78 protein-coding genes and 2 pseudogenes (1 of these 80 running past the window's edge) are annotated in these 115,343 nt (G+C 68.2%); 48 read left to right on the top strand and 32 right to left on the bottom strand.

All coding sequences use genetic code 11. The annotated features are described in order from the left end of the window. Positions 1-329: 329 nt before the first annotated feature. From ACWFRF_RS23560 to ACWFRF_RS23585, 6 genes are all read left to right on the top strand, one after another. Positions 330-7,622, top strand: coding sequence for an amino acid adenylation domain-containing protein (locus ACWFRF_RS23560; RefSeq protein ID WP_452452274.1), 7,293 nt, complete (start codon positions 330-332; stop codon positions 7,620-7,622). A 69-nt stretch (positions 7,623-7,691) separates the two neighbouring features. Beyond that, positions 7,692-13,595, top strand: coding sequence for an amino acid adenylation domain-containing protein (locus tag ACWFRF_RS23565; RefSeq protein ID WP_452452275.1), 5,904 nt, complete (start codon positions 7,692-7,694; stop codon positions 13,593-13,595). 141 nt (positions 13,596-13,736) lie between these two features. After that, complete coding sequence (locus tag ACWFRF_RS23570; RefSeq protein ID WP_452452277.1) at positions 13,737-21,260, top strand: amino acid adenylation domain-containing protein; 7,524 nt, start codon at positions 13,737-13,739, stop codon at positions 21,258-21,260. 122 nt (positions 21,261-21,382) lie between these two features. Then, a complete protein-coding gene (locus ACWFRF_RS23575; RefSeq protein WP_452452279.1) occupies positions 21,383-38,326 on the top strand; it encodes an amino acid adenylation domain-containing protein in 16,944 nt (5,647 codons plus the stop codon). Between the two features lie 246 nt (positions 38,327-38,572). Further along, the gene (locus ACWFRF_RS23580; RefSeq protein WP_378993725.1) at positions 38,573-39,595 is read left to right on the top strand and encodes an alpha/beta hydrolase; all 1,023 of its coding nucleotides are present in this window, start codon (positions 38,573-38,575) and stop codon (positions 39,593-39,595) included. A gap of 146 nt (positions 39,596-39,741) precedes the next feature. Beyond that, positions 39,742-40,980 carry a TetR/AcrR family transcriptional regulator gene (locus ACWFRF_RS23585; RefSeq protein WP_378993709.1) on the top strand — a complete coding sequence of 413 codons (1,239 nt, stop codon included), beginning with the start codon at positions 39,742-39,744 and terminating at the stop codon, positions 40,978-40,980. 4 nt (positions 40,981-40,984) lie between these two features. On the opposite strand, the gene ACWFRF_RS23590 is transcribed toward ACWFRF_RS23585, so the two are convergent. Continuing rightward, positions 40,985-42,496: an aldehyde dehydrogenase family protein gene (locus ACWFRF_RS23590; protein ID WP_378993723.1), complete on the bottom strand. Its 1,512-nt coding sequence runs from the start codon at positions 42,494-42,496 to the stop codon at positions 40,985-40,987. 311 nt (positions 42,497-42,807) lie between these two features. Between ACWFRF_RS23590 and ACWFRF_RS23595 the strand changes: the two genes are divergently transcribed. Genes ACWFRF_RS23595 through ACWFRF_RS23605 form a run of 3 tightly spaced genes read left to right on the top strand, consistent with a single transcriptional unit; the run spans position 42,808 to position 45,460 of the window. After that, a complete protein-coding gene (locus ACWFRF_RS23595) occupies positions 42,808-43,809 on the top strand; it encodes an ATP-binding cassette domain-containing protein (RefSeq protein ID WP_378993707.1) in 1,002 nt (333 codons plus the stop codon). After that, the gene (locus ACWFRF_RS23600) at positions 43,809-44,618 is read left to right on the top strand and encodes an ABC transporter permease (protein WP_449969409.1); all 810 of its coding nucleotides are present in this window, start codon (positions 43,809-43,811) and stop codon (positions 44,616-44,618) included. Before ACWFRF_RS23595 ends, ACWFRF_RS23600 begins: the two co-directional genes overlap by 1 nt. Beyond that, entirely contained in the window at positions 44,615-45,460 is an 846-nt protein-coding gene (locus ACWFRF_RS23605) for an ABC transporter permease (RefSeq protein WP_378993703.1), read from the top strand. Before ACWFRF_RS23600 ends, ACWFRF_RS23605 begins: the two co-directional genes overlap by 4 nt. 57 nt (positions 45,461-45,517) lie before the next feature. On the opposite strand, the gene ACWFRF_RS23610 is transcribed toward ACWFRF_RS23605, so the two are convergent. The 4 genes from ACWFRF_RS23610 to ACWFRF_RS23625 form a co-directional block, all read right to left on the bottom strand. Beyond that, entirely contained in the window at positions 45,518-46,702 is a 1,185-nt protein-coding gene (locus ACWFRF_RS23610) for a lycopene cyclase family protein (RefSeq protein ID WP_379312951.1), read from the bottom strand. Positions 46,703-46,781: 79 nt separating this feature from the next. Beyond that, a complete protein-coding gene (locus ACWFRF_RS23615; protein WP_452452282.1) occupies positions 46,782-47,966 on the bottom strand; it encodes an ABC transporter permease in 1,185 nt (394 codons plus the stop codon). Between the two features lie 52 nt (positions 47,967-48,018). Then, complete coding sequence (locus ACWFRF_RS23620; protein ID WP_378993697.1) at positions 48,019-48,897, bottom strand: ABC transporter ATP-binding protein; 879 nt, start codon at positions 48,895-48,897, stop codon at positions 48,019-48,021. A 65-nt stretch (positions 48,898-48,962) separates the two neighbouring features. Then, the gene (locus tag ACWFRF_RS23625) at positions 48,963-49,439 is read right to left on the bottom strand and encodes a hotdog fold domain-containing protein (protein ID WP_378993695.1); all 477 of its coding nucleotides are present in this window, start codon (positions 49,437-49,439) and stop codon (positions 48,963-48,965) included. 558 nt (positions 49,440-49,997) lie between these two features. Here ACWFRF_RS23625 and rpsJ point away from each other — a divergent pair. The 13 genes from rpsJ (at position 49,998) to ACWFRF_RS23690 (ending at position 56,017) form a co-directional block, all read left to right on the top strand. Further along, entirely contained in the window at positions 49,998-50,303 is a 306-nt protein-coding gene (gene rpsJ / locus ACWFRF_RS23630) for a 30S ribosomal protein S10 (protein ID WP_040804197.1), read from the top strand. 14 nt (positions 50,304-50,317) lie between these two features. Next, on the top strand, positions 50,318-50,983 hold the full coding sequence (gene rplC / locus ACWFRF_RS23635; protein ID WP_378915814.1) for a 50S ribosomal protein L3: 666 nt from the start codon (positions 50,318-50,320) through the stop codon (positions 50,981-50,983). Continuing rightward, positions 50,980-51,654, top strand: a complete 675-nt coding sequence (gene rplD, locus ACWFRF_RS23640; RefSeq protein WP_378993692.1) for a 50S ribosomal protein L4 — start codon at positions 50,980-50,982, stop codon at positions 51,652-51,654. Before rplC ends, rplD begins: the two co-directional genes overlap by 4 nt. After that, the gene (gene rplW / locus ACWFRF_RS23645) at positions 51,651-51,956 is read left to right on the top strand and encodes a 50S ribosomal protein L23 (protein ID WP_056818486.1); all 306 of its coding nucleotides are present in this window, start codon (positions 51,651-51,653) and stop codon (positions 51,954-51,956) included. Before rplD ends, rplW begins: the two co-directional genes overlap by 4 nt. 32 nt (positions 51,957-51,988) lie before the next feature. Then, the gene (rplB, locus tag ACWFRF_RS23650) at positions 51,989-52,825 is read left to right on the top strand and encodes a 50S ribosomal protein L2 (protein ID WP_056818484.1); all 837 of its coding nucleotides are present in this window, start codon (positions 51,989-51,991) and stop codon (positions 52,823-52,825) included. 14 nt (positions 52,826-52,839) lie between these two features. Continuing rightward, positions 52,840-53,121, top strand: a complete 282-nt coding sequence (rpsS, locus tag ACWFRF_RS23655; RefSeq protein ID WP_056818481.1) for a 30S ribosomal protein S19 — start codon at positions 52,840-52,842, stop codon at positions 53,119-53,121. Then, positions 53,118-53,519 (top strand): 50S ribosomal protein L22, encoded by a 402-nt coding sequence (rplV, locus tag ACWFRF_RS23660; protein WP_067448312.1) that lies wholly within the window; start codon positions 53,118-53,120, stop codon positions 53,517-53,519. Before rpsS ends, rplV begins: the two co-directional genes overlap by 4 nt. Further along, the gene (gene rpsC / locus ACWFRF_RS23665; RefSeq protein ID WP_266296840.1) at positions 53,520-54,314 is read left to right on the top strand and encodes a 30S ribosomal protein S3; all 795 of its coding nucleotides are present in this window, start codon (positions 53,520-53,522) and stop codon (positions 54,312-54,314) included. 3 nt (positions 54,315-54,317) lie between these two features. Further along, on the top strand, positions 54,318-54,734 hold the full coding sequence (gene rplP / locus ACWFRF_RS23670) for a 50S ribosomal protein L16 (RefSeq protein ID WP_266296839.1): 417 nt from the start codon (positions 54,318-54,320) through the stop codon (positions 54,732-54,734). Further along, positions 54,734-54,973, top strand: coding sequence for a 50S ribosomal protein L29 (gene rpmC / locus ACWFRF_RS23675; protein WP_056818473.1), 240 nt, complete (start codon positions 54,734-54,736; stop codon positions 54,971-54,973). Before rplP ends, rpmC begins: the two co-directional genes overlap by 1 nt. Then, positions 54,970-55,239 carry a 30S ribosomal protein S17 gene (rpsQ, locus tag ACWFRF_RS23680; RefSeq protein WP_056818470.1) on the top strand — a complete coding sequence of 90 codons (270 nt, stop codon included), beginning with the start codon at positions 54,970-54,972 and terminating at the stop codon, positions 55,237-55,239. The genes rpmC and rpsQ overlap by 4 nt, the downstream gene beginning before the upstream one ends. 119 nt (positions 55,240-55,358) lie before the next feature. Next, positions 55,359-55,583, top strand: a complete 225-nt coding sequence (locus ACWFRF_RS23685) for a ribbon-helix-helix protein, CopG family (protein ID WP_379315958.1) — start codon at positions 55,359-55,361, stop codon at positions 55,581-55,583. Beyond that, positions 55,580-56,017, top strand: coding sequence for a PIN domain-containing protein (locus ACWFRF_RS23690; protein ID WP_379315960.1), 438 nt, complete (start codon positions 55,580-55,582; stop codon positions 56,015-56,017). Before ACWFRF_RS23685 ends, ACWFRF_RS23690 begins: the two co-directional genes overlap by 4 nt. Before the next feature lie 27 nt (positions 56,018-56,044). On the opposite strand, the gene ACWFRF_RS23695 is transcribed toward ACWFRF_RS23690, so the two are convergent. From ACWFRF_RS23695 to ACWFRF_RS23715, 5 genes are all read right to left on the bottom strand, one after another. Then, positions 56,045-58,159 (bottom strand): hypothetical protein, encoded by a 2,115-nt coding sequence (locus ACWFRF_RS23695; protein ID WP_452452287.1) that lies wholly within the window; start codon positions 58,157-58,159, stop codon positions 56,045-56,047. Positions 58,160-58,294: 135 nt separating this feature from the next. Then, positions 58,295-59,131: an SDR family oxidoreductase gene (locus ACWFRF_RS23700; RefSeq protein ID WP_452452288.1), complete on the bottom strand. Its 837-nt coding sequence runs from the start codon at positions 59,129-59,131 to the stop codon at positions 58,295-58,297. 204 nt (positions 59,132-59,335) lie between these two features. Continuing rightward, positions 59,336-60,070 carry a CPBP family glutamic-type intramembrane protease gene (locus ACWFRF_RS23705; RefSeq protein ID WP_378993687.1) on the bottom strand — a complete coding sequence of 245 codons (735 nt, stop codon included), beginning with the start codon at positions 60,068-60,070 and terminating at the stop codon, positions 59,336-59,338. Positions 60,071-60,196: 126 nt separating this feature from the next. After that, the gene (locus tag ACWFRF_RS23710; protein ID WP_452452291.1) at positions 60,197-61,138 is read right to left on the bottom strand and encodes an RluA family pseudouridine synthase; all 942 of its coding nucleotides are present in this window, start codon (positions 61,136-61,138) and stop codon (positions 60,197-60,199) included. Between the two features lie 70 nt (positions 61,139-61,208). After that, positions 61,209-61,784, bottom strand: a complete 576-nt coding sequence (locus ACWFRF_RS23715; RefSeq protein WP_378993683.1) for a putative glycolipid-binding domain-containing protein — start codon at positions 61,782-61,784, stop codon at positions 61,209-61,211. 408 nt (positions 61,785-62,192) lie between these two features. Between ACWFRF_RS23715 and ACWFRF_RS23720 the strand changes: the two genes are divergently transcribed. Both ACWFRF_RS23720 and ACWFRF_RS23725 read left to right on the top strand, forming a co-directional pair. Beyond that, the gene (locus ACWFRF_RS23720) at positions 62,193-64,025 is read left to right on the top strand and encodes an ABC transporter ATP-binding protein (protein WP_452452293.1); all 1,833 of its coding nucleotides are present in this window, start codon (positions 62,193-62,195) and stop codon (positions 64,023-64,025) included. Continuing rightward, positions 64,022-65,758, top strand: a complete 1,737-nt coding sequence (locus ACWFRF_RS23725) for an ABC transporter ATP-binding protein (RefSeq protein ID WP_452452295.1) — start codon at positions 64,022-64,024, stop codon at positions 65,756-65,758. The genes ACWFRF_RS23720 and ACWFRF_RS23725 overlap by 4 nt, the downstream gene beginning before the upstream one ends. A 79-nt stretch (positions 65,759-65,837) precedes the next feature. On the opposite strand, the gene ACWFRF_RS23730 is transcribed toward ACWFRF_RS23725, so the two are convergent. The 3 genes from ACWFRF_RS23730 to ACWFRF_RS23740 all read right to left on the bottom strand — a co-directional run bounded on the left by ACWFRF_RS23730 (position 65,838) and on the right by ACWFRF_RS23740 (position 68,352). After that, complete coding sequence (locus ACWFRF_RS23730; protein ID WP_378632188.1) at positions 65,838-67,049, bottom strand: pyridoxal phosphate-dependent aminotransferase; 1,212 nt, start codon at positions 67,047-67,049, stop codon at positions 65,838-65,840. A 74-nt stretch (positions 67,050-67,123) separates the two neighbouring features. Continuing rightward, positions 67,124-67,543: a TIGR03667 family PPOX class F420-dependent oxidoreductase gene (locus tag ACWFRF_RS23735; RefSeq protein ID WP_452452297.1), complete on the bottom strand. Its 420-nt coding sequence runs from the start codon at positions 67,541-67,543 to the stop codon at positions 67,124-67,126. Between the two features lie 101 nt (positions 67,544-67,644). Continuing rightward, on the bottom strand, positions 67,645-68,352 hold the full coding sequence (locus ACWFRF_RS23740) for a siderophore-interacting protein (protein ID WP_452452298.1): 708 nt from the start codon (positions 68,350-68,352) through the stop codon (positions 67,645-67,647). Between the two features lie 105 nt (positions 68,353-68,457). Between ACWFRF_RS23740 and ACWFRF_RS23745 the strand changes: the two genes are divergently transcribed. Continuing rightward, positions 68,458-69,729, top strand: a complete 1,272-nt coding sequence (locus ACWFRF_RS23745; protein ID WP_452452300.1) for a SidA/IucD/PvdA family monooxygenase — start codon at positions 68,458-68,460, stop codon at positions 69,727-69,729. Between the two features lie 61 nt (positions 69,730-69,790). Here ACWFRF_RS23745 and ACWFRF_RS23750 read toward each other — a convergent pair whose 3' ends face one another. Then, positions 69,791-70,453 (bottom strand): GNAT family N-acetyltransferase, encoded by a 663-nt coding sequence (locus ACWFRF_RS23750; protein WP_378993671.1) that lies wholly within the window; start codon positions 70,451-70,453, stop codon positions 69,791-69,793. Positions 70,454-70,708: 255 nt separating this feature from the next. Between ACWFRF_RS23750 and ACWFRF_RS23755 the strand changes: the two genes are divergently transcribed. From ACWFRF_RS23755 to ACWFRF_RS23775, 5 genes are read left to right on the top strand one after another with little or no spacing between them, the layout of a single operon-like run. Continuing rightward, the gene (locus ACWFRF_RS23755) at positions 70,709-71,461 is read left to right on the top strand and encodes a thioesterase II family protein (RefSeq protein ID WP_379313202.1); all 753 of its coding nucleotides are present in this window, start codon (positions 70,709-70,711) and stop codon (positions 71,459-71,461) included. Continuing rightward, a complete protein-coding gene (locus tag ACWFRF_RS23760) occupies positions 71,458-72,771 on the top strand; it encodes a beta-ketoacyl [acyl carrier protein] synthase domain-containing protein (RefSeq protein ID WP_378993669.1) in 1,314 nt (437 codons plus the stop codon). Before ACWFRF_RS23755 ends, ACWFRF_RS23760 begins: the two co-directional genes overlap by 4 nt. Next, complete coding sequence (gene nbtC, locus ACWFRF_RS23765) at positions 72,764-75,907, top strand: nocobactin polyketide synthase NbtC (RefSeq protein ID WP_452452302.1); 3,144 nt, start codon at positions 72,764-72,766, stop codon at positions 75,905-75,907. The genes ACWFRF_RS23760 and nbtC overlap by 8 nt, the downstream gene beginning before the upstream one ends. A 13-nt stretch (positions 75,908-75,920) precedes the next feature. After that, entirely contained in the window at positions 75,921-81,131 is a 5,211-nt protein-coding gene (locus ACWFRF_RS23770) for an amino acid adenylation domain-containing protein (protein ID WP_452452304.1), read from the top strand. Positions 81,132-81,174: 43 nt separating this feature from the next. Then, positions 81,175-85,764, top strand: a complete 4,590-nt coding sequence (locus ACWFRF_RS23775; RefSeq protein ID WP_452452306.1) for an amino acid adenylation domain-containing protein — start codon at positions 81,175-81,177, stop codon at positions 85,762-85,764. Positions 85,765-85,850: 86 nt separating this feature from the next. Here ACWFRF_RS23775 and ACWFRF_RS23780 read toward each other — a convergent pair whose 3' ends face one another. Then, positions 85,851-86,705 (bottom strand): NAD(P)-dependent oxidoreductase, encoded by an 855-nt coding sequence (locus ACWFRF_RS23780; protein WP_452452308.1) that lies wholly within the window; start codon positions 86,703-86,705, stop codon positions 85,851-85,853. Between the two features lie 73 nt (positions 86,706-86,778). On the opposite strand from ACWFRF_RS23780, the gene ACWFRF_RS23785 reads away from it, so the two are divergent. Continuing rightward, positions 86,779-87,180: a MerR family transcriptional regulator gene (locus ACWFRF_RS23785; RefSeq protein WP_452452310.1), complete on the top strand. Its 402-nt coding sequence runs from the start codon at positions 86,779-86,781 to the stop codon at positions 87,178-87,180. Positions 87,181-87,229: 49 nt separating this feature from the next. Here the strand turns inward: ACWFRF_RS23785 and ACWFRF_RS23790 are convergent, their stop codons facing one another. The 7 genes and pseudogenes from ACWFRF_RS23790 to ACWFRF_RS23820 form a co-directional block, all read right to left on the bottom strand. Beyond that, on the bottom strand, positions 87,230-87,610 hold the full coding sequence (locus tag ACWFRF_RS23790; RefSeq protein WP_379311875.1) for a VOC family protein: 381 nt from the start codon (positions 87,608-87,610) through the stop codon (positions 87,230-87,232). 185 nt (positions 87,611-87,795) lie between these two features. Then, entirely contained in the window at positions 87,796-88,185 is a 390-nt protein-coding gene (locus ACWFRF_RS23795) for a hypothetical protein (RefSeq protein WP_452452312.1), read from the bottom strand. Positions 88,186-88,254: 69 nt separating this feature from the next. Next, entirely contained in the window at positions 88,255-88,596 is a 342-nt protein-coding gene (locus ACWFRF_RS23800) for a hypothetical protein (RefSeq protein WP_379311873.1), read from the bottom strand. 321 nt (positions 88,597-88,917) lie between these two features. After that, the gene (locus tag ACWFRF_RS23805; protein WP_452452314.1) at positions 88,918-89,976 is read right to left on the bottom strand and encodes a hypothetical protein; all 1,059 of its coding nucleotides are present in this window, start codon (positions 89,974-89,976) and stop codon (positions 88,918-88,920) included. Between the two features lie 52 nt (positions 89,977-90,028). Continuing rightward, positions 90,029-92,824, bottom strand: a complete 2,796-nt coding sequence (locus tag ACWFRF_RS23810; protein ID WP_452452407.1) for a hypothetical protein — start codon at positions 92,822-92,824, stop codon at positions 90,029-90,031. Then, complete coding sequence (locus ACWFRF_RS23815; protein ID WP_379311880.1) at positions 92,761-93,291, bottom strand: hypothetical protein; 531 nt, start codon at positions 93,289-93,291, stop codon at positions 92,761-92,763. Before ACWFRF_RS23815 ends, ACWFRF_RS23810 begins: the two co-directional genes overlap by 64 nt. Before the next feature lie 100 nt (positions 93,292-93,391). Further along, positions 93,392-93,940 (bottom strand): annotated as a pseudogene (locus tag ACWFRF_RS23820) (toxin glutamine deamidase domain-containing protein); the annotation flags it as partial. Here ACWFRF_RS23820 and ACWFRF_RS23825 point away from each other — a divergent pair. From ACWFRF_RS23825 to ACWFRF_RS23835, 3 genes are all read left to right on the top strand, one after another. After that, positions 93,830-94,360, top strand: a complete 531-nt coding sequence (locus ACWFRF_RS23825) for a hypothetical protein (protein WP_452452409.1) — start codon at positions 93,830-93,832, stop codon at positions 94,358-94,360. The pseudogene ACWFRF_RS23820 and the gene ACWFRF_RS23825 sit on opposite strands and share 111 nt — an antisense overlap. Before the next feature lie 295 nt (positions 94,361-94,655). After that, a complete protein-coding gene (locus ACWFRF_RS23830; protein WP_452452411.1) occupies positions 94,656-95,717 on the top strand; it encodes a hypothetical protein in 1,062 nt (353 codons plus the stop codon). A 92-nt stretch (positions 95,718-95,809) separates the two neighbouring features. Next, complete coding sequence (locus tag ACWFRF_RS23835) at positions 95,810-96,214, top strand: hypothetical protein (RefSeq protein ID WP_379311877.1); 405 nt, start codon at positions 95,810-95,812, stop codon at positions 96,212-96,214. A 120-nt stretch (positions 96,215-96,334) separates the two neighbouring features. Here ACWFRF_RS23835 and ACWFRF_RS23840 read toward each other — a convergent pair. From ACWFRF_RS23840 to ACWFRF_RS23870, 7 genes and pseudogenes are all read right to left on the bottom strand, one after another. Further along, a pseudogene (locus tag ACWFRF_RS23840) lies at positions 96,335-96,649 on the bottom strand (WXG100-like domain-containing protein); the annotation flags it as partial. Positions 96,650-96,735: 86 nt separating this feature from the next. Then, positions 96,736-97,056 (bottom strand): hypothetical protein, encoded by a 321-nt coding sequence (locus tag ACWFRF_RS23845; RefSeq protein ID WP_378656646.1) that lies wholly within the window; start codon positions 97,054-97,056, stop codon positions 96,736-96,738. Further along, positions 97,053-97,568 (bottom strand): YbaB/EbfC family nucleoid-associated protein, encoded by a 516-nt coding sequence (locus ACWFRF_RS23850; protein WP_452452316.1) that lies wholly within the window; start codon positions 97,566-97,568, stop codon positions 97,053-97,055. Before ACWFRF_RS23850 ends, ACWFRF_RS23845 begins: the two co-directional genes overlap by 4 nt. 88 nt (positions 97,569-97,656) lie before the next feature. Further along, positions 97,657-99,006: a SagB family peptide dehydrogenase gene (locus tag ACWFRF_RS23855; protein WP_452452318.1), complete on the bottom strand. Its 1,350-nt coding sequence runs from the start codon at positions 99,004-99,006 to the stop codon at positions 97,657-97,659. 39 nt (positions 99,007-99,045) lie between these two features. Beyond that, a complete protein-coding gene (locus tag ACWFRF_RS23860) occupies positions 99,046-100,023 on the bottom strand; it encodes an ABC transporter substrate-binding protein (RefSeq protein ID WP_378993657.1) in 978 nt (325 codons plus the stop codon). Between the two features lie 81 nt (positions 100,024-100,104). Further along, the gene (locus ACWFRF_RS23865) at positions 100,105-102,141 is read right to left on the bottom strand and encodes a M13 family metallopeptidase (RefSeq protein WP_379311869.1); all 2,037 of its coding nucleotides are present in this window, start codon (positions 102,139-102,141) and stop codon (positions 100,105-100,107) included. 98 nt (positions 102,142-102,239) lie between these two features. Further along, on the bottom strand, positions 102,240-102,683 hold the full coding sequence (locus tag ACWFRF_RS23870; RefSeq protein ID WP_378993655.1) for a hypothetical protein: 444 nt from the start codon (positions 102,681-102,683) through the stop codon (positions 102,240-102,242). A 267-nt stretch (positions 102,684-102,950) separates the two neighbouring features. Here ACWFRF_RS23870 and rplN point away from each other — a divergent pair, with 267 nt between their 5' ends. Genes rplN through ACWFRF_RS23890 form a run of 4 tightly spaced genes read left to right on the top strand, consistent with a single transcriptional unit; the run spans position 102,951 to position 104,394 of the window. Next, positions 102,951-103,319, top strand: a complete 369-nt coding sequence (rplN, locus tag ACWFRF_RS23875; RefSeq protein WP_056818394.1) for a 50S ribosomal protein L14 — start codon at positions 102,951-102,953, stop codon at positions 103,317-103,319. Positions 103,320-103,321: 2 nt separating this feature from the next. Beyond that, on the top strand, positions 103,322-103,639 hold the full coding sequence (gene rplX / locus ACWFRF_RS23880; RefSeq protein WP_056818391.1) for a 50S ribosomal protein L24: 318 nt from the start codon (positions 103,322-103,324) through the stop codon (positions 103,637-103,639). Position 103,640: 1 nt separating this feature from the next. Then, positions 103,641-104,204, top strand: a complete 564-nt coding sequence (gene rplE, locus ACWFRF_RS23885) for a 50S ribosomal protein L5 (protein WP_056818389.1) — start codon at positions 103,641-103,643, stop codon at positions 104,202-104,204. 4 nt (positions 104,205-104,208) lie between these two features. Beyond that, positions 104,209-104,394 (top strand): type Z 30S ribosomal protein S14, encoded by a 186-nt coding sequence (locus ACWFRF_RS23890; RefSeq protein ID WP_056818387.1) that lies wholly within the window; start codon positions 104,209-104,211, stop codon positions 104,392-104,394. 88 nt (positions 104,395-104,482) lie between these two features. Here ACWFRF_RS23890 and ACWFRF_RS23895 read toward each other — a convergent pair whose 3' ends face one another. Beyond that, a complete protein-coding gene (locus ACWFRF_RS23895) occupies positions 104,483-106,048 on the bottom strand; it encodes a protein kinase domain-containing protein (RefSeq protein WP_452452323.1) in 1,566 nt (521 codons plus the stop codon). Further along, positions 106,045-107,874, bottom strand: a complete 1,830-nt coding sequence (locus ACWFRF_RS23900; RefSeq protein WP_379311867.1) for a sensor histidine kinase — start codon at positions 107,872-107,874, stop codon at positions 106,045-106,047. The genes ACWFRF_RS23895 and ACWFRF_RS23900 overlap by 4 nt, the downstream gene beginning before the upstream one ends. A 263-nt stretch (positions 107,875-108,137) precedes the next feature. Here ACWFRF_RS23900 and ACWFRF_RS23905 point away from each other — a divergent pair, with 263 nt between their 5' ends. Then, positions 108,138-108,866, top strand: coding sequence for a pentapeptide repeat-containing protein (locus tag ACWFRF_RS23905; RefSeq protein WP_379311866.1), 729 nt, complete (start codon positions 108,138-108,140; stop codon positions 108,864-108,866). A gap of 179 nt (positions 108,867-109,045) precedes the next feature. Next, complete coding sequence (locus ACWFRF_RS23910) at positions 109,046-109,258, top strand: hypothetical protein (RefSeq protein ID WP_378632256.1); 213 nt, start codon at positions 109,046-109,048, stop codon at positions 109,256-109,258. Here the strand turns inward: ACWFRF_RS23910 and ACWFRF_RS23915 are convergent. After that, positions 109,251-110,810, bottom strand: a complete 1,560-nt coding sequence (locus ACWFRF_RS23915) for an alpha/beta hydrolase (RefSeq protein WP_452452326.1) — start codon at positions 110,808-110,810, stop codon at positions 109,251-109,253. The genes ACWFRF_RS23910 and ACWFRF_RS23915 overlap by 8 nt on opposite strands. Positions 110,811-111,261: 451 nt before the next feature. Between ACWFRF_RS23915 and ACWFRF_RS23920 the strand changes: the two genes are divergently transcribed. The 8 genes from ACWFRF_RS23920 to secY form a co-directional block, all read left to right on the top strand. Then, positions 111,262-111,912 carry a YoaK family protein gene (locus tag ACWFRF_RS23920; protein ID WP_452452405.1) on the top strand — a complete coding sequence of 217 codons (651 nt, stop codon included), beginning with the start codon at positions 111,262-111,264 and terminating at the stop codon, positions 111,910-111,912. A 267-nt stretch (positions 111,913-112,179) separates the two neighbouring features. Then, complete coding sequence (gene rpsH, locus ACWFRF_RS23925) at positions 112,180-112,578, top strand: 30S ribosomal protein S8 (protein WP_056818383.1); 399 nt, start codon at positions 112,180-112,182, stop codon at positions 112,576-112,578. A 15-nt stretch (positions 112,579-112,593) separates the two neighbouring features. Next, entirely contained in the window at positions 112,594-113,133 is a 540-nt protein-coding gene (rplF, locus tag ACWFRF_RS23930) for a 50S ribosomal protein L6 (protein ID WP_378632260.1), read from the top strand. Positions 113,134-113,135: 2 nt separating this feature from the next. Then, positions 113,136-113,543 (top strand): 50S ribosomal protein L18, encoded by a 408-nt coding sequence (rplR, locus tag ACWFRF_RS23935; protein WP_266296784.1) that lies wholly within the window; start codon positions 113,136-113,138, stop codon positions 113,541-113,543. Between the two features lie 31 nt (positions 113,544-113,574). Beyond that, complete coding sequence (gene rpsE / locus ACWFRF_RS23940; protein ID WP_378632262.1) at positions 113,575-114,234, top strand: 30S ribosomal protein S5; 660 nt, start codon at positions 113,575-113,577, stop codon at positions 114,232-114,234. Between the two features lies 1 nt (position 114,235). Continuing rightward, positions 114,236-114,415, top strand: coding sequence for a 50S ribosomal protein L30 (gene rpmD / locus ACWFRF_RS23945; RefSeq protein WP_056819257.1), 180 nt, complete (start codon positions 114,236-114,238; stop codon positions 114,413-114,415). 2 nt (positions 114,416-114,417) lie between these two features. Then, positions 114,418-114,861, top strand: a complete 444-nt coding sequence (gene rplO / locus ACWFRF_RS23950) for a 50S ribosomal protein L15 (protein ID WP_101464424.1) — start codon at positions 114,418-114,420, stop codon at positions 114,859-114,861. 164 nt (positions 114,862-115,025) lie between these two features. Beyond that, on the top strand, positions 115,026-115,343 hold the 5' end (the start) of the coding sequence (secY, locus tag ACWFRF_RS23955; RefSeq protein WP_378993648.1) for a preprotein translocase subunit SecY. It continues 1,005 nt past the right edge of the window; 318 of the gene's 1,323 nt are visible here — the first part of the coding sequence; it begins with the start codon at positions 115,026-115,028; the stop codon falls past the right edge of the window.

Here is a 115,343-nt window from a genome sequence, read left to right on the forward strand (position 1 = left end):
GACAGCCGTTGCTTGCTCCTTCGTCGCCTACGCAACGGCACCTGATCGACGGGACGGCCGCGAACCGCCGCTACGCGGCGCCCCTCCCTAAGGGTCGGGGTACGCGGTGTGCTCTGACAGCGTTAGCGAGTGACGGTGGTTCTTATGAACCCCGTCACTTTGCCGTTGGTGGGGGCAACACGTTCCGGGGCCGTGCCGATAGTCCTCTGGGCCCCGAGCACCGGGGGCACGCTGACTCGGACATTATGCGACCGGTCTATATGATGACTCGATCTGCGCGATGCGGGGCAGCCGCACGTGCAGACGCGATGAGAGGTGAATGAACTCGAATGGAAACTGCCCGTCGTTCTGCCCGCGGTAATCGCCGTCGCCGGTCGAGCAGTCCGACATTCGGGCAGTTGCTGACGGGAGCGGTCGAATCGGCCGCCGATCGGGTCGCGGTCCGGTTCAACCCGTCCGGTGACCCGGCCGACCAGCGTCAGCTCAGCTATTCCGAGTTCGATCAGCAGTCCTCGCAGCTGGCCCGCGCGCTCATCGCTCGCGGGATCGGCCCCGGCGACGTCGTCGCCATCGGCATCGCCCGGTCGATCGACTCCGTGCTCGCGGTGTGGGCCATCGCCAAGACCGGCGCCGCCTACGTTCCGGTCGACCCGAACTACCCGGCCGACCGCATCGCGCACATCGTGTCCGACTCCGGCGCGGTGCTCGGGCTCACCACCGCCGCGCATCGCGACGTGCTCGGTACCGCGCTGACCTGGCTCGAGCTCGACGACGCCGAGACGGCCACCACGATCGCGGCCCAGCCCGCGCACCCGATCTCCTACACCGACCGGATCCGCACCCTCGACGAGCGGCACCCGGCCTACGTGATCTACACCTCGGGTTCCACCGGCAAGCCCAAGGGCGTCGTGGTGACCCACACCGGTCTGGCCGGTCTGGTCGCCGCCGAGCGCGCGCACTACCGCGTCGCCGCCGACTCGCGCGTGCTGCACGTGTGTTCGCCGAACTTCGACGTGTCGGTGCTCGAACTGCTGCTCACCTTCTCCGCGGGCGCCACCCTGGTGATCGCGCCGCCCGGTGTGTTCGGTGGTTTCGAGCTCGCGGATCTGCTGCGCCGCGAACAGGTTTCGCACATGCTCATCACCCCGGGCGCGCTGGAATCGGTGGATCCGGCGGACCTGGACGACCTGCGCGTGGTGGTCGTCGCCGGTGACAAGTTCGGTCCGGAACTGGTCGGTCGCTGGGCCGTGGGCGAGCGTGAGTTCTACAACGGCTACGGCCCCACCGAGGCCACCATCCTGGCCACCAGCACCGCGCCGATGGATCCGGCCGCGCCGGTGACGATCGGTGCCGCGATCGCCGGTGTCGGTGCGTTCGTGCTGGATTCGCGGCTGCGGCCGGTGCCCGCGGGCGTGATCGGCGAACTGTATCTGTCGGGTCCCGCGCTGGCACAGGGTTACCTGAACCGCCCCGCGCTGACCGCGGAACGTTTCGTCGCCAGCCCGTTCGGCGCCGAGTCCGGTGACGCGAACGCGCGCCTGTACCGCACCGGAGACCTGGTGCGGCGCAGCGAATCCGGTGACGGCGTCATCGAGTACATGGGGCGCTCGGACTTCCAGGTGAAGATCCGCGGCTTCCGGATCGAGCTCGGTGAGATCGACAACGCGCTCACCGCACACCCCGACATCGACTTCGCGGCGACTCTCGGCAAGACTCTGCCTTCCGGTGTGACAGCGCTGGTGTCGTATGTGATGCCCCGCTCCGGCGCGACGCTCGAGGTGACCACGCTCGACGCGTTCCTCGCGGAATCGTTGCCCGGCTACATGATTCCGGCCGCGATCATGGTGCTGGACCGGATCCCGCTGACACCGGTGGGCAAGCTGGACCGAAAGGCGTTGCCCGAGCCTGTTTTCGCGGTGCGCGAGTTCCGTGCGCCGGTGACTCCGGTGCAGCAGGTGGTGGCCGACATCTTCGCCGATCTGCTGACCGCCGGTGCGCCGGACGAGATCCGGGTCGGTGCCGACGACGACTTCTTCGAGCTCGGCGGCAACTCGCTGCTGGCCGCGCAGGCCGCCACGCGCCTCGGCGCCGCGCTCGACACCCGGATTCCGGTGCAGGTGCTGTTCGAGGTCAGCACGGTCTCGGGGCTGGCCGAACGCGTCGAACGTCATATCGGCACCGGTTCCGGCCACGAGCTGGTCGCGCAGCAGCGCCCCGACTCGATTCCGCTGTCGTTCGCCCAGCAGCGGATGTGGTTCCTCAACCAGTTCGATCCGGCCAGCGCGGTGAACAACATGCCGATCGCGGTGCGCCTGTCGGGCGCGCTCGATGTCGACGCGTTGCGTGTCGCGGTCAGCGACCTGGTGGCACGCCACGAGGTGCTGCGCACGATGTATCCGCCGGTCGACGGGGTCGGCACGCAGCTGGTGCTGCCACTGTCGGACCCGCGCGCCGTGCCCGCTCTGGCGGCTGACGAGGCCGGCGAGGACGCGATCGCCGCCCTGGTCACCGAGACCGTCAGCGCGGGCTTCGATGTCACCGTCGCTCCGCCGCTGCGCCTGCGGCTGCTGCGACTGAGCGCGACCGAGCACGTGCTGGTCTGCGTGATGCACCACATCGCCGGTGACGGTGTGTCGATGGGCCCGCTCACCCGCGACCTGATGACCGCCTACGTCCAGCGCAGCGCGGGTAACGCGCCGGGCTGGCCCGAATTGGCCGTCCAGTACGCCGATTTCACGCTCTGGCAGCGGGCCGTGCTCGGGACCGAGGACGACCCGGAGTCGATCCTGACCCAGCAGATCGACTTCTGGCGCACCCAGCTCGCCGGTGTGCCCGACCAGCTCGAGCTGCCCACCGACCGGCCGCGGCCCGCCACCGCCTCCTACCGTGGTGCGAGCCTGGACTTCCGCATCCCGGCCGAGGTGCACGCCGGGTTGGATCAGATCGCGCGCGCCCATAATTCGACGTTGTTCATGGTGGTGCACGCCGCGCTGTCGGCACTGCTGGCCCGGCTGTCGGGCAGCACCGACATCGCCATCGGCACCCCCGTCGCGGGTCGTGGTGACGCCGCCCTCGACGACCTGATCGGCATGTTCGTCAACACCCTGGTGCTGCGCACCGAGGTCGACCCGGCGGGCAGCTTCGAAGAGCTGCTCGCCTCGACCCGCGCGGTCGACGTCGCGGCCTTCGGTCACGCCGATGTGCCGTTCGAGCGATTGGTCGAGCTGCTCGACCCGGCCCGTTCGACCGCGCGGCACCCGCTGTTCCAGGTGATGCTCGCCTTCCAGAACATGGCGCGCACGGCACTGGAACTGCCCGGTCTGACCGTTGCGGGCGTCGAGATGACCATTCCGTTCGCCAAGTTCGACCTGCAGTTCGAGATGGTGGAGGACACCGATCGCCACGGTGCGCCGCACGGCATCGCGGTCGGGCTCACCTACGCCACCGATCTGTTCGACGCCGAGACCGTCGCCGGGTTCGCCGATCGATTCCAGCGGTTGCTGGCCGCGATCGTCGCCGCGCCCGCCGCGCCGCTCGGTGCGATCGAGCTTCTGGAGCCCGCCGAGCTGGACCGGATCCTGGTGCAGTGGAACGACACTCGCCGCGACCTCGCGCCGGAACTGTTGCTCGACGGCTATCGACGTGCGGTGGCCGAGCACCCCGATGCTGTCGCTGTCGCGTACGAGGGCGCCGAGCTGACCTATCGGGAGTTCGACGAGCGGGTCAACCGGCTCGCCCGGCTGCTGGTGACCCACGGCGTCGGTCCCGAATCCCTGGTCGGCCTCGCGGTTCGGCGCTCGCTCGATCTGGTGGTCGGGATGTACGCGATCGTGACCGCAGGCGGTGCGTATGTGCCGATCGACCCGGACCATCCGGCCGATCGCATCGCCCACATTCTCGATACCGCCGCGCCCACCGCTGTGCTGAGCACCACCGCGGACGCGATCGAAGTACCCGCGGGTGTGCCGGTGATCCTGGTGGATTCCGTTGCGCTCGAAGAGTTCTCGGCCGCGCCTGTCGAGCCGGCTCGGCCGGTCCGGCCCGAGAACCCGGCCTATGTCATCTTCACCTCCGGTTCCACCGGGCGTCCCAAGGGTGTGGCGGTGTCGCACGCGGCGATCGTCAACCAGATGGTCTACATGGGCGCCGAGTACGGGATCGGCCCATCGGATGTGTATCTGCAGAAGACGCCCGCCACGTTCGACGTGTCGCTGTGGGGTTACTTCCTGCCGCTGCGGACCGGCGCGAAGCTGGTCGTGTCGACCCACGACGGACATCGCGACCCGCTGTACCTCGCCGAAACGATCGCGGCACAGGGCGTGACGCTCACCGACTTCGTGCCGTCGATGCTGTCGGTCTTCGCCGCGCACACCACCGCCGGTTCGATTCCGAGCCTGCGGGCGGTGTTCGCCGCCGGTGAGGCGCTGCCCACCGAGACCGTGGCCGACGTGGCCCGCGTGTCCACGGCCGGGGTGCACAACCTGTACGGGCCCACCGAGGCTGCTGTCACCGTGACGCGATGGCCCGCAAGCGATTCCGATCGCGGATCGGTGCCGATGGGCGTGCCGGAGTGGAATACCCGTGTCTACGTGCTGGATTCACGCCTGCGCGCGGTGCCTGCCGGAGTGGTCGGCGAGCTGTACCTCGCCGGTGACCAGCTCGCGCGCGGTTATGTCGCCCGTCCCGGTCTGACCGCGGATCGGTTCGTGGCCAACCCCTTCGAGCCCGGCGTGCGGATGTACCGCTCCGGCGACCTCGTCCGCTGGGGTGGATCCTCGGCCGAGCCCGCGCTGGAATACCTGGGTCGCACCGACTTCCAGGTGAAGTTCCGCGGTCAGCGCATCGAGCTCGGTGAGATCGAGACCGCCCTGCTCGCCCAGGAGGCGATCAGCCAGGCCGTGGCCCTGGTACTCGACACCGCGTCCGGCCAGCACCTGGTGGCGTATGTGGTGGCGCGGCCCGGCGAGGAGCCCGACCCCGCGGCGCTGCGTACGGCCGTGGCGGACTCGCTGCCCACCTACATGGTTCCGACCGTCGTCACGGTGCTGGACGGCTTCCCGCTGAATCCGAGCGGCAAGCTCGACCGCAAGGCGCTGCCCGCCCCCGCGTTCACCGCGGGCGAATTCCGCGCTCCTGTCAGCCCCGCCGAGGAGATCGTCGCCGGGGTCTTCGCGGAACTGCTCGGCATGGCCCGCGTCGGCGCCGACGACGACTACTTCGCGCTCGGCGGCAACTCGCTGCTCGCCACCCGGGCGATCGCCCGCATCAACGAGGCGCTCGACGCCCACCTCGCCATCCGCGACCTGTTCGAAACGCCCACCGTGTCGGCCCTGGCAGCGCGCGTCGGTGCGGCGAGCGGTGCCGCTGCCCGACCGCCGCTGGTCGCCGCCGAACGGCCACAGCGCATTCCGCTGTCGCTGGCTCAGCAGCGCATGTGGGTGGTCAACCAGGTCGATCCCGCCTCGGGCTCCTACAACATCCCCTTCGCGATCCGCCTCACCGGTGAGCTCGACATCGCCGCCCTCGGCGCCGCGGTCACCGACGTGCTCGGCAGACACGAGTCGCTGCGCACCTTCTTCCCGGTGTCCGACGGCAGGGCTTTCCAGGAGATTCTCTCCGTGGCCGATGTGCTGCCCGAGGGGCTCCAGGTCGAGACGACCACCGATGTCCTCACTCGTGCGGGCGAATTGGCCGGTGCCGGTTTCGATGTGACGCGTGAGGTTGCGCTGCGTGCGCGATTGCTCACCGACGGGACTTCGGCCGAGTGGCTGCTTGTTGTCGTGGTGCACCATATTTCGGCCGACGGCGCGTCCTTGGCCCCGCTCGCCCGCGATCTGATGACCGCTTACGTGGCTCGTGCCGCGCACCAGAGCCCGGCGTGGACGCCGCTGGAAGTGCAGTACGCGGACTTCGCGCTGTGGCAGCGGGCGGTCGTCGGCGACGACGAGCAGCCCGAATCCCTGGCCGCCGCCCAGCTCGACTACTGGCGCAACCAGCTGGCCGACGTGCCGCCGCTGCTGGAACTGCCGCAGGACCGCCCGCGGCCCTCGGTACCGACCCTGCGCGGCGCCACGTCCGAGCTGCGGTTGCCTGCCGAGGTGCACGCCGCCCTCAATCACTTGGCACGCGAGCACAAGTCGTCGCTGTTCATGGTCGTGCACGCGGCGCTGGCCGTGCTGCTCGGCCGCTTGTCGGGCACATCCGACATCGCCATCGGCACCGCTGTCGCCGGGCGCGGTGAGCGGGCGCTCGACGAGCTGGTCGGCATGTTCGTCAACACCCTGACCCTGCGCACCACTCTCGATCCGGCCGGTTCCTTCGACGAGGCCGTGGACGTGGCGCGGGAGACCGACCTCGGCGCGTTCGCCAATGCCGACCTGCCGTTCGAGCGGGTCGCCGAGGTCGTCGCGCCCGGACGGGGCAGTGCGCAGAGCCCGCTGTTCCAGGTGGCGCTCACCTTCAGCAACAACGAGGCGGCCGCGCTCGAACTGCCCGGCCTCACCGTGAACGCGCTGGACACCGCGATCGCCGCCAAGTTCGACCTGCAGGTGGACGTCGAACCGCGCTTCACCGCCGCCGGTGATCCCGACGAGCTGGTGACGCTGTTCAACTACGCCACCGATCTGTTCGACGAGGCCACCGTGCGCAGCATCGGCGCCCGCTTCGCCCGCATCCTGACCGCCGTCGCCGCCGACCCGCAGATCCGGATCGGCGACATCGACATCCTCGACGAGTCCGAGCGCACCCGGCTGCTCGCCGGCGCGGCCAAGGCGCCCGCGCCGAGCACCCCGTCGGGCGGCACCACTCTGGCGCAGGCTTTCACCGCCGCCGCCGAGGACGACCCCGAGGGCCCCGCGCTCGTCTGGGGCGACGACGCGCTGACCTACGAGCAGCTCGACGCCCGCTCCGCCCGCCTGGCCCGGCTGCTGATCGGGCGCGGCTTCGGGCCGGGAGACGGTGTGGCCGTCGATCTTCCGCGTGGCGTCGACTGGGCCGTCGCGGTCTGGGCGATCCTCAAGGCAGGCGCGGCCGTGGTCCCGGTGACCGGTACCGAGTCGCCCGCCGAACCCGCCGCGAAACTGAGTATCACCGTCGGCGAACCTCGCGGCGTCGACTGGATCTCGCTCGACGACCCGGCGATCAAGACCGAACTGTCCACACAGTCCGCTCGCCCGGTCACCTACGCCGACCGCACCCGAGCCCTGCGCGGCGGTGACCCGGCCTTCGTCGGCGCCGACGGCACCCGCAGTTACGACGAACTCGCCACGGCGGGTGCGCAGGTGCGCGCCGACACCGACCTGACCTTCGAAGCCCGCACCTTCGGCCACGGCTCCGTCGACAGCTTCACGGCGCTGGTCGAGCCGGTGGCCGCGGGCGTTGCGGGCGCGTCGATGGTGCTGGTGCCCGGTGTCGCGGACATCGGGGTAGCCAACGGATTGTCGGCGTCCCTGGCCGAGGAGTGGGTAACCCATTTGTTCGGTGACCGGGTGGGGATCGAGGCGCTCGATACCGCCGAGCTCGGTGATCTGCAGGCGCTGATCGCCGATGATGCCGCACCGGGCAATCCGGGAGCGGCCGAGGCAGTGCTGGTACTCGGAGATCTGCGCGCCCCGGTGGCGTGAGCGGCGCTCGCGGTGCGGGGGCCCCGCTGCGGGACAACAAGTTTCGGTGATGGGTGAGGTGGAACAGCTATGACACGACCGGCAAGAACCCGACCGGTTCGTACGCGTCGCCCGCGCGTCACCGCGTTGGCACAGCTGCTGGCCACCGCGGTCGAGACCAACCCCGACGGTCTCGCGGTCGTCCTCGCCGACGCCGCCCGCACCCTCGGCAGCCTCACCTACGCCGAACTCGACGAGCGGTCGAACCGCATCGCCCGCTTCCTGATCGGTCGTGGCATCGGCGCGGGCGACCTGGTAGCCATCGGAATCCCGCGCTCCATCGAATCGGTCCTCGCCGTCTGGGCCGTCACCAAGACCGGCGCGGGTTTCGTCCCCGTCGACCCGAACTACCCCCCGGATCGGGTGGCGCACATGGTCACCGACTCCGGCGCGGTCTTCGGACTGACCGTCGCGGCCGTCGCCGACGGACTTCCGGCCCAGGTGCAATGGCTCCGACTCGACGCCGAGCCGACCGGCGACACGCGCGACAACGGCGCTCGGCCTGCGGGTGGCCGGCGCTACGGCACCGACCAGGCGGACCCTTTCGACAGCCTCTCCGGCGCGGCGATCACCTCCGCCGACCGGCTTCGTCCGGTGCGGGCCGAGGATCTCGCCTACCTCATCTACACCTCCGGCTCCACCGGCCTGCCCAAGGGCGTCGCGGTGACGCAGGCCGGGCTCGCGGGGTTCAGCGAGGAGCAGCGTCGGCATTACGGTGTCGAATCCACTTCGAGCACGCTACATTTCGCGTCGCCGTCCTTCGATGCGTCGCTGCTGGAGCTGCTGCTGGCGATCGGCGCGGGCGCCACGATGGTGATCGTGGACCCGAGTGTGTACGGCGGCGACGATCTGGCCGCGCTGCTGCGGCGGGAACGGGTGAGCCACGCGTTCATCACTCCGGCCGCGCTGGCCTCGATCGACCCGGACGGGCTCGACGACTTCCGGGTGGTGGCGGTCGGTGGCGAGGCGGTTGCGCCGGATCTGCCGCGGCGCTGGGCGATTCCCCTCGCCGATGGCACCCTGCGCGAATTCCACAACGTGTACGGGCCCACCGAGACGACCATCGTCACCAACATCAGTGTGCCGCTGAAACCGGGCGACCCGATGACCATCGGCGGCCCGATCAACGGGGTCGCCGAATACGTCCTCGACGACCGGCTCGGCCCCGTTCCGCCCGGCGTCACCGGCGAGCTCTACATCACCGGCGCCCAGCTGACCCGCGGCTACCACGCCCGCCCCGCCCTCACCGCCTCTCGCTATGTCGCGAATCCATTCGACCCGGCCGGTTCTCGCCTCTACCGCACCGGTGATCTGGTCCGCTGGACCGCCGATGGCGCGTTGGATTATGTGGGCCGCAACGACTTCCAGGTCAAGATCCGTGGTTTCCGCATCGAACTCGGCGAGATCGACGCGGTGCTCTCGGCCCACGAGAGCCTCGACTTCGCCGCCACCATCGGCCACGAACTCGACAGCGGCGCCACCATTCTGGTGTCCTACGTGCACGCGGCCCCGGGCGCGACCGTCGACCACGCCGCGCTCACCGCCTTCGCCGAGCGCAGCCTGCCCGCGCACATGGTGCCGACCGTGCTGATGGCACTCGACACCATTCCGCTCACCCCGGTCGGCAAGCTCGACCGAAGGGCGCTGCCCGCACCGATCCTCGAACACGCCGAATTCCGGGCTCCCACAACGGCGGTCGAGGAGATCGTGGCAGGCACCTTCGTTCAGGTGCTCGACCTCGGTGACACGCAGCTCGGCCTCGACGACGACTTCTTCGCCCTCGGCGGCAACTCGCTGATGGCCACCCAGGTCGCCGCCCGCCTCGGCGCCGCGCTGGACACCGAGTTTCCGGTCCGGCTGCTGTTCGAGGCGTCGACGGTGGAAACGCTGGCCCGGCGACTCGCCGAATCCGCCGGTGCGGGTGCACGTCCCGCGCTGACCGCCGGGGAGCGGCCCGGACGGATTCCGCTGTCGCTGGCCCAGCAGCGGATGTGGTTCCTCAACCAGTTCGACCCGGGATCGGTCGCCTACAACATCCCGATGGCGGTGCGGCTGCACGGTGCCATCGATGTCGAAGCCCTGCGCGCCGCCGTGGCCGACCTCGTCGCCCGGCACGAAACCCTGCGCACGATCTACCCCGAGACCGACGACGGGCCGATCCAGCAGATCCTGGCCGGCACCGAGGCGACGCCGCGGCTCGAGGTGTGCTCGATCGCGCCCGAGCAGCTCGCCGCCGCCATGCGCGAGTTCGGTTCGTCGGGGTTCGATGTGCGCGGCCAGGTGCCGTTGCGGGTCGCGTTGTTCGAGCTCGGTGGCGACGAAGCGGTGCTCGCGGTGGTCGTGCACCACATCGCCGGTGACGGGTCCTCACTCGCCCCGCTCACCAGGGATCTCATGCTCGCCTACGCGGCCCGCTCAGCGGGTGACGCGCCGGAGTGGGCGCCGTTGGCCGTGCAGTACGCCGACTACGCGCTGTGGCAGCGGGCCTTGCTCGGCAGCGAGGACGACCCGCGGTCGCTGGCCTCGGCCCAGCTCGCCTACTGGCGTGGCGCGCTGGCCGGGCTGCCCGACCAGCTCGACCTGCCCGCCGACCGGCCGCGTCCCGCCGTGCAGTCCTTCGCCGGCGGTCGCGTCCCGATCGAGGTCGACGCCGACACCCACCGCGCCCTCCTGGCGGTGGCGCGCAATCAGGGCGCGACGCTGTTCATGGTCGTGCACACTGCCCTCGCGGTGACGCTGGCCAGGCTCGCGGGCACCGACGATCTGGCGGTCGGTACGCCCGTCGCGGGTCGTGGCGAGGCCGCGCTCGACGACCTGATCGGCATGTTCGTCAACACCTTGGTCTTTCGCACCACGCTGCGAACCGGTGAGTCGTTCACCGAACTGCTCGCCCGCCAGCGCGATACCGACCTCCAGGTCTTCGCGAACGCGGACCTGCCGTTCGAGCGACTGGTCGAGGCGATCAACCCCGCCCGCTCCACTGCCCGCCACCCGCTGTTCCAGGTCGGCCTGTCCTTCCAGAACCTCAGCCGCTCCGGCCTCGAACTCGGTGAGACCGCGGTCGAGGGCGTCGACGTGGATCTCGCGGTGTCCCAGTTCGATCTGCACGCCATCGTCGCCGACGGCTACGACAGTGACGGCGTGGCGCAGGGGATCAGCGGCGTGTTCACCTATGCCACGGACCTTTTCGACGAGTCGACCGCACAGTCCTACGCGGAGCGCTTCGCGCGAGTGCTCACCGCGATCGCCGCATCGCCGGGCCGCCCCGTCGACGACATCGACCTGCTCTCCGATGCCGAGCGTGCGCGAATCCTGCACGACTGGAACGCGACTGGCCATGCCACCCCGGCCACGACGCTGCCTGCCCTGTTCGCCGACACCGCCGCCGCGAACCCGGACGGTGTGGCGCTCGTCGACGCCGACGGCGCCGCGCTCACCTATCGTGACTTCGCGGCCCGCGTGAATCAGCTGGCGCGACACCTCATCGCGCAGGGCGTCGGTGTCGAGGACCGGGTCGCCTTGGCGATGCGACGCTCGACCGAGCTGGTCGTCGCCATGTACGCGGTGACGCAGGCGGGCGCCGCCTACGTTCCCGTCGATCCCGGCCAGCCCGCCGATCGGGTATCGCATGTGCTCGCGACCGCTGCCCCGACCTGCGTATTGACCACCACGCGTGACGGTTTCACCGCCGGCGTCGACGCGACACGGAGCGCACCGGTGATCGCCGTCGACACCCTGGAGCTGTCGGCGGTGTCAGCCGCCCCGATCGCGGCTAGCGAGCGCATCGGTGTGTTGCGCTCAGGGAACACCGCCTACGTCATCTTCACCTCCGGCTCGACCGGCAAGCCGAAGGGCGTCGCCGTCTCGCACGCCGCCATCGTCAACCAGTTGCGGTGGAAGACAGCAGCATTCGGCCTGGGCCCCGATGACTCGGTCCTGTTGAAGACCGCCGCCACCTTCGACCTGTCGGTCTGGGAATTCTGGTCGGCCGCGATCTGCGGTGGCCGCCTGGTGATCACCGCTCCAGAAGGCCATCGCGACCCCGCCTACCTGCTCCGCGTGCTCGCCGCGCACTCGGTGACCACCCTGCACGTGGTGCCGTCGATGCTCGATGCGCTGCTCACCGAATCCGCCGGTGTCCTGCCGAATTCGCTGCGGCGCGTACTCGCCATCGGCGAGGCGCTCCCCGCCGCCACCGCCCAGCGTTTCCTGGCGACGAACCCGGCGGCGCTGCACAACCTGTACGGCCCGACCGAGGCCGCGGTCTCCATCACCGACCACCGCGTCACCACCGCCGATCGCACCACGGTCCCGATCGGCCGGCCCGAATGGAACAGCCGGGTCTACGTCCTCGACGCCCGTCTGCGTCCGGTCCCGGTAGGTGTCGCGGGAGAGTTGTATCTGGCGGGCGCACAGCTCGCCCGCGGATATTTCGGCCGACCCGACCTCACCGCGGACCGCTTCGTCGCCGACCCGTTCTCCGAGCTCGGCGCCCGCATGTACCGCACCGGTGATCTCGTCGCCTGGACCGCTGACGGCGAACTCGACTATCGCGGTCGCACCGACTTCCAGGTCAAGATCCGCGGATTCCGCATCGAACTCGGCGAGATCGAAGCGGCCCTGCTCGCCGCACCGCAGATCGCCCAGGCGGCGGTCGTCGCCACGACCGACCCGCAACTCGGTGACCGGCTGGTTGCCTATGTCGTCCCCGCGCCCGGCGGGGCGCTCACCACCGCGCAGGCCAAAGCCGCGGTGGCGCAGGTGCTCCCGTCCTACATGGTCCCCTCGGCCTTCGTCGTGCTCGACCGCCTCCCGCTGAACGCGAACGGCAAGCTCGACCGGGCCGCCCTTCCGGCGCCGGTGCTCGAACCCCGCCGCTACCGCGCACCCGGGACCGAGCACGAGATCGCCGTAGCCGCCGTCTTCACCGAGGTCCTCGGCGCGCGCAACCCCGGCCTCGACGACGATTTCTTCGCGCTCGGCGGCAACTCGCTGCTGGCCACCCGCGTCGTGCACCACCTGCGTGAACACACCGGCGTGGAGCTCACCGTCGCCGCGTTCTTCGCCGACCCGACCGTCGCCGGTCTCGCTACCAGAATCAGCGACGGCCCCGCAGGCGCGGCCGACCTCGAAGCCGCACTCGCGGTCGTGCTGCCGATCGCCCGCCGCGGCACCCGTCCGCCGCTGATCTGTGTGCACCCGGTCTCGGGTCTGGCGTGGGCCTACGCGAGCCTGGTGCCGCACCTGCCCGAGGATCAGCCCGTGGTCGGCATCCAGTCGCCGGCGCTGAGCGATCCGGAATTCCGGCCCGCCTCGGCCGAGGAGCTGGTCGACCGCTACCTGGCCGAGATCCGCGGCGTTCAGCCCCATGGCCCCTATCAGCTGCTCGGCTGGTCCCTCGGCGGCGTGCTGGCGCAGGCCGTGGCGACCCGCCTGCAAGCCGAGGGCGAGACGGTGGCGTCGTTGACGATGCTCGACAGCCTCCCCGGCGCCGCACTCGCCGATTTCGCCACCGAATTGCGGCACGTGCTCACCGAACTCGGCATACCCGAGCGGCAACTGCCCAGCCAACTCACCGAGCTCGGCGACGAGGCACTGGAATCACTGCACACAACACTCGCTGCGGACACGCCGATCTCGCGCGCGCAGTTCGTGGGCATGTACCGCGGCGCACTGCGCTCGGTGGCGCTTCTCACCGAGCTCGAACCCGCACAATTCGACGGTGATCTGACCTATTTCACCGCCCTGCGGACCCCCCAAAAGCTGGGGGACGGGGCCTCGCGATGGCGCCCGTTCGTCAGCGGGATCATTGCTGACCACCCGGTCGAGGCCACCCACCAGGAGATGCTCTCCGCTGTGGCGGTAGCCACGTCCGGACCGGCAATTGCGCAGGTCGTCGCGGGTGCGGACGGATCCGGCGATACACGTCCGTAACGGACTACATGGGCATTACGATTCTGTTGCGATAGAGTTGGTGTGTCGTGGCGCACACCTCGGCGACGGTCGGCAGCGGCTATGTAGGTGTGGCTATGCTGTGTCCGACTCGGCCGCCGGACGCGAGAGGTGTATAGGTCTGTGGAAACCCCCCGCCGCACGGGCCGTGCCGGTCGCCGACGTACTACCGGCGCACCGTTGTTCGGTCAGCTGCTCACGGCCGCCGTCGAATCCGCGGCCGATTCGATCGCGCTGCGCTACAACCCCACCGGGATGCCCGGCGCGGAACAACACCTCACATATCGGGAGCTCGACGAGCGATCCTCGCGCCTGGCACGTGAACTCATCGACAGGGGGATGGGCGCGGGCGATGTCGTCGCGATCGCCATCGCCCGCTCGATCGAATCCGTGCTCGCGGTGTGGGCCATCGCCAAGACCGGTGCCGCGTATGTGCCGGTCGACCCGGCCTACCCGGCCGACCGGATCGCCCATATCGTCGCCGACTCCGGCGCGACCATCGGCCTGACCACCGCGGCCCATCGCGCCTGCCTCGGTACCACCGCGTACTGGATCGAACTCGATGACCCGGTGGTCGCCGAGCGCATCGCCGTGCGGCCGGGGCACGCGGTGAGCTACGCCGATCGGGTCCGCCCGATCGACGAAGCGCACCCGGCCTACGTCATCTACACCTCCGGCTCCACCGGTAAGCCGAAGGGCGTCGTGGTGACGCACACCGGGCTTGCCACATTGGTCGCCGCCGAGCGCGAACACTTTGACGTGCAACCCGATTCGCGGGTGCTGCATGTTTGCTCGCCGAACTTCGACGTGTCGGTGCTCGAGTTGCTGCTCGCCTTCGCTACCGGTGCGACCCTGGTGGTTTCGCCGCCGCGCGTGTTCGGCGGTTTCGAACTGTCGGACCTGCTGCGCCGCGAACGCATCACCCACCTGCTGATCACCCCTGGTGCGCTCGAGTCCGTCGACCCGGCCGGGCTGCCGGACCTGTCGACCGTGATCGTCGCGGGCGACCGGTTCGGCCCGGAACTGGTCGGCCGCTGGGCAACCGGTGAGCGCGCGTTCTACAACGGCTACGGCCCCACCGAGGCGACCATCCTCGCCACCAGCACCTCGGCGCTGCGGGCCCACGCGCCGATCACCATCGGCCACGCGGTGCCCGGCATGGGCTTGTACGTGCTCGACGCGCGCCTGCGGCCGGTGCCCGCCGGAGTGGTCGGCGAGCTGTACCTCTCCGGCCCCGCGCTCGCGCAGGGGTATCTGGGCAGGCCGGGGCTCACCGCGCAACGTTTCGTCGCCTCGCCGTTCGGGCCGGGCAGGCTGTACCGCACCGGTGATCTGGTGCGCCGGTTCGAACACGACGGCACGCTGGAATACCTGGGCCGCACCGACTTCCAGGTGAAGGTACGCGGCTTCCGGATCGAGCTCGGCGAGATCGACAACGCGCTCACCGCGCACCCCGACCTCGACTACGCCGTGACGCTGGGTAAGACGATGCCCTCGGGCGCGACCGCGCTGGTCGCCTACGTGCTGCCGCGCGCCGGCCGCACGATCGACACCGGCGCGCTGGCGGAATTCCTCGCGGAATCGTTGCCCGCGTACATGATCCCGTCGGTCATCATGGTCCTCGACGAGCTGCCGCTGACCTCGGTCGGCAAGCTCGACCGCGCCGCGCTGCCGACGCCGGTGTTCTCCGCCCGCGGTTTCCGCGCGCCCGCCACCCCGGCCGAACAGGTGGTGGCCGACGTGTTCGCCGCCCTGTTGCTGCGTGACGGCGCGGGCCGGGTCGGCGCCGACGACGACTTCTTCGAACTGGGCGGCGACTCGCTGCTCGCGGCGCAGGCGGTGGCCCGCATCGGCGCCGCGCTGGACGTGCGGGTGCCGGTGCAGGCGGTGTTCGAGGCGCCGACCGTCGCCGCCCTCGCCAATCGAGCCGAGCAGCACCGTGTTTCGGCACACGCGCTCCCGCTGACGCCGCGTCCGCGCCCCGAGCTGGTCCCGCTGTCCTACGCCCAGCAGCGGATGTGGTTCCTCAACCGCTTCGACCCCACGTCGGCCGTGGACAACATCCCGGTCGCGGTCCGCCTTTCCGGCCGCCTCGACCTGCCCGCCCTGCGCGCCGCGATCGCCGACCTGATCGCGCGCCACGAAGTTCTGCGCACGGTCTACCCGGTATCCGACGGTATCGGCGCGGAGGGCCACGGCGCGGTCCTCGACGGCGAAGGTCACCAGCTGGTGCTGGCGGCGGGCGACCCTGCCGCGGTGCCCGAGTTCGAGATCGTCGAGGTGGCGGAGGAAGACCTGACCGAGGCGATCGGCGCTGCCGCGCTGACCGGCTTCGACGTCACCGCCGGGCCGCCGGTGCGGGTGCGGGTGCTCGCGATCTCGGACAACGAGCACGTCGTCGTCTGCGTGGTGCACCACATCGCCGCCGACGGCTTCTCGTTCGCGCCGCTGACCAGGGATCTGCTCACCGCCTACGCCGAACGGCGCGGTGGCGGCGCGCCGCAATGGCCGCCGCTGCCGGTGCAGTACGTCGACTACACGCTGTGGCAGCGTGAACTGCTCGGCGCCGAGCACGACCCGGATTCGCTGCTCGCCGCGCAAGTGGCCTTCTGGCGAAAGACGCTGTCCGGCTTGCCCGAACAGCTCGAACTGCCCACCGACCGGCCGCGTCCCGCCGTGTCGAGCCGGGCGGGCGGGTCGCTGAGCGTCCAGATCCCCGCCTCGGTGCACGCCGGTCTGTCCGCGCTGGCCCGCGAGCACAACGCCACGCTGTTCATGGTGGTGCACACCGCTCTGGCCATGCTGCTGGCCCGGCTCTCCGGCACCCGCGACATCGCGATCGGCACCCCGGTGGCCGGTCGTGGCGAGCAGGCGCTCGACGAGCTGATCGGCATGTTCGTCAACACCCTGGTCCTGCGCACGGAGGTGAATCCGGCGACGAACTTCGGCGGGCTTCTCGCCGAGGTCAGAGCACGCGATCTGGCCGCCTTCGGACATGCCGACGTGCCGTTCGAGCGGCTCGTCGACCTGCTGGAGCCGGTGCGTTCGACCGCGCGGCACCCGCTGTTCCAGGTGATGCTGACCTTCCAGAACCTGGCCCGCACCGACCTGGCGTTGCCCGGCCTCGCCGTCTCCGCCGCCGACTTCACGGTGCCACTGGCGAAGTTCGATCTGCAGGTGGAGCTCGCCGAACACATCGGCGTCGACGGCGCGCCGCAGGGCCTGGCGGCCACCTTCGTCTATGCCACCGACCTCTTCGACCGCGCCACGGTCGCCGACTTCGCCGACCGCTGGACGCGGGTGCTCGCCGCGGTGGTGGCCGACCCGGCCAAGCCGGTCGGCGATATCGACGTGCTCGCCCCCGGCGAGCGTGAACTCGTGCTGCGCGAGGGCTATTCGCCCGGCATCGCGGTTCCCGAGGTCACGCTCACCGACCTGATCACCGCCCAGGCGCAACAGCGTCCCGAGGCGATCGCGATCAGGGCGGGGGAGCGGTCCCTCACCTTCGCCGGCCTCCTCGGTCGGGCATCGGCGCTGGCCCGCGCGCTCGTCGTGCAGGGCGCGGGCCCGGAAACCCTGGTGGCTGTGGCCGTTGCGCGCACCGAGGAGCTGCCGGTGGCGCTGCTCGCGGTGCTGCTGTCGGGTGCGGGCTACCTGCCGATCGACTCCGGATACCCGGCGCAGCGGCTGGCCTACATCGTCGACGACGCGAAACCCGCTGTTGTGCTGACCACCTCGGCCGAGCACGGACTGCTGACGCCGCTCGCGGATCTGCCCGTGGTGTTGCTCGACGAGCCGCCCGTCTACAGCGACGCTCCGCTGCATCCCGATGAACGCCGTGCCCCGCTGCGCCCGGATCATCTCGCGTACGTCATCTACACCTCGGGTTCCACCGGCCTGCCCAAGGGCGTCGGTGTCACCCATCGCAATGTGCTCGAGCTGTTCGCCAACACCCAGCTGCTGTTCGCCTTCGACGAGGACGACGTGTGGACGGTGTTCCACTCCTTCGCCTTCGACTTCTCCGTCTGGGAACTGTGGTGCGCGCTGGCAGGCGGTTCGTCGGTGGTCGTCGTCGACCACCTGACCTCCCGGTCGCCGATCGAATTCCGCGAACTGCTGGCCCGTGAACACGTGACGGTGCTGAGCCAGACGCCCACCGCCTTCGCCCAGCTCGACGAAGCCGACCGGGCCGCGCAGGCCGCGGGCGCCATCGCACTGCCGTTGCGGTACGTGGTCTTCGGTGGTGAGGCTCTCGACCCCCGCAAGCTCAGCCGCTGGTACGACCGCTACGGAAACGGGCCGGGCGCACCGGAACTCGTCAACATGTACGGCATCACCGAGACCACCGTCCATGTCTCGCACCAGGTCCTGACCGCGCGGACGGCCGACATCGTCGCCGACCGGGCGCCGGTGGACGCCGACCACATCGGCGGATCTGCCGTCGACCTGCCCGGCAGCCTCATCGGCCGTGCGCTGCCCGGACTGTCGGTGGTCGTCCTCGACGACCGTCTGCGTCCGGTGCCGTTCGGTGTGGCGGGTGAGCTCTACATCGCGGGCAACCAGCTCTCGCGCGGCTACCTCGGCAAGCCGGGTCTCACCGCCACCCGCTTCGTCGCCGACCCGTTCGGTGAACCGGGCGCCCGGCGCTACCGCTCCGGCGACCTCGGTCGCTGGATCGGGTTCCGTGGCACCCCCACCCTCGAATACGGCGGCCGCGGCGACCAGCAGGTGCAGCTGCGTGGTTTCCGGATCGAACCGGGCGAGATCGAGGCAGCCCTGCTGCGGGTGCCCGGCGTCGGGCAGTCCGCGGTCATCGTGCGTGCCGACGAGCACGCCGGAGACCGGCTGATCGCCTACGTCGTCCCGGCGACAGATGCAGTCGATCCGAACGACGCGCCCACGACCGTACTTCCGAAGCCGCCGGTAGGCGCGCGCTTCGGACGTGGCGACAGCGGCGCGGGGTTCGACGACGACTCCACACCCGCCGATCTTCGCGTAGTCGCGGGTCTGGACCCGGTGGAAGTGCGGGCGGCCGTAGCCGAATTCCTCACCGGATACATGGTTCCCGACGCTGTCGTGGTGGTCGCGGAACTACCGATGACCACCAACGGCAAACTCGACCGGGCGGCACTGCCCGCACCGGAGTTCACCGCCGCCACCACTTTCCGCGCGCCGACCACTCCCATCGAACTCAGCGTCGCCGAGGTATTCGCGACCCTGCTCGGCGTGCCCGAGATCGGTCTGGACGACAACTTCTTCGACCGCGGCGGCAATTCGCTGCTGGCCACCAGGGCCATCGCCCGCATCGACCAGGCACTGAGTACCGACCTGGTGGTACGTGACCTGTTCGAGGCGCCCACCGTCGGCTCGCTCGCGGCCCGTGTGCGCCCAGGTTCGGTGGCCGCGCCACGACCACCGCTGATTCCGGCGCAGGACCGTGGCGTCGTTCCGCTCTCGCCCGCGCAACAGCGGATGTGGTTGCTCAACCGCATCGACCCCGACTCACCGGCGTACAACATCCCGCTGGTCCTGCGGTTGCGCGGCGCGCTAGACACCTCTGCGCTGCGCTATGCCGTCGCCGATGTGCTCGAACGGCACGAGGCGCTGCGCACCCGTTTCCCGGCCGATGACGCCGACGCTGTTCCGTATCAGGAGATCCTGCCCGTCAGCGCGGTGCTGCCGACCGGCCTCGCGCTGGAGGAATGCGACGATCCACGTGATCGGGTGATGCGTTTGCTCGCGGGCGGTTTCGATGTCGCCGAGCGAGTTCCCCTGCGCGCCGGGCTGTTCACCTCGCCCGCCGACGACCCGCTCGCGGAGGAAGAGTACGTGCTCGCCGTAGTGGTGCAGCACATCATCGCCGACGGTGCTTCGCTGGCGCCGCTGGCCCGTGACCTCGTGATCGCCTATCGGGCCCGCGTCGAAGGACGCTCACCCGCCTGGTCGCCACTGCCCGTGCAGTACGCCGACTACGCGCTGTGGCAGCGCGAGGTGCTCGGCTCGGAATCCGACGAGAATTCCACCGCCGCGAGGCAGTTGGAGTTCTGGCGGCACACGCTGTCGGGGCAGGCGGGCACGGTCGAGCTGCCGCACGACCATCCGCGCCCCTCGCACGCCTCGCTGCGCGGCGCCGATGTGAGCACCACCCTGACCGCCGACGTTCATGTCCGCCTCGCCGAGATCGCCCGCAGGCACAACGCGTCGCTGTTCATGGTCGTGCACGCGGCACTGGCCGTGCTGCTCGCCAGGATCTCCGGCAGTACCGATATCGCGATCGGCACCCCGATCGCCGGTCGGGGTGAACCCGAGCTCGACGACCTGGTCGGCATGTTCGTCAACACCCTCACCCTGCGCACCGAGGTAGACCCCAGCCGCGGTTTCGACGAATTGGTCAGCACCGCACGCGAAGTCGGCCTGGCCGCCTTCGCCAACGCCGACCTGCCGTTCGAGCGCGTGGTCGAGGAGGTGGCCCCGACCGGCACCGTGTCGCACAACCCGCTGTTCCAGGTGGTGCTCTCCTTCCACAACAACGAGACCCCCGTGCTCCGCCTGCCGGGCCTCACCATCGAGGCGATGGACCTCGCGGCCCGGCCCGCCAAGTTCGACCTGCAGGTCAACATCGAACCGCGCCTGTCGGCGACCGGCGAACCCGATGAGATCGGCATCGTCTTCACCTACGCCACCGACCTTTTCGACGAACACACCGTCGCCGCCTTCGCACGCGGGCTCACCGAGATCGTCACCGCGGTCGCCGCCGATCCCGCAGTGCGTGTCGGCGATATCGATCTGCGTGACGCCAGCGAGCGCGAACGCGAACTGACGGCCGCGGCCTATGCCCCCGTGCCGTCGGCCAACGGTGCCGCGCTGGCACAGGAACTGGCCTCGGCCGTGGAGGAAGACCCGGACGCACCTGCGCTCGAGCTGGGTGAAACGGCGATCACCTACGCCGAGTTCGATGCCCGCTCATCACAATTGGCGCGTTCGCTGATCGCCCGTGGCGCCGGTCCTGGTACGGGAGTCGCGGTGCGGCTCGACCGAGGGGTGGACGCGGCGATCGCGACCTGGGCGGTGCTCAAGGCAGGCGCGGCGGTGGTGCCGCTGATGACGATGGACGCCCGCCCGCCGGGCAGCAACCTCGAGGTGAAACTCGGCCTGACCATCGACATCCTCGACGCCCCCGACGGGCTGGACTGGTACGACCTGGCCGACCCCGCGCTGCGCGCCGAACTGGCCGCGGAATCACCTCGTCCGATCGGCTACGCGCACCGCACCCGCGCCCTGCGCGGCGACGACGTGGCCTTCGCCGGCGGCGGTCGCACGCTGAGCTACGACGAGCTGGCGACCGCGGCCGAGCAGGTGGCCGAGCGTGCCGGGCTCAACTTCGAATCACGCACGCGAGCGGCGGGCCGACCTGATTCGGTGGCGGGCGTGCTCGAGATCGTCGCGGCCGCGATCGCGGGCGCGACGCTGGTGATGGGGGCAGACCAGGGGGGTGCGGACGAGGTGAGCCATGTGTTCACCGAGGCCGCGGTGGCCGTTGCCGAACCCGGCGACGGGACAGGTGCGAGGATTGTCGCGCTCAGTGAGATGATCGGCAACACCGGGCAGCCGCACGAGCGGCGCGCGGTGGTCGGGATGGATGGATAGGTGGAACGAACACTGGCTGGTCCGCACGCGGTGCGGATGAGTGGCAGTGCGCGTCTGTATCGGTACGAGGTGTGCATGACCGGGCAACGGCTAGTCGACTCCGTCGATCGGACGGAACTGTCGTGACCCGGGCGAACCGGGCGTCCGGCGTCCGCGCCCGGCAGCGCGGGAAGTCGCTGCCGCAACTGCTGTCCGTGGCGGTGGAATCCAACCCCGGTGGGCTCGCGCTGTCGTGGGACGACGGCGTGTCCGCGCCGGTGCGCTGGACCTACGCCGAGCTCGACGAACGGTCCAACCGGCTGGCCCGGCTGCTGATCGCCTACGGCGTCGGCCCCGAGGACGTGGTGGCCGTCGGCATTCCGCGTTCGCCGGAATCGGTGCTGGCGATGTGGGCGGTGACCAAGACGGGCGCGGCGTTCCTGCCCGTCGACCCGAACTATCCACCTGCTCGGGTGAGTCACATGCTGGGCGATTCCGGTGCGGTGCTCGGGGTCGCGGTCGGCACGGCGATGGACCGTCTGCCCGGTGCGCTGAGGTGGTTGTGCCTCGATGACGAGGCCGTCCGGCGCGCGACCGACGACCAGCCCGGTGATCCGGTGACCTTCGCCGACCGGGTCCGTCCGCTGCGGCTACAGCACCCCGCCTACATCGTGTACACCTCCGGTTCCACGGGGCTGCCCAAGGGCGTGGTGGTGACGCACGCCGGGCTGGCCGGGTACTGCGCCGAACAGCGCGCGCACTACGCGATCGAGCCGACCTCGCGCACGCTGCACTTCGCCTCGCCCTCGTTCGACGCGGCCGTGCTCGAACTGTTGATGGCGGTGGGCGCCGGAGCCGCCATGGTGCTCGTGCCCGCGGGCATTCTCGGCGGCGCCGAGCTGGCCGACGTGCTGCGTCGCGAAGCCGTCACGCACATGTTCATCACCACCGCCGCGCTGGCATCGCTGGATCCGGCCGGGCTCGACGCGCTGGCCGTGGTCACCACCGGTGGCGAGGCGTGCCCGCCGGACCTGATCCGGCGCTGGGCCACGGACACCCGCCGGTTCCACGACTGTTACGGGCCGACCGAGACCACCATCGTGACCAATATCAGCGCGCCGCTGGTGGTCGGCGACACGATGAACATCGGGGCGCCGCTGCGTGGGGTGACCGAGTACGTGCTCGACGAGCGCCTGGTCCGGGTGCCCGACGGGATGATCGGCGAGTTGTACATCGCCGGTCACGGGCTGGCGCGTGGCTATCACCGTCAGCCGGGTCTGACGGCGTCGCGCTTCGTCGCCGATCCCTTCGCCGGGGCCGAGGGGCGGATGTACCGCACCGGCGACTTGGTGCGCCGCCGGGTGGACGGTGCGATCGAGTTCGTAGGACGCAACGACTTCCAGGTGAAGGTGCGTGGGTTCCGGATCGAACTGGGTGAGATCGACACCGTGCTCACCGGGCACGACACCGTCGACTTCGCGGTGACCGTGGGTCATGAACTCGACAACGGCACCACGATTCTCGCCGCGTACGTCCACGCCGCGCCCGGCGCGCGCATCGAGACCGACCAGCTGTTCGAGCACGCCAAGGCCGGGCTGCCCGCGCACATGGTGCCGACCGCGCTGACCGTGCTCGACGCCATTCCCCTGACGCCGGTCGGCAAACTCGATCGGGCCGCCCTGCCCGCGCCCACCCTGCGTGCCGAGGAGTTCCGGGCGCCCTCGGGTGCGATGGAAGAGCTGGTGGCGCATGTCTTCACCGAGTTGCTGGCACCGGAGAACCCGGTGGGCGCCGATGACGACTTCTTCGCCCTCGGCGGCAATTCGCTGCTCGCCACGCGGGCGGCCGCGCGCCTCGGAGCGGAGCTGTCGGCTCGGGTGCCCGCCGGTCACGTCTTCGAAAGTCCCACTGTCGCCGGTCTTGCCGCACTGCTCGAACCGCTGAAGGGCGCGGGCGGCCACGCGCCGCTGGCACCTCGCGAACGCCCCGAGCTGATTCCGCTCTCGCCCGCCCAACAGCGGATGTGGTTCCTCAACCAGTTCGATCCGGGTTCGACCGCGGAGACGATCCCGTTCGCGCTGCGCCTGTCCGGACCGTTCGACGCGCGCGCCCTGCACGCGGCGCTGTCGGACCTGGTCGCCCGGCACGAATCCCTGCGCACTCTGTACCCGGTCCACACCGCCGAGGGGTACGAGCGAGGTGCCGACGGTGCGGTGGTGGACGGCGTCGGCCACCAGGTGGTGTTGCCGATGGCGCAAGCCGTCCCCGATGTGCTGGTCGACTCGCTCACCGAGGACGAATTGCCGCTGTGGCTGGGCGAATTCGCCGCCACCGGGTTCGATGTCGCCGCCGGTGTGCCGTTCCGGGTGGCGCTGGCCGAACTCGGGCCACACGATCACGTGCTCGCCGTGGCCTTGCACCACATCACCGCCGACGGCGCCTCGGTCGCACCGCTGCTGCGTGACCTGCTCGGCGCCTACCTCGCCCGCCGCAACCGATCGCGACCCCGATGGCAGCCGCTGCCGGTGCAGTACGTCGACTACACGCTGTGGCATCGCGAGCTCCTCGGCGCCGAAGACGACCCGGATTCGGTGGCCGCCGCCCAGATCGCGCACTGGCGTACGGCGCTCGCGGGACTGCCCGACCGACTCGACCTGCCGACCGATCGCCCACGCCCGCCCGTCTTCACCGGTCGCGGCGCCGAATTCGGGTTCCAGATTCCGGCGGCGGTGCACACGGCACTCGCCGCGCTCGCCCAGCGCAGTGGTACCTCCGAATTCATGGTCGTCCACGCGGCTTTCGCGGTGCTGCTGGGCCGGGTCGCGCACACCGACGACATCGCCATCGGTACCCCGGTGGCCGGTCGCGGCGCCAGGGAACTCGACGACCTGATCGGCATGTTCGTCAACACGCTCGTCCTGCGCACGCATCTCGACCCGCGCGCGAGCTTCGCCGAGCTGCTGCACGCGACCAAGCGGGCCGACCTCGCCGCTTTCGCCCATGCCGACCTGCCGTTCGAGCGCCTGGTAGAACTGCTCGATCCGGTTCGCTCGCAGGCCCATCACCCGCTGTTCCAGGTTGCCCTGTTCTTCCAGAATCTGGACCTGCCGAACCTGCGCCTGCCCGGTCTCGACGCCACTCCCGTCGAATTCGGCGGTGCGGTAGCGCGTTTCGACCTACAGCTCACGATCGTGCCGGGTGCGGACCCGGCCGAGCCGATGGCCGCGTCGTTCAACTACGCCACCGATCTGTTCGATGCGGCCACCATCGAGATCCTGGCGGCCCGGTTCACCCGCCTGCTCGACGCGGTCGCCACCGACGCCGATCTCGCGATCGCCGAGATCGACCTGCTCACCGAGGTCGAGCGCGAGCAGAGCCTGGTGAGCTGGAACGAAACCCGCCACCCCGTGCCGCCGGAGCCGATGCTCGACGCGTATCGCCGTGCGGTGCAGACGCATCCGGATGCCACCGCGCTGGTCTACGAGGACACCGAGCTGACCTACCGGCAGTTCGACGAGCGCGTGAATGCCCTCGCCCGGCTGCTGATCGACCAGGGCGTCGGTCCCGAAAGCCTTGTCGGCCTTGCTGTCCGGCGATCGCCCGACCTGGTGATCGGGATGTACGCGGTGCTCACCGCGGGTGGCGCCTACGTGCCGCTGGATCCCGACCATCCGGCCGATCGCATCGCCTACATCCTCGACACCGCCCGCCCGGCCTGCGTGCTGAGCACCCGTGCCGACGCCATCGAAGTCCCGCCCGGGACCTCGCTGCTGTTGCTCGACGAGCTCGATGTCGCCGGCGTACCGGGTGATCCCGTCCTCGCGCCGGAGTTGCGCGCACCGCTGCACCCCGACCACCCGGCCTACGTCATCTTCACCTCGGGTTCCACGGGCAAGCCCAAGGGTGTCGCGATCTCGCACGCCGCCATCCACAACCAGCTCGTCTGGATGCTGGCGAAATACCCACTCGCGCTGGGCGATGTGTACCTGCAGAAAACCGCGACCACCTTCGACGTGTCGCTGTGGGGCTACTTCATGCCGCTGCGGGTCGGCGCGAAACTGGTGCTGGCCACCCCGGACGGCCACCGCGACCCTGCTTATCTGATCGACCTGATCGGTACGCACAAGGTCACCGTCACCGACTTCGTGCCGTCGATGCTCACGATGTTCGCCACCCAGGCTGCTGTCGATACGAACTCCGCGTCCGAAGGCAATGCCGACCTGGAGTCGCTGCGCGAGATCTTCGTCATCGGTGAGGCGCTGCCCGCCGAGACCGTCGACGCCATGGCCGCGGTCAGTTCGGCCAGGTTGCACAATCTGTACGGGCCGACCGAAGCCGCTGTTTCGGTGACGTACTGGCCGGCCCGCCCTGGTGAGCGCTCGGTGCCGATCGGTTTGCCGCAGTGGAACTCCCGCGTGTACGTCCTCGACGATCGGCTGCGACCGGTGCCACCCGGTATCGCGGGCGAGCTCTATCTCGCGGGCGATCAGCTCGCGCGCGGTTATGTCGCGCGACCCGGTCTCACCGCCGATCGATTCGTCGCCGACCCCTTCGCCCCGGCCTCCGGCCTCGCCGCGGCGGGCGCTCGCATGTACCGCACCGGTGACCTGGTGGTGTGGCGTCGGCCCACCGCGAATGCCCCGCACCGGCTGGACTACCTGGGGCGCATCGACTTCCAGGTGAAGTTCCGCGGACAGCGGATCGAACTCGGCGAGATCGAGACCGCGCTGCTGGCGCACGAATCCGTCAGCCAGGCAGTGGCATTGGTCGCGGCGACCGAGCTCGGTGACCAGTTGGTCGCCTACGTGGTGCCCGCGCCCGGCCACGCCGCCGAGCCCGACCGGCTCCAAGCCGCTGTCTCGAAGACCTTGCCGGTCTACATGGTTCCGGCGTCGATCACCGTGCTGGGCGAACTGCCGCTCAATCCCAGCGGCAAGCTCGACCGCAAGGCGCTGCCCGCGCCGAGCTTCACCGCCCGGGCGTTCCGCGCGCCGAGCACCACGCAGGAGCGGCTCGTCGCCGATCTGTTCGGGGAAGTGCTCGGCCGTACCGACATCGGCGCCGACGACGACTTCTTCGCACTCGGTGGCAACTCACTGATCGCCACCCGCCTGGTCGCCCGCCTCGGCGCCGCCACCGGTGGCCGCATCGCCGTGCGCACCCTCTTCGAAACCCCGACCGTCGCCGGGCTCGCGGCGGTGCTCGACCCCGGCGCGGCGGCGCAGCCGACCAGTGGCCTCGGCACCCTGCCCCGCCCCGACGAGCTGCCGCTGTCGCCCGCCCAGCGCCGGATGTGGTTCCTCAACCGCTTCGACCAGGGCGTCGACGACGGAGCCGCCGCCTACAACCTGCCCTTCGCGCTACGGCTGACCGGCGCCCTCGACGTCGCGGCGCTCACCACCGCGCTGCGCGACGTACTGGCCCGCCACGAGGTCCTGCGCACGGTCTACCCCGACACCGCCGACGGCCCGATTCAGCAGGTTCTCCCCGTCGACCAGGTCCACCTCGACTTCACTGTGCACCGGATCAGCGCCGGGCAGCCGACGGCCGGCGAGGCCGGATCCCGTGATGCCGCGACCTCGCTGATCGCCGCGGTGACCGCGCTCGCGTCGACCGCGTTCGACGTGACCGTCGAGGTTCCGTTGCGGGTCCGGCTGTTCGATGTCACGGGGAGTGGACCCGACGCGCCCACGGAGTACGTGCTCGCCGTGGTGGTGCACCACATCGCCGCCGACGCCTCCTCGATGGCGCCGCTGGTGCGCGATGTGACCACCGCCTACCTCGCACGGACCGCCGGACATGCCCCGGAGTGGGCCGCGCTGCCGGTGCAGTACGCCGACTACGCGCTGTGGCAGCTGGATCGGCTGGGTGCCGAGGACGAGACGGATTCGGCGGCTGCCCGACAGCTCTCGTTCTGGCGCTCCGAACTCGCCGGCCTGCCGGATCTGCTCGAACTGCCCGCCGACTACCCGCGTCCCGCCGTCGCCTCCCTCGCGGGTGGACGGGTGCCGGTGCGCATCGACGCCGAGACGCACGCCGCGCTCGCGGCGCTCGCGCGCGACCGCGGCGCCACGGTGTTCATGGTGTTGCACACCGCTTTCGCCGTCCTGCTGGCCCGGCTGTCCGGTGCCGCGGACGTGGCGGTGGGCACTCCCGTCGCCGGACGCGGAGAGCGCGAACTCGACGATCTGATCGGCATGTTCGTCAACACGGTCGTTCTGCGCACCCGCTACGACGGTGGCGCCACGTTCGCCGAGCTGCTCGCCGCCCAGCGCACGAGCGACCTGGCCGCCTTCGCCGCGGCCGATGTTCCGTTCGAGCGACTGGTCGAGGTGCTCGATCCGCCGCGCTCCACGGCACGTCACCCGCTGTTCCAGGTCGGTCTGTCCTTCCAGAACATCGACCGTGCCGCACTGGAACTGCCCGGCCTGCGGATCGCGCCGGTATCGGCGGAACTCGCTGTGTCGCAATTCGATCTGCATCTGATCGTCGGCGACGGTTACGACGCCGACGGGGCGCCCACCGGCATCGAGGGCTTCTTCACCTACGCCACCGATCTCTTCGACGCCGCGACGGTGGCGGCCTTCGCCGACCGGCTGACGTTGCTGCTCGACGCGGTGGTGCGCGAGCCCGCCGTGGTGGTCGGTGATGTCGACCTGCGGTCCGCCGAGGAACGCGCGACCGAAATCGTCAGTGGTGCCGCTGATCTCGCTGTACCCGGTGGCACGCTCGCCGACCTGCCGTCGGTCGCCAGGCCCGAAGCTGTCGCACTCGTGGCCGACCTGCCCGAGGGGCGCCTCGAGCTCACCTACGCCGAGTTCGAATCACGGGTGAACAGGCTCGCGCGGCATCTGATCTCGATCGGCGTCGGTCCCGAGTCGCTGGTCGCGCTCGCCCTGCCACGGTCGATCGATCTCGTCGTCGCCATGTACGCGGTGACCAGGTCGGGCGGCGCCTACGTGCCGATCGACCCCGATCAGCCCGCCGATCGCACCGACTACATCCTGCACACCGCCGCCCCGATCTGCGTGCTCACCAACGGTTTCCGTACCGACGCCGCGCCGGTGGTGCGCGTCGACCACCCGGTGATCGCCTCCGCTGATCCCAGCCCGATCACCGACGCCGACCGCCGCGCGCCGCTGCGCCCGGACAACACCGCCTACGTCATCTTCACCTCCGGCTCCACCGGTCGCCCCAAGGGCGTGGCGGTGCCGCACGCTGCGGTGATCAACCAGTTGCAGTGGCTACGCGGTGAATTCGGCACGGATGCCGCCGATGTGTTCCTGCTGAAGACCCCCGCCACGTTCGACCTGTCCGTCTGGGAATTCTGGTCCGCCGCCGTCTGCGGTGGCCGCCTGGTGATCGCCGCCCCCGAAGGGCACCGCGACCCCGCCTACCTGGACGCCCTGATCACCGACGCGGGTGTCACCACCCTGACAGCGGTGCCGTCGCTGCTCGACGCGCTGTCCGGGTACTGGGAGTCGTCCGCGCACGACGAGAACGGCGGGCCGAGCCGGGTCGTGCCGTTGACCCGCATCCTCGCGATCGGCGAATCCCTGCCCGCCGCGCTGGCCCAGCGTCTGCTGAAGACGTTGCCCGGCACCAGGATCGACAACCTGTACGGACCCACCGAGGCCGCTGTGTCGATCACCGATCACCGTGTCGGCACCGCCGACGTGCTGACCGTGCCGATCGGCGCGCCCGCATGGAACAGTCGCGTCTACGTTCTCGACGAGCGGTTGCGGCCCGTGGCCCCCGGCGTCAGAGGCGAGCTGTATCTCGGCGGCGTCCAGCTGGCTCGCGGTTACCTGCGCAAAGCGGCCCAGACCGCTGATCGTTTCGTCGCCGATCCCTTCGAGCCCGGCGCTCGCATGTACCGCACCGGTGACCTGGTCGCGCGCACACCGCTGACCGAGGTACCGGACAGCCTGCCCCCAGCCGGTCGCGCCACAGCGGGCGGCGAGCTGATCTACCTGGGCCGCACCGACTTCCAGGTGAAGATCCGCGGGTTCCGGGTGGAGCCCGGTGAGGTGGAAGCCGTGCTGCTCGGGCTGCCCGCGGTGACCCAGGCCGCGGTGCTCGCCCGGACCGACGCCCATTTCGGTGATCGACTGGTCGCCTATGTGGTCGGCGCTGATCTCGATGTCGCACAGCTGAAGTCCGCGCTGGGGGACAAGCTGCCGACCTATCTGGTGCCCGACGCCTTCGTTGTTCTCGGGGAACTGCCCTACACCGTCAACGGCAAGCTGGATCGAAAGGCGTTGCCCGCGCCGGTCTTCGAGGCCGCCACCTTCCGCGCCCCGGCGACACCTACCGAACAGGTGGTCGCGGAGGTGTACGGCGAGATCCTCGGTGTCGCCTCCGTCGGCGCCGACGACGACTTCTTCGCCCTCGGCGGCAACTCGCTGCTCGCCACCAGGGCGGCGGCCCGGATCGGGACGGCGCTCGATCGCGCGGTCGGCGTCCGATTGCTGTTCGAAGCGCCGACGGTGGCCGATCTCGCCCTGCGCGTGCACCGATCGGACGAGGCCACCGCACCACGGCTGCTCGCCGGACCGCGCCCGCAGCGGGTGCCGTTGTCACTGGCACAGCAGCGGATGTGGCTGCTCAACCGGCTCGACCCCGACGCGACCGTCTACAACATCCCGGCCGCGATCCGCCTCACCGGCGCCCTCGACCTGACAGCCCTCGGGCTCGGTGTCGCCGACCTGTTCGCCCGGCACGAGGTGCTGCGCACCCGCTACCCGGCACGCGGGGATGCGGCGGTCCAGGATGTGCTCGCGCCCGACGCGGTGCGCGTCGACCTGACCCCGGTCGAGGTCGCTCCCGACCACCTCACCGACGAGGTGCGCCGGATCGTCGCCACCGGGTTCGACGTCACCGTCGAGCCGCCGGTCCGCGTGCGGCTGCTGCGCCTCGGCGCCGACGATCACGTCCTGGTGTTCGTCGCCCACCACATCAGCGCCGACGGATTCTCCATGGGGCCGCTCACCCGCGACCTCGTCCTCGCCTACACCGCGCGCACGGCAGGCTCGCCGCCCGCGTGGTCGCCGCTGCCGCTGCAATACGCCGATTACGCGGTGTGGCAACGCGACTCACTCGGCGACGAAGCCGACCCCGCCTCCACGGCCGCCGCCCAGCTGGCCTACTGGCACGACGAACTCGCCGGCCTGCCCGAGGAGATCGCACTCCCCGCCGACCGTCCGCGCCCTGCGGTGCAGTCCTTCGCGGGCGCCACCAGCACCTTCGAGATCGACCCCGCACTGCACGCCGAGCTCGCCGGCCTGGCCCGCGCGCAGGGCGTCACGGTGTTCATGGTCGTCCAGGCCGCGCTCGCGGTGCTGCTCGCCCGGCTCAGCGGCACCGACGACGTCGCCATCGGGACTCCGATCGCCGGCCGTGGCGCCCGTGAGCTCGACGATCTGGTCGGCATGTTCGTCAACACCCTGGTGCTGCGCAGCCGGATCACCGAGAGCGATCCGTTCACCGCGCTGCTCACCCAGACCCGCGACACCGATCTGCGCGCCTTCGCCCACGCCGACGTCCCGTTCGAGCGGGTGGTCGATGCGCTCCAACCCGCGCGATCGGCGGGCAGACACCCGCTGTTCCAGGTGGCGCTGTCGTTCGAGAACCTCGCCCCGGTTGCCTTCGAACTGCCGGGAATCACGGTGGGCGCGCTCGACGCCCGCACTGCCGAGGCCAAGTTCGACCTGTTGCTCACCATGCGTGAGCAGCAGGACAACGGCGGCATGCACGCCGAATTCGCCTACGCGACAGACCTGTTCGATGTCGAGACGGTGCGGAGTTTCGGTGCGCGCTTCGTCCGGCTGCTCGCCGCTGCAGCCGCCGACCCCGATCTCGCCGTGGGCGATATCGACCTGCTCGACCCCGCCGAATTCCTCGCGAACATCACCTTCGCGGGCCCGGCGGCCGAGCCGGAGCGCACCCTCGCCCAGCTGATGGACGAGGCGGTGCGCGCCGATCCGACCGGCATCGCCCTGCGTGGTGACGGGCGCGGATTCACCTACACCGAGCTCGATGCCGCCGCCAACCAGCTGGCCCGTGGCCTGATCGCCCGTGGTGCAGGCCCGGAAGTCGCAGTCGCCGTGGCGATTCGGCGCTCGGTCGAATCGGTGCTCGCGGTCTGGGCGATCGCGCGCACCGGCGCGGTGATCGTGCCGATCGACCCCGGCTATCCGGCCGAGCGGATCAGCCACATGGTCACCGACTCGGGCGCCGTCTTCGGTATCACCCTCGCCGCCGAACTCGCCGGATTGCCCACGCTGTCCGGCGCAGGCGGCTGGGTGGCGCTCGACGATCGGGCGTTCACCGCCGAGATCGCCGGCTGTGCCACCGTGGGCCTGCGCGAGATCGAACTGCTCACCCCGCCGAGCACCGCCAATGCCGCGTACATGATCTACACCTCCGGTTCGACCGGACTGCCCAAGGGCGTCGTTGTCACCCATGCCGGGCTCGCCAACTTCTGCGCCGAGCAGAAACAGCGCTACCGCCTCGACTCCGCGACGCGCGCACTGGCTTTCGCCTCCCCGTCGTTCGACGCGTCGGTGCTGGAACTGCTGCTCGCCATCGGCGGCGCGGGCACCCTGGTGGTCGCTCCCGCCGGATCCGTCGGCGGCACCGAGCTCGCCGAGCTGATCCGTACGGAGGGCGTCACCCACACCTTCCTGACCCCCTCGGTGCTGGCCACCCTCGACCCCGACGGCGTTCCCGGTCTGCGCGTCCTGATCGTCGGTGGCGAACACGTACCCGCCGACCTCGCCGCGCGCTGGAACACGCTGCCCCAGCGGCACTTCCACAACGGGTACGGTCCCACCGAGACCACCGTCATGACCGCCATCAGCGACCCGCTGCGGCCGGGCGATGCCGTGCACATGGGCGGCCCGATCCGCGGCATCCGCGCCCTGATCCTCGACGAACGCCTTCGTCCGGTCCCCGGCGGTGTCACCGGCGAGCTCTACCTCGGCGGCATCCAACTCGCCCGCGGCTACCACCAGCGCCCCGCTCTCACCGCAGCGCGCTTCATCGCCGACCCGTTCGGTCCCGAGGGCGCCCGCCTCTACCGCACCGGCGACCTCGTTCGCCGACGTGGCGATGTCCTGGAGTTCCAGGGCCGCAACGACTTCCAGGTCAAGATCCGTGGACTGCGCATCGAGCTCGGCGAGATCGACGCCGTGCTGGCCGCCGCACCCGGAGTCTCCTGGGTCGCCACGCTCGGCCGCGACAACGGCGCCGGCTCGACGATGCTGGTGTCCTACGTCCTGGCCGACGAGGGCCGAGCGCTCGATACCGCCGAACTCACCGCGCTCGCCGCGCAGGTGCTGCCCGACTACATGGTGCCCGCCGCGATCATCGTCCTCGACGAGATTCCGCTGACCCCCGTGGGCAAGCTGGATCGGCGCGCGCTGCCGGACCCGCTCGCCGCTCGCGGCGAATACCGCCCGCCCCGTACCGCCGCCGAGAAGACCATCGCCCGGGTCGTCGCCGATGTCCTCGGCCACGACCGGGTCGGTCTCGACGACGACTTCTTCGCTCTCGGCGGCGACAGCATCACCGCCATCCAGGTCGTGTCGCGGGCCTCGGCCGCCGGAGTGGTCCTGCGACCGCGCGACCTGTTCGACGCGCGCACCGTCGCCGCGCTCGCCGGACGCGCCGAAGTCGCCGTCGCGCCGAGTGCGCCGTCGGCCACGCTCCCGCTCACCGCCACCGCCGCCCAGCTCGCCGAAGCGGGCGAGGCCGCGGTCGAACCCCGCGCGGTACTGCTCGAAGTACCGGCAGACTGCCCGGACGAGGCCGTCGCGGCCGCCGCAGCCGCGGTGATGAACCAGCATCCGATGCTGTGGGCGCTGCTCGACCGCACCGGCGACACGCCGGTGCTGCGCATCCCGCCGCCCGACGAACGCATCGGCGACGCCTTCCGCAGGCTCGACAACGAAGACGGTGAGTCCTCGCTGCCCGTCGACGACATCGTGGCCGCGGCCTCGGCGGCACTCGACCCGGACGAGGGTCGCAACATCCACTTCGTCCTCACCGGCGACGCCGGTAGCTCGGCCACCCTGGTCGTCGTCGCCAATGCCCTCGTCCTGGACGAGAATTCGTGGCGCGCGGTGGTCGACCAGCTGACCACGGCCTGGAGCCGCGGCCGCCACGCCGCACCCGCCGCGCCCGATGCCGGACTCGGCGACCTGGTACGCCACCTCGCCGCATACCCGTCCACCGCCGCCGCACGGGCCGAACGCGCCTACTGGCATCGCGCGATCCGATCCAGGGCAGGCGAATCCGCCGATCTGCACCTGCGCAACCGGGTCTCGCTGAGCATCACCGGCGAGGGCACCACCGCGGTGCGCACCGTCGCCGATGCCTACCGCGCCACTGTCGACGAGGTACTGCTCACCGCCGCCGCGCTGGCCCTGCACACGGCCGCCGACACCGCCGCGGCACGGGCGATCGGCACGGTGGTGCGGCTGCGCGCCGACCAGCGCCTGCTCGGCCGACCCGATGCGGAGAACGTCGTCGGCGGGTTCACCACCGACTACCCGCTCGCGCTGCGCCTGGACGGCATCGACGTCGCCGACGCGCTCGTCGGCGGTCCCGCCGCGGGAACGGCCCTGGCCCAGATCAAGGAACTGCGCCGCGCGGTTCCCGCCCACGGCGCCGGCTTCGGCCTGCTCCGCTACCTCGACACCGAGACCGCCGACAGTGTCCGCACATTGGATCGCGGCCGATTCGCCGTCCGTCTGCGCGACCTGCGCCCCGCGCGCGTGCACACCGATGTGGCCGCCGACGACCTCGCCCTGGTGCTCACAGTCGACGCGACCGATGACGGCTTGGTCGCCCGATTCGACTACGCCACCGCCGTACTCACCGCGGACGCGGTCAAGACCTTCGCCGAACACTGGATCCGCGCGCTCGGCGGACTCGCCGAACACGGATTGCAGCCCGGCGCGGGCGGATTCACACCGTCGGACTTCCCGCTGGTGCGACTCGGCCAAACCGAGCTGACGCGTCTGGTCCGCCGCTACCCGCTGCTCAGCGACGTGTGGCCGGTGACGCCGCTGCAATCGGGCATGCTGTTCCACGCGCTGCTCGCGGAGAACTCGGTCGACCCCTACATCACCCAGTTCGTGCTCGACCTCGATCTGTCCGTGGACGACGAGAAACTGCACGAGGCGGCACAGGCCGTGCTCGACCGGCACGACAACCTGCGCGTCGCGTTCGCCACCGACGCCGCGGGCACCCCCCTGCAAGTGGTGCTCGACGACATCGACGTGCCGTGGCAGGTCATCGACACAGTGCTCGATGGCGCCCCTCCCGAGGGCCCTGCGTGGTCACGCTCCGCTGCCGCCTCCGGGCCCGCCGGTCGGGGCGCGGACGCCGCCGCCTACCAGCGCATTCGCGCCGCCGATCTGGCCGCGCACTTCGACATGGCCGCCGCGCCGCTGCTGCGGTTCACGCTGGTGCGCACCGCCGAGACCGCGCACCTGCTCGTCACCAGCCATCACATCCTGATCGACGGCTGGTCGACCCCGCTGCTGCTACAGGAACTGCTCACCGCGTACGTGGTCGGCGGTCGGAGCAGGCGCCTGCCCAAGGTCGCGCCCTACCGCGACTACCTGGCCTGGCTCGTCGGCCAGGATCTCGAAGCCGCCAGGACCGCATGGCGCGCCGCGCTCACCGGCCTGGCCGAACCCACTCCGCTCGCGCCCGTCGATCAGGGCCGCGAGATCGCCACGGGCACCGGCGAAACCGGGTTCGTGCTCGCCCCGGCGGACACCGCCGCGCTGAGCGAGCTCGCCGCGAGCCTCGGCGTCACGGTGAACACCGTGGTCCAGGCGGCCTGGGGCCTGCTCATCGCACGGCTGGTGGATCGCGACGACGTGGTGTTCGGCGCCACTGTCTCGGGCAGGCCGGCCGAGCTCGACGGCGTGGAACGAATGGTCGGGCTGTTCCTCAACGCGATTCCCGTTCGCGTGCGGTTGCGTCCCGGCGATACCGTCGCCGAGCTGCTGCGCACGCTGCAGGACGATCAAGCCGAGTTGCTCGATCACCACTATCTGGGGCTCGGTGAGATCCAGGAGATCGCGGGCATCGACGCGCTGTTCGACTCGCTCGTCGTCTTCGAGTCGTTCCCGGTCGACCGCGAGGGACTGGCACAGGCCGCGTCCGGATCGGCCGCCGTCACCGGGATGGACGCCGCCAACGGCACCCACTACCCGCTCACCGTGCAGGTGGTCGCCGACGGGCAGCTCCGGGTCTCGGTGAAGTACCTGCGCGATGTGTTCGGCGAGGACACCGCCACCGCGCTGGCGCAACGCTTTTCGATGCTGCTGGCGAGGTTCGTCGCGAGTCCGCAGGCCAGGATCGCCGAGATCGATGTGCTGCTCGCGGAGGAACGCGCGACTCTGGCGGCGGTCAACGCCACCGACGCGCCCGAACTGCTCGACGAGGCGACGCTGCTGTCGCTGTTCGACGCGCAGGTCCGGCGCACGCCGCAGGCCACCGCACTGGTCGACGGTGAAACCACCTACACCTACGCGGAATTCGACGAACGCGTGCGCGAGCTCGCCGGTTCCCTCCGTGCACGGGGCGCCCGGCCGGAGACGCTCGTCGCCGTCGCGATGCGGCGCGGCATCGACCTGGTGACCGCGATCTACGCGGTGCTGCGGACCGGTGCGGCGTACGTACCGGTCGACCCGGACCACCCCGCCGAACGGACCGACCGGGTGCTGGCTTCGGCCGCGCCGATCTGTGTGCTCGCCACCGCCGGTTTCACCACCGACTCCGGCATTCCCGTCCTCGAGCTAGCCGCCGTCAGTGGCGAAGCGGCGGAGCTGGAGCTGCCGAAGGCCGACAATCTCGCCTACGTCATCCACACCTCCGGGTCCACCGGCACGCCCAAGGGCGTCATGCTGACGCACCGGCAGCTGGTCAACCAGTTCCGCTGGGCGCAGCGCACCTACCCGCACGGCCCCGGCGACGTGGTCCTGCACAAGACCCCGGTCACCTTCGATATCTCCACCTGGGAGTTGCTGTGGCCGTTGCAGACCGGCGCCACGGTGGTGATCGCCGCTCCCGACGGTCACCGTGACCCGGCCTATCTGGCCGAGGTGATCACCGAACGCGCCGTCACCACCGTGCATTTCGTGCCGTCGATGCTGGACGCCTTCCTCGCCGACCGCGACACGGGCGAATTCCCCTCGCTGCGGCGGGTGTTCGCGGCGGGCGAGGCGCTGACGTCCTCGACCGCGCGCCGGTTCGGCCAGGTGCTGCCCGCGGCGGCGCTGGTCAACTGGTACGGCCCCGCCGAAGCCACCGTGGTGACCGCGGCGCAGGTAGAAGCCGGTCCCGCCGTGGGTATCTCGATCGGCATACCGGTCGCCAACACGCGCGTCCACGTGCTCGACCGGCAACTGCGACCCGTCCCGCCCGGTACCGCGGGGGAGCTGTACCTGGAAGGGGTGCAGCTGGCCCGCGGCTACCTCGGCGCGCCCACCCTCACGGCCGAACGCTTCGTCGCCCATCCCGGCGGCGGCAGGCTCTACCGCACCGGTGACGTCGTGCGCTGGACTACCGACGAGAGCCTGGAATACCTGGGCCGCAGTGACTTCCAGGTGAAGCTGCGCGGTCAGCGCATCGAGCTCGGTGAGGTCGAGGCGGTCCTGCGCGATCATCACAGTGTCCGGCATGCTGCCGTCGCGCTCGTCCACGGCCCGACGGGAGACCGGCTGGTCGGCTACGTGGTGCCGGTCGAACCGCCGGTCGAGGAAGCCCCCGCGTCGGCCCGACCGGAGGGCTATTCGATCGAAAGCGGCACCACTACCACTGGTTTCGATCAAGTCGCCTTGCTCACCCATGCCAGGGCAGCGCTCCCGTCGTACATGGTTCCGGCGACCGTGGTGATCCTGAGCTCGCTGCCGCTCAACGCCAGCGGCAAGCTCGACCGCAAGGCCCTGCCCGTCCCCGCCTTCACCACACGCGCCTACCGGCCGCCGACCACGCCGTTGCAGCGTGCCGTCGCCGAGGTGTACGCGGAGGTGCTCGGCGCGGGCAAGGTCGGCCTCGACGACGACTTCTTCGAACTCGGCGGCAACTCCCTGATCGCCACCAAGGCGATCAGCCGCCTGCGTACCAGGGTCGGCGCCGAGGTGCGGGTGCAATGGTTCTTCACCGACGCCACTGTCGCCGCGCTGGCCGAGCGGATCGACGCCACCCAGTCCGCCGGCGGCGATCGCGACCTCACCTCCGACCTCGAATCCGACGACGCCCTCGGCGTCCTGCTGGCCATCCGCAACCGGGTGCCGCACGGCACGGAAGCCGGCGGAGCGCTGTTCTGCATCCACCCGATGTACGGGCTGTCCTGGTGCTACGCCGGGCTGGCACAGTACATTCCGGCGCGGCGGCCGATCTTCGGGCTCCAGTCGCCCGCGCTGAGCGAGGCGGGCTACCTGCCGGGCACGCTCGCCGAGATGGCGCGCCGCTACGCCGCCGAGATCAGGACCCAGCAGCCGCACGGCCCGTACCGGCTGATGGGCTGGTCGCTGGGCGGTGTGCTCGCCCACGCCGTCGCCACCGAACTCCAGGCGGCGGGGGAGCAGGTGTCGCTGCTGGCGATGCTGGATTCGCATCCCGATATCGATGTCCCCGATTTCCACACGGCGGTCCGCGACGCGCTCGCCGAACTCGGCGTCGATATCAGCGCGGCGCTGCCCGCCGCGGGGGTGCGCGAACTCAGCGAGGACGCACTGGCCGCGCTGCACGCGATCATCCCGGCCAACATGGCCGTACTCACCCCCGAACGGGTGCGCCGGATCTATCGCAGCGCGGTGCGCTCGGCCGAGCTGATCGCCGAACACCGGCCCGCGGTGTTCCGCGGCAGGCTGGAATACTTCAGCGCGCTCGGACATGAGGCGGCGGCGGCCAATTGGGCCCCGTATGTCGACGGCGCGGTGCGTGATCGGCCGGTCGCGGTGGTGCATGATCAGATGACCTCGCCGCAGGCGCTGGCGGAGATCGGTCCGCGATTGGCGGAGCTGCTCGACGCCGGTGACCGCGCGGCCGGGGCACGGTGACACCAACGGTGGTGCGCGGCGACATGAACGCTGGGGCGCAATGACATCAGCGGTGCCGGTGAGGCATGATGTGACCGCGCTGTTGTAACGATTACCCCTGTTGTAACCACCGGATAACCCGTAGGGTCTGGCTGGTTGCAACTTCGTGCCCTGTCGGAGCACGGACCGAATCGGAATTCGAGACGAAGCGAAGGTGCGAAATTGATGCGTCGGCACACCCGGCGTCGTGGCTCCCGGGCCGCGGCGATGATCGCGGCAACGGCAGTGGCGGCGGGACTGATGTCCGGCATCGGTACGAGCCCGGCATCAGCTGACCCGATCATCGATTCCAAGAGCCTGCTCGCCAACCCGGTCTCCGAGGACGGCTCCAAGATCGTCAAGGCCGAAGTGAAGGACTCGCGCAGTCTGCGACTGCACGTGTACTCCGCGGCCATGGACCAGAACATCATCGTCGACGTGCAGCGCCCCGCCGACGCCTCGGTCCCGCGCCCCACCCTGTACCTGCTCAACGGTGCGGGCGGCGGCGAGGATTCGGCGTCGTGGGTGGCCAAGACCGACGCGCTCGAATTCCTCGGCGACAAGAACGTCAACGTCATCCAGCCGATCGGTGGCGCCTGGAGCTACTACACCGACTGGATCCACGACGACCCGGTCCTCGGCCGCAACAAGTGGAAGACCTTCTTCACCGAGGAACTGCCCCCGCTGGTCGACGGCGCGCTCGGTACCAACGGTGTGAACGCCATCGCGGGTCTGTCCACCTCCGGCACCACCGTGCTCGCGCTGCCGATCGCCAAGCCCGGCCTGTACAAGGCGGCCGCGGCGTACAGCGGTTGCGCGCAGACCTCCGACCCGGTCGGTTCGGAGTTCGTGAAGGTCACGGTCGAGACCTGGGGTGGCGGCGACACCATGAACATGTGGGGTCCGCAGGGCTCGCAGGACTGGGTCGCGAACGACCCGTACGTGAATGCCGAAGGTTTGCGCGGCCTCGATCTCTACATCTCCACAGGCAACGGCCTGCCCGGCCCGTACGACACCCTCGACGGTCCGTACGCGCTGCCCGGCGCCTACGGCCTGGCCAACCAGATCGTCATCGGTGGCGTCATCGAGGCGGGCACCAACTACTGCACGCACAACCTGGCCAACCGGCTCAACGAGCTGGGTATCCCGGCGACCTTCAACTTCCGCCCCAGCGGCACCCACTCGTGGGGCTACTGGAAGGACGAGCTGAAGCTGTCGTGGCCGACCCTGGCCCGCGGGCTCGGCCTGTAAGCGCTGGTTTATCCCGAACCGCCCCGATAGCGAGCACGTCGCTGCCGGGGCGGTCCCATTTCCTCGACCTGCCCTCGACGTTTGCGAATTGTGGTTAACTTAGGTTGACTTGGACCAACCCGGTTCGCGCAACGGAAAGTGAGTGCATGGTCGCCGATCGCAGTGAGGCCGAACAGGCCCGCGAGCCGACGGCCGCACCTGCCCGTGTCGTGCGCCGCAGGCCGAAGGACCGCAAGATGCAGATCATGCGGGCCGCCGCCCGTGCGTTCAGCGCGCGCGGCTACTACCCGGTCGGCGTGGACGAGATCGCCGCCGAGGTCGGCATCTCCGGACCCGCGCTGTACCGCCACTTCGCCAACAAGTACGCGCTGCTCGTCGCCGCCGCCGAGGAGGGCGCTCGGGGTTTGCGCGATGTCGCCGCGGCGGCCGACGACCCGTCGCTGAGCCCGGAAGCCAGGCTCGACGCGGTGCTCACCGCCGTCGCCGAACGCAATATCGACATCCGGCGCGAGGCCGGGCTCTACCGCTGGGAACGCCGCTACCTCGAGCCCGACGACCGGGTGCGCATTCGCGCGTTCTATCGCGAACTCGAGGCGAACGTCGCCGCGCGGATCGCCGACGTCCGGCCGGAGGCGAGCGCCGACGACCGCATCCTGCTCGCCGTCGGCGCGCTGAGTTCGCTGGCCAGCATCGCCGCACACCGCACCACCCTCTCGCACGGCCGCATGCTCGCGGTGCAGCGCGAGATGGCCTGGGCGATCGTGCGCGCCGAGCTGCCGCCGACCCCCGCCGCGGCCGAGCCCGACAAGCAGCCCCGTGGCCTGCCGGTCACCTCGAAACGTGAACAGCTGCTCACCGAGGCGATCCGGATCTTCGGCCGCAACGGGTATCACGAATCCGGCATCGAGGAGATCGGCGCCGCCGTCGGCATCAACGCCTCCAGCGTGTACCGCCACTTCGACAGCAAGGCCGACCTGCTCGCGGCCGCCTTTCATCGCACCGCCGACCGGCTCGCGGTCGCGATCGGCGAGGCGCTGGCCGAGAGCGAGAACCGGGCCGACGCCGCCCGCCGCATCGCCGACCAGCACGCGCGCCTCACCTTCGCGACGCCCGAGATCGCGCCCGTCTACTACGCGGAGTTCAGCAACCTCCCGCAGGCCGAACAGCACCGCCTGCGCGCCATCCAGCGGCAGAACATCCTGGAATGGGCCAACCTGCTCGACGGCGACCCGATCGAAGCCCGCTTCCGGGTGCACGCCGCGGTCGGCCAGATCATCGATGTCGGCCGGCTGTTGCGCTTCGACTCGCGCCCCGAACAGCTCGCCCGCCTCGCCGCGCTGACCGGCGCGGTGCTGCTCGGCAGCGGCTCGGCGGACGGGAACTAGCCGCTCAGCCGCGGCCGTGGCGTAAACGGAACAGGGCCTTCGCCGTCTGCAAGTGCCCTGGTCGGCGGTCGAAGGTCGACAGCCGGATCGGGGCCCGGTAGCGCCTGCGCGCGATCGACATCGTGCGGCTGTATTCGTACAGCCCGTGCTGACCGTGGCTGTGTCCCTGGCCGTATTCGCCGACGCCGCCGAAGGGCAGGGCCGGGATGCCGGTGAACGCGGTCGACGAATTCACCGTCACCACACCCACTTTCAGCTGTTCGGCGATGAGCTCCGCACTGGGGATGTCGAGGGTGAAGATGGTGACGGCGATGCCGTTGCCCGCCGCGTTCACCCGGGTGACCGCATCGGCCAGGTCGGCGACCCGGTTCACCACGAGCACCGGGCCGAGCCCTTCGCCGGTGATCGCGATGCTCTCCTCCGGCACCTCGGCCAGCACGATCGGCTCCACGTACGGGTCGCGGAACGAATCGAGCCCCCCGAGCACCGCGTGCCCGCCGTGGGCGAGCGCGTCACGGACCTGTCTGCGCACCACGTCGACCTGGGTGGCATTGATCATCGGCCCGTAGGAGGCGCGGTTGTCGGCACCGGGACGCAGTTTCGCCGCCCGCTCGGCCACCCTGGCCAGGAAGTCGTCGAACACCGAATCGGCGACATAACAGCGCTGGATGCCCGAGGAGTTCTGCCCGGCATTGGCCATCGCCCCGAACACCGCCGCCTCCGCGGCCGCGTCGAGCACCGCGTCGACGTGCACGATCATGCTGCCCTTGCCGCTGTTCTCCACCACCACCGGCGTCAGCGTCTGGGCGCACAGCGCGATCACCTCGCGTCCGCGCGCTTCGGGCCCGGCGTAGGCGATCTTGTCCACCTCGGCCTTGCACAGGGCGGTAGCGGTCCGCGAATTTCCGGTAACCGCTTGCAGCACGGGTTGTTCGGGCGATACCGCGGCCCAGCTGTCGGCCAGCCAGGTGCCGACACCGGTACTGAGTTCGTGCGGATTGAACACCACCGTGTTGCCCGCGGCCATGGCATAGGCGATCGAACCCATCGGCGTGAACACCGGGTTGTTCCACGCGCCGAGTACGCCGATCACGCCCAGCGGGAGGTAGCCGACGGAGGCGTGCTGATTGCGGGTGAACCAGCCGGTGGACAGGCGCTTTCGGCCCAGCGTGCGCTCGGCGTTGCGGGCGGCCCAGTCCAGATTCTCCACCGCCAGCATCACTTCGAGAGTGGCGTCGGCCTCCGGTTTGCCGGTCTCGCTGCGCAGCAGCTCCACCAACTCGCCTGCGTTCCTGGCGATCTCGCGACGCCAGTCGAGGAGCAGGTGCTTACGCTCGCTGAACGCGAGTTCCCCCCACCAGTTCTGGGTGGCGCGCGCGGTGCGCACAGCGCGGGTGACCTCGGCCGTGCCCTGCACGGGATACTGCGCGAGCTGTTCACCGGTGCGCGGATCGAAAGCCGTGAGCACATCGGATCGACCGGCGGGCGCGGCGGCGGTAGGAGCCGACTCGACCATGGTCACCTCCCCAAGATCGAACACGCCCGCGCGCGGGCCGGTGAGACGAGTGTTTCCCCGCTGTCAGCGTATGGGCGCGCGGCCCGGCCGACAAGGTTCGCGCACTGCCCTTGCACTGCCCAGGTGAGCAACACCACAGCGCGTCGCAGGCAGCGCCCGGCAAACCGGGCGCATCAACGCAGACCGGGCCCGGAAAACCGCCGGACCGGTAACATCGCGCCGAACGGTATGGATCACTTACCGGGAAGAATTTATTCCGCGTGCGCTCGTCTCTTCCAGGGCCGTGCGCACCGGCCGATGGTGGAGAGTTGATGCCGAGTTCGATCTCAGTGGATTCGCCCGCAGGTGGCGTCGCGTCGAGCGACAGTGAACCCGCGGTGCTGGTGTCCGACGTGCGCAAGTCGTTCGGCGATGTGCACGCTTTGCAGGGCATCAGTTTCCAGGCCGACAAGGCCAGTGTGCTGGGTATTCTCGGCCCCAACGGCGCGGGCAAGACCACCATGGTCAAGGTCCTGTCGACCCTGCTCCGTCCCGACTCCGGCACCGCCGTCGTCGCGGGGCACGACGTGCTCACCGATGCCGCGGGCGTGCGCCGCTCGATCATGATGACCGGCCAGTACGCCGCGCTCGACGAGAATCTGACCGGCCGGGAGAACCTCGAGCTGTTCGGTCGCCTGATGGGCCTGACCAAGTCGGCCGCCCGCAAGCGCGCCGAAGTGCTGCTCGAGGAATTCGACTTGGTGAGCGCGGGCAAGCGGGCCGTGCGCAACTACTCCGGCGGCATGCGCCGTCGCGTCGACATCGCCTGCGGGCTGGTGGTGCGGCCCGAGGTGGTGTTCCTCGACGAGCCGACCACCGGCCTCGACCCGCGCAGCCGCCAGGGCGTGTGGGATCTGGTGACCGCGCTCAAGAACCAGGGCATCACGGTGCTGCTGACCACGCAGTACCTCGAAGAGGCCGACGTGCTCAGCGACAACATCATCGTCATCGACAAGGGCACCGTCATCGCCGAGGGCACCGCCGACGAGCTCAAAGCCAAGACCGGCGGCAGCTTCTGCGAGATCGTGCCGCTCGACCCGAGCCGCGTCCCGCAGACCGTCAAGGCCCTCGGTGACCTGGTCCCGGCCGCCGTCGCCGCCGAGACCGACGGTGCCGACAAGGTGTCCATCCCGGCCCCCGACGGCGCCGCCACCCTCGCCGAGGCCCTGCGCAGGCTCGACGCCGCGGGCATCGACCTGGCCGACATCGCGCTGCGCAGGCCCTCGCTCGACGACGTGTTCCTGTCGATCACCGGCCACTCGGGCGGCCACTAGTGAGCGTGTCCACCCCCGCGGCGAACAGCTTGTTCGCCGAGCTTCCCGCTGTGCGCCCGAGCAGTTTCGCGCAGTGGCGCGCGCTGACCGGGCGCATCGTGCACACCATGGCCACCAAGGGCGAGCTGATCGTCGCGGTGCTCACTCCGCTCGTGGTGACCGTGGCCTTCTATCTGCCGTTGCGGTACGTGATGAAGGTCCAGGGCATCGACTACGCGCAGTACGTGATGCCGATCGTCGTGCTGCAGACGATGGCCATGACGATGATGTCGAACGCGCAGCTCGCGGCGTTCGAAGCGCTCACCGGGTTGAGCACTCGGTTGCAGACCATGCCGATCGGTTCGCTGGTGCCGCTGATGTCGCGCATCTGCGCGGGTCTGGTGCGGTCGGTCGTCTCCCTGATCGCGACGGTCGGGTACGGCTATGTGATCGGGTTCCGGTTCACCGGCGGCTGGTTGCAGGCGCTCGCGTTCTGCGGATTCGCACTGACCGTCGGCGTGGTGCTCACGCTCGGCGCCGACGCGCTCGGCAGCCTCACCAAGAACCCGGAGGCGCTCAGTCAGGCCCTCACGCTGCCGATTCTGATCTTCGGCATGATGTCGACCGGGTTCGTGCCCGAGGCCAGCTTCCCGTCGTGGGTGCGGCCGTTCGCGCGCAACCAGCCGATCTCGCAGTTCGCCCAGACCCTCAGCGACATGGCAGCGGGTCATCTGAGCTGGGCGGGCACGTGGGTGTCGCTGGTATGGCTCGGCGGACTGGCAGTTTTCTTCCTCCCACTGGCTGTGTGGGCGAGTGTGAGGCGATCATGACAACAATCGAGAAGACCTCGGTCGAGGAGGCCGCGGCCGACCTTCCGGTGGTGCACACCAAGCCGGAAGGTTCGGTGTCGGTGTGGTTCACCCACAGCCTGATCCAGACCAAGCGTCTGCTGATGGTGTGGTTGCGCGACCCGTCGACGACCATCCAGACCATCGCCTACCCGGCGGTGACCCTGCTGATGTTCCGGATCGTGCTCGGCGACTCGATCACCGCGGCCACCGGTGCCCCCAGCATCTACGGCCAGGCCGCGCTGCTCACCCTGGTCGCGGCCATGACCGGCGCGGTGGTGAGTGCCCTCGGGTTCAAGCGCGAGAAGGCTTCGGGGCTGCTCAGCCGGTTCTACACGATGCCGCTCAACAAGGCCTCGCTGCTGACCGGCCGACTGCTGGCCGAGATGCTGCGCATCCTGCTCACCACGCTGATCGTGCTGCTCGTCGCGGTGCCGCTCGGGTTCCTGTTCATGGAGGACCCGTTCGCCAATATCGCGCTGGTCCTGGTTCCGGTGCTGTTCGGCATCGGGTTCGCGGTGATGGTGACCGCGCTGGCCACGATCACCGAGGGCGTGATGCTGATCAGCCTCATCGGCATCCTCAACACGCTGCTGATGTTCTTCAACACCGGCTTCGTTCCCGTCTTCGCCTACCCGACCTGGTTGCAGGATGTGGTCGCCAATCAGCCGATGAGCTGTGCCATCGATGCGATGAAGGGCCTGTCCTACGGTGGGCCGGTCGCTGAACCGCTGCTGAAGACCGTCGCCTGGACGGTCGGCATGGTCGCGGTCTTCGCCTACCCGGCGATCGTCGGCTACAAGAAGGCCGCCGAGTCGTCCTGAGCCCGGACCGCCTCGCTCCTGATCGCCGCCGCGAACGTCGTGGCGGCGATCAGTGCGTTATCGGCTGGGGTAGTCCGCGCCGGCGGGAGCGAAGGGGTAGTCGAGCCAGCGGTCGCGGTTGGTCCAGCCGACGAGGTCGTAGCGCCAGCGGAACGGCCAGGTGTGGGCCACGGTGTTGAACAGCACGGCGCCGAGGGCGGTGTAGTCGTCGTGGGCCGAGAGCAGGGCCCGCTGACCTCGTTCGGATTCGGTGAAGAAGGCGTCGAACATGGCGATCGACTGATCGGTGGTGAGCCGGCCGAGACCCCACAGACCACGCATGCGCATCCAGTAGACGGCCCTGGCCTGCCACGGCCAGAGGGCTCCGATCGGGTCCTCGCCTCGCTGCACCGCGGCGACGGCGGTGTCGGCCAGCGCCAGGGAGTCGGCCACGCTGTAGCCGGTGCACGGGTGCATCATCCCGCCGCGCGAGCCGAACGGCACCGCGATCGCCGTGCCCTTCTTCGGGGGCCGCTGATCCAGGGGATAGTGGGCGGCTTCGTGCGGTTCGTCGCCGGTGAGCTGGATACCGTGTGCCGCGAGTCTGTTCAGCGTGCGCTTGCGTAACTCGTGCTGCGGCATCCCGCCGCGTAGCCCGAGGCTCGTCTCCTCGAAGATCACCGTCCCGTCCCCGAGCGGTACCGCGTATAGGAACGACGGCGGCTCGTCCGGGCCCGCCCCGTTCTCCGGCCGCCAGTCCAGCAGCAGCCCTTCACCTTCGGCGACCATCGGTGCCGCGGTCTGCGCGTCCACGAAGATCCCGTGCGCCGAGGCGGCCCTGCGCCGGCCCAACGTCGGCAGCCCCCGCGTATCGAACACCGCCCCCGCCGAGATCACCGTCCCGTCCGCGAGTTCCACCTCGTGCGCGTCCACCCGCCGCGCCCGATCCGCGAAGACGGTCGCGTCGTCCAGGGCCAACGCGGCGTGCAGCCCAGCCTTGGAGAGCACGCAATACGGCCGCTCGATCCGATGCTTGCCTGTGGTCCACACTGTCGGCGCCGCGATGCGCTGCGCGATCGCACTCGCGGGCAGCCACTGCGGCAGTTCGTCGATCCAGCAGGAGAAGGTCGGCGGGAACAGCCGCTCCGGCCGCGGATCCACCGCGGCCACCCGCAACCCGGCCACCGCGGCCCGATGCGCCAACCCCCGCCCGGCCGGCCCCAGCCCGACCACACAGATATCGAATTCCCGCACAACACTCACGTCCGCATTCAATCGGCCCCACCCATCGCCACGCAAGCATCAGTGACCCGGTCGTCACACCGCCTCGACGCCGCGATTCCTAGTCCTCCAAGGCCAGGGCCTGGCGCATGGTCAGGCGAGCTTGGGTCTGCATCAGCGAGCGGCGGTAGATCTTCTCGGCGATGACGACGATTCCGTAGGTGGCGATCGCCATCAGGGCGAGGGCGATGAAGGGTTCCCACCAGGCGGCGGTGCCGTCGGCCAGGCGGGCGGGCATGGCGACGATGGACATGATCGGGACGTAGGAGCCGATGACACGGGCGGTGCCGGTGAGGAAGATGCCCGCGAACAGCACGATCATGATGAGCAACCCGAGCGGAGTCGAGGTGGACTGGAGGTCTTCGCTGCGAGTGGCGAGCGCGCCCGCGACAGCCCACAGGCTCGCCAAGGCGAGGAAGCCGACGAGGAAGAAGACGATGAACCAGCCCGCGGCCCCGGCGATCTGGCCCAGCTGAGCACCCTTGCCGGTGACGGCCAACCCGATCAGCCCGGCACCGACGAACACGGCCAACTGCGCGAAGGCCAGCGCCGCGTTGCCCACGACCTTGCCGATCAGCAACTGCCGCAACGGAATCGCACTCGCCAGGATCTCCACGATCCGGTTCTGCTTCTCCTCGACCACGCTCTGCGCGATGGACATGCCGAACAACACCGACGCCATGTAGAAGAGGAACGCGAAGACGAACGAGATGCTCTTGGCGAGCCCGGGATCGATCGCGCCCTGCTCGAGCAAGCCGTAGGTCACGGTGGCACCGCGCCCCAATTCGTCGAGCGAAACGCCCGCGGCGGCGGCATTGCGCTGCAACGCGAGCTGCTGGGCGGCGGCGGTGATGTAGGTGGTCGCGGCGTCGTCCTCGGCGGTCTTGCCGATCAGCTGCCACCCGCTGGGTTCGGCGGGGACCAGGCCCACATCGACCGCGTCCTCGCGCACCAGCTGCTCGACCGCGGCCCGGTCGGCGACGGGTCGCGCGGTGAAGCTGGTGTCGGTACCCGCGCCGGCGGCCAGGGTGTTCGCCGTTTCGAGTACGACAGAGGTGTCCGAACCGGCGACCGCCACATCGATCTTGTCGGGTCTGCTGCTGAGGAACCCGGTGAGAATCAGCGACGCGACGATCACCACGAGCGTCACCACCGTCGAGATGACGAAGTTGCGGTCACGCAGTTTCACCGCGATCTCCCGCGCGGCGACGATCCGCCACACGCCGTTCACGCGTCTGCTCGGCATGATCGGGCGCCCGCCGTGGCCACCTGAGCTACCGCCGCCAGGCGCTGAACTCTCATGCCGTCACCTCCCGGTAGATCTCGGCGACCGTCGGCCGCACCTCGGCGAACTCGCGCACCGAACCCCGCGACAGCGCCTCCTTCAGCACCCCGTCGGTGCCGCCGCCGTCGACCTCGAACAACACGCCCCGCCCGGTACTCTCGACCACCCGAACCCCCGGATACCCCCGCAACCACCCCGCATCGTCTTCGAGCACCAGCCGATACCGCGAGCCACCGGTGGACCGCAGCTCCTCGACCGAGCCCTGCCCGACCACCCGGCCCGCGGCGAGCACGACCAGCTGATCGCACAGCCGCTCCACCAGATCCAGTTGATGCGAGGAGAACAGCACCGGCACGCCCTGATCGGCGTACTCGCGCAGCAACTCCACCATCGAATCCACGGCCATGGGGTCGAGCCCGGAGAACGGTTCGTCCAGGATCAGCGCCGACGGCTGCGCGATCACCGCCGCCGCGATCTGGACGCGCTGCTGATTGCCCAGCGACAACGATTCGAGCTTGTCCTTGCCGCGCGTGCCCAGATCGAACCGCTCCAGCAGGCTTTCGGTACGCGCCTTGGCCTTGTCGGCGGGCAGTCCACGCAGGCGCGCCAGGTACACGAGCTGGTCGAGCACCGGCTGCTTGGGATAGAGCCCCCGCTCCTCGGGCATATAGCCGAACGAGCGCCGGTCCAGCTCGGTCACCGGCCGTCCGTCCCACCGCATCTCGCCGGACTGAACGGCCAAGACGCCCATGATCATTCGCATGGTGGTGGTCTTGCCCGCCCCGTTACCCCCGACGAACCCGGTCAGCGCACCGGGCAGGACGGCGAACGACACGTCGTCGACCGCCACGTTCTCCCCGAACCGCCGCGTCACATGGGCGACTTCCAACATCGAACTCCCCGTCCTTTGTTGCCTGGCCCACAACCGTACCGGTGCCGCGGTTCACGTGGCCGCGATCAGCGCGGCGACACCCAGGTGGTGATGTCGGCGTGCACGACCTCGATGCCGTCCTTGTCGTAGATCGAGACGGGGACCGTCAGTTCCTGGCCCTTGGTGATCGCGGCGAAGTCGGGGATCTCGTCGAGCTTCGCCACGGCGCGCAGTCCGGATTCCGCCTTGGCCAGGTACTGGACGTTCATCGACTTGGGGATCCAGCGGTGGGTGGTGGGGACGGTGGCCTCGCTGAGCATGCCCATCGCCACCTCGGCGAGATTGCAGGCCGCGATCGCGTGGAAGGTGCCCAGGTGGTTGTGGATGCCGAACCACTTCGGGGAGGTCACCTCGCAGACGCCGGGCTCGAGGCGGATCACCTGGGGGAGCACGGTGCCGAAGTAGGGGACCCGGGCGACCATGCCGAGCGAGAACAGCGCGTGCCCGATGCGATTGTCGGGCAGCTTCTTCCAGCCGCGGTAGGTCGCGGTTTCCTGTGTCATGAGCACTATCTTACTCAAAAGTAAGTTCTGTGGTAACCCTCCGGTGGTCAGGCGGGGCGACAAGCCAGCTACCATTCATCGGTACAGCCCAGCCGGCGGTGCGGTCGAGGTGGAAGCCCCCTGTGGGCGTGATCGATACCTCATGACCCCCGATTTGAAGGACGTCGTCGGCATGGTGCATACTGTTCGGGTTGCCTTGCGCAGGATCGACCGACTCCTCGGAGCGGATGGTCCGGGCAGGGGGAGCAGTAGTTTGTATCTCGCCGGTTCACCGGTGTGGATACGTTCGGTACCACGCACTTCCGACCGATGGTGAGCAGATGACCGGGGTCGGAGAATAAGTGTTAGGGCGACACGCCCGACCGCGTGGGCCGGAGAACCATGACAGATGAACAGCGGCGAGGACTAGGTAGTGCCTTTTGGTGCGCCCTGGTTGCGGGTCTTTCAGTGGGAAACCACGCTGAGGCGTCTTTCTTGTGTTCGGGCTGTGCAAATTGAGGGTGGTGCGGGAGTCAGCTCCTGTGACCACGAAGGAAAGCGGAGAAAAGGACACTTAGCGTGGCGGGACAAAAGATCCGCATCAGGCTCAAGGCCTATGACCACGAGGCGATCGACGCGTCAGCGCGCAAGATCGTGGAAACGGTGACCCGCACCGGCGCCCGTGTGGTCGGGCCTGTGCCGTTGCCGACCGAGAAGAACATCTACTGCGTCATCCGTTCGCCGCACAAGTACAAGGACTCGCGCGAACACTTCGAGATGCGCACGCACAAACGCCTCATCGACATCCTCGACCCGACGCCGAAGACGGTTGACGCGCTCATGCGCATCGACCTCCCGGCCAGCGTCGACGTCAACATTCAGTGACGGGGACTCGAGACATGACTGACAACAAGAACCGGCCCGCAGCCGGCATCCTGGGCACCAAGCTCGGCATGACCCAGGTCTTCGACGAGAAGAACCGCGTCGTCCCGGTCACCGTCATCAAGGCGGGCCCGAACGTGGTCACCCAGATTCGTACCGTGGAGCGCGACGGCTATTCGGCCGTGCAGATCGCTTTCGGCGCCATCGACCCGCGCAAGGTGAACAAGCCGACTTCCGGCCAGTTCGCCAAGGCCGGTGTCACCCCGCGCCGCCACGTCACCGAGATCCGCGTCGCGGATGCCTCCACCTTCGAGATCGGCCAGGAACTCTCGGCTGATGTCTTCGAAGAGGGCACCTACGTCGACGTGACCGGAATCAGCAAGGGCAAGGGCTTCGCCGGCACCATGAAGCGTCACGGCTTCAAGGGCCAGGGCGCCTCGCACGGTGCGCAGGCTGTGCACCGTCGCCCGGGTTCCATCGGTGGCTGTGCCACTCCCGGCCGCGTGTTCAAGGGCATGCGCATGTCGGGTCGTATGGGTAACGACCGCGTCACCACGCAGAACCTCTCGGTTCACAAGGTCGATGCCGAGAACGGTTTGCTCCTGGTCAAGGGTGCTATCCCCGGCCGTAAGGGCAACATCGTGATCGTCAAGAGCGCCGTGAAGGGTGGTGCGCACGCATGACCAGCCTCGACAAGAAGGCCAACCTGACGCTGACCGTTAAGGCCGCAGGCGGCAAGACCGAAGGCACCGTCGAACTCCCCTCGGAGATCTTCGACGTGACCGCCAACGTCGCGCTGATGCACCAGGTCGTCATCGCTCAGCTGGCCGCCGCTCGCCAGGGCACCCACTCCACGAAGACTCGTGGCGAGGTCTCCGGTGGTGGCAAGAAGCCGTACCGCCAGAAGGGCACCGGCCGCGCCCGTCAGGGCTCGACCCGTGCGCCGCAGTTCGCCGGCGGTGGCACCGTCCACGGCCCGCAGCCGCGTGACTACAGCCAGCGGACCCCCAAGAAGATGAAGGCCGCCGCCCTGCGCGGTGCCCTCTCCGACCGGGCCCGCAACGAGCGCATCCACGTGATCACCGAACTGGTCGCGGGTCAGAACCCGTCGACCAAGACCGCCAAGGACTTCCTGGCCGAGCTCTCGGGCCGCAAGAAGTTCCTGGTCGTCGTCGGCCGCGAGGACGTCGCCGCGTGGAAGAGCGTGGCGAACCTGCAGAACGTGCTGCCGATCGCCCCGGATCAGCTCAACACCTACGACGTGCTCAACAGCGACGACGTGGTGTTCAGCGTCGAGGCCCTGAACGCTTTCGTTCACGGTCCCGCCGAGGCGGCCCAGGAGGAGAGCAAGTGAGCACCATCGCCGACCCCCGCGACATCCTGCTCGCACCGGTCATCTCGGAGAAGTCCTACGGGCTGATCGAGGAAGGCACCTACACCTTCCTGGTGCACCCGGACTCGAACAAGACGCAGATCAAGATCGCCGTCGAGAAGGTTTTCGGCGTCACGGTCACCAGCGTCAATACCGCCAACCGTCAGGGCAAGCGCAAGCGGACCAAATTCGGTTACGGAAAGCGCAAGGACACCAAGCGCGCACTCGTGACCCTCTCGGCCGATAGCAAGCCCATCGAGATCTTCGGAGGACCGGTCGCGTAAGCGCCTGGGACTCCAGAAAGCGAGAAGAACTCATGGCAATCCGTAAATACAAGCCGACAACGCCGGGCCGTCGTGGCTCCAGCGTCTCGGACTTCGCCGAGATCACCCGGTCGACGCCGGAGAAGTCGCTGCTGCGCCCGCTCACCAAGTCCGGTGGTCGTAACGCGCACGGTCGCATCACGACGCGTCACCGCGGTGGCGGTCACAAGCGTGCCTACCGTCTGATCGACTTCCGTCGACTGGACAAGGACGGCATCCCGGCCAAGGTCGCTCACATCGAGTACGACCCCAACCGCACCGCCAACATCGCACTGCTGCACTTTGCCGACGGCGAGAAGCGCTACATCATCGCGCCGAAGGGCATCAAGCAGGGCAGCCCGATCGAGTCCGGCCCCACGGCCGACATCAAGCCGGGTAACAACCTGCCGCTGCGCAACATCCCGACCGGTACCACGATTCACAACGTGGAGCTGCGTCCGGGCGGCGGCGCCAAGATGGCTCGTTCCGCTGGAATGAGCATTCAGCTGCTGGGCAAGGAAGGGCCGTACGCGACCCTTCGTATGCCTTCGGGTGAAATCCGCCGTGTCGACGTGCGCTGCCGCGCCACCGTCGGCGAGGTCGGCAACGCCGAGCAGTCGAACATCAATTGGGGCAAGGCCGGCCGTATGCGCTGGAAGGGCCGTCGTCCTACCGTCCGTGGTGTCGTGATGAACCCGGTCGACCACCCGCACGGTGGTGGTGAGGGTAAGACCTCCGGTGGTCGCCACCCGGTCTCCCCGTGGGGTCAGCCTGAGGGCCGCACCCGCAAGCCCAACCGCCCGAGCGACAAGCTCATCGTTCGCCGTCGTAAGACCGGCAAGAAGCGCTAAGGAGGAGGTAAGAAATGCCACGCAGCCTCAAGAAGGGCCCGTTCGTCGACGACCACCTCCTCGCGAAGGTGGACGTGCAGAACGAAAAGGGCACGAAGCAGGTCATCAAGACCTGGTCGCGTCGCTCGACCATCATCCCCGATTTCATCGGGCACACTTTCGCCGTCCACGACGGTCGCAAGCATGTCCCGGTGTTCATCTCGGACAACATGGTCGGCCACAAGCTCGGTGAGTTCGCGCCGACCAGGACGTTCAAGAGCCACGTCAAGGACGACCGGAAGAGCAAGCGGCGATGACTGAAACCATTCAGAACCCGACTGCACGCGCAACCGCCAAGCACGTTCGGGTCACCCCGATGAAGGCCCGTCGAGTCGTGGACCTGGTCCGCGGCAAGAGCGTCGAGGACGCGCTGGCGATCCTGCGGTTCGCACCGCAGGCTGCCAGCGAGCCCGTGGCCAAGGTCGTGGCTTCGGCCGCGGCGAACGCCGAGAACAACCTCGGCCTCAACCCGGCCACCCTGGTCATCTCGACTGCTTTTGTCGACGAGGGCGCCACCATGAAGCGTTTCCAGCCGCGGGCCCAGGGCCGTGCGTTCCGGATTCGTAAGCGCACCAGCCACATCACCATCGAGGTCGAGAGCGTGCCCACCACCGGCGCTGCCACTCGTAGCCGCCGGAAGGGAGGGGCAAAGTAAATGGGACAGAAAATTAACCCCCATGGCTTCCGCCTCGGTATCACCACCGACTGGAAGTCGCGTTGGTACGCGGACAAGCAGTACGCGGAATACGTGAAGGAAGACGTTCAGATCCGCAAGCTCCTCGCCACTGGCATGGAGCGGGCAGGCATCTCGAAGGTCGAGATCGAGCGCACCCGTGATCGCGTCCGTGTGGATATCCACACCGCGCGTCCCGGCATCGTGATCGGTCGTCGTGGCGCGGAAGCCGACCGCATCCGCGCCGAGCTGGAGAAGCTCACCAAGAAGCAGGTTCAGCTGAACATCCTCGAGGTCAAGAACCCCGAGTCGGATGCGCAGCTGGTTGCTCAGGGTGTGGCCGAGCAGCTGTCCAACCGTGTGGCGTTCCGTCGTGCGATGCGTAAGGCCATTCAGTCGGCCATGCGTTCGCCGAACGTCAAGGGCATCCGTGTGCAGTGCTCGGGCCGCCTCGGTGGCGCCGAAATGTCGCGCTCGGAGTTCTACCGTGAAGGTCGTGTTCCGCTGCACACGCTGCGTGCGGACATCGACTACGGCCTCTACGAGGCCAAGACCACCTTCGGTCGCATCGGTGTGAAGGTCTGGATCTACAAGGGTGACATCGTCGGTGGTCGTCGTGAACTGACCGCCGCCGCCGCTGCTCCGGAGCGCCCGCGTCGCGAGCGTCCGAGCCGCCCTCGTCGGTCCGGCGCCACTGGCACCACCGCGACCAGCACCGAGGTCGGTCGCGCCGCCACTGCAGTGGCGGAGGCTCCGGCAGAGAACAAGGAGGGCTGACGCATGCTGATGCCCCGTCGCGTCAAGCACCGCAAGCAGCACCACCCCGGTCGCTCGGGCATGTCCAAGGGCGGCACCGCGGTGGCCTTCGGTGAGTACGGCATCCAGGCTCTCGAGCCCGCCTACGTCACCAACCGTCAGATCGAGTCGGCGCGTATCGCAATGACCCGCCACATCAAGCGTGGCGGCAAGATCTGGATCAACATCTACCCCGACCGCCCGCTCACGAAGAAGCCGGCCGAAACCCGCATGGGTTCCGGTAAGGGTTCGCCGGAGTGGTGGGTCGCGAACGTGAAGCCCGGTCGGGTTATGTTCGAGATGTCTTACCCCAACGAGGAGACCGCTCGTGAGGCCCTGCGCCGCGCGATGCACAAGCTCCCGATGAAATGCAGGATCGTGACCAGGGAGGAGCAGTTCTGATGGCTACCGAAACACCGGCCGCAGAGCTCCGTGAGCTCAACGAAGAAGAGCTCGTGGCACGCCTGCGCGAGTCGAAGGAAGAGCTGTTCAACCTGCGCTTCCAGATGGCGACGGGTCAGCTCGACAACAACCGTCGACTGCGCGTCGTCCGCCACGAGATCGCGCGCATTTACACGGTCATGCGTGAGCGCGAGCTCGGCCTGGCCACGGCGCCCGCTGGCAAGGGAGATGCGGCATGAGCGAGAACACCGAAGAGCGCAACAGCCGCAAGGTACGCAGCGGCTACGTTGTCTCCGACAAGATGAACAAGACGATCGTCGTCGAGCTGGAAGACCGTCACCGGCACAAGCTCTACGGCAAGATCATTCGCACCACCTCCAAGGTGAAGGCGCATGACGAGAACGAGATCGCCCACGTCGGCGACCACGTTCAGCTGATGGAGACCCGTCCGCTGTCGGCCACCAAGCGCTGGCGTCTGGTCGAGGTCCTGGAGAAGGCCAAGTAAGGTCCCTCCTCGATCCATCGAGATCGTTTCTGCGATGGCCCGTTTCCCTCTGGGGAAGCGGGCCATCGTCGTTCCATGGATGCTCCTGATGTGGTGTCATCCTTGATACCATTAGTTCCATGGCGTGGACTATGCGATTGACCGGTGAGGATGAGGCTGCGCTCGCGACACAGGCCCGCGACGAAGGGCGCTCGAAGAACGAGATCATGCGCGATGCGCTGCGTGCCTACCTGCTGCGTAATCGGCGGTGGGATCAACCGTTGATCAACGACGACGAGACATTCGACCTAGGCGGGGCTATCGGCAAGGACGAGATTCATGATGCGATGAATCGCACTGCATGATCGTCATCGCGGACACATCCGGATTGCTCGCGATGTTCAACCGCTCCGATCCTGAGCACTTCGCTGTGCGGCGCGCCGCCGATTCCGCCAGCGCCGTGGTGGTCAGCCCGTTGGCGCTGACCGAAGTGCATCACGTCGCCAGCGTTCGTGGCGGACGCAAGATCGCTGACCGGATTCTGGGCTCACTCGCCGACCGCATCGCGCAGACCCGCATCGTCCTCGCCGAAGTCGACGCCGAACAGTTGAACGCGGCGATCACGGTTCGTGCCACGTATGACAGCTTGGATCTTGATCTGGTCGATGCGGTGTGTGTCGTAGTGGCAGCTCAGTACGACACGGACGCGATCCTCACCCTCGACCGTCGAGATTTCCGCGTGCTGCGCCCGCTCCACAACTACCCGGCATTTCGCTTGTTCCCCGACGATTTCGAATGAACTGATTCGCTCCGAACAGCTGAGCTGTCAGCCGGTGAAGGCGTAGGGCTGGCGGATCTTGTGGGCGAATTCGACGATGTTGGTGACTGTGCTGCTGGGGACGCCGACTTCGCTGCCGATGCTGCGGGCCGACCAGGACTGGTCGGTGAGTTCGAGGATCTCTTCGATCTGGTCGAGGGTCAGGCGCAGGGGGCTGCGGTGGGCGATGCGGCGGGCCAGGGCGCGGACCTCGGTGTCTTCGTCGAAGTCGAAGTCGTCGGGGGCCGGGAGGTCGTCGTCGTCTTCGTCGGGGACGTCCAGGTCGACCGGGTCCGGTACCGCGGGCTCGTCGAGATCGGCAGCGGGGATTGTTGTCGGGTGCGAGACGGCTGCCGTCGGCGCTGAGGTCGAGGCGGTGGTGTCTGTCCGCTCGGGGACTGGGGCGGTGGATTCGGCCGGCTCTGGGGTGGGCTCGGTGTGTGGTGCGGGCGCCGGCTGCAAGGCCAGTTGCTCGCCGGGTTCGGCGGTGAGGGTCAGTTGCTCCGGCTCCGCGGCGGGGGGCTGGGGATCGTTGTGCACCGTTACCGGATCGGTGATCGGTGGAGTGTCGCCATCAGGGTCACGGGCGACGGTGCCGGCGTGCATCGTCGCCTCGGGAACCGGGTCGGTACCGGTTGCTTCGCCCGCAGGGGAGTGCGCGGCGGCGGTGACCGGTATTCGCCGCAAAGTCGCGGCGACCCCAGTGGTCCGGCCGACGTGCTCGGTGCCGTTGCGGCGATGATCGGCGGCCGCCTTGTGGATGAGTTCGAGGGTGCCGGGGGCGCTCGGCTTGTCGGAGGACGGGCGGCGCAGGCCGTGCGGGTAGGTGCGTTCGGCCGACGGCGCTGCGATGCTCTCGGCCGCTGAGACCAGCGGCGCCGCGCTCGGCGCCGAGGTATCGCGAACCACCGGCTCCGAGACGATCGGCTGGTCGAGGCTGTCGGCGGGGTTCGCCTGCTCGGAAGCCGCGGCGGTCCCGAAAGCCGTTCCGGTTGTGGTGGAGATCAATTCGTCGGTGCCTGCGGCGGACGCTGTTTTCACGGCGGCGAACTCGAGATCCTCGGTCGCCTCGGTCGCGACGTCCGCGGCCTCGTGCCCGCCGAATGTCACGGCAGTCGCGACGTCGGTGGGGGTCGCGGTTTCACGGAGGTTGTGTTTCGCCGCCGAATGCAGAGCGGTCGAGCTGACGACAGCCGGGTCGATCAGCGGTGATCGGAGTTCGGGCGCGACTGCGATCCTCAGGGTGTGCCCGAGCGCCTGCCTGTCGGCGGCGAGGGAGTCGGCCGCCTGCTGCGGGAACGCATGAGAAGCCATCCGTTCGGATGCGGAATACCCGGCGTCCCCTGGCAATTCGACGGAGGCGCTCTCGATCAACATCGCGTACCGAGCCGAGACCCACGCGTGCAACCAGATCACCACACCCACCATCACCGGGGCGATGGCGAATTCGGCTGCGCGACCGAAGGATCCGGCGGCCAGGTGGGGGCCTGCGTTCAAGGCGATGGTGGTGCCGAGCAGGGCGAGTTCGAACACGATTACTTTGCCGCGTTCCAACTCACGTCCCCAGCGGGCCGCGGTGGTCGCGGTGACCATGATGACGATGATCGGGATCGAGATCATCGCCTCGATGCCGTAGCTGAGCCAGTACAGCGGGTCGCTCATGTCGCCGCTCGGCACGAGATTGCGTTGCACGTTGACCCCGGCCCACACCATGCCGAGAACGACGACCCCGATCAACGCGCGCGATGACCATTCCGACCGCCGGTACAACTGGGCCAGGCGCGCGTCGGCGCTCGACACCCGGCGTCGTGCGGCCAGCGCCTTGCGATGCCAGCGCGCGTCGGCTTCGTCGGTGCGGCGGATGAGGGCGCTGGTGCGGCGGTCGCGTTGTTCGGCGGCGAGCTCGTCGCCCACGGCGCGCCGACGCTGTGTGCGCCGCTGCGTGCGAATCCATTCGGCCAGTTCCCGTTCGGCGCGGATCTCGTCGTCGGAGAGCGCGTCGTAGAGGGCCGTGTCGTGTTGGAGGGGGAGCTTGTCGCGGGCTGTGGCGACCTGCTGGGCGAGCGCCGTGATCTCGGTGTTCGGCGCGATCGCGGCATTCTCGCTCAACCGATCGTCGGACATGTCGCGCCTTCCGCCACTCGAACATATGGACTATCGAACATATGTGTGATTGCCAGAGAGCGTAAACGCCGACCGTGCCCCGGTCAACGACAACGAGTCGATTCCGCCGAATCCCCGGCGGCGACACGCCGGAATTCAGGAATCGGTGTCGCCGTGGAGCAGCCGTTTCTCATACGACGCGCGGCTCGACGATCCGGCCACCGCCGCAACCTGATTCGGTACCGTTCGCCGCAAGACGAAGTCGCGCAACCACTGTGGCAGCGCACCGGACAGACCGAGTAGCGGCCCGAGATGCGCGGGCAATGTCACCTCGAATCGCGGCCGTGCGACAACCTCGAGCACTGCCGTGGCGACATCGCTGGGCTGAAGCAATTGTGCTGCGCCGGTATCGGTTCCGACCGCCAATTCGGTTTCGACCACCCCGGGCATGATCGCCGTCAACCGCACGCCGCTCCCGCGCAATTCCTCGCGAACCGCTGTCAGATACCCGAGCACTCCGTGTTTGGTCGCGGCGTAGGTCGCTTCACCGGCGGGGGAGACCTTGGACGCGATCGACGCGATGGTGACGATGTGCCCGCGCCCGCGTGTCCGCATCGCCGGCGCCGCCAGTCGCACCCCGCGGATCACTCCGTGCAGATTCACCGCGAGCATGCGCGCGGTCGCGCTGTCGGGTTCGGCGTCGAACGACCCGACCCACATCACCCCGGCATTGTTGACGAGCACGTCGATCGGTCCGAGGATCGCCTCGGTGACGGCGAGGAAGTCATGAAACGACCGCTCGTCGGTCACATCGAGTTCGCACCCGTGCACGGTTCCCGGCAGCCCGGCCGCGGCCGCGCGCGCCGCGCTGCCCGACAGGTCACCGAGACACACCCGAGCCCCCGCGCCTGCGAACTGCCGCGCGATCTCCAGCCCGATCCCAGCGGCACCGCCGGTCACCGCGACGACCCTGCCGGTGTGCGTACGTTTCATGGCGGACATGCCCTCTCGGTGGAAACCGCTACATCTGGCATGTTGTCATGCCAGAAATTGTCGCCAGTATTCCACGCCATCACAACGCGGCGATAGCCTCAGTGGTGACTTCTGGACACTCGATCACCAGGCGCCTGCGGCGTTCGACTGATGCACAACACTCGGCTGACAGCGCGGCGCTCAACTGCCCAGCTCGGGTCGGCTTCAGCGCAGGGCGGTGTGCCAGACGACGGCGGCGGCGAGTGCGCCCGCGCCGTTGAGCGACCAGTGCAGGGCGATGGGTGCGAGAAGGCTACCGCTGCGGCGGCGCAGCCAGGTGAACACGACACCCGCGGCGGCGGTGGCCGCTACGGCGAGTGCTATCCCGGCCATTTGGCCGAGCACGCCGCCGCCGACGATGCTGGACAGTCCCTTGTTGCCGGAGGTGAGGCCGAACGAAGACGCGATGTGCCAGAGACCGAACATCAGCGATCCGGCGGCGAAGAGCCCGCGGACACCGAGGACCCGGTCGAGTGTGCCGTGCAGTACCCCGCGGAAGGCGAGTTCTTCGGGGATCACCGTCTGCAGCGGGATCACGATCATCGACGCGATCAGTGCGCCCGAGATCGTGGCATAGCGATCGGCGAGGAAGAACGGCCTGGTGAGCGGCAAGAGAGCGCCGATCGCGACCGCGGTGAGCACGATCCCGACGGCACCGAGCGCGTACACCGTGCCGCGCTTCCAGTGCCTGGGTGACAGCCCGAGTTCCGCCCAGCCCAGCCCCCGCCTGCGCATCAGTGCCAAGAGCGCGAACGCCGCGACGGGAACGGTGACGATGTTGGCCCACGCGGTCGTGAAGTGAGCGATCAGATTGGTGCCTGCCAGCACGACGACGACCACCGCGATATCGATGTAGGCATGGAGCTTCGGCGGGGAATCGGCGACGGCGGGTACGGGCACCCGACCGAGTGTACGGAAATATCACGAAACGAAAACGGTCCGGTGAATGCGCGAAAACCCGCTACCCCCGCGTTGAGCGGCCCGGAATGAGCCCACCAAGATCGACAGTCGGCGCGGTGCTGTGAGCTACTCGACAGCCGACCCGGACCATCCGGCCATATCTGTCCAGGCCTGCAACTCGCGCCGCGTCTCGAACCGTCGCGGGGCCCCGCTGATCGGATCCGTGAATTCGAGCGAGGCTGCCAGCAATTGCAACGGCCGCGTGTAATCGTCGACCGACTTATCGGTGATCACGGGGTAGAAATCGTCGCCGAGAATCGGCACGCCGAGCCCGTTCATATGCAGGCGCAGCTGATGGGTTCGCCCGGTGTGCGGGCGAAGGCGGTAGCGCCCGAGCCCGTCGCGGTGTTCGACCAGGTCGACCTCGGTCTCGGCATTGGGCTCGCCGTCCACCTCGAAAGCGGCGAGCACCTGCTTCTCCTTGATGATCCGGCTGCGCACGGTCCGCGGCAGCGCGAGGGCGGGACCGTAGGGCGCGATGGCCTCGTACTCCTTGCGCACGGTCTTGCGGTGGAACATCGTCTGATAGGCGCCGCGCCGGGCCGGATTCACCACGAACAGCAGCAGGCCCGCGGTGACCCGGTCCAGTCGGTGCGCCGGGATCAGGTCGGGCAGTTCGAGCTCGTTGCGCAACCGCACCAGCGCCGTTTGGAGAATGTGCTGACCGCGCGGGATCGTCGCCAGGAAGTGCGGCTTGTCGATCACGAGGATGTCGTCGTCGCGGTGCACGATCCCGATCTCGAACGGCACCTCGGTCTCGACGGGCAGATCGCGGTGGAACCATACGGCGCCGCCCGGCACGAACGGCGCGTCCGGTCTCAGCGGGCCTTCCAGATCCACGATCTCGCCCGCCACCAGCATCGCGTCGATCCTGGCCGGATCCACCCGCGGCAACCGCTCGACGAGGTGGTCGCGCACGGTCGTCCACTGCCCGTCCTCCGGGAGCCGGAGTCGGGCGGGATCGAGGCCGTGCCGTTTCGGCAGCGGCGGCTGCTGCCTACGTCGCATAGGAAGAAGTGTTGTCGAGCCGGTGGAGCCGGGTGCTCTCGGCCCCTCGGAACCTGCTCGACGTCGTCGATCACGCGGTGCGTGTGGCCAGCCCGGGGTAGTCGATGATCAGACCCGACTCGTCGTAATCCAGGGTGGCGTGGAAGTCGAATTCGGGTGCACGGTAGTCGTAGCGCTGACCTACCCCGTCGGCGATCCGGCGATAGTGTTGCGGTAATCGGGCCGCGGTGAGGTCGGCGGCGCGCACATAGGCGGCGGGCGCGTCGGCACCGTCGCCGACCGCGAGCCCGAGGCGGTGCACCGGCAAGGCATTGGTGAACGCCGACGCCTCGAGATCGATATCGAGACACCCGTCGAGCTCGGGCGCGACCGTGCCGTCGACCTGCCAGCGCCCCAGCCCATCGGACTGCACGGTCACCGACCGCCTGCCCTCGGGATACCGTCCGACGATCTGCGCCGACCGGGTGTGCCAGCTCCCGTCGAGCCGCAGCCGGTAGTCGATCACCCAGGTGATCCCGTCCTCGACCGCCGTCGCGCACCCTTCGACGAGAACTCCGCGCGCATCGTCACGGAAATACGTGACCTCGAATCCGGTACGCGCGTCCCGGTGTAACCAGGCGGCCGAAGAGGGAAGCGGAGTGAACATGGGAAACGCATTCCCGCAATTCCGTCGCTCAATCGCTAACCTGCCCGCTGATCGAGCACCATCAGTTTCGCTTCGACGAGGACTTGACGCGCACGCCGTCGCACCCGGCACAGGTCGACGCTGCATTCGAGATGTATCTGCATCGCCCGATGCGCCTGTTCGGGCGACAGCTTTCCAGGGTCGGAATGGCAATCGGCGATCGCTGAAATGATTGACGTGACAAACATTTTCGTTCTCCCACCGCTACACGAGATCAAGAGGTAGGGAGGAAATTACGCCCGAAAGAGTGAATTGCCGACGGGTTGACGGGCAGTTCACACAACCTTCCCCGATCGTCCACAAGCACTCAACTTAGGCTAACCTACCTTTGGCGGAGTTGCCGCGGACAGGTCGAGAGGCGAGAACGATATGACGGTGCAGGTAGCGCCGCCGCCGGGGGCGGAGTCGGGGAACCGGCTGCCCAAGGCGGCAGCGAAAGCGCAGAAGCAGCGGGAAGCGCTGGCGCGCAAGGAGATTCTGGCACCGGTATCGGGGATGCTGACGGTGGCGAGCCTGATCGTCGCGCTCGCCTCGGTGTGCTCGGTGGTCCCGTTCCTGCTGATCGTGGCGGCCTGCCGTGAACTGCTGAACTCCCCGGTCGACACCGACCGGGTGTGGTGGCTGTTCGGCGCGGCCGTGATCGTGCTCGTCGTGCGGGCGTTGCTCCAGGTCGTGGCACTGAGCTGGTCGCACGCGGTCGACGCCGGCTACCAGCTCACCCTGCGCAGGCTGCTCGCGGCCAAGCTCACCCGGGTGCCGCTCGGCTGGTTCGGTGAGCGCAGCTCCGGTGAGGTCAAAGGCTATCTGCGCGACGATGTCGACGCCCTGCACTTCCTGGTCGCGCACGCCCGCCTCGATTTCATCGGCGCGCTGGTGGTCCCGCTGGTCACCCTCGGCTACCTGTTCACCGTCGACTGGCGACTCACGCTGGTACTGATGATTCCGCTGATCGCCTACATGATCCTGTTCAGCAAGATCATGGACCGCGACGGCCGCGATCGCCTCGCGGTGTACACCCGGTGGGAGCGCCGCCTGTCCGCCGCCACCGTCGAGTTCGTCGACGGTATCCAGGTGGTCCGGGCGTTCGGTCAGGCGGGCAAGGCGCACAGGGGGTTCCAGGACGCCGTCGAAGGTCAGGTCCAGGCGGCGCATCGGATGAAGACGCCGATCATTCGCGTGCAGGCGGCCTCCGACATCGTGGTGATGCCCGTGTTCGTCATGCTGGTGGTGGTCCTCGGTGGTCTCGCCGGTGTGGGACTCGGCTGGGTGGACCCGCTCGATCTGCTGCCGTTCCTGCTGGTCGGGCTGGGTATCGGCAGTTCGCTGCTCGGCCTCGGCTACGGTTCGCAGGCCCTGCGCGCCGGTGGCGCCGCGGCCCTGCGCCTGCACGAACTCCTGCAGACCCCGGAACTGGAGATCGCCGAAACGCCCGCGGGCGCGCAGACCGGCATCGTGGGTTTCGAAGGCGTCGAGTTCGCCTACCGCACCGGCCACGACGTGCTGCGCGGCATCGACCTCGAATTGACCCCCGGCACCATTACCGCCCTGGTCGGCCCGAGCGGTTCCGGTAAGTCGACCCTGGCGAAGCTGCTGCCGCGCTTCTACGACGTGGGTGCGGGGCGAATCACCATCGACGGCCGCGATATTCGCGAATTCACCAGCGAAGAGCTCTATCGCACGGTCGGATTCGTGTTCCAGGACGTGCGCCTGATCCGCGGCACCATTCGCGAGAACCTCCTGCTGGCCCGCCCCGGCGCGGACACCGAGGCCATCGAACGCGCCACCAGGGCCGCTCAGATCCACGACCGAATCCTGGCGCTGCCCCGCGGCTACGACTCCGAGATCGGCGTCGACGCCACGCTGTCGGGCGGCGAGGCGCAGCGGCTGTCGATCGCCCGCGCACTGCTGGCCGACACCCCGGTCCTCGTCCTCGACGAGGCGACCGCGTTCGCCGATCCCGAATCCGAGGCCGCGGTCCAGGACGCACTGGCGGCCCTGGTCGCCGGGCGCACGGTGCTGGTCATCGCGCACCGCCTGCACACCATCACCGGAGTCGATCGAATCCTGGTGCTGGACAACGGAACCCTGGTCGAACAGGGCACGCACGCGGAACTGCGGGCCGGCGGTGGCCTGTATCAGCGGCTGTGGGAGATCAACGAAGCTGCCCTCGGCGCGCTCGCCCTGGTGGAGGAAACACGATGATTCGCAAGGTTTTCCGGCTCGTCCCCGACGAGTTCGCCCCCCTGATCTCGCGGCTGCTCGGCGTGATCGTGGTGCAGGCGCTGTGCCAGGCCATCGCGTATCTGCTGCTGGTTCCGGTGCTGGAAGCGCTGTTCGGTGACGATCTGAGCGGCGCGTGGCTGTGGGCGCTCGGCATGGCCGTCGCCGTGGCCGGTGTGGTCGTCTTCGGTTACCTGCAGGCCGTGATCGGTCTGCGGATCGGCCTCGGCATGCAGCGCGGTCTGCAGACCCGGCTCGGCGATCAGCTCAACGCGTTGCCGCTGGGCTGGTTCGAAGATCGTGACGCGGGCCCACTCTCGCGGGTGATGGTCGAGCAGGTGCGCGAAATGCAGGGCCTGATCGCCTATCTGCTCACCAAGGTGCTCACCGGCGTCATCGTGCCGCTGGTCGTCGCGATCGGGATGCTGTTCATCGACTGGCGCGTGGGCGTGGCGATGTTGCTCGCCGCACCGGTGCTCTACCTGGTGAACAATCTCGCCAATCGCGCCTACACCGGCGCCGACGCCCGGCTGCACGCCGCCGCGGCCGAGGCCGACTCGCGGGTGGTGGAGTTCGCGCAGGCCCAGCCGGTGCTGCGCGCGTTCGGTGCGGTCGGCGCGGGGAACAAGAAGCTGGATTCGGCACTGGTGCGGCAACGTTCGGCCGTGCTGAAGATGATGGTCGCGACCGTGCCGGGGCTGACCGTGTTCGCGCTGTTCGTGCAGGCCGTGTTCCTGGTGCTCGCGTATATCGCGGTCGTCCAGGTGACCGATGGCGCGATCTCGGCCGCCGCGGCCATCGCGCTGATCGCGGTGAGCGCGCGCTTCATCGAACCGGTGAACCAGGCCGCCCAGCTGGGTACGGCCCTGCGCTCGGCCGCCGCGGCCGCCGACCGCATCACCGACCTGCTCGCCGAATCACCCCTGCCCGCCGCGACCGAACCGGTCACTCCCGGTGCGCCCGCGGTGGTCTTCGACGAGGTGAGCTTCGGCTACCGCCCCGGCGAACCGGTCCTGTCGGACCTGACCTTCACCGTCCCCGCCGGCACCACCACCGCCATCGTCGGACCCAGTGGTTCCGGCAAGACCACCCTGCTGCGCTTGGCCGCCCGCTTCTACGATGTCGATTCCGGCGCGGTCTCGGTGGGCGAACACGATGTGCGCAGGCAACCTTCGGACACCCTGCTCGACCAGCTCTCGCTGGTCTTCCAGAACGTCTACCTGTTCAACCGCTCGGTCGCCGACAACATCCGCATCGGCAGGCCCGACGCCACCGACGACGAGCTGCACCGCGCGGCGGTGGCGGCCAGGGTCGACGAGATCGTCGATCGCCTCCCGGACGGTTTCGACACCACCGTCGGCGAAGGCGGCACCTCGCTGTCGGGCGGTGAGCGTCAACGGGTCTCGATCGCTCGCGCCCTGCTCAAGGACGCCCCGATCGTCCTGCTCGACGAGGCGACCAGTGCGCTGGACCCGCACAGCGAGGCCGTGGTGGTTCGTGGCATCCACGAACTCACCAGGGACAAGACGGTTCTCGTCGTGGCGCACCGTCTCTCGACGATCGCCCATGCAGACCAGATCCTCTTCCTGGACAAGGGCCGGATCGCCGAACGCGGTACGCACGCGGAACTGCTCGCGCTGAACGGTCGCTACGCCGCGTTCTGGAACGAGCGCGAGCGGGCAACTGGCTGGCGTCTGGAACCGGTCTCCGCGTAAACGCCAGGGCCTCGGCGGTGTCGCGACACCGCCGAGGCTTGGGGAACAGGGCCGAGAAGTGCTGCGCCAGCCGCTTGTGTTACTGGTGGTAGGTGGAGAGGAATTCGCCGATCCTGCCGATGATCTGGTCGAGCTCATCGGCTTGCGGCAGGGTGACGATGCGGAAGTGGTCGGGGGATGGCCAGTTGAAGCCGGTGCCCTGCACGACGTGAATCTTGGTGGCCAGCAACAGGTCCAGCACGAACTTCTCGTCGTTGTCGATCCGGTAGGTCGCGCGGTCGAGCTTGGGGAAGGCGTAGAGCGCGCCCTTCGGCTTCACACAGGACACGCCCGGAATCGCGTTGAGGGCGGTCCACGCCCGATCACGCTGTTCGAGTAGTCGACCACCGGGCAGGGTGAGTTCGTGGATGCTCTGGTGCCCGCCCAGCGCCGCCTGCACAGCCTGCTGTGCGGGAACATTCGCGCACAGCCGCAGTCCCGACAGCATCGTCAGGCCCTCGAGGTAGCTCTCGGCATGGCGGGTCGGGCCGGAGACGGTGAGCCAGCCGGACCGGAAACCGGCGAGCCGGTAGGCCTTGGACAAGCCGTTGAACGTCAGACACAGCAGGTCGGGCGCGAGCGAGGCGGTGACGGTGTGGGCGACGTCGTCGTAGAGGATCTTGTCGTAGATCTCGTCGGAGCAGACGATCAGATTGTGCTGGCGGGCGAGTTCGAGCATCTGCTCGAGCACCTCGGTCGGATACACCGCGCCCGTCGGATTGTTCGGGTTGATGATCACGATGGCGCGCGTGCGGTCGGTGATCTTGGCGGCGATGTCGGCGATGTCGGGATACCAGTCGGCGCTCTCGTCGCACAGGTAGTGCACCGCCTTGCCGCCGTTGAGATGCACGGCGGCGGTCCACAGCGGGAAATCGGGTGCGGGGACGAGGACTTCGTCGCCGTTCTCGATGAGCGCGGTCATCGCCATCATGATGAGTTCGGACGCGCCGTTGCCGAGGAAGACGTTCTCGATATCGAGGTCGTCGACGCCGCGGCCCTCGTAGTACTGCACCACCGCGCGCCGGGCGGGCAGCAACCCCTTGGAGGTCGCGTAGCCCGCCGACGACGGCAGGTTGGCGATGATGTCGCGCAGCAGCTCCGATGGTGCGTCGAAGCCGAACTGCATCGGGTTACCGGTATTGAGTTTGATCACCCGGTGTCCCTCGACCTCGAGTCGAGCGGCGTGCTCGGCTATCGGGCCGCGGATCTCATAGGAAACATTCGCGAGCTTGCTCGACTGTTTGAACTGCATGTCGGCTCCCCACCGTGATACGGACGGAGCTCGCCACAGTACTCGCCGGGTTCCGGCGCACGCACCGCGGCAGTTCAGAAGCCGCGCAGGCGGTCCGGGGCGACACGGATCGGCACCGAGTAGGCCTCGAAGAATTCCGATTGGGTCATCTTGATGTCGACGAAGCCCCTGGTGTATTTCCTTGCGTAGTGGGCGATCTCGTCCTCGGTGGGCGCTTCGTTCACGCGTGCCGTGCCGGCGAAGACGGCGACCTCGCCACCGCTCTCGGTGGCGTTGAAGTTGAGCGCGACCCGCGGATTGTGCGCGAGGTGCCGCAGCTTCTTGGCCTCGGGCATGGTGAAGATGAGGAACTCGTCGTTCTCCCAGTGAAACCACACCGGGTTCGGCTGCGGGGTGGTGTCCGCGCCGATGGTGGTCAACCAGATCACGTGTTCCTCGGCCAGTCGCTTGCCGACCTCTTCGCCGAAGGGGGTAGCGGCATCGAGAATGGACACGGTGCTCTCCTCGCAGGCAGGGGACAACTTCCACCCCCCACCCTCGCCGAAATCCCGTCGGCCCGCCACCCGCCTCGCGGGCTGTCGCGGAACCGGTTCGCTTACTTCCAGTAGGCCTGCGCCTTGATCGAGGTCTTGGGCAGGGCGTGCTGGGTCTTGAGGGACTTCACGATCGAGCGGGTGGTGTGGCCGTCGCAGGTGACCCAGCCGTAAGTGCCGGGGACGCAGGTGATTTCCTGCGCGGCCTCGCGCAGCAGGCGGCCGTCGTCGACACGCTGGAGCCAGGTGAGGGTGTGGTGGGGCTTGTTGTTGACCGGGATGGTCTTGTCGGACTCGTACTGCCATTCCAGCCAGACTCGCGCGGGGGTGTCGCCGATGGCGTCGAGCAGCGAGTTGATGGCGGGCAGCGAGGCGGTGTCGCCGAAGATGACGTACTCGCTCGGGGTCTGCTCCGGGAGCTGGAAGTCCGAGCCGAGCACGGTGGCGTCGAGCAGGTCGCCCGGCTTCGCGCGGCGGGCCCAGTCGGCCGCCGGTCCGTTGTGCAGAGCGAAATCTATGCTCACCGTGTCTTCGTCGGGGTTCTGGTCGACCAGCGTGTAGCCGCGGTGGTGCAGCTTGTCGCTGGTCGCGTCGGGGATCCACAGGCGGATCCACTGGGTGGGGTGCACCGGGTGGTCGGCGAGCAGGCCGCCCGCGGTGAAGCCGATGCGGATGAACTTGTCGGTGATCTCCTCGTTGGAGGTCACTGTCAGCCGGTAGTCGGCGCCGCCCCAGGCCTTGGTTATCAGACCGTTCAATCCCTTACCCATGTTCGTTAGGTTAGCCTAACGACACTTGTTTGTCTGCTCCGGTGGTTAAATAAGGTAAGCCTATGCAAATATGGGCTGGTGCGTGAGAGAGTGGAGAACGAACCGGTGGATACCCTCCTGGTAGTCGGTGCTGGGCCGAAAGCCCTTGCGGTGGCGACTAAATCACACGTTCTACGCTCCCTCGGGATGCCCGCTCCGCGCGTGGTCGTGGTCGAGGCGCATGCCGTCGGCGGCAACTGGCTGCCCACCGGCGGCTGGACCGACGGGCAGCACCGGCTGGGCACCAGCCCCGAGAAGGACGTCGGCTTCCCGTACCACTCCACCTGGGCGCGCGGGCGCAATCGCGATATCGATCACGCGATGGCCGCCTTCAGCTGGACCACGTTCCTGATCGAACACGGCACCTATGCCGAGTGGATCGACCGCGGCAGGCCGAGTCCGCAACACCATGTGTGGGCCAAGTACCTGCAGTGGGTCGCGAAGTCCATCGACCTCGAGCTGGTGCTCGGTCGGGTGGACAAGATCGGTCAGGGCGACGGTGAGCAGTGGCAGGTCGACGTGGTCGACGCCGACGGCGCGCAGAGCCGGCTCACCGCCGACGGCCTGATGATCACCGGCCCCGGCCGCAGCAGCCGCGCTCTCCTCGACCATCCCCGTGTGCTCAGCATCGCCGAATTCTGGGACCGGGCAGGCAAACGCACGCTGCCCGCCGCCTCCCGCGCCGCGGTGATCGGTGGCGGCGAGACCGGCGGTTCGGCGCTGGACGAGCTGGTTCGCCACGAGATGCTCACCATCTCGGTGATCTCGCCGCTGGCCACCCTCTACACCCGTGGCGAGAGCTTCTTCGAGAACTCGCTGTTCAGCGACCCCGTGAAGTGGGCCGCGCTGAGCATCCAGGAACGGCGCGACGTGATCCGGCGCACCGACCGCGGGGTGTTCTCGGTGCGTGTGCAGGAAAGTCTGTTGGGCGACAACCGCGTTCATCACCTGCAGGGGCGGGTCACCAAGATCGCGCCGCAGGGCGAATCACTGGCCTTGACGCTGAGCAACGAGTTGCGCGCCGACCAGGTCCACAACTTCGACCTGGTGGTGGATGCCACCGGTGGTCAGCCGCTGTGGTTCCTCGAGATGTTCGATCAGCGGACCGCGGATCGGCTCGAGCTCGCCGTCGGCGGTGCGTTGACGCAGTCGCGGATCGAGTCGTCGATCGGCTACGACCTGGCGGTCACCGGGCTCGGCGGCAAGCTCTATCTGCCCAATATGGCCGCGATGGCGCAGGGGCCGGGGTTCCCGAACCTCAGTTGCCTCGGCGAACTTTCGGACCGGGTGCTGCAAACGGTGCCTGCTCGGGCGCGGGCTGCCGCCATCGCGCGCTGAGTGCACACAAAAGAGCCCCCTCTCGTCGAGAGGGGGCTCTTTGTGTTCGGCTTTCTTGCGCTCAACGCGGCGCGATGATGTCTTCCGGAGTGCGCGGGACGTACTGCAACGCGATCCGCCGGTCGGGACGGACGTCGATCTCGCCGATCGGCTGGAACCCGGCCTTGGCCAGGCTGCGGGCGATCGCCACGTTGCGGTGGTCGGGGTCGGCCAACACGCGGCGGCAAGCGGGATCGGCCGCGAAGACGGCGGTGGTCATGGTGGAAATCCAGGCGGACATGATGCCCTTGCCGATCACCGCGGTGTCGGCGGTGGCGATGTGGAAGCCGGTATCGCTGGGGTCGCTGTCGTAGAAGCGACCGATCTCGTCCTTGGCGGCGCGGTAGAACTCCAGGTAGGCGATGTCGCGCACACCGAGTTCGGGCTCGCCGAGGACGGCGAAGTCCAGGCTGAGAATGCACGGGCGGGAATAGGTTCCGGCCAGCTGGGCGCGGAAGTTCTCGCGGCGGCGGTCGGCGTCCCAGTCCTGTTCCCAGGATTCGAGCAGGTGTGGGCGGGCCATCCATTCGGCGAGCAGCTCGGGATCGGTGCCGTCGGGATCGGCCAGGCGCAGGCTGAACGGCGCCGCGAAGACCGGCAGCACGGGTGCGGGCGCGGCGGCCACCTCGGCGGGCAGATCGGTCTGCTCGCGGGGCAGCGCGGTGGGGGTCCCAGCGGGGTTCATCTACTCGGTGCTCCGTTCAATCGTAACCTTGGTCACCTCGATTGGTAAGGCTAGCCTATACTAATGGCTGGGTGTTACTGTTGCCCGACCGATCGCCCGGTGATAGCCGGGCCGTTCCCGATTCGGGTCGGATTCGGATGCAACAGGATTCGCCCCGTCCCGGACGACAGCGCCGGGCGGGCCCGTGCGTGAGCGCGGCATTTGGATAGTGCGAAACGGCCGCGCAGCTTTGCGCGGCCGGTGAGGGAGAGCGACATGGCAAGAGAACTCGGCTGGATCAGGCAATTTCAGGCCCCCAGGACCGATTCCCTACCGCCGCTGATCGTCTTCCCGCACGCGGGTGCGGGCGCCTCGGCATATCGGGTGTTCGCCAAGCGTATGGCCGCCGACTTCGACACCGCGATCGTCCAGTACCCCGGCCGTCAGGACCGCGCGCGCGAAGCCGCCGCGCAGACTCTGCCCGAGCTGGCCGCCGGCGCCTTCGCGGCGTTCCGCGACTCCGCGCACAACACCGGCGCACCGCTCACCGTCTTCGGCCACAGCATGGGCTCCATCGTCGCGTTCGAATTCGTCCGGCTGGCCGAGGCCGCGGGGTTGTCCGTGCGTTTGCTGGTGGTCTCCGCTGCCGCCGCACCGCACCGAATCGCCGAGCTCCCCGCACATCCCACCGAGGACGACGAATTGCTCGACCACATGGCCACGCTCAACGGCACCGGCGCCGACGTGATGGCCAGCCGTGAGGTGATGCGGATGGCGCTACCGGTCCTGAAGGCCGATTACCGCGCCTTCGACGCCTATTCCTGTGGTCCCGACGTGGCTGTCGCGACACCCGTGCTGGTGCTCGGTGGCGATGACGACCCGTTCGTCGGGCCGCGCGACCTCTACGGCTGGGACCAGAGCACCACCGCCGAGATCGAGGTCAACCTGTTCGAGGGCGGTCACTTCTACCTCGACGAGAACATCGACGGCATCGCCGAGGCGCTCGTCGGCAAGGCGCTCGCGCGATGAACTCCGATCCCATCGTGATCGTCGGGATGGGTGTCGAAGCCCCCGGCGGCGTCGAGACCCTGCCCGACTTCTGGTCCGCCCTCGCTTCCGGGCGTGAGCTGATCGGCCCGTTCCCGCGCGACCGTGACTGGCCGCTCGACGAACTGTTCGCCCTCGGCAGGCTCGAAGGCTGGGCGCCGGTCCGTGACGCGGGCGGGTTCCTCGACGGCGCGACCGACTTCGACGCGCAGTTCTTCGGCATCACCCCGCGCGAAGCGGTGGCGATGGATCCGCAGCAGCGCGTGGCCATGCGGGTCGCGTGGCGTGCGCTCGAACACGCGGGCATCAATCCCGGTGCGCTGGACGGTGATTCGGCCGGTGTGTGGATGGGCGTCTCGACCGTCGAATACGGGCCACGGGTGGGCTCGGTGAACGAGTACAGCGGCTATCGCGCCACAGGGACTGCGCTCGGCGCGGTCGCCGGGCGCATCTCCCACGGCCTCGGCCTGGTCGGTCCCTCGATCAGTGTGGACACCGCGTGCGCGTCGTCGCTGACCGCCGTGCACCAGGCGGCCTCGGCGATCCGCGCGGGCGAGTGCGAATGGGCGCTGGCCGGCGGAGTGTGCGTGATGGGTTCGCCCGGCGCGTTCTACGAGTTCTCCAAGAACAACGCCCTCGCCACCGACGGCCACTGCCGTTCCTACGCCGCCGACCCCACCGGCACCCTCTGGGCAGAGGGCGCGGGAGTCATCGTGCTGGAACGGGAATCGCGGGCGAAGGCGCTGGGGCACCGGATCTACGGGCAGCTGCTCGGTTCGCGGGTCAACCACAACGGTTCCGGCGCCCCGATCGCGGTGCCGAGCGCGGGCGCTCAGCAGCGGCTGATCGAGGACACGGTCGCCGCGGCCGGGATCAGCGCCGACGACATCGGCCTGATCGAAGGCCACGGCACCGGCACCGCCGTCGGCGACCCGCTCGAATTGACCGCGCTGGCAGCGACTTACGGCAACCCGGACCGCACCGACGGACCTCTGCTCGGCTCGGTGAAGTCCAACACCGGCCACGCCCAGGCGGCGTCGGGGATGCTCGGGCTCATCAAGGTGCTGCTGTGCGGTGCGCACGGCGCCATCGCACCGAGCCTGTGGGCAGACGCGCCCAATACCGAGATCGACTGGGACGCGACCAGTTTGCGCCTGGCCGCCGAACTCACCGACTGGGCGCCGCGTGCGGACGGCCTGCGCTATGCCGCGGTGTCCTCGTTCGGCGTCGCGGGAACCAACGCGCACGCCATCGTCGGCCTGCCGGTGCTGGAGGAGACCAACCATGGCTGAGTACCGCTTACCGGACGGCAGCGTTCCCGTCCTGCTGTCCTCCGACAGTGTCGACGGACTGCGCGCCGAGGCGGCCGCCCTGCGTGCATATGTTGCCGCGCATCCCGAGGCGAGCGCGCAACGATTGTCGGACATGCTGTTGCGCACCCGCGTGCCCCGTCGTCGCCGGGCGCTGATCCTGGCGTCGCCGACGGGGGCGACCGATGAGCTGTTGTCCGCACTCGACGCGATCGCGACCGGCTCCGAGCACGCACTCGTCGTGCACGGCGACGTGCCGGCGAGCGCGCGCCGGATCGGGTTCGTCTTCCCCGGCCAGGGCAGTCAGCGGCCCGGCATGGGCGCGACCTTCTATGAGCTGTCGGCCGACTACCGCGCGGTGGTCGACGAATGCGCCGCCATTCATGCCGAACGCTTCGGGCATTCCCAGCCGCTGCACTACCTGCTCGGCCACGAGGGGCAGTACGAGGACACGGTGTGGGAAGTGCAGCCCGCGTTGATGTTCCACATGACGGGCCTGGCCGCGGTGTGGCGAGCCGCGGGAGTGGATCCGCACGCGACCATCGGCCACAGCCAGGGCGAGCTCGCCGCGGGCGCGGTCTCCGGCGTGATGACGCTGCGTGACTCGGTGCTCGCGGTGACCCATCGCGCCCTGCTCGCGGACCGGCTGTCCCCGCGCGGCTATTCGATGGCGGTCTTCGGGATGGACCGCGAGAGCGTGGAAGCGCTGATGGCGCGGCACTCGGGGTGGGCCGAGCTCGCGGTCGTCAACTCGCCGCACATCATCGCCATCTCCGGTGAACGCGGCGCCGTCGTCGATCTGGTGGCCGCCGCTACCGCGCGCGGCCAGTTCGCGCGGGAGATCCGGGTCGCCTTCCCGGCACACACCTCCATCGTCGCCGAGGTACGGACCGAGTTCGAAGGCTTCCTCGGTGACGAGATGAGCGCACCGAACTTCTCCGCCTCCGAGATCCCGTGCTACGGAGCGACTCTCGGCGAGATGATCACGCCCGACCTCAAGCAGGAGGAGTACTGGTACTGGAACCTGCGCAACCGCGTCCGGTTCGACCGCGCCGTGGTCAGCGCGGGCAGTGACGGCGTCGACCTGCTGATCGAGGTCGCCGAACACCCTGTGCTGCAACTGGCCATCCAGGAAAACCTCAGCCTGGTCCCGAACCGTCCCGGCCTGCCCGCGCGGGATTTCCGCGTCCTCGGCACGTCGCTGCGCACCGCGGACGGGCTCTCGGAGTTCACCCGCAATCTCGCCCAGGTCGCCGTCCTCGACATCGACTACCGCTGGGACGCACTGCGAGTCGACGACACCGTCAGCCTCCCGCTGCGCGACTTCCCGCACACCGTCACCAACGCCAAGCGACTGTGGGCTCCCCTCGGTGCCCATGAGACCCCCGCCGAACTCGTGGTCTCCACCCCGAAACCGCAACGGCTGGTGGAACAGTGGATTCCGGTGCAGCGTCGTGCGCTGACCGCGCCGCGCAGTCTCCTCGTCGTCGACCACACCGGCGAATGCGCCGAGCTGGCCGCCGCCCTGGTGGCCGCCGCGGACCGCCACGGCGCCGATGCGCGCGTGATCGGAGCCGCCGACGCGCCTTCGGGCCAGGACGCCCGGGACCACGCTGTGGGCACCGCCGACTCCGTGGTCGTGCTGTTGCCCGCTGCCGGCGACGACGACAGCGCCGGTGCGATCGACGCGCTGGTGCGGTTCTACGCCGAACGCGCCTGGGCCCCGGCATTGTCCGCGCTGCGCCCCGGTGGCGAGTGCTGGCTGCTGACCGTCGGCGGCGAGACCGTCCACGACGGCGACCCGATTCCCGGGCTGTTCCAGTCGGGCGTCAGCGCCGGATTCCGCAGTGTGGGTATCGAGAACCCGGGAATCCTGTTCCGGCACCTCGATCTCGCCGCGACCGAATCCGCTCCCGCCCAGGCCGCCAAGATCGTCGGTGCGGTGCACTCCAGCGGGGAAGCCGAGTTGGCGCTGCGCGCCGGCAAGCTGTTCGTCAAGCGCCTGGTCGTCGATACCACCAATGAAACCGGTTCGCTCGGAACAGATCTCGATCACGTGGTGATCGTCGGTGGTACCGGTCAGCTGGGTCTGCGGTTCGCCGATCAGCTGGCGCGCACCGGAGCGGGCCGCGTCACGCTGCTGAGCCGCAGCGGCGAAACCGAGGCGCTGGCAACGGAACTGGCGCGGCTGCGCGGTATCGGCGCGACCGAGATCGTGGTGCGGTCGTGTGATGTCAGCGATGTCGACGCCGCGAAGGCGTTCGGTGCGGAGATCGCCGATCGCCCGGTCGACCTGGTCATTCACGCCGCGGTCAACTATGTGGACGCCGAACTCGACCAGATCACCGGCGACGCCGTGCGCACCGCCGCCGCCGCGAAGCTGCGCGGCCTGGACAACCTGATCGACGCGGTCGCGCTGACCGTGGACTGCCGGGTTCTGCTGTGCTCGTCGATGGCGGCGACGCTGGGCGGACGCGGACAGGTCCTGTACGCGGTGACCAACCGCATGCTCGACGTGGCGGCCCGCAGGCTGCGCGCCCGCGGCATCGCCGCCGCGAGCCTGCAGTGGGGGCTGTGGAGCGTGGCCGGCCCGCTCGACGATGCCGGGTTCGCCCGGGTCGAGGAGGCAGGCGTGTTCCCGATGGTGCCCGCGGACGCGATCGAGGCAGGGCTCGCCGCGCCGGTGCGCGACGGCATGATCATCGCCGCCGACTGGGACTTCCTGCGCGAGGTGCTCGGCGCGTTCGGCCAGGCCAGCGTGCTCACCGGTCTCGAATCCGCCACGCCCGCACCGCAGGTGACACCGGCGCCCGCCGCCACGGTGAGTGCGGTTCCGGCGGACGTGGTCGCTGCGGCACCCGCGGCGCCCACCGATAATTTCCCGCTCGACCTGCGCATGCGCACCGAACTGCTCAAGGTGATCGGCGGTGACAGCGCCGAATCCATCGACGCCACCATGCCCTTGGTGGCGCTCGGCCTCGATTCCCTGCAGGCCTTGGACTTCCGCAAGCGCGTGCGAGCGGAACTGGATCGCGATCTGCCGGTCGCGGCGATTCTCGGCGGCGCATCGCTCGACGATGTCGTGCTGCTCATGGCACAGAACACCAACCAGGGCTGAGGGGCCGAAGAACATGTCTGACACCGAAGCCACCCTGTCCGTCGCCGAGCGCCGCAAACTGCTGCTCCAGCAGAAGCTGCGCGAACGCGGCATGGCCGTAGTGAACGCCGAACCCGTTGCCGTACCGCGCATTCCGGTGGGGGAGCGGCGCCCGCTCACCCCCGGCCAGCGCCGCATGTGGTTCCTGCAGACCCGCGACGCCGACGACACCGCCCTCAACATCTGCGTCGCCTACCGTCTCACCGGCCCGCTCGACGCCGATCGCCTGCACGCGGCGTTCGACCAGGTGGTGGCTCGCCATGACATCCTCCGCACCACCTACGGCGCGGACGTCGACGGCACGCCGTATCAAGTGTTCGCCGCCGACGCACCGGCCGAATGGTCGACCCACGACCTCACCGAGCTCGCGGAGTCGGGTCGTGACCTGCGGGTGGAGGTGCTGGCCCAGCGTGAGTTCGGTCGTCCGTTCGCGCTCGGCACCGAACTCCCGCTGCGCGCGACGCTGATCCGCACCGGGACCGACGAGCACGTCGTGCTCCTCACCATCCACCACATCGCCTGGGACGACGATTCCTGGGCGGTGTTCTTCGCCGAACTGAACGCCGCGTACCGGGCCGGGCAGCCGAGCGCCGCCGCCGGGTCGAGTACTGCGGGATCGTCCACACCGAGCGCCCCGGCCGCCTCACCCGACGAAGCGAACGAGGCAGGCCACGGCGATTCGGCGCTCGGCCGTGACACCGTGCAATTCGCGGCCATCGCGTCGACCGCGGAACCCGCCGAGGCCGACGTGGCGTTCTGGCGCGAGGCCCTGCGCCCGCTGCCCGAACCCCTCGAACTGCCCGGCTCCGCCTCGGCCACCCCCGGCCGCAACGCCCAGCGCCGCACCCACCGTCTGCCTGCCGAGCTCGTCACCCGGACCGAACAGTTCGCCCGCGAACAGGCCGCGACCCCGTTCATGGTGCTGCTCGCCGGTTTCGACGCGCTGATCCACCGCTACACCGCCGCCGACGACTTCCTCGTCTCCATCCCGGTGACCGATCGCCCCGCGGGCACCGAACAGCTCATCGGCTACTTCGGCAACACGCTGCTGCTGCGCGCCACCATGGGCGCCCACGCCGACTTCACCCAGCTCGTCGCCGCGGTCCGCGACACCTGCACCGGCGCCTTCGCGCATCGGGGCGTCGGCATCGATCGTGTCGTCCGCGAGGCGAACCCGGATCGGGTGGCCGGGCGCGACGGCTTGGATCAGCTGGTCCGCCTCGGTTTCTCGGTGCGCAAGAGCGCCGACGGTTTCGCCCTCGACGGCGTGAGCTCCACCCAGCTCGAACTCGGCGCGGCGAGCGCGCAGGTGCCGTTGGCGCTGGCCATCGTGCTCGACGCCGACGGTACCGCGGTGGTGGAAGCCGAGTACCAGACCGATGTGCTGGCCGAGGCCCTCGTCGACCAGTTGCTCGCGCACTTCGGTCAGCTCCTCGACAGTGCGTTGCGCGAGCCGCGACGCAGACTCGCCAACCTCGACATGCTCGGTGCCACCGACCGCGCGACCCTGCTGGATCGCTCGCACGGCGCCCTCGTCGATGAACCGGCGACCACCCTTGTCGCCCTGCTGGAATCGGCCGCGGCCGCCGCCCCCGACGCGCTCGCACTGCTCTCCGACGACACCGAGCTCACCTACGCCGCGCTGCACGCGCGCGCGAATCGCCTGGCCCACTGGCTGATCGGGCAGGGCGTCGGCACCGAGGACCTCGTCGGTCTTCGCTTCGGCACCTCGGTGGAGTTCATCGTCGCCGTGCTCGCCGTCCTCAAGGCCGGTGGCGCCTATCTCCCGATCGATCCGGCCTACCCGCAGGATCGCATCGAGTACCTGATCGAGGACGCGAACCCTCGATTGTTGCTCGGCGCAGTCGAATTGGCCGCTGCCGAAGAGATGGCCGCCGGTCTCCAGGCGACCGCGCCCACCGATGCCGAGCGCCTGCGTCCGCTGCTCCCCGCGAACCTGGCCTACGTCATCTACACCTCCGGCTCCACCGGCAAGCCCAAGGGTGTTCCGGTGCCGCACAACGCGATCGCCGAACACATCGTCTGCTTCACCGCCGACTGGAACATGACCGCCGCCGACCGCCTGATGCAGTCGTCGTCGGTGAGTTTCGACGCCTCGCTGGTCGATATCGCGATCACCCTCACGGTCGGCGCGCAGCTGATCGTGCCCAAGCCCAACGCTTTCCGCGATATCCGCTACGTCGCCGACCTGATAACCCGCCGCCAGGTGACGGTGCTGCACATGGTGCCGTCGATGCTGAGTACGTTCCTGCTGCTGCCCGAGATCAGCGAATGGCAGTCGCTGCGCCAGATCCCTGTCGGCGGCGAGGCGCTGCCCGGCGAAGTCGCCGACCGGTTCTTCAACACCCTCGAGGCCGAACTCCGCAATCACTACGGACCGACCGAGGCCGTGGTCTGCTCGACCCATATGCCGGTCGCGGGTCCGCAGGGTACCGGCGTGGTGCCGATCGGCGTCCCCAACCGCAACGTCTACACCTATGTCCTCGACGAGGCACTGCAGCTGGTGCCCGACGGCGTCGTCGGGGAGCTCTACCTCGGTGGCGATCAGCTCGCCCGCGGCTACCTGGACCGTCCCGCGCTGAGCGCGCAGCGTTTCGTCGCCGACCCGTTCGCGGCGGCCGAGGGCGGCCCCGCGATGGGCGCCCGCATGTACCGCTCCGGTGACCTGGTGCGCCGCAACGCCTTCGGCGAGCTCGAGTTCGTCGGCCGCGCCGACGAACAGGTGAAGGTGCGTGGTTTCCGCATCGAGCTCGGCGAGGTCGAGGCCGCGATCGCCGCGCATCCCGCCGTCGCCCACTGCGTGGTCGTGGTGACCGAGGACCCCGCCATCGGCGCGATGCTCGTCGCCTATGTGGTGCCCGCCGAGGGCACCGTCGACCTCGAACAGGTCCACGCGTTCGCGGCAGGCGGACTGCCGGAATACATGGTGCCCAGCGCGTTCGCGGTGATCCCCGAGATCCCGCTCACCGTCAACGGCAAGCTCGACAAGCGCGCCCTGCCAGCGGCGTCCCCCGCCGTGGTGCGCACCCACCGCGCTCCGGCCACGGCCACCGAACGCAAGGTGTGCGCCCTGTTCGGCGCCCTGTTCAACCTCGACGAGGTCAGCGCGGAGGACTCGTTCTTCGAACTCGGCGGGCACTCCCTGCTCGCGGCGCGCCTGGTGGCCCAGGTCCGCGCGGAGTTCGGCATCGAGCTCGACGTGCGCGTCGTGTTCGACAGCCCGACGCCCGCCGCCCTGGCCGCCGATCTGGTCGCCCGCTTCCTGGCGGAATTCGATATCGACCTCGACGCCGTCGACAACGACTTCGACGACGCCCCCGCCGAGAGCACGACCACCGAACCGGCCGAAACCGTGACGGCGGATACCGCGACCGCCGGACCGGGGCGGTCCAGCCGCCCGGCGATCGGTGGGCGCCCGCGCGGCGAGCGCGTTCCGCTGTCGTACTCGCAGCTGGCGATGTGGTTCCAGTACCGGATGGAAGGTGCGGGCGCGGTCGGCAACCTGCCGCTGGCCCTGCGCTTCGACGGCGCACTCGACATCGCGGCCCTGCGTGCCGCGCTCGATGACGTGGTCGCCCGGCACGAGTCGCTGCGCACCACCTTCCCCGAACACGACGGCGTGCCCTACCAGGTGGTGCACCCCGCCGCACCGGTCCCGCTGCCGGTGCGCGAGCTCGCCGCCGGGCAGCTCACCGAGGCACTCGCCGAGATCGCCGGCTACCACTTCACCCTCGACGGTGAGCCGCTGATCCGCGCCGAACTGCTCGTGCTCGACGCGGGCGCGCACGTGCTCTCGCTGCTGGTGCACCACATCGTCGCCGATCACGCGTCCTTCGGCGTGCTGCTCGACGACCTCACCGCCGCCTACCGGGCTCGCAGCGAACAGGGTGGCGCCCCGCACTGGGCGCCGCTGCCGGTCCAGTTCGCCGACTACGCGCTGTGGCAACGCGAACTGTTCGACCAGGCCGCACCGAGCGCGTTCGCCACCGACCAGATCGAGTACTGGCGGTCCACGCTCGCCGATGTTCCCGAGGAGATCGCGGTCGCCCACGATCGGCAGCGTCCGCCGGTGCTCGGCAAGCGCGGTGAAGTGGTGAGCTTCTCGCTGCCCGCCGCCGTGCGCTCCGGGCTCGAATCGCTCGCGGTCCGCAGCGGCGCCACCGAGTTCATGGTGTGCCAGGCCGCGGTCGCCACCCTGCTGCACACCCTCGGTGGCGGCACCGACATCACCCTCGGCACTCCCGTCGCGGCGCGCACCGATCCGGCGACGACCGCCCTGATCGGGCTGTTCGCCAACATGGTCGTGCTGCGCAACGACCTGTCGAACGCACCGACGTTGCGCGACACCGTGGTTCGGGCACGCAATGTGGTGCTCGACGCCAACGCCCACCAGGAGCTGCCGATCGAGCGCCTGGTGGAAGCGCTCAACCCGCGTCGCTCGCGCTCGCGGAACCCGTTGTTCCAGAGCATGATCCACTTCCGTGGCGCCGACTGGGCACCCACCACGCTCCCGTTCGCGACCTCGGGGGAGAGCACCGTCACCGTGCTGCCCGCCGACTTCGACGTCTCGTTCCTGGATCTGAACCTGAGCCTGAACGTGACCGCCGAGGGCGGCATGGACGTCCGCGTCGTCGTCAACGCCGATCTGTACGAACCGGCCACGGCCGCGCTGATCGCCGACGCGCTCGCCGCCACGCTGCGCGCCTTCGCCGAAACGCCGGACCTGCCGGTGGCCGACCTGCGTGTGCTGCCCGCCGCGGATCTCGAGCGTTTGCTGGCCACCCCCGCCCCGGTGGCCGCGAGCGCCGTCGCCACCGGTGCGGCGGCCGACTCCGACACCGAGCGCACCCTGATCGCGCTGATCGAGGAACTGCTGGAAATCGACGACGTCGTCGGCGGGGACAACTTCTTCGCCCTCGGTGGTGACAGCGTCATCTCCATCCAGTGGTCGGCGCGCGCCGATGCCCTCGGCTTGCCGCTGTCGCCGCAGCTGGTGTTCGAATGCGCCACGATCACCGAACTGGCCGCCGCCGTCGACGCCGCCGCCGGTGACGCGACGCACGCCGATGAGCCCGAACAGGTTTCGCACGCGCCGATGAGCGCGTCGGGCCTGGAATCCGACGCCCTGTCCGCGCTGACGGCCGCCTGGTCCGCGCAGGGATGAGCACGAACGTCGGGATGAACGAGCAGTTAGGAAGGGACGCAGCATGAGTGCGCCGCAGATCGAAGACGTACTCGCGCTGAGCCCGTTGCAGGAGGGGCTCTTCTCGCTCTCCCGGCTGACGGGTACCGAGATCGACCTGTACACGATGCAGTTCGTGGTCGATATCGACGGCCCGGTCGACACCGACCTGCTGCGTCGCAGCGCGCAGGCGATGCTGGACCGTCATCCGAACCTGCGTGCCGCGTTCTGGGACACCGACGTGCCCAAACCGGTGCAGATCATCCCCTCACGCGCGGAATTGCCGTGGGCCGAACGACACGCGCTCACCACGGAATTCGAGGCGATCGCCGAATCCGAGCGCCGCGTCCCGTTCGTGCTGAGCCGTGGTCCCGCGCTGCGTGTGCTGCTGCTCGACGTCACCGACGCGCCCGAGCCGCGCAAGCGGATGATCCTCACCGCGCACCACATCCTGATGGACGGCTGGGCGGTCGCGGTGTTCTTCACCGAGCTGCTCGCCGTCTATCGAGCGGGTGGCACCCTCGACGGTCTGCCCGCGCCCCGTCCCTACCGTGACTACATCGGCTGGCTCGGCGCGCAGGACCACGACGCCGCGGCCCGCCGCTGGGCCGAGTACCTCCAGCAGGTCAGCGCGCCCCTGGTGCTGGCCGACGGCACCGGCGATCGTGGCTCCGCAGTCCCGGAGACCACGCGACTCCGGTTGTCCGCCGAAGAAACCGAGCAATTGCAGCAGTGGGCGCGCACCAACGGGATGACGCTGAACACCGCCGTCCAGTTCGCCTGGACGCTGCTGCTCGGCCGCATCACCGACCGCCGAGACGTGGTCTACGGCACCACCATCTCCGGCCGCCCCGAGAAACTCGCGGGCGTCGAAGGCATGGTCGGGCTGTTCATCAACACCGTCCCGGTCGTGCACCGCCTCGACTCCGCCGAGCCGGTCGTCGCGCAATGCGCACGCCTGCAACGCGATTCGGCGACTATGCGCGACATCGGGTATCTCAGCCTGTCGACCCTGCAACGCGCGGCCGGTCACGGTGCCCTGTTCGACACCCTGTTCGTCTTCGAGAACGCCCCCATCGACGACGCCATCCAGACGGTCACCGCCCCCGACGGCGCCCGGTTCCGGCCGATCGAGATGGAAAGCCTCGCGCACTACCCGCTCACGGTCGTCTCCCACCTGAGCGACGGCGAACTCCTCATCCTCGTCGAAGCGATTCCCGCGCTCCTCGGACACCTCGACCCCGCCGACCTCGGCGCCCGGATGCTGACCGTCCTGCGTACCCTGCCGACCCTCGACGCCACCGCGACCACCGATGCGATCGACCTGCTCACCGAGGCCGAGCACGCCGAACTCCGCAGCGCCGCAACGAATACGACTCCGGCGCCGACCGCCACCCCATGGGAACTGTTCGAGCAGCAGACCACCGCTACCCCGGACGCGATCGCCCTCACCACCACCGCGGGCGAGGTGTTCACCTACCGGGCGCTGCACGACGAAGCCTGCCGGTTGGCCGGGGAGTTCGCCGCGCACGGCGTCGCCCCGGAAACCGTTGTCGCCCTGATGCTCCCGCGTAGCCCGCGCTCGATCATCACCATCCTGGCGACGTTCGCCGCGGGCGCTGCTTACGTCCCGGTCGACATCACGCTCCCGGCCGCCCGGATCGCCTCGATTCTGCGCCAGTCGAATCCGGTTCTCGCCGTCGTCCTCGACGGAGATCGGACGCTGCTCGACGGCGTCACCGAGACCACAGCCGATCACCGATCGGTGCCCGTGTTGGCGCTCGACGATCCTGCCGTCATCGCACGGGTCGCGGCCCGGCCCGCACAGGCCCCTGTGGTGAATCGCGAACTCGACCACAGCGCCTACATCATCTTCACCTCCGGCTCGACCGGCGAACCCAAGGGTGTCGTCGGCACGAACGCCGCTCTGGCGGGTTACTTCGCCGATCACCTCGCGCGCTTCTACCGTCCGGCCATGGACAAGCTCGGCCGCCCCCTGCGGATCGCGCACGCCTGGTCGCTCGGCTTCGATGCCTCCTGGCAGCCGATGGTCGGGTTCCTCGCCGGGCAGGCGCTGCACCTGTTCGACGCCGAGGAGATGCGCGACGCGCACCGCATCGTCGCCGGCATGGCCGAATTCGACATCGACATGATCGACACCACCCCGTCGATGCTCGCTCAGCTGGCGGCAGCGGACCTGCTCGATCGTGACCTGCCGGTGCTGGCCCTCGGCGGCGAGGCGATCGACACCGCCCTGTGGGCGCGGTTGCGCGCGCTCCCCGCGACGGCTGTGTACAACTGCTACGGGCCCACCGAGACGACGGTCGAAGCGGTGGTCGCGCCCGTGGCCACCTCGGAGATCCCCACGATCGGCACCGCCAACGGCGGCATGGTCGGCTACGTGCTCGACTCCCGGCTGCGACCGGTCCCGCAGGGCATCGTCGGCGAGCTCTACCTGTCGGGCGTGCAGCTGGCCCGCGGCTACCTCGGCAAGCCCGCCATCACCGCGGACCGTTTCGTCGCCGACCCGACGCGCCCCGGTGCGCGCATGTACCGCACCGGCGACCTCGTGCGCCGGCTCCCGGGTGGCCGCTTCGGTTATCTCGGCCGCGCCGACGCCCAGGTGAAGGTGCGTGGCTATCGCATCGAGGTCGGTGAGATCGAGACCGCGCTGCGGCGTTCGGCCGATATCGACACCGCCGCGGTCACTGTGGTGCGCCGTGCCGGGGGCGCGTCGCTGGTCGGCTTCGTCGTCGGCAAGGCCGGTCGCGCCGTGATCGTCAGCCGGGTGCGTGCCGATCTCGCGCAACGCCTGCCCGCGTACATGATTCCCGCGCGAATCGTCGTGCTGGACCAGCTGCCGGTGAACGTCAACGGCAAGCTCGACGGTCCCGCGCTGAACGAGCTCGCCGAGCAGTCGCTGTCGGTCGCCGACAGTAACGCGGCCGCCGAGACGCCCACCGAGATCGCGCTCAGCGAGCTGTTCGCCGAACTCTTCGACGGCCGCGCGCCCGGCGTCGACGCCGACTTCTACGAACTCGGCGTCGACAGCATCGTCGCGATCTCGCTGGTCAACAAGGCCCGCCGCCGTGGACTCGCCCTCAATCCGCGCATGGTGCTGGCCTGCCCGACCATTCGCGAACTCGCCGCCGCCGTCGATGACGCACCGGCCGCCGCCGCTCAGTCCGGTGCCGACGCCTACGGTGTGGTCCCTCCGCTGCCGGTGGTCTCCTGGATGTACGAATACGGCAACTACCGCCGCTTCACCCAGGCCGCGCTCCTGCGTCTGCCTGCCGGAATCGACCGTGCGGCACTGGAATCCACCCTCCAGGCGCTGCTCGACGCGCACGACACCCTGCGCGCGGTGCTCACCGATACACCGGACGGCCCGCGCATGGTCACGCGCGCGCCCGGCGTGGTGAACGCGGGCGAGCTCGTCATCGAAGCACCGCGAGGGCTCAGCGGCACCGAACTCGACACGGCCATCACGAAATACGCGCGAATCGCGAACGATGCGATCGACCCACGGGCCGGGGAAATGGTTCGGGCCGTGTGGTTCGCGGGAACCGAGTCTGCCGTCGAAGACGTGCCGGGCTCCGGCGCCGGTGCCGACATCCTGCTGCTCGCCGTGCACCACCTCGCGGTCGACGTCGTGTCCTGGCACATCATGCTCGATGCCCTCGCTGCCGCCTGGCAGCAGATCCAAGCAGGCGTGACGCCGAAGATGCTGCCCGAGTTCACCTCCTACCGGCAGTGGTCCGAGGCCATGTGGCAGCGTGCGTCCGCACCGGAAGTCCTGGCCCAGCGCGACTACTGGACCGCACAGGTCTGCGAGCCCGACGCCGCCCTCGGCTCCCGGCATCCCGCACCGGCCACCGACACCTGGTCGAGCCTGCGCGTCAGCACGGTCGCGACGCCGGTCGCGGTCACCGACCGACTCCTCGATCGTGTCGGCAAGGACGAGGGCGTCCGCGAGCTCCTGCTCACCGCCCTCACCATGACCATGGCCTCGCTGCACGCCGACAACGGAAACGACCCGGCCGCAGGTGCCTTGATCGCCATGGAGGGTCACGGCCGCGCCGACGCCACCCTCGACACCGACACGGCCAACACCCTCGGCTGGTTCACCAGCGTCTTCCCCGTCCGCCTCGGCGTCGGCGACAACGCGGTGGATATCGCACGCGCGCAAGCGGACCCGGCTGCCGCCCGTACTCTGCTCGACTCCGTCTCGACGCATCTGCGCGAAATCCCCAACCAGGGACTGGATTACGGTCTGCTGCGCTACGTCAACCGCGCGGCGGAACTCCGCTCCGCCGCCGAACCCCAGGTCGAATTCAACTACCTCGGCCGAATCGACCTCAGCGGCAACGAATCCGATCCCTGGTCGTTGCTCGTCGGTGAGCACGACCAAGCCCTACCTCTCGACCCTGAACCCGACCTTCCCCTGCGGTACGCGATCGACGTCATCGCGGGCATCGGCACCACCCCCGACGGGCCTGCCCTGACCACCAACTTCCGCTGGAGCGCGTCCCTGTTCACCGAAGACCAGGCCGCGCGCTTCGCTGAACTCTGGGAGCAGGCGATCACCACGCTCGCCGACGTGGTGCACGGGTAGGGCGCCGATCGCAGGGCGATGTCGATGCTGTGTGTCCGCATCGTCGTGTCTGGCATGCGGGCTACCTCTCGCTCACGCGGGGCAGGTCAGTCGCTGTGTGGCTTGGCGAACTCCTCGATCAGCACGGGATACTGTTCACCGCCGTGACCTGCGGCGATAGACCGATCTGCCAGGGCCTTGAACAACTTCGGCAGCTCGGCGTTGACGCCGAGCGCCTCGCACTCCTCGATCAGGTGCGCCATCGTTCGCGCGTCGGTCTCCAGGGCCGCCACCTCGGCGGGATAGGAACCACTGTCGATCTGCTCGGCGTAGCCGGGCAGCCAGGTGGCCACCCCGGTCGCCATCATCTGTGCGAACGGGGCGTACGTCGCGGCGTCGACACCGGCGGTCCGGAGCATGGCGGTGCCCTGGAGCCACGCGTTGAGGACGCTCCACATCATCGTCAGACCCGCCACGTCGTACAGGGAGGCCAGGCCGTGGTCGGCGCCGAGATAGGTGACGGTGCCGAGTGCTTCGAGGGTTTTCCGGTGTGCGTCGAAGTCGGCCTGTGGACCGCTGTGCAAAATCACCGCGTCGGGAGTTCCGATCGCCTGCGGGATGGCCATGATCGCGCCGTCGAGGTAGCGGGCGCCGCGCTGTTCGAACCAGCGGGCCGTGTCGCGGGCCTGGGCGGAGTCGCCCGAGGTGAGGTTGAGCAGGGTCGTGCCGTCGACATCGCTCGCGGCGAACAGATCGCGCACGGCCGGGTAGTCGGTGACGCAGACGATCGTGATCGCGCTCGCCCGCAGGGCGTCACCGATGGCCGGCGCGAGTCGCGCGCCCTCGGCCACCAGGCGGTCGGCCTTGGCGGGCGTCCGATTCCAGACGGTGGTGGGATGCCCGGCCGCGAGGAACGCGCCGGCGAGCGATCGACCCATGAGGCCGAGTCCGATGACAGTCACAGGTGTTTCGGTTGCGTTGTGCATGGCAGCATCATCAACGTTGATACCGGTATGAAGGTCAAGTGAGGTTGCGATGCGAATCGGCGAACTGAGTACCCGCACGGGCGTCAACGCCCACCAACTGCGCTACTACGAAGCCCAGGGCCTGATGGTCGCCGACCGCAGCCCGAACGGCTACCGCGAATACGACGACACCGCCCCGCTACGCGTGAAGCAGATCCGCCACCTGCTCGGCGCCGGCCTGTCCTCCGAAGACATCGCCTACCTCCTACCCTGCGCGGAAGGCGAAACCCCCACCCTCCCCGCCTGCCCAGACCTACTGTCCGCCATGCGAACCCGCCTGAACCGCATCGACGACCACATCGACCGCCTCACGCAATCCCGCGAAGCCCTGGCCGTCTACATCGCCGCCGCCGAACGCACCACCAGCGACACCTACCCACCCTTCGACGGATCCGAACCGACCCCCGCCTGAGCGATGGTCGTCGGCCGGATCCGGTCGGCAGACCCGACCGCCGAGTGGCTCAGGCTGTCCCCACTCGCCGCCGCAGCAGGCAGAATTCGTTGCCCTCGGGGTCGGCCAGCACGTGCCAGGTTTCGGCGCCGGTCTGTCCGATGTCGACCTTGCGGGCACCCGCACCGAGCAGACGCTCGAGTTCTTCGTCCTGATCGCGGTCGGTGGCGTTCACATCGAGGTGCATCGGCAATTTCCCCCGCCTGGGGTCGGTGCTGACGCTGAACAGCAAAGTGGGCTGCGGCCCACCGAATTCGGTTCCCGGCGCGCCGATCTGGACATCACCCTCGTCCCGATCGAGCACGACATAGCCGAGCACTTCGCACCAGAATCCCGCCAGCAGTTCCGGGTCGGCGCAATCGATGACGAGTTCGGTGATCTTGCAAGCCATGAGGCGACCCTACGCCCGCACCCGACACCTCACGCCTGATGAACACCAGCCTTGGGCCAGACCCCATCGTCCCGATGCCCCCGTATCGCCATCCCCGCCACCCACACCGTCATGTGGTCGTTCCGCCCGTCCTCCACCCTGACCGAATAATCCACAGCACTGACCCTCAGCACCCGAAATTTGGCTCAGTCGGAGAAGGCTGCTTCGAGCTCGCTGCCGATGCGTTCCTGCTCGTCCTGGTCGAGCAGGACCGGCTCGAAATTACGCGATCTGACATGGTCGATGAACTCATTGGGAACCGCGATTCCGTACTCCCGCACGAAGTATCCCCAGTATGCGGACCACACCCAGGTGCCGTCGCTCGACATCCCGGTCGGTACGCCGTGGCCCCGTGCCGGGTCGAGCGGGTCGGCCATCGACTGCGTCGTGACCAACGATTGACACTCCAGCATGTAATGCGAAAGCGGTTCGCGGAGTTCGTCATCCAGATGTCCGACGAGATCGGCCAAACTGACTTCTGGCCAGTCGCCGATTCTCTCGCGAGGGTCCTCCGAAAAATCGGGCAGTAGCTTCACCCTTCAGCCCCCTCGCTACCGTTGCGTCGATTCCTGCAATGTCCGGGCGGCTCGCGTCCGACGTACCGACTACACCTCGAATGTCTCCGTTGTCGGCCACGTGCCGTTGCGCTGCCGACTCCACGCCGCCCTCGCGGCCACCATCGGGGCCAACGGTGTGTACGGAGTGGCTTCCAGGGTGACCTTGTCGATGGTCAGATTGAGGTCTTCGCTGGTCGGCGGGGTTGTCGCCAGCGATTCGACCGTCACCAGGTACTCGATCGTCTCCGGGTCCTGCCGGATCTGTTGGAGCGTCAGTCGATTCAGTGGGGGATAGATCTGTTCGGCTTGGATCGGAGTCCCGGTCTCGATCGCTGCGTCGTACATCTCGCCGATCGTCGTCAGTGCCAGGCTCGACTGCGTGGTGACCACTCCGGTCTCCTTGTCCACCACGTAGCTCGCCAGGCCTGGACCCGTCCCCTCCGCGATCTCCGCCGGGGTCAGAATCTCGCGGCAGATCCAGGCGTGTCGGCTCTGAAGGAGACTGAACTCCTGCGCCGGGAATATCTGAGCCAGGTAGTCCCGCACTTGTTCTGCTGTTCGGAGTTGTGGCGGCTCCAATCATTGCTCCCTGCTGGTCAACCGTCATGAATCTGAACGAAGTGGATTGAGACAGGTCCGTCGGGGAGCAAGTCCACCGTTCGGGGCGTAGAGACTTCCGGTCGGCCCAGCTGCGATTGGCGGGTATATCGTCTACATCCGGTCTGGAGGCGAATGATATTCGATTTGTAAGTCGCCGACCTGAACGCCCTGTCGAGCGAGGCTGTCGACAACTTGTTCGGTGAACCGCCGCGCTGGGCGGTAATGGCTGCTCTGGTCGCTGATCAGCCGTATGCGCCCCTCCCTGGCGTCGAGCTCACCGGCGCCTGCGGCAGGTTCTCCCGCGAGGAAACTGGAGTGATGAAATTCGCCCAGCACGTGATGCGGTGAGGAGTAGAGGGTTCCGCCGCTATCCATGACGAAAATCGCCCGCCCTCCCTCCGGTGACCATAATGTGCGAGCGCTGCTTGTATCGTACAACTGACCCCTTGTGTCATAGAGCAATCCATCGCGGACGGTAAGGCGATAAGCTTTCCGCTCATCGGATGTCAAGTAGGCTACCTGTTTGCCGTCCCAGACGGAATTACCAGCTATATTCTCGTCACGAAAATTGGTTTGAATCGGGGTTGTCGCATATTCGTCTGTAAATGTCTCGAAATCTTCGGCTGTCAAGCGTGTTACTGTGCTGGGGTCTATTCGCGTTACCGACAGTAACTCATCGATGACATCGCTTCGGTCGGGCTCGTGCGTGGCATCGACCAGAACGATGTCATCGCTGTCGTCCCAAAATGGAGTGAACATGCCGATGACTCTGCCGGATCTCATCTTCAACGGAATGAAGGTGCCGAATTCGGTTCCCCAGTAGAATCCGCGGGAGATTCTGCTCTCGACGTCGTTGACGCTCGACGAAATGCGTGCGATCGGTGTCGCATTCTTGAAAGCCGATATGCTGTCCTCGGGCAATCGATGATAGGGCAACGCGGGCCATGGGCGCATACTGTCCATGCGTGCAAGAACTCGACTGACGAATTCGCGCAGCTCCGCGGGTTCTTGGCGCATCGGTATAACTGCCGGGATAGGTGAGGCGTGTGCCAGGCCATCCGACAGCACCTGATATTCCTCATCCTGAGTCATTGTGGAGAGGGGCTCGGTTACCAGCGCATACGCGATCCTGTCGACAACGCTGTCGTCGAGCTCCTTCTCGAACTGCACTGAGTACAGTATCGAATTAATGACACCCTGCCAGTGGTTCACATCGCTCCGTTCATTGTGGTGGCGCCTCGAAATGTACTTGTCCTGGAGTAATTGGGATGCCCATGTTCCTGAGTAGATTGATGGCCTGCATCGTGTGCCCGCGAGAGGGTCGGTAATGTCCGCTAGAGTCGGTGAGCATCTGGAGTTCGCCGCCGATTACCGCCAATTCTCCCGCTGCGGCAACATTTCCACCAGAAAGGAAGCTGGAATGATGGAAAAGTCCTGGCTCATGATAGTTCGATGCATATAGATTGCCATGCTCGTCCATGACGAAAATTGCGCGGCCCGCACCGCCCCATGCGGTAGTGCCCGAACTTGTATCGAACAATTTCCCGTCGGCCGTGTAGATCTTTCCATCTACGATATAGAGCCTTGTCCTTTGGCGTAAGGATTCATCCAGATACGCCACCCGTAGCGGGTGCGGCCAGACGGAATTCCCGACCTCGTGCTCCCCTCGGTAAGTGGAATTCATTTCCTGTGTTGTATAGGGCGGGCCGACGCTGTACGGAAGGTCCGAAAAATCTTGCGGTGCCGTCGGTTGTCGGGGGCTGCTCTCCTCGGGAGGAGTTCTCGGCGCAGCCGACGGAGGTCGCTGAATCGGCGGGGTAGGTGGTGGCATGGCCGGAATGCTTCGACGCGGCCGCACTCCGAAGAGCTTTCGGACAATTCGTCGCATCGCTCCGGGTGAGCGCTGGTCGGGATGTGGTGCTGCTCCCCATGATTGGTGCCACTGGGGAGTCTGGGGAGTGACATCAGGATTGTTCCAGCCGGAGGAAAAGTTCGAGGCGCCTGTCGACGACATCGAACCGGGTGGGTTCGTCGGAGGAGGGGTCGATTCAGGTGCGCGATGATTCGGTGCTCGAGAAGGGATTTGGGTGCGGCTGTTCGCTGGCGTCGGAGCATGCTGGGCGTGGCTCTGATCCGGCGACGCTGTCCGAGCAGAGTTCGGATGAGGAGACGCGGCGTTGAGCGCGCTCACTGGTGAATCAGCACGGTTAGCCAGGTTCGCGGGCTGCGAGGGAAGATCCAAGGACGAATCGGTTGTGACAGGGCCCGGAGCGGTTCGAGAGGAAGTAGGCGGCGATGTCGGTACGGCCTGGTCGATTTCGTTGTTGATCCGCTGAACGTCGCTGGGCGAAAGTTCGTTCTCTGTCGCCGGGTCCAGCCCGAGCTGTTCTCGCAACATTGCGGTGAGGGTGTCGAGGTCGGCGTCGGTCGGCGTGCTGTGCGGATTCGCCTGGTCGAGATCGATGCTCATATCAGCCGCAGACGGGTCGCTGACCGGGACGAGATCGAACATCATCCAATCGCCGGACGGGAGCCGGCTTCCTCGGTTGAAGCGGAGATCGACCGCGAACTGGGCGCGTTCGATCAGCGCCTGGACGAGTGCCGGATCGAGGCTGCCGCCGCCGGATATGTGTAGGCCGATCCGGAGCATCGACACGGGCTGACTGAACGCGGTAGTGAATCTGCCCAGGGTGAAGCGGCGGTTGCCACGTGAGTCGGTGACCGGCCGAACTCCGCCATCGGGCCGTTGGCGACGCAAATTCTCGCGAGCGGCTCGCGATTGGTTCGCTTCGTGCACCTGCTGCGGTGTCGGTGACGTCTGCGGGGTCGGTCGAGGAGACTGCTCGGCGCCGGTATCGGTCGGCGGCCGCACTACCGGGTTCGTCGATGGCGCGGTCGCGGCACCTGTGCGGTCAGTCGCAGGCGGAACAGCGGCTGGACGCTGATGTGGTGCCGAATCCGGTGACGGCGCAGGGGGACTCGACGGGGAATTCGGCGGTTGATCGCTTGCGCTGCTGTGACCGCCGGATTGGCGCGGCAGGGGGTTGTTCAGGCTTGGAAGTTGCCCGCCTTGATCCAGACTCCGTCCTGCCGGTGACGAGTCATCGCTGTGCCCGCTGTTCGCACGGCCATCGCGTCCTCCTTCCCGTCCGCGACCTTCACCGAGTAGTCCGCTTTGTTGATTGTCAGGGACCGATTGAGATTGTGATCCGCCCCGCCGAACCGGTACGTCACTTCCTGGTCGGTCTCCGACTCCAGTCGGAAGACCAGATACATTGCCATAGATCGAACTCCATTCATCGATGTTCTCGCCGGTACGAGAGTGCTGCATCGCTTCCCAGTTGAAGCTCAGATTGGCGAACTGGTGAGCCTCCTGATACGGCGTCCCTGGATGGCTTTCATAATATTGCGCTTCGGCCAGCTCGTGCTCCAGCAAGACGATGTCGTCGGGAGTCGCTCGGCCGAGGGACATCCGCATCCAGGCTTCGGCGATATCGGCGTACGCGTCGTATCGCCGATATTCGATCCCTACGTCATTACCGTCGTCGTCGGTAATGCTCAGTGGATGCTCTTCTCTGAAGAGATGATCTTTGATCCGCTCCAGCTCGGCCCGATCGAATCCCACGGAGCCATCGTGGCGCTGAACGTCGGCGAGTGCTGCGACCATTCCGTCGATGTCATTGTCTGTACTGCGGATGTGGTCGTAAGCGTTGTTGGCCCAGGCATCCTGCGCCTCGGTGTCGTAGACGTTGCGTGGGCGCCTGGCGCCACCTGCCTCGACATACGATGATCGCTCTGCGGGTGAAGCGGTATCTGACGCCGGGGTGGGGTCGGCGGTCGGCGTGCCGGTAGGCGGCGGTGGAGCCAGGTTGTGATCGATTGTCGGCGCCGACACCGGCGGCGGCGTGGTGACGACGGGAGAAGCGGTCGCCGGGTTGGTATCCGGGTCGCCGGTTACCGTTCGATCGTTTCCTCGATCGGCCAGATTCCCGTTGTCCGGCTGAGCATCTCGGCCCATGCTGTCGCTTCCGAGAGCGGGCCTCCGCTCGGATGGAAGTACAGGGTTTCCTTGTTGATCGTGATCAGTTCGGCCGTTTCCGGGTTGCTCGGTTGATCCAGGTCGGTCACGTGGACTTGATACTGGACTGTCTGTGGGTCCTCGTAGGTTTTCAGCAGGTGGATTCGACGGAGTGGGGGATACACCTGGCCCCCCTGGATCGGTTGGCCCGTTTCGATCGCCTGGTCGAATTCCTCCCCGATCATGTCCGGCGGCAGGCTCCGGTGAGCTGTCACGACTCCCGTTTGTTTGTTCAGTACGTAGTTCCCCAGCCCCAAGCCCATACCCTGATCCAATTCCTCCTGGGAGAGAATCGCTTGGGCCACCCAGCCGTGTCTGGTCTCCATCATCTGGAACTTCTGGTTCGGCCCGAACACTGTGGTCAGCAGCTGGTTGGCCTGTTCCGCCGTGAGAATTGGCTCCGGCATTCTGGATACCTCCGTGTGCGTCGATGGGAATGAAGTCCAGCGCGGCCGAGCGGGCGACCATGTCGGGGGGTGGGACGTCGGAGGTGGCGCCCGACTGCGGATCCCACCATACGGGCCCTGCTGCGCCGGGCGGGTAGACAATGACTGTTGCGTGCGAGGCAAGGATCAGGGGGGAACCGTCGGCGTTGAATCGAGGATTTCCATTGCTGTCGCGTGCGTGCCAGCAGTTGATGACCAACGCAGCCGAGCCTGGACCGAGGCCGGCGATATGGTTGTGCAATTCGCGGAACTGATCTTGGATCGGTAGTCCAGGGAAATGGCTCAAACTCCGGCCGAGCCAATTTTCGGCTCGTGCGGTGCCGAATCGTTCGCCGCTGCGGTTATCTCGGGAGCCATTCGGCAGTGGGTCGGGCCACCGTGGCGCCGAGACCTGAGGAACACCGTAGAACGACGACAACGCTGAGAGGGAACAGTCGAGGCAGTTATTGCTTCGGCCGCCCCGAGTCGGGCCGCCGTCGTTGACCGACGTGCCGTATGGGTGCGTTCGAGGGTCGGCGCCGATCGTGAATCCACTGCCGTCGCGGAGTTGGTCCTCAACTCGTTGCTGGTGAGCCGCCTGCTCGACGGGCTCGAGGCGACCCGGGGCCATAACCCGCGTGTCGGAGGGGTTGGCGAAGCGGGCCGGCGTGTTGGCTCGGGCGATGTCGTTGCTGATCGTGCGGAGGTCATCCGGACTCAGCGGGGTGTCCGGCGTGCTTCGCGGCAAGCCCATGTGTTCGCGAAGATCGTTGGACACGTCGAACTGGTGTTGCTGGGTGGTAAGGCGCAGATCGGCTGCGTTCGGGTCGGTGGTGAACTCGAGGTCGACCAGGAACTGGTCGCCGACCGACGGGGCGCGGCTGAGGAGATCCTGACCGTGGTTGAAGGCGGCATCAACCACGCTCTGGGCGTATTCCATTTCCAGGTTCAGCTCGGCCGGCGTCATCAGGTGCGCGTTCGGGATGTGGGCGCGGATGGTGGCTACCGAGACCCATCGGCTGCCGACCTGGAAGCGGCGAATTCGGTATGAGGGCCGTGGTTGGGACGGGCTCCGGTCGACGGTGGTTGTGCGGCCGTCGTGCGGCGGTTGGTTACGCAGCGCCTCGCGCAGAGGGCGGGCGTCAGGGCTGTGACCTGGGTCCGGTACCTGGCTCGTCGGAGTCGGAGTGGGCGTGAGGGTTTGTGGTGTTGTCCGAGTGGGGTCGGTGGTCGGGGTAGAGCCAGGTCGGCTGTCGGGACTGGTTGCTGTGTGTGTTTCGGACACCGCTGGCGGAGTTGTCGGCCTAGGCGGAGACAGGGTCTGGTCGGTTGGCAGCGCAGTCTGGGTGGTCGGGGTCGAGGCGACCTGTGCTGGAGTTGTTGTGGGGGGCGATGTGGGGGTGTTCGATCTGGGCGACGGCGGTGCTGATGGTGGGATCTGGCTGATCGGGGGCGTCGACGTGGACGTCGGTGTGGCAGTGGGCGCCGGGGTCGACGTGGTGGGTGTTGTTGTGGGGTTCGTGGTTAGGGGCGCTGTCGCGGTGGTGGCGGTCGCTGTCGATGTGTCCGTGGAGGACGGACGAGTGGTGTCGGCAGGGGTGTGGGTGGGGTTGTTCGACGGAGTTGCCGGTTGGGAGGTTGTGGACAGCGGCGAACCGGTGGTTGCGGCGGGAGTCGAAGTCGGTGATTGCTGTGTGGCCGACTCCTGCGTGGGTGTCGATGTGGTCGGTTGTTGGGTGGTCGAATCCGGTGTGTTGGTGGGGGCTGGTGTCGTGGGTTGGGGATTCGCCGGTGTCGTGGGAGTGGTGGCGGCGTGTCCGTTGTCGCTCGGAGTCGGGTTCTGTTGCCCGCTATTGGTATTCGGGGTCGTATCGGTGGGGGTGTTGGGCTGGGTCGAGGAATCCTGGGTCGGGAGGTCCAGCGACGAGCTTGTGGGGTTGGGCGTCGAGGTGTCGCCTGTGGGCGGTGTGTTCGTGGGGTTGTTCGAGGGTGAGGTGTCGCCGGTCGACGGTGTTTCGGTGGGGGCGTTGTTGTTCGGGGTCGATGGCGACTCGCCGGTCTGGGGTGTCGCGGTGGGGGTGTCGCTGTTCGGGTTCGATGGTGTGGTGTCGCCGGTCGGCGGGGTCGGATTGGACCCGTTGCCGTTCGGGCTGGACGGTGTCGTTTCGCCGGAGGAGGGGGATCCGTTGGACGAGGGTGCGGTTTGCCCGGCGTCGGTGGATCCGTTGCTGTTCGGGCTCGAAGGTGTGGATTCTCCCGGTGCCGAGGAGTTGGGCGAACCATCTTGTGGGGTTGCGCCGTCTCCGGTAGGAGCGGTGGATGCTGGGTTCGTTGATCCGCCGGTGTCGCCGTTGCTCGGAGTTGCCGGCGCATTCGGGCCGGTGTTGTCGGATGCGTTCGGGCTCTGATCACCGGAGGGGGTATCGGTCCCCGCGGGCGTGGTGGAACCGGGAACGTCGGTACCCAGATCGGGAACGGTGGGGGCCGTGCTGTTTCCACCGTGGCTACTGGATTCCAGCGCGCTCTGGACGCCACCCGCTCCAGCGCTGGTGAAGGTGTCGACGCCGACATCCAGTTTGAATTCCTGGCCGAGGAAGGCCGCGCCGACTCCTGCGGTGGCGACCTGGGCGGAGAGGTCGGCGCCCAGTTCGGTGACGGTGCCGCCGACGACCTTGCCCGCGAGTTTGCCCGCGGTAGAGGACGCGACATCGCCGAGCGCGCCGGTGCCGCCGCCGAGCAGGCCGCCTGCCGCGCCGCCGACCGCGCCGCCGAAGGTGGCCAGGCCCAGATCGGTCCAGCCGAACTTGTCGGTGGAGCGGTCGCCCTTGGCTACCTGGATCAGCCGTGCGCCGAGATCGGTGCCGCCTTCCTCGAGTGCTTCGAACGCGGCGCCGCGCAGCGCTAACCGGGCGGCCGCCTTCGCGGCGCCGCGGGTGAGCATGCGGGCGATGAGCTGCTTGATCGCCACCCGCACCGCGACCTGGGCGGCCACCCGGGCGGCCACACCGGCGACGGCGCCGACACCTGTCCACGAGGTCGCGATCGCCGCACCGATCTCCACCGCGGCGATGACCATCGTCGCGATGATCACCAGTTTGGTGTGCTCGATATCGTTGGCGCCGTCTTCGAGTAGTTCGGCCTGTTTCGCACACCACTTGCGAACAGCGGTGAAGGTCGCTTCGTCGCCCGACAGCAGCTTGTCGCGGTAAGCGGTGATGGCGGTGTGGGTTTCGCCTTCGGACAGCGCTGTCAGGGCGGCGTTCAGTGCGAGGGCGGCGTTGTCGTCGACCGTGTCGAGGGTGTTGGCCATGGCGGTCCACCCGTCGGCGACCCGGCGCATCGCCGTTTCGTCACCTTCGGGCCAATCGCCCGCGCCGAGAATGTACTTGGCGACCCAGGCGAGCTCGTCGGGGATTTCGATGCCCACTACAGCGACCCCGTGGCCTTGTCGATTTCACCGGCGCGCGTCGTGTCCTGGGTCTGTAGTGCTTCGGCGACCTTGACCATGTTCTCGCCGAGTTGGGTCATCACCGTCGCCAGGCCGGTCACCGCCTTCTGGCCGGGCTCGACGCCCGGGGTGTAGTTCTTGGCGAACGACTGGCCGATCTCGTCGCTGCCCCAGCACTCACCTTCGGCCGCGATCACGGCCGCCAGCTTCTGGGCGCCGGTGGTGATCGTGTCGGCGACCGAGGTGAACGACGGCTGAGTGCCGCGCAGCGCTTGCGGGTCGGCTTTCAGCGAGCTCATCGGAGGTATCCGCGATTGCGGAAGTATTCGCCTTCTTCGTCGTCGGTGTCATCGACGAGACTGTGTGGTGAGTCCGTGACCGGTTCGGGGTCCGGTGGCGGTGGCGGGGTCAGCTGGGCGATGAGGTCTTTCATGCTGGGGGCGCCCGGGATCAGGTCGGGAAGGTCCGGCATATTCGCGCTCAGGTCCGACAAGGGGGCGAGGGCTTGCTGCTGGGTCTGGGCCGCTCGGGCGGCCACCTCGGCGATCGCCTCGGTGACCGATCGGCCGAGGGACTCCGGGGTCGACCTTTTGAAGGCATCCGGCTCGATGTGGACCTCCGAGATCCCCGCGATGGTCCCCGAGACGCGGACCAACCCGTCCGCCGACCAGGCGGTCACGAGCTGGGTGGCCTGGGACCGGGCGTCGAGTAGAGCCGACTTCTCAGCAGTGAAGGTATCGAGCATCGAATCGATCTGCGCACGTAAAGCGTTGTTCGACGCCTGTGTCGGCGCCGACCAGTCCTCGTTCATGAGACCCTCGATCTGTCGGAATGCACGTCATATGGTTGGACGCGCGAGACCCGTCGAGGGTTGCATGGTGTGACGTAGATCTCTACCGCTAGCGGGCCGGTGAGCCGACGATGATGCTGCCGACGTTGCACTCTTCGAGTTCGTCGAGGCCGGTGGCCGCGGCGAAGGCGGAGGTGTCGCTGAAGCCCTGGGCCACGACGCCGAGGTGCATGGCGGTGGCGGCCAGGTAGACGGTCTGCATGAGGACGCCGACGTGTTTGAGGATGTTGGCGTAGGCGACCTGTTCGTAGCTCCACATGACGCGGCCCGCGCGGGCCGAAACCAGCAGCAGGACTTGGGGTTGCGCGCCGCCGACCAGCGTCGCCGAGGTGGATTTGAGGAGCTTCTGGACGGCGGGGGCGTCGGCGGGTGCGACCGGGCGCAGGGCATGGTCGGCCGAATCGTAGTGGTACATGCCGTTTTCCAGGCCGGCGACATTGCGCACCACGGGGTAGATCTCGAGTTCGTAGGCGCCGCCGCCGGAGGGGTAGGGGCGGGAGCCGTCCTCACGGGTGCGGGCGGTGCGGAACAGCAATTCGCCCAGCTGGATCGAGGTGATGGGGGCGGCGTCGTCGAAGGCGCGGGTGGAGACCCGGTCTTCGATGGTGGCGGCCAGACTCGGATCGGACACGCGCAGCGACACCAGATCCGGCGTCGCCAAAGCGACCGGCTCGCCGTCGAACGACGCGCGGCGCAAGGGCAATTCGGGGAACTGGCCGTCGGCCCAGCGGGTGGGGCCGAAATCGTCCCAGGTCACCGTGCGGGCGCCGAGGGTGCTGCGGCGGTGGAACCACAGGTCGGGGGTGTTCCAGGAGCGAGTGGTGAACTCGCGCTCCTCCTCGTCGCCGTCGACCAGGAAGCCGCACCACTGCAGGTCGGCCATGAACTGGGTCTTCACGGTGGCGGGCACCGGCGAATCGGCGGCGAGGGGGCCGTCGAGCAGGGCGAGCAGGCGCGGGTCGTGGATGCGCAGGTCGCACCAGGCCTGCGGGTGTTCGAGGACGAAGCCCTGGTTGTCGCGGTGCAGGACAGCGAATTTCGACAGGGTCGCCGACCAGGTGGGCAGGGCCACCGTGGGGCGCGGGGCGGGGTCGGCGAAGGGGCGGATGCTGTAGAGGTCACGGCCGCCGTCGCGGACTGTCACCGACAGCCAGCCGCCGTCGGTGAGCTTGCGCATCAGTGCGGTGATGTCGTCACCGGCTGCCGCGGTCGCCATTTCCGCCGCGGTCGCCGGGCCCTGGTTCAGGGTTTTCAGCGCTTGCAGCGCCCCCGCGCCCAGACCGGTCAGCTTCTCGTTGCGCGGCGGATTGAGCAGCACCGCGCCGACGGGAGTCGTCAGGCAGGTGACGCCCGCGCGCAGGGCGAATCGGGTCTGGGCGGGGTAAGCGGAGGCGAGCACGGTGAAATCCTCGGGGGTAGAACCGGTCTGGGGCAGAGCCTATTTCGCGGCGGCGGCGAACGCGGGCTCGAGCTTGTCCAGCATGTACGGCACCGACAGTGCGCTGGGCTGGTTGATCGCGCTGATCTCCTGCGTGGTCAGGAACACGACCGAACCCTTGCGCACCGACGGCAGATCGGCGTAACCCGGCAGCTGCCGGTACTTCTCGTCGAGGCCGGGGGAGTAGCCGGCCAGCAGCAGGTCGGCGGTGAGCTCGTCGACCTTCTCCGGCGACAGCGCCAGGCGGCCCTGGTTGGCGGGCAGCGCGGTGAGGTTGGCCGGAATGCCCATGCCGAGTGCGGTGAACACCTTGGCCGAACCGTCGTTGGGGTCGGTGAGCACCATCAGCTGCGCGGGGCTGGCGAGCCAGGTGCTGGCGAAGGTCTTGCCCTTCAGGCCGGGGTTGGCGGTGGCGATGGCGGCGACCTTGTCGTCGACCTTCTTGATCACCGCGCTCGCGTCGGACTCCTTGTGCAGCACCTTGCCCAGCGCGGTGACCTGGTCCTGCCACGGGGTGACAGCGTCCTTGGTCAGCGCGGGCAGGGTCGGGGCAACCTTGGACAGGTCGTCGTAGGTCTTCTGATCGGCGATGAACGGGTCGGCCAGGATCAGGTCCGGCTCGAGCGCCGCGACCTGCTCGGCGATATTGCCGGTGGTGTTGAGGGCGGTGGCCGCCTTCAAGGACTCCGGCGTCCACGGCGGGGTGCTCTTGGACACCGCGGAGACGTTGTCGATGTAGCCGACGGGAACCACGCCGAGGGCGAGGGAGCTGTCGAGCCACTGGTTACCCAGGGCGACGATCTTCTTCGGGGTGCCGGGGACGGTGGTCTCGCCACGGGCGTGGGTGATGGTCACCGCTTCGCCCGAGGCGGCCTCGTCCTCGCTGGAACCGCAGGCCACGACACCGAAGGCGAGGGCACCGGCGAGCGCGGCCACCGCCGCGCGCCGCCAGCCGCGCGAAGTCCGAACAGTCGTCATGGGTACACCCTCCGTAGAGCAAGTTCCAGCGTAAGTCAGCCTAGGCTAACCTACGTCGCTTTTCGGCGGGAAGCTGTGCCCTTATAGCGTGACGCGCTGGTCCTGCGGCATGAACAGCTTGTCGCCGTCCTTCACCTCGAAGGTGGTGTAGAACTCGCCGATATTGCGAACCACCTGGTTGCAGCGGAACTCGTTGGGGGAGTGGGTGTCCTGCAGCCCCTGCAGCGTCGCTTCCTCGGTCTGCTTGTCGCGCCACTGCCGCGCCCACGACAGGAACATCGTCCGGAAATCGGGCTGCTCGCCGGAGCGCTGGGCCACCTTCTGATAGGCGGCCAATGCGATCTGCAGGCCGCGCAGGTCGGCCAGGTTCTCGCCGACGGTCAGCGCGCCGTTCACGTGCTGCCCCTCGGGCGCGCCCTCGGGAACGAGCACGTCGTACTGGGCGATGATCTGCTGGGTCTTGGCGTCGAACGCCGCGAGATCCTCGGGCGTCCACCAGTCGCGACGGTTGCCGTCGCCGTCGTACTTGGAGCCTTGGTCGTCGAAGCCGTGCCCGATCTCGTGGCCGATCGTGGAACCCACCGCGCCGTAGTTGACCGCGGCCTGGGCGTCCTTGTCGAAGAACGGGGGCTGTAGGTAGGCGGCCGGGAAGACGATCTGGTTGGTGGTCGGGCTGTAGTAGGCATTCACCGTCTGCGGCGACATGCTCCACTCCATCTTGTCCACCTCGGTGCCGAGGCGGGCGAATGCGCGCTTGGACTCGAAAGTGTTGATGGCCAACAGGGATTCGATCAGCTTGCCGCGGGTGACCTGCACCGACGAGTAATCGACCCACTTGTCGGGGTAGCCGATCTGGGCGACGATCTTGTCCAGCTTGGCGATCGAGGCGTCACGGGTCGGCTGGGTCATCCAGGTCGAATTGGTGAAGTTGTCGCGGTAGGCGGCGGTGAGGTCGGCCACCATCTCCAACGCGCGTTCCTTGGCCGCGGGCGGGAAGTGCTTGTCCACGTACAGCTTTCCCAGCGGTTCGCCGAGATTGTCGTCGACCACACCCACCGCGGAGCGCCACATCTCCGGCTTCTCCTCGATACCGCTGAGCACCCGGCCGACGAACTCGAAGCGCGCGTCGGCGATGGCCTTGGGCAGGAAGCGCGCGTAGCTGTTGGCGACATGCAGCTTGAGGTAGTCGCGCCACTGGGCGATATCGACCTCGCCCCACAGCTGAGCGGCCGCGGTGACGAAGGACGGCTGGCCGACCACCATCTTGTCGAACAGCGACTTGGGCCGGTCGGTCATGCCCGCCAGCCACGGATCCCAATCGAACTGTGGGCCGAGCGCGGTCAGTTCCTGCCAGCTCATCAGGTTGTAGGTGGCATCGGTGTTGCGCAGGCGCACGCTGTCCCAATGCCCGGCGGCGATGCGCTTCTCCAGATCGACCGTCCGCTGCGCCACCCCGGCCGGGTCGGGCAGGCCGAGGCCCGCGGCCAGTTGCTCGAGGTAGATCTGATAGCCCGCGAGCTGGGCGGCGAACTCGGGCTTGCGGTAGTACTGCTCGCCCAGGGTGAGCCCGGATTGGCCGACGCTGGGGATATAGGCCTTGGAGTTCTTGCGGTCGATCCCGATGCCCATCCCGATCAGCCCGGCGATGGGCGCCTCGGCCATCACCTTCGCCAGCTCCGGCTTGCCCGCGGCCTTGTCGATCGCGGCGAACAGGCTGTTGAGCGGCGTGATGCCGAGTCGCTCGATCTCGTCGAGGTCCAGGCGCGCGTCGTAGAGATCCTTGATCTGCTGCGCCTCCGAGCCGTGCTTCGGATCCCTGATGCCCTCGATGATCGCGCGCAGCTGATCCAGGGTCCGGTCGTTGGCGTCGGTGATCGCGCCGACCGAGGCCTTGTCGGGCGGGAGCTGGTAATCGCGCAGCCAGGTGCCGTTGACGTGGCGGTACAGATCGTCCTGCGGGCGGATGGTGGGGTCGCCGCCGCCCAGGTCGACGCCCGTGAGCTGGATTTCGGTGGGTTCGGGCGAGCACGACGCCAGCGCGGCGGCCACGGGCACCAAGCCCATGGCGATCAGGAATGCGCGGCGGTCGACCACCGACGGACGACCGGACGATGTCACAGGACTTCCTTCCCCGATGCGGCAGCCGCACCCTGCTTGTTGCGATCCAGCTAGCTCGCACAGGCTACCGGCGCGACGCCGTCTCGGTGGAGTGGTGGCTAGGAAGACAGGCTCGAGCTGCCTGTCGCCAGGTCGCAGGCGAGTCCGCTGCCCGCGTTCACGATTCGCATGACCGTCGGCACGCGCTTGGTCACCAGCGGTGTTCCGGTGGCGTGCAGCAGCAGGGACAGCTGCACCTCGACCTCGGTTTCGACGTGGTAGAACGCCGTGGCCTTGGCGACGGTGACGCCTGCGACGTTCACCTCGAGGTCGACGGTGTCGCTGGCGAAGAACTTGCCGTTGGCGAGGAAGTCGACCTGTGCGCCGACATAGTTGTCGAGGCCGACGACGTCGATCTTGGAGGTGCAGCCGACGGTGAGCGTGTCGGTGAGCATGTCGATGACGGGGCCCGCGCTCGCGTGCGGTGCCACCATGGTGACGACGGCGGCGAACGCGGCGGCCGTGGTCGCGAGCCGGCGCCTCATCGGCAGGGTGATGTTCATGGCGGGACGTTAGCAACGGGCCGTGCGCGACGAAGCCAGTTTGAAACATATCTACTTCAGATTGGTCGACGCACCCCGATTCGGTTCGTGCTGGGGGTTCACCTACACTAGAACGGTTGCCTGCGGGAGCTATGCCCTCGCAATCCGGCAGTGAACCCCCAGTGGAAGGTATTTCCGCTGGCAGGCGCGCGTCCGGAGGGTGACTGACCATGTGCGTCGGGTCGGCAATCCGGCGTACGTATACATCCAGGTCCAGGAGGTGCTGAAGTGATTCAGCAGGAGTCGCGACTGCGCGTCGCCGACAACACCGGAGCGAAGGAAATCCTTTGCATCCGCGTGCTCGGTGGCTCGTCGCGTCGCTATGCCGGTATCGGCGACATCATCGTCGCCACCGTGAAGGACGCCATCCCCGGCGCCAACGTGAAGAAGGGCGACGTCGTCAAGGCTGTCGTCGTTCGCACCACCAAGGAGCGTCGTCGTCCGGACGGTTCCTACATCAAGTTCGACGAGAACGCTGCCGTGCTGATCAAGCCGGACAACGATCCTCGTGGCACCCGCATCTTCGGCCCGGTCGGCCGCGAGCTGCGTGACAAGCGCTTCATGAAGATCGTTTCGCTGGCCCCGGAGGTGCTCTGACTATGAAGGTGCACAAGGGTGACACCGTGCTCGTCATTTCGGGCAAGGACAAGGGCGCCAAGGGCAAGGTCATTCAGGCCTTCCCGGCGACCGGCAAGGTTCTCGTCGAAGGCGTGAACCGCATCAAGAAGCATGTCGCGGATTCCGCGAACCAGCGTGGCGCGTCCTCGGGTGGCATCGTCACCCAGGAAGCCCCCATCCAGGTTTCCAACGTGATGGTCGTCGACTCCGACGGTAACCCGACTCGCGTCGGCTACCGCACCGACGAAGAGTCCGGCAAGCGCGTCCGGATCTCCCGTAAAAACGGGAAGGACATCTGACATGACCACCTCTGAGCAGACTCAGCCCCGGCTGAAGGCGCGCTACCGCGCCGAGATCAAGGACGCGCTCAACGGCGAGTTCGAATACGCCAACGTGATGCAGATCCCCGGCGTCGTCAAGGTCGTCGTGAACATGGGTGTCGGCGACGCCGCCCGTGACGCGAAGCTGATCAACGGTGCCGTCAAGGACCTCGAGCTGATCACCGGCCAGAAGCCCGAAATCCGTAAGGCCACCAAGTCGATCGCGCAGTTCAAGCTGCGTGAGGGCATGCCGATCGGCGCGAAGGTCACCCTTCGTGGCGACCGTATGTGGGAGTTCCTGGACCGTCTCGTGTCCATCGCGCTGCCCCGTATCCGCGACTTCCGCGGCCTGTCGCCGAAGCAGTTCGACGGCAACGGCAACTACACGTTCGGCCTCAGCGAGCAGTCGATGTTCCACGAGATCGACGTGGATTCCATCGACCGCCCGCGCGGTATGGACATCACCGTGGTCACCACCGCGACCAACAACGAAGAAGGCCGCGCGCTGCTGAAGCACCTCGGCTTCCCGTTCAAGGAGAACTGAGCACATGGCTAAGAAAGCACTGCGCATCAAGGCGGAGGCCAAGCCTAAGTTCGCCGTCCGCGCGTACACCCGCTGCCAGCGTTGCGGTCGCCCGCACGCGGTCTACCGCAAGTTCGGCCTGTGCCGTATCTGCGTCCGCGAAATGGCGCACCGCGGTGAGCTCCCGGGCGTGCACAAGAGCTCCTGGTGAGCTTGCGCTCCTCGTGAGCGCACCCGCCGCCTAGGCGAAATATCGACGAAGGCACGGACTCCCGACGGGAGTCCGTGCCTTCGTGCGTTCAGTTGCAGACCCGGAGGTGGGTCAGTACCGCTAGGACGCGGCGGTGGTCGTCGGGTTCCGGCTGTAGGCCGAGTTTGACGAAGATGCTGCGGACGTGGGTTTCGATGGTGCGTTCGCCGAGGAACAGGGTGGCGCCGATCGCGCGGTTGGAGCGGCCTTCGGCCATGAGCCGCAGGACTTCTCGTTCACGGGTGGAGAGCGCGTCGAGTGGGAGGGCGCCGTGGTGCGGTCGCGAGACCAAGCGGCCGACCAGGTCGGGATCGATCGCCGAGCCGCCCGCGGCGACCCGCTGGAGGGCCGTCACGAACTCGTCGATATCGGAAACCCGGTCTTTGAGCAGATAGCCGAGGCTGCGCGCGCCGCCCGAGAGCAGGTCGAGAACGCTCTCGGTTTCGATGTACTGCGACAGCAGCAGCACCGCCGTCTCGGGAAAGTCGCGACGGATGACTACGGCGGCATCGATGCCCTCCGTGGTGCAGGTCGGTGGCATCCGGATGTCGACGACCGCGACGTCGGGGCGGTGTGCGCGGACCAGGCCCAGCAGCGCCGCGGCATCGCCGGCCTGCCCGGTCACCTCCATGCCCTCGTCCTCGAGCAATCGGGCGATTCCCTGCCGGAGCAGCGCCGAGTCGTCGGCGAGCACCACGCGCAGGCAAGGTGCGGTCGGCGCCCGGTGGTGGCGGACCGTCGCATGTTCGGCGGTGGCGTCGGCTGCCGCGGTGAGTACCGCCCGCGCGGCGGCCGCGAACGTGCCGCAGTCCGGATAGCGGTCGCCAGGGATCTTGGCCATCGCCCGGGCGATGACCGCGTCGAATGCCTTCGGCAGGGTGTCCAGCAGCGCGCTCGGTCGTGGAATCGGGGCGTTGAGGTGGCCGTTCAGAATGGCCGCTCGACTCGGTCCTGGATAGGGCGGGCGGCCGGTGAGCAGATGAAACAGTGTGCAGCCCAGCGAGTATTCATCGGCCCGATGATCGATGGTTCGTCCTTCGATCTGTTCGGGGGCCGCGTAGCGGATGGTGGCGACCATCATCCCGGCGCTGGTGAGGTGCACGGTGTCGTCGAGCGCTTTGGCGATGCCGAAATCCGTCAGCAGCACCCGTTCGGGCTCGCCCGGCTGGTCGGGCGCGGCCAGCAGGATGTTCGACGGGTTGACATCGCGGTGGTACACACCTGTCCGATGCGCGTAGTCCAGGCCCGCCGCGACCGTTTCAGCAATGCGCACGGCCCGCTCCGGCGCTACCGGCCCGTCCCGCACCAGGCGCGCCGCATCGGTCCCCGGCACCAACTGCATCGCGATCCAGAGGCGATCGCCCTCGCGGCCACGGTCGTAGACCGCCACGATGGCGGGGTGCTCCAGCCGGGCGGCGTGGTCGGCTTCGAACTCGAATCGCGTACGGACGTAGTCGTCTGTGGTCAGCGAGGGATGCAGGATTTTGAGTGCGACGGTGCGTGGCAGTGTGGGGTGCCGAGCCGCGTAGACACAGCCCATGCCGCCTGCGCCCAGCACCTGCTCGATGGTGTAGCCCGCGAACACCGTGCCTGCTTCCAGGTCGCACCCTCTCATGCGTCACCCCCGCGAAGTGGAAGGGTGGCGGTGAGGACTGTGCCCGCGCCGGACGAGCTGTCCACCCGCAGGTGCCCACCGAGCGCCGCGGCTCGATCGCCCAAGCCACTCAGGCCGCCGCCGGGTCCGACCTGGGCTCCGCCGCGACCGTCGTCGGCGATCACGAGCCGCACGGCCTCGTCGACGATGCCGACCTGGATATCGACGTGCGTGCCGTCGGAATGTTTCGCCGCGTTGGTGACGGCCTCGGCGGCGATGAAGTACGCGGCCAGCTCCACCCCGGCCGGTGGCCTCGGAACCAGTGTGCCGTGGATCCGTACGGCGATCGGGGCGCGTTCGGCGAGTGAGGTCAGCGCCGCCGTCAGACCGCGTTCGGCGAGGATCGGTGGGAACACGCCCCTTGCCAGCTCTCGGAGCTCGCTGAGCGCGGTGTCCAGTTCGGCGGCGCCGAGCGTCACCAGATCACCCCGGGTTTCGGTGTCCGCTGTGCGCTGAGCCCGACGCAGCAGGAGGGCCGCGGCGACCAGACGTTGTTGCGCACCGTCGTGCAGATCGCGTTCGACCCGGCGTCGCTCGGCATCGCCGGCTGCCACGATGCGCTCGCGCGAGCGACGTACCTCGGCGAGCTGGGCCTGCAGATCGTTGCGCAGCCGTTCGTGATCGAGGGCGAGTTCGGTCGCGCCGCGTACAGCGGCCAGCAGTTCGGGTTCGGTCTGTAAATGCTTGTCATAGACAAGGGCGGCAGTCGGGGCGCCGTCCCGCTCGAGGATCGTCGCCACCCGGTGACCTGTGCCGTGCGGCAGTACCCTGGCGATGCCCTGGTCGTCGACGTAGCCGCGTCGCTCGGCGTCGAAGTTCCACAGTGCCAGGGTGGGATCGTGCAGTGCGCGCCGCAGTGCCTCGACGAAACCCGAACTGATCGGGGTCGCGCCGATTTCGACCATGGCGTCACCGACCGCGGTCCTGGCCATGCGATACCGGACCTGCCCGAACGCGATGGCCATCGGTAGTAGCACCATCGGGATGTAGCGCAGATTCAGCGTCCAACCGTGCAGCGAACCGGGGAATCGGATCGCGGTCAACATGAGCCACAGGACGCTCACTCCGGCGACCGTCGCGAGCACCATGATGGGGGCGAAGCCCGATCGATACGCCGCGGTGCCGGATCGCCACCGTTTGATCACGACAACGATGGCAGTGACGGCGATCAGGAAGGCGAATGCACCGACGATGAGCTGGATTCGATCGGCGAGCACCGGATCGTGGCGAATCAGCAATAGGTTGACCGAGGTCGATCGGTGCGGTGCGGGCACCTCCCGCGGATCGAAGAACATCCACTCGGCCGACACACCGAACACGGCCAGCGCCCAGCACAGCCGGACGTACCGGCGTTCCCACGGTTGACGCAGCCGACCCGACGGGAAGCCGAGTAGCACCGGAATCATCACCGGCAGATAGATATTCGTCAGGACAGCACCAGCGGTGAACAACACCGGGTCACTGGACCGGCGGACGCCACAGGCCAGCCACACCAATCCCGCCACCACGAACAGTGGACCGGCCAGCTCGTGTGGCCGCTTGGTCCAGGTGAACAGTCCCGATGCCACGAACGATGCCCCGGTCAGCAGGAACAGCACGAGCTCGACCTGCCCGAACTTCGGCGAATGCTGAGCCGCCGAGAAGGCTTCGCGCGGGCCGAGCAACAGGATTCTGGCCGGGTCGTAGAGCGCTACTTCCGACCAGTCCACCGACAACACCACGGCGACGCTCAACGCGGCGGCACTGGCCGTCACACCACCGATGAGCGCGATCGAACGAGGTGTCATCGAACAGCCTCCAACTACCCGACCTCTTCAGGATCCTCTGCCGGAAACCCGCACACAACCATCCACTCGATCCGCGCCGGGACTGAGCTGATCAGCGACCGAGTGTCCCGAGCGCAGCACAGCACAACCGTGCTCCCCCGTAGGGATCTCAGTACCTGCCCGGACGAGAAAACTGCTGTACAGAACCTATTTTTGAAGTGTGTTGCTGACTGGTGGCACGTCAACACCGCCACTATCGGGCGGCACATCTCGAGGAGAAGGTCATGACAAAGAACGTGGACAAGAAGGCAGCGCTGCGAGTTTCTGCCGCCCGTCGGCCCGCTGTGCTCGTGTTGAGTGTGGTGTTGGCCGCCATGGGGCTCGGGGCGAGCGCCGCGATGGCGAGCGCCGCGCCGAAACACGGCACGTGCACAATCGTCGCCAACCCTGAGTTGGCGGGACGCAAGACGTCCTGCCACGGTGCGAACCTGTCCGGCGAGGATCTGCGCGGTCACAACCTTTCCTTCGCCGACCTGTCCGGGGCGAACTTGTCCGGCGCGGATCTGCGTGACGTGGACCTGTTCATGACGAACTTGACCAGTGCGAACCTGACCGGTGCGAAGCTGTCCGGGGCGAACCTGGGGCTCGCGAACCTGGTCACGGCGAATCTGGAAAACGCGAATCTGACTGGCGCCGACCTGCGATTCGCCGACGTGACCCGGGCCAACTTCACCAACGCGGTCGTGAACGAAGCCTCGGGGCTGGTACCGGGCCCCAAGGGGCCGCGCGGCCAGCAGGGGGAGCGGGGTCGTGTCGGACCGGCGGGACCGGCGGGACCGCAGGGCGCGCAGGGGGAGCGTGGCCCCAGAGGGCACCAGGGGGAGCGGGGCGAGTCAGGGCCTCCGGGCCGCGACGGCTTCATGGGGTGCACGCTGCACAATCACGTCGACGCGTTCGGCAACTTCACGCACTCGGATTGCGCGGAGATCCATGTACCACCCGTGATCAATTAGGCGGGTCGAGCTGACGCCACTGTCCTCGGATCAGTCGGCGACCAGTTCTCTCGGAGGGCACGGACTACTTCAGTGAAGTCCGTGCCCTCGCGCATTTCCACGTTGTGAGCTGTCACCAGCGCTGGATGAAATATATGCATTTCACTCCAGGGGTGAGGGCTGATGTGTTCTCTTGGCGCATGAAGAAGTTCGCCACAGTCGCTGTTCTTTCCGTCGCGCTCCTCGGGGCGCCCGCTGTTGCATCCGCCGCCCCCAGCGCCGGTTCCGGGTCCGGGGGTGGGTCGGGGTCGTCGGAGACGGAGTTGATCTGTTCGCCGATCGCGCAGTTGTTGTTCGCCACGGGGAGTGTGGAGAAGCCGCCGCTCTACGACCTGCTCTGCCTGCTCAGCTGAACGGGGAGCGGTCGATTCCGCAGCTGACGCCGGCGGGCGGGAGCTGGGCGGTGAACAGGTAGTCGCGTTTGAGGTGTTCGGCGCAGGTGCTCTGGACGTACATGGAGCTGTGGCCCGCGCCTTCGATCACGACTACCTGGGCCCGGTTCAGTTGGGCCGCACCGGCTTTGGCTCCACGTAGTGGGGTGGCGGGATCGTATCGGCTGTTGAGGACGAGGATCGGGGCGGCGGTTTCGCGGTTCCACGGGCCGGTGTAGCGGTCCCGGTCCTCGGCCTGCCAGAAGGCGCAGGGGGTGGCGTTGAAGACGGCGATCCGGCCGAAGTAGCGGGACTGGAGGTCTTCGGCGGCGGCCACCCGGCTGTAGACGGCGGGGTCGGTGGGGACGGTGCTGTCGGAGCATTGGATGGTGTAGAAGGCCTCGACGCGATTGGCGGGGTGGTTCTCCGCGAAGAGGGCGTCGGGGACTCTGGCGGGCAGGACTGTTGCCGCGTCGAAGAGGTTCTGGAGCAGGATCGCCAGGTCGGGGTAGGTGTCGGGGCGGGAGAGACTGCCCGCGGCGCTCACGATCTGGGAAAAGGTCCACGGCGTGCCCGCGACAGTGATCGGTGCGAGGCGGGCTCGCTCGGCCAGCGCGATCCACTTGAGTTTCGGATCGCCCGCGGCGAACGTGCAGCGTGGACCCGCGGCGGAGCAGTCGCGCAGGAAGGTGTCGAAGGTTTCGGCGATGCCGGCGGCCACGCCCTGGCGGGTGTCGAGCGGCAGATTCACGCCGTCGGCGCCGTGGCCGTTCACATTGCCCTCGAAGTCGAGCGAACCGTCGAACGCCATCGCGCGGACCCGGCCGGGGAACATGTTGGCGTAAACCGCGCCGACCTGGGTGCCATAGGAGATGCCGTGGTAGGTCAGCGCCTCATCGCCCACCGCGCGGCGCAGTAGGTCCAGGTCGCGGGCGGTGTTGGCGGTGGAGGCGTGGCGCAGGATCGGCCCCGCGTGCTGCGCGCAGCGGGTCGCGATATCGGCCGAGGCGGCGAAGAACGCGGGCTCGTCGCCCGGATCGGTCGGTGTGCCGGGGAAGGAACCGAGGTACGCGGTCTGCTCATCGGCGCTCGGGAAGCACTGCGTGCCTGCGCTGCGCGAGACCGCACGCGGATCCCAGGAGACCAGGTCGAAGCGGGCGCGCAGTTCGTCGGAGAACAGCCACGGCCAGCGGGCCCGCTCGCGCAAGCGGTCGACGCCGGAGGGGCCGGGTCCACCGAAGTTGACGAACAACGTGCCGATGCGGCGCGCGGGATCGGACGCGGGCAACTTGATGACAGCCAGGTCGATCTGCGTGGCCTGCGGGCTGTTGTAGTCCATCGGCACCTGAGCCAGCGCACATTCGAACCCGTCCGCGCAGGACTCCCACGCCAGCGTCGGGGTGGCGGCACCCTCGGCGAGCTGGTCGACGTAGGGATCGGCCGAAGCGCGCGCGGGCGTGACGAGCGCGCCGATCCCGAGCAGTACGGCGAGCAGATAAGCCGAGCCCCGGCGGCGTGCACAGTGGGAAGACAACGGCCGAGCCTCCTGCGCGGTTCCGACGAACCACGCGAAGCTACCACATTCGTGAGCGGCGCTTACTAACGCAAAGTGGTTGGTATCGAACACAATTCGATCGACGATGCAGATCGGACGGCATCGCCGCAGGTCGTCGGGTTCCTTCGCGCGGCTGTGGATGTGGTCGTCCACAGAATTGTCCTCGGATTTCTGGGTTACCGCGGCATTACCGGCTCCTCATAATTCTGTGTCTTTCCCGAGAATGTGATCTCCCTGCTGGTCGGCAATTAATTTCGTGGCTACTGTCGGGGTCGTTGCGTGACAATGCAGCGAGCAGATGGGTGTCAATGTCGATCCCTTGCCGAGTGAATGCAGAGGATGTGAGTTCGTGACCCCGACCACAGCAAACAAGCCACGTGACGTGGCCCACCGGGTGTCTCTGCATGGAATTCCGGCCGGCGCGATGCCGATGGTCGCGTTTCTTTCTATTTTGGCCGGATTTATCGGAGCGGCCGCTTATACGCATTCCGCCGGATATTTCGTGACATTTATGACCGGTAATACCGAGCGCGCCGTTCTCGGCTGGTTCGACAACGATCAGCTGCTGGCCACCGGGGCGATCACGCTGCTTTTCTCGTTCGGCCTCGGTGTGTTCGTGGCCTCGCTGCTGCGACGGCGGCTGTGGCGGCGCGGTCACTACGGCGCGTCCGTGGTGACCACCGTGGCGCTCGCCGTGGCCGCGGTGGTCGACTTCGCCCTCGACCGCACCGGCGGGCAGGAGGTGGGGTTCATCCCGATCGCGTTCGTCGCGTTCGCGGTGGGCGCGCTCAACACCGCGTTCGTCAAGAACGGCGAGACCAGCGTTCCGCTCAGCTATGCCACCGGAACGGTCGTGAAACTGAGCCAGGGCATCGAAAGCCATGTCAGCGGGGGTAGTGCGCGCGATTGGCTCGGCTACGGCACGCAGTACGCGGCGTTCGCCGTCGGCGCCCTGCTCGGCGGCTTGATGAGCACGGTGGTGGGTGGTGAGATGATGCTGATCGTCGCCGCCGGTGTCTCGGCCGTGGCGATCCTGATCACCTACAAGACGGGTGGGAGGGCGGGCCACACCGCCGCGTGACGGAGATCGCCCCGGTCCGTCGGCCCCCGAGTTTGGTCCTGACCACGGCGTTGCCTACACTAGAGCGGTTGCCTGGGCAGATCTGTGTCCGCTGCGCGCTTGCGCGCGAGTGGGACCGTGCCAGGCGCCGAGAGCTCGCAAGAGAACTCATCCGGTCGGTAAGTGCCGACCGGACCAGCCGAATTGTTGTAGGCCCACGGTCGACCGCGTGAGAGTGCGGGAGATGTTGCATGGGAACCGCAGCGAGAAAGGTGTCGAGGTCTAACCATGACCATGACTGATCCGATCGCAGACTTCTTGACGCGTCTGCGCAACGCCAACTCGGCGTACCACGATCAGGTGAAGGCGCCCCACTCGAAGATCAAGGTGAACATCGCCGAGATCCTCAAGCGTGAGGGCTACATCGCCGATTACCGCACCGAAGACGCGACCGTTGGCAAGGCCATCGTCGTCGATCTGAAGTACGGCCCCAGCCGTGAGCGCAGCCTGCAGGGCCTGCGTCGCGTCTCGAAGCCGGGTCTGCGTGTGTACGCGAAGTCCACCAATCTGCCCAAGGTCCTCGGCGGCCTCGGCGTGGCGATCATTTCCACGTCGACCGGTCTGCTCACCGACCGTCAGGCGGCCAAGCAGGGCGTCGGGGGCGAAGTCCTCGCCTACGTCTGGTAAGGGAGGTCAGGACTAATGTCGCGTATTGGTAAGAAGCCCATCGAGATTCCGGCCGGCGTCGACGTCAACATCGACGGCCAGGTTGTCACGGTCAAGGGGCCCAAGGGCACCCTCTCGCACACCGTGGCCGAGCCCATCATCGTCACCAAGGGTGAAGGTAATGAGCTCGAGGTTGCTCGTCCCAACGACGAGCGCGCGAACCGTTCGCTGCACGGCCTTTCCCGCACCCTGATCGCCAACATGATCGAGGGTGTCACCAAGGGCTACGAGAAGAAGATGGAAATCTTCGGCGTCGGTTACCGCGTTCAGGCCAAGGGTTCGAACCTCGAGTTCGCCCTCGGTTACAGCCACCCGGTGCCGATCGAGGCCCCGGCTGGCATCACCTTCGCGGTGGAATCGCCCACCAAGTTCTCGGTGTCCGGAATCGACAAGCAGAAGGTCGGTCAGATCTCCGCTGTCATCCACGGACTGCGTAAGCCCGACCCGTACAAGGGCAAGGGCATCCGCTACGCCGGCGAGGTCGTTCGCCGCAAGGTCGGAAAGACGGGTAAGTGATCATGGCGCAAACTGCTAACCAGAAGGCGAAGCGGATTCCGCTGGGCAAGGACGCTTCCACGAAGCGTCGCCTGTCGAAGACCCGCCGTCACTTCCGTCTTCGTAAGAAGGTCGAAGGCACCACCGAGCGTCCGCGCCTGGTGGTCAACCGCTCCGCGCGGCACCTGCACGCTCAGCTGATCGACGACTCGGTGGGCAAGACCATTGCCGCCGCTTCCTCGATCGAGGCCGACGTGCGTGCGCTCGAGGGCGACAAGTCCGCCAAGGGCGCGAAGGTCGGTCAGCTGATCGCCGAGCGTGCCAAGGCTGCCGGTATCGAGGCGGTCGTGTTCGACCGTGGTGGTCACGACTACCACGGCCGTATCGCGGCGCTGGCCGATGCCGCTCGTGAAGGTGGGCTGAAGTTCTGATGACTGTTATTTCGAACGGAAGGAACGTCTGATGCCGGGACGTCAGCGGCGTGACGGCGGCAACGGACCCGCCGGACCCAACAGCAACTCCAACAGCAACGCCGGAGGCCCCGAGGGCAACCGTCGTGGCGGTGGCGATCGTCGCGGTGGCGGCGACCGTCGTGACAACGCGGCCGAGAAGAACCAGCTCGAGCGCGTCGTCGCGATCAACCGTGTCTCCAAGGTCGTGAAGGGTGGTCGTCGCTTCAGCTTCACCGCCCTCGTGATCGTCGGTGACGGCAACGGTCTGGTCGGCGTCGGCTACGGCAAGGCCAAGGAAGTTCCCGCGGCCATCCAGAAGGGTGTCGAGGAGGCTCGCAAGAGCTTCTTCCGCGTCCCGATGATCGGCTCGACCATCACTCACCCCGTTCAGGGTGAGGCGGCGGCCGGTGTGGTCATGCTGCGTCCGGCTTCGCCCGGTACCGGTGTGATCGCGGGCGGCGCGGCTCGCGCCGTGCTCGAATGCGCAGGCATTCACGACATTCTGGCCAAGTCGCTCGGTAGCGACAATGCGATCAACGTCGTTCACGCGACGGTTGCCGCGCTCAAGATGCTCCAGCGTCCCGAAGAGGTTGCCGCTCGTCGCGGTCTGCCGATCGAGGATGTCGCTCCGGCGGGCATGCTGCGTGCGCGTGCAGGACAGGGAGCCTGACATGGCTGATCTCAAGGTGACTCAGATCAAGAGCACGATCGGTGCCAAGTCGAACCAGCGCGACAGCCTGCGGACGCTTGGTCTGCGGAAGATCCGCCAGTCGGTGGTTCGTGAGGACAACGCTCAGAACCGCGGTCTGATCAACGTCGTGCGCCACCTCGTAACAGTTGAGGAGGTCTAGACATGACCATCAAATTGCACCACCTGCGTCCCGCCCCTGGCTCCAAGACCGAGAAGACCCGTGTGGGTCGCGGTGAGGGTTCCAAGGGTAAGACCGCCGGTCGCGGTACCAAGGGCACCAAGGCACGCAAGAACGTCCCCGCGGCGTTCGAGGGTGGCCAGATGCCGCTGCACATGCGTCTGCCGAAGCTTCGCGGCTTCACCAACCGCTTCCGGGTCGAGTACCAGGTCGTCAACGTTGGCCGCATTGCCGAGCTGTTCCCTCAGGGCGGCGTCATCGGTAAGGCAGAACTCGTCGAGGCCGGCGCCGTTCGCAAGAACGAGCTCGTCAAGGTTCTCGGCGACGGCGAGATCGGTGTCGCCATCCAGGTGACCGCCGACAAGGTGACCGGCTCCGCCAAGGAGAAGATCACCGCCGCCGGTGGCACTGTCACCGAACTGGCCTGACGGTACTGTAGTCAGCAGCTGACACCGGACGAGTCGCGAGCTCGTCCGGTGTCACTGTTAGAGTTCCAAGTGTTGTCTGCCAAGCTCGTCATCGGCTGACGATTCCACATGCTGTCCAGTGGTTCAGTCGCATGGCATGACCATGTCGTTCGCCAGGAGGATTTGTGCTTTCCGCCTTCGTATCGGCCTTCCGGACTCCGGACTTACGGCGGAAGATTCTCTTCACGCTGGGGTTGATCGCGCTGTACCGGTTGGGTGCCGCGCTGCCGTCCCCCGGTGTCGACTACCAGAACGTTCAGGAATGCGTGAAGGTGGTCTCCGGCGGTGAATCCGCCGGCATCTACCAGCTCATCAACCTGTTCTCCGGCGGGGCGCTGCTACAGCTGTCGGTGTTCGCGATCGGCATCATGCCGTACATCACCGCGAGCATCATCATCCAGCTGCTGACCGTCGTCATCCCGCGGTTCGAGGAACTGCGCAAG

This window comes from Nocardia sp. NPDC055165, assembly GCF_053606985.1.

Coding starts and splice junctions, on each gene's coding strand:
- ACWFRF_RS23560 (WP_452452274.1), top strand. CDS start 330: ATGGAAACTGCCCGTCGTTCTGCCCGCGGTAATCGCCGTCGCCGGTCG.
- ACWFRF_RS23565 (WP_452452275.1), top strand. CDS start 7,692: ATGACACGACCGGCAAGAACCCGACCGGTTCGTACGCGTCGCCCGCGC.
- ACWFRF_RS23580 (WP_378993725.1), top strand. CDS start 38,573: ATGATCGCGGCAACGGCAGTGGCGGCGGGACTGATGTCCGGCATCGGT.
- ACWFRF_RS23585 (WP_378993709.1), top strand. CDS start 39,742: ATGGTCGCCGATCGCAGTGAGGCCGAACAGGCCCGCGAGCCGACGGCC.
- ACWFRF_RS23590 (WP_378993723.1), bottom strand. CDS start 42,496: ATGGTCGAGTCGGCTCCTACCGCCGCCGCGCCCGCCGGTCGATCCGAT.
- ACWFRF_RS23595 (WP_378993707.1), top strand. CDS start 42,808: ATGCCGAGTTCGATCTCAGTGGATTCGCCCGCAGGTGGCGTCGCGTCG.
- ACWFRF_RS23605 (WP_378993703.1), top strand. CDS start 44,615: ATGACAACAATCGAGAAGACCTCGGTCGAGGAGGCCGCGGCCGACCTT.
- ACWFRF_RS23615 (WP_452452282.1), bottom strand. CDS start 47,966: ATGCCGAGCAGACGCGTGAACGGCGTGTGGCGGATCGTCGCCGCGCGG.
- ACWFRF_RS23620 (WP_378993697.1), bottom strand. CDS start 48,897: ATGTTGGAAGTCGCCCATGTGACGCGGCGGTTCGGGGAGAACGTGGCG.
- ACWFRF_RS23625 (WP_378993695.1), bottom strand. CDS start 49,439: ATGACACAGGAAACCGCGACCTACCGCGGCTGGAAGAAGCTGCCCGAC.
- rplC (WP_378915814.1), top strand. CDS start 50,318: ATGACTGACAACAAGAACCGGCCCGCAGCCGGCATCCTGGGCACCAAG.
- rplD (WP_378993692.1), top strand. CDS start 50,980: ATGACCAGCCTCGACAAGAAGGCCAACCTGACGCTGACCGTTAAGGCC.
- rplB (WP_056818484.1), top strand. CDS start 51,989: ATGGCAATCCGTAAATACAAGCCGACAACGCCGGGCCGTCGTGGCTCC.
- rpsS (WP_056818481.1), top strand. CDS start 52,840: ATGCCACGCAGCCTCAAGAAGGGCCCGTTCGTCGACGACCACCTCCTC.
- rplV (WP_067448312.1), top strand. CDS start 53,118: ATGACTGAAACCATTCAGAACCCGACTGCACGCGCAACCGCCAAGCAC.
- rpsC (WP_266296840.1), top strand. CDS start 53,520: ATGGGACAGAAAATTAACCCCCATGGCTTCCGCCTCGGTATCACCACC.
- rplP (WP_266296839.1), top strand. CDS start 54,318: ATGCTGATGCCCCGTCGCGTCAAGCACCGCAAGCAGCACCACCCCGGT.
- rpmC (WP_056818473.1), top strand. CDS start 54,734: ATGGCTACCGAAACACCGGCCGCAGAGCTCCGTGAGCTCAACGAAGAA.
- rpsQ (WP_056818470.1), top strand. CDS start 54,970: ATGAGCGAGAACACCGAAGAGCGCAACAGCCGCAAGGTACGCAGCGGC.
- ACWFRF_RS23685 (WP_379315958.1), top strand. CDS start 55,359: ATGGCGTGGACTATGCGATTGACCGGTGAGGATGAGGCTGCGCTCGCG.
- ACWFRF_RS23690 (WP_379315960.1), top strand. CDS start 55,580: ATGATCGTCATCGCGGACACATCCGGATTGCTCGCGATGTTCAACCGC.
- ACWFRF_RS23695 (WP_452452287.1), bottom strand. CDS start 58,159: ATGTCCGACGATCGGTTGAGCGAGAATGCCGCGATCGCGCCGAACACC.
- ACWFRF_RS23700 (WP_452452288.1), bottom strand. CDS start 59,131: ATGAAACGTACGCACACCGGCAGGGTCGTCGCGGTGACCGGCGGTGCC.
- ACWFRF_RS23710 (WP_452452291.1), bottom strand. CDS start 61,138: ATGCGACGTAGGCAGCAGCCGCCGCTGCCGAAACGGCACGGCCTCGAT.
- ACWFRF_RS23715 (WP_378993683.1), bottom strand. CDS start 61,784: ATGTTCACTCCGCTTCCCTCTTCGGCCGCCTGGTTACACCGGGACGCG.
- ACWFRF_RS23720 (WP_452452293.1), top strand. CDS start 62,193: ATGACGGTGCAGGTAGCGCCGCCGCCGGGGGCGGAGTCGGGGAACCGG.
- ACWFRF_RS23725 (WP_452452295.1), top strand. CDS start 64,022: ATGATTCGCAAGGTTTTCCGGCTCGTCCCCGACGAGTTCGCCCCCCTG.
- ACWFRF_RS23730 (WP_378632188.1), bottom strand. CDS start 67,049: ATGCAGTTCAAACAGTCGAGCAAGCTCGCGAATGTTTCCTATGAGATC.
- ACWFRF_RS23740 (WP_452452298.1), bottom strand. CDS start 68,352: ATGGGTAAGGGATTGAACGGTCTGATAACCAAGGCCTGGGGCGGCGCC.
- ACWFRF_RS23750 (WP_378993671.1), bottom strand. CDS start 70,453: ATGAACCCCGCTGGGACCCCCACCGCGCTGCCCCGCGAGCAGACCGAT.
- ACWFRF_RS23755 (WP_379313202.1), top strand. CDS start 70,709: ATGGCAAGAGAACTCGGCTGGATCAGGCAATTTCAGGCCCCCAGGACC.
- ACWFRF_RS23760 (WP_378993669.1), top strand. CDS start 71,458: ATGAACTCCGATCCCATCGTGATCGTCGGGATGGGTGTCGAAGCCCCC.
- nbtC (WP_452452302.1), top strand. CDS start 72,764: ATGGCTGAGTACCGCTTACCGGACGGCAGCGTTCCCGTCCTGCTGTCC.
- ACWFRF_RS23770 (WP_452452304.1), top strand. CDS start 75,921: ATGTCTGACACCGAAGCCACCCTGTCCGTCGCCGAGCGCCGCAAACTG.
- ACWFRF_RS23775 (WP_452452306.1), top strand. CDS start 81,175: ATGAGTGCGCCGCAGATCGAAGACGTACTCGCGCTGAGCCCGTTGCAG.
- ACWFRF_RS23785 (WP_452452310.1), top strand. CDS start 86,779: ATGCGAATCGGCGAACTGAGTACCCGCACGGGCGTCAACGCCCACCAA.
- ACWFRF_RS23790 (WP_379311875.1), bottom strand. CDS start 87,610: ATGGCTTGCAAGATCACCGAACTCGTCATCGATTGCGCCGACCCGGAA.
- ACWFRF_RS23810 (WP_452452407.1), bottom strand. CDS start 92,824: ATGGGCCGAGATGCTCAGCCGGACAACGGGAATCTGGCCGATCGAGGA.
- ACWFRF_RS23815 (WP_379311880.1), bottom strand. CDS start 93,291: ATGCCGGAGCCAATTCTCACGGCGGAACAGGCCAACCAGCTGCTGACC.
- ACWFRF_RS23845 (WP_378656646.1), bottom strand. CDS start 97,056: ATGAGCTCGCTGAAAGCCGACCCGCAAGCGCTGCGCGGCACTCAGCCG.
- ACWFRF_RS23850 (WP_452452316.1), bottom strand. CDS start 97,568: ATGAACGAGGACTGGTCGGCGCCGACACAGGCGTCGAACAACGCTTTA.
- ACWFRF_RS23860 (WP_378993657.1), bottom strand. CDS start 100,023: ATGACGACTGTTCGGACTTCGCGCGGCTGGCGGCGCGCGGCGGTGGCC.
- ACWFRF_RS23870 (WP_378993655.1), bottom strand. CDS start 102,683: ATGAACATCACCCTGCCGATGAGGCGCCGGCTCGCGACCACGGCCGCC.
- rplX (WP_056818391.1), top strand. CDS start 103,322: ATGAAGGTGCACAAGGGTGACACCGTGCTCGTCATTTCGGGCAAGGAC.
- rplE (WP_056818389.1), top strand. CDS start 103,641: ATGACCACCTCTGAGCAGACTCAGCCCCGGCTGAAGGCGCGCTACCGC.
- ACWFRF_RS23890 (WP_056818387.1), top strand. CDS start 104,209: ATGGCTAAGAAAGCACTGCGCATCAAGGCGGAGGCCAAGCCTAAGTTC.
- ACWFRF_RS23895 (WP_452452323.1), bottom strand. CDS start 106,048: ATGAGAGGGTGCGACCTGGAAGCAGGCACGGTGTTCGCGGGCTACACC.
- ACWFRF_RS23900 (WP_379311867.1), bottom strand. CDS start 107,874: ATGACACCTCGTTCGATCGCGCTCATCGGTGGTGTGACGGCCAGTGCC.
- ACWFRF_RS23905 (WP_379311866.1), top strand. CDS start 108,138: ATGACAAAGAACGTGGACAAGAAGGCAGCGCTGCGAGTTTCTGCCGCC.
- ACWFRF_RS23910 (WP_378632256.1), top strand. CDS start 109,046: ATGAAGAAGTTCGCCACAGTCGCTGTTCTTTCCGTCGCGCTCCTCGGG.
- ACWFRF_RS23920 (WP_452452405.1), top strand. CDS start 111,262: ATGGTCGCGTTTCTTTCTATTTTGGCCGGATTTATCGGAGCGGCCGCT.
- rpsH (WP_056818383.1), top strand. CDS start 112,180: ATGACCATGACTGATCCGATCGCAGACTTCTTGACGCGTCTGCGCAAC.
- rplF (WP_378632260.1), top strand. CDS start 112,594: ATGTCGCGTATTGGTAAGAAGCCCATCGAGATTCCGGCCGGCGTCGAC.
- rplR (WP_266296784.1), top strand. CDS start 113,136: ATGGCGCAAACTGCTAACCAGAAGGCGAAGCGGATTCCGCTGGGCAAG.
- rpsE (WP_378632262.1), top strand. CDS start 113,575: ATGCCGGGACGTCAGCGGCGTGACGGCGGCAACGGACCCGCCGGACCC.
- rpmD (WP_056819257.1), top strand. CDS start 114,236: ATGGCTGATCTCAAGGTGACTCAGATCAAGAGCACGATCGGTGCCAAG.
- rplO (WP_101464424.1), top strand. CDS start 114,418: ATGACCATCAAATTGCACCACCTGCGTCCCGCCCCTGGCTCCAAGACC.